Annotated in this window: 105 protein-coding genes and 1 pseudogene (2 of these 106 only partly in view); 62 read left to right on the top strand and 44 right to left on the bottom strand. The window is 66.4% G+C overall.

The features are described from left to right. Positions 1-54: the final stretch of a saccharopine dehydrogenase family protein gene (locus tag BFF94_RS15435; protein WP_128851492.1), read on the top strand. It extends 1,191 nt beyond the left edge of the window; only the last 54 of its 1,245 coding nucleotides appear in the window; its start codon lies beyond the left edge, outside the window; the stop codon is at positions 52-54. 162 nt (positions 55-216) lie between these two features. On the opposite strand, the gene BFF94_RS15430 is transcribed toward BFF94_RS15435, so the two are convergent. Next, positions 217-1,095 carry a LysR substrate-binding domain-containing protein gene (locus BFF94_RS15430; RefSeq protein ID WP_128851490.1) on the bottom strand — a complete coding sequence of 293 codons (879 nt, stop codon included), beginning with the start codon at positions 1,093-1,095 and terminating at the stop codon, positions 217-219. 132 nt (positions 1,096-1,227) lie between these two features. On the opposite strand from BFF94_RS15430, the gene BFF94_RS15425 reads away from it, so the two are divergent. Then, the gene (locus tag BFF94_RS15425; RefSeq protein ID WP_128851487.1) at positions 1,228-1,860 is read left to right on the top strand and encodes an FMN-dependent NADH-azoreductase; all 633 of its coding nucleotides are present in this window, start codon (positions 1,228-1,230) and stop codon (positions 1,858-1,860) included. Between the two features lie 75 nt (positions 1,861-1,935). On the opposite strand, the gene BFF94_RS15420 is transcribed toward BFF94_RS15425, so the two are convergent. Further along, positions 1,936-2,553, bottom strand: a complete 618-nt coding sequence (locus BFF94_RS15420) for a LysE family translocator (RefSeq protein ID WP_128851485.1) — start codon at positions 2,551-2,553, stop codon at positions 1,936-1,938. 67 nt (positions 2,554-2,620) lie between these two features. On the opposite strand from BFF94_RS15420, the gene BFF94_RS15415 reads away from it, so the two are divergent. Then, positions 2,621-3,544 (top strand): LysR family transcriptional regulator, encoded by a 924-nt coding sequence (locus BFF94_RS15415; protein ID WP_128851482.1) that lies wholly within the window; start codon positions 2,621-2,623, stop codon positions 3,542-3,544. Positions 3,545-3,707: 163 nt separating this feature from the next. Here BFF94_RS15415 and BFF94_RS15410 read toward each other — a convergent pair whose 3' ends face one another. Together BFF94_RS15410 and BFF94_RS15405 are read right to left on the bottom strand one after the other, a co-directional pair. Next, positions 3,708-4,157 (bottom strand): hypothetical protein, encoded by a 450-nt coding sequence (locus tag BFF94_RS15410; RefSeq protein WP_128851479.1) that lies wholly within the window; start codon positions 4,155-4,157, stop codon positions 3,708-3,710. 332 nt (positions 4,158-4,489) lie between these two features. Continuing rightward, positions 4,490-5,557, bottom strand: coding sequence for a hypothetical protein (locus BFF94_RS15405; RefSeq protein WP_201260499.1), 1,068 nt, complete (start codon positions 5,555-5,557; stop codon positions 4,490-4,492). A 301-nt stretch (positions 5,558-5,858) separates the two neighbouring features. On the opposite strand from BFF94_RS15405, the gene BFF94_RS15400 reads away from it, so the two are divergent. Beyond that, positions 5,859-6,191: a cupin domain-containing protein gene (locus BFF94_RS15400; protein ID WP_128851474.1), complete on the top strand. Its 333-nt coding sequence runs from the start codon at positions 5,859-5,861 to the stop codon at positions 6,189-6,191. A gap of 157 nt (positions 6,192-6,348) precedes the next feature. On the opposite strand, the gene BFF94_RS15395 is transcribed toward BFF94_RS15400, so the two are convergent. Continuing rightward, positions 6,349-6,648 (bottom strand): H-NS histone family protein, encoded by a 300-nt coding sequence (locus tag BFF94_RS15395; RefSeq protein WP_128851471.1) that lies wholly within the window; start codon positions 6,646-6,648, stop codon positions 6,349-6,351. A gap of 218 nt (positions 6,649-6,866) precedes the next feature. On the opposite strand from BFF94_RS15395, the gene BFF94_RS15390 reads away from it, so the two are divergent. From BFF94_RS15390 to BFF94_RS15380, 3 genes are all read left to right on the top strand, one after another. After that, on the top strand, positions 6,867-7,355 hold the full coding sequence (locus BFF94_RS15390) for a RidA family protein (protein WP_128851581.1): 489 nt from the start codon (positions 6,867-6,869) through the stop codon (positions 7,353-7,355). 104 nt (positions 7,356-7,459) lie between these two features. Continuing rightward, positions 7,460-8,512 (top strand): ankyrin repeat domain-containing protein, encoded by a 1,053-nt coding sequence (locus BFF94_RS15385; protein WP_219139516.1) that lies wholly within the window; start codon positions 7,460-7,462, stop codon positions 8,510-8,512. Between the two features lie 421 nt (positions 8,513-8,933). After that, complete coding sequence (locus BFF94_RS15380) at positions 8,934-9,185, top strand: hypothetical protein (RefSeq protein ID WP_128851578.1); 252 nt, start codon at positions 8,934-8,936, stop codon at positions 9,183-9,185. A 53-nt stretch (positions 9,186-9,238) separates the two neighbouring features. On the opposite strand, the gene BFF94_RS15375 is transcribed toward BFF94_RS15380, so the two are convergent. Further along, a complete protein-coding gene (locus tag BFF94_RS15375) occupies positions 9,239-10,423 on the bottom strand; it encodes a histidinol-phosphate transaminase (protein WP_246637321.1) in 1,185 nt (394 codons plus the stop codon). Positions 10,424-10,788: 365 nt separating this feature from the next. Here BFF94_RS15375 and BFF94_RS15370 point away from each other — a divergent pair, with 365 nt between their 5' ends. The 5 genes from BFF94_RS15370 (at position 10,789) to BFF94_RS15350 (ending at position 16,271) form a co-directional block, all read left to right on the top strand. After that, positions 10,789-11,880, top strand: a complete 1,092-nt coding sequence (locus BFF94_RS15370) for a helix-turn-helix transcriptional regulator (RefSeq protein WP_219139515.1) — start codon at positions 10,789-10,791, stop codon at positions 11,878-11,880. 448 nt (positions 11,881-12,328) lie between these two features. Beyond that, positions 12,329-13,315, top strand: a complete 987-nt coding sequence (locus tag BFF94_RS15365; RefSeq protein ID WP_128851462.1) for a TRAP transporter substrate-binding protein — start codon at positions 12,329-12,331, stop codon at positions 13,313-13,315. Beyond that, on the top strand, positions 13,312-13,884 hold the full coding sequence (locus tag BFF94_RS15360) for a TRAP transporter small permease (protein ID WP_128851460.1): 573 nt from the start codon (positions 13,312-13,314) through the stop codon (positions 13,882-13,884). Before BFF94_RS15365 ends, BFF94_RS15360 begins: the two co-directional genes overlap by 4 nt. 4 nt (positions 13,885-13,888) lie before the next feature. Then, positions 13,889-15,241 (top strand): TRAP transporter large permease, encoded by a 1,353-nt coding sequence (locus tag BFF94_RS15355; protein WP_128851457.1) that lies wholly within the window; start codon positions 13,889-13,891, stop codon positions 15,239-15,241. A 205-nt stretch (positions 15,242-15,446) separates the two neighbouring features. Continuing rightward, positions 15,447-16,271 (top strand): alpha/beta fold hydrolase, encoded by an 825-nt coding sequence (locus tag BFF94_RS15350; RefSeq protein WP_128851454.1) that lies wholly within the window; start codon positions 15,447-15,449, stop codon positions 16,269-16,271. Between the two features lie 28 nt (positions 16,272-16,299). On the opposite strand, the pseudogene BFF94_RS15345 reads toward BFF94_RS15350, so the two are convergent. Beyond that, positions 16,300-16,473, bottom strand: a pseudogene (locus tag BFF94_RS15345) (MFS transporter); the annotation flags it as partial. A gap of 309 nt (positions 16,474-16,782) precedes the next feature. Here BFF94_RS15345 and BFF94_RS15340 point away from each other — a divergent pair. The 5 genes from BFF94_RS15340 to BFF94_RS15320 all read left to right on the top strand — a co-directional run bounded on the left by BFF94_RS15340 (position 16,783) and on the right by BFF94_RS15320 (position 21,742). Continuing rightward, positions 16,783-17,745, top strand: a complete 963-nt coding sequence (locus BFF94_RS15340; RefSeq protein ID WP_128851452.1) for an ABC transporter substrate-binding protein — start codon at positions 16,783-16,785, stop codon at positions 17,743-17,745. A 61-nt stretch (positions 17,746-17,806) separates the two neighbouring features. Beyond that, positions 17,807-19,321: a sugar ABC transporter ATP-binding protein gene (locus tag BFF94_RS15335; protein WP_128851449.1), complete on the top strand. Its 1,515-nt coding sequence runs from the start codon at positions 17,807-17,809 to the stop codon at positions 19,319-19,321. Further along, a complete protein-coding gene (locus BFF94_RS15330; protein ID WP_219139514.1) occupies positions 19,318-20,358 on the top strand; it encodes an ABC transporter permease in 1,041 nt (346 codons plus the stop codon). Before BFF94_RS15335 ends, BFF94_RS15330 begins: the two co-directional genes overlap by 4 nt. Further along, positions 20,355-21,443, top strand: coding sequence for a galactofuranose ABC transporter, permease protein YjfF (gene yjfF / locus BFF94_RS15325; protein WP_219139513.1), 1,089 nt, complete (start codon positions 20,355-20,357; stop codon positions 21,441-21,443). Before BFF94_RS15330 ends, yjfF begins: the two co-directional genes overlap by 4 nt. Positions 21,444-21,472: 29 nt before the next feature. After that, positions 21,473-21,742, top strand: a complete 270-nt coding sequence (locus BFF94_RS15320) for a hypothetical protein (RefSeq protein WP_128842155.1) — start codon at positions 21,473-21,475, stop codon at positions 21,740-21,742. Between the two features lie 57 nt (positions 21,743-21,799). On the opposite strand, the gene BFF94_RS15315 is transcribed toward BFF94_RS15320, so the two are convergent. From BFF94_RS15315 to BFF94_RS15305, 3 genes are all read right to left on the bottom strand, one after another. Next, the gene (locus tag BFF94_RS15315; RefSeq protein ID WP_219139512.1) at positions 21,800-24,142 is read right to left on the bottom strand and encodes a sensor histidine kinase; all 2,343 of its coding nucleotides are present in this window, start codon (positions 24,140-24,142) and stop codon (positions 21,800-21,802) included. Further along, a complete protein-coding gene (locus BFF94_RS15310; RefSeq protein ID WP_128842149.1) occupies positions 24,135-24,968 on the bottom strand; it encodes a response regulator transcription factor in 834 nt (277 codons plus the stop codon). The genes BFF94_RS15315 and BFF94_RS15310 overlap by 8 nt, the downstream gene beginning before the upstream one ends. 1,001 nt (positions 24,969-25,969) lie before the next feature. Beyond that, positions 25,970-26,293 carry a hypothetical protein gene (locus tag BFF94_RS15305; protein WP_246637320.1) on the bottom strand — a complete coding sequence of 108 codons (324 nt, stop codon included), beginning with the start codon at positions 26,291-26,293 and terminating at the stop codon, positions 25,970-25,972. A gap of 156 nt (positions 26,294-26,449) precedes the next feature. Here BFF94_RS15305 and BFF94_RS38210 point away from each other — a divergent pair, with 156 nt between their 5' ends. Together BFF94_RS38210 and BFF94_RS15295 are read left to right on the top strand one after the other, a co-directional pair. Beyond that, positions 26,450-31,435 carry a YadA-like family protein gene (locus BFF94_RS38210; protein WP_219139511.1) on the top strand — a complete coding sequence of 1,662 codons (4,986 nt, stop codon included), beginning with the start codon at positions 26,450-26,452 and terminating at the stop codon, positions 31,433-31,435. A gap of 133 nt (positions 31,436-31,568) precedes the next feature. Further along, positions 31,569-32,231, top strand: a complete 663-nt coding sequence (locus BFF94_RS15295; RefSeq protein WP_128842150.1) for an OmpA family protein — start codon at positions 31,569-31,571, stop codon at positions 32,229-32,231. Positions 32,232-32,482: 251 nt separating this feature from the next. Here BFF94_RS15295 and BFF94_RS15290 read toward each other — a convergent pair whose 3' ends face one another. Further along, positions 32,483-32,671: a hypothetical protein gene (locus BFF94_RS15290; RefSeq protein ID WP_128842151.1), complete on the bottom strand. Its 189-nt coding sequence runs from the start codon at positions 32,669-32,671 to the stop codon at positions 32,483-32,485. A gap of 298 nt (positions 32,672-32,969) precedes the next feature. Here BFF94_RS15290 and BFF94_RS15285 point away from each other — a divergent pair, with 298 nt between their 5' ends. The 10 genes from BFF94_RS15285 to uvrA all read left to right on the top strand — a co-directional run bounded on the left by BFF94_RS15285 (position 32,970) and on the right by uvrA (position 47,038). Then, on the top strand, positions 32,970-33,185 hold the full coding sequence (locus BFF94_RS15285) for a DUF3820 family protein (protein WP_128842156.1): 216 nt from the start codon (positions 32,970-32,972) through the stop codon (positions 33,183-33,185). Positions 33,186-33,580: 395 nt separating this feature from the next. Further along, positions 33,581-34,090 carry a DUF1269 domain-containing protein gene (locus BFF94_RS15280; protein WP_219139510.1) on the top strand — a complete coding sequence of 170 codons (510 nt, stop codon included), beginning with the start codon at positions 33,581-33,583 and terminating at the stop codon, positions 34,088-34,090. A gap of 416 nt (positions 34,091-34,506) precedes the next feature. Further along, positions 34,507-35,022, top strand: coding sequence for a hypothetical protein (locus tag BFF94_RS15275; RefSeq protein WP_128842153.1), 516 nt, complete (start codon positions 34,507-34,509; stop codon positions 35,020-35,022). A gap of 341 nt (positions 35,023-35,363) precedes the next feature. Next, entirely contained in the window at positions 35,364-36,512 is a 1,149-nt protein-coding gene (locus tag BFF94_RS15270) for a c-type cytochrome (protein ID WP_128842154.1), read from the top strand. 299 nt (positions 36,513-36,811) lie between these two features. Further along, positions 36,812-38,572, top strand: coding sequence for a cytochrome c oxidase subunit I (gene ctaD, locus BFF94_RS15265; RefSeq protein ID WP_128851188.1), 1,761 nt, complete (start codon positions 36,812-36,814; stop codon positions 38,570-38,572). Continuing rightward, complete coding sequence (locus BFF94_RS15260; RefSeq protein WP_128851191.1) at positions 38,569-39,180, top strand: cytochrome c oxidase subunit 3; 612 nt, start codon at positions 38,569-38,571, stop codon at positions 39,178-39,180. Before ctaD ends, BFF94_RS15260 begins: the two co-directional genes overlap by 4 nt. Continuing rightward, complete coding sequence (locus BFF94_RS15255) at positions 39,177-39,932, top strand: heme-copper oxidase subunit III family protein (protein WP_128851193.1); 756 nt, start codon at positions 39,177-39,179, stop codon at positions 39,930-39,932. Before BFF94_RS15260 ends, BFF94_RS15255 begins: the two co-directional genes overlap by 4 nt. A gap of 8 nt (positions 39,933-39,940) precedes the next feature. After that, positions 39,941-40,285, top strand: a complete 345-nt coding sequence (locus tag BFF94_RS15250) for a cytochrome C oxidase subunit IV family protein (RefSeq protein ID WP_128851195.1) — start codon at positions 39,941-39,943, stop codon at positions 40,283-40,285. A 110-nt stretch (positions 40,286-40,395) separates the two neighbouring features. Continuing rightward, positions 40,396-40,716 (top strand): high-potential iron-sulfur protein, encoded by a 321-nt coding sequence (locus tag BFF94_RS15245; protein WP_128851198.1) that lies wholly within the window; start codon positions 40,396-40,398, stop codon positions 40,714-40,716. 424 nt (positions 40,717-41,140) lie between these two features. Next, positions 41,141-47,038 carry an excinuclease ABC subunit UvrA gene (gene uvrA / locus BFF94_RS15240; RefSeq protein ID WP_219139509.1) on the top strand — a complete coding sequence of 1,966 codons (5,898 nt, stop codon included), beginning with the start codon at positions 41,141-41,143 and terminating at the stop codon, positions 47,036-47,038. Between the two features lie 343 nt (positions 47,039-47,381). Here the strand turns inward: uvrA and BFF94_RS15235 are convergent, their stop codons facing one another. From BFF94_RS15235 to BFF94_RS15220, 4 genes are read right to left on the bottom strand one after another with little or no spacing between them, the layout of a single operon-like run. Continuing rightward, positions 47,382-48,227 carry an HpcH/HpaI aldolase/citrate lyase family protein gene (locus BFF94_RS15235; protein WP_128851201.1) on the bottom strand — a complete coding sequence of 282 codons (846 nt, stop codon included), beginning with the start codon at positions 48,225-48,227 and terminating at the stop codon, positions 47,382-47,384. A 9-nt stretch (positions 48,228-48,236) separates the two neighbouring features. Further along, positions 48,237-49,427, bottom strand: coding sequence for a CaiB/BaiF CoA transferase family protein (locus BFF94_RS15230; protein WP_128851204.1), 1,191 nt, complete (start codon positions 49,425-49,427; stop codon positions 48,237-48,239). Between the two features lie 10 nt (positions 49,428-49,437). After that, positions 49,438-50,301 carry an HTD2 family dehydratase gene (locus BFF94_RS15225; RefSeq protein ID WP_128851207.1) on the bottom strand — a complete coding sequence of 288 codons (864 nt, stop codon included), beginning with the start codon at positions 50,299-50,301 and terminating at the stop codon, positions 49,438-49,440. Positions 50,302-50,341: 40 nt separating this feature from the next. Then, complete coding sequence (locus BFF94_RS15220) at positions 50,342-51,514, bottom strand: acyl-CoA dehydrogenase family protein (protein WP_128851210.1); 1,173 nt, start codon at positions 51,512-51,514, stop codon at positions 50,342-50,344. 112 nt (positions 51,515-51,626) lie between these two features. On the opposite strand from BFF94_RS15220, the gene BFF94_RS15215 reads away from it, so the two are divergent. After that, entirely contained in the window at positions 51,627-52,556 is a 930-nt protein-coding gene (locus tag BFF94_RS15215) for a LysR family transcriptional regulator (protein ID WP_128851213.1), read from the top strand. Between the two features lie 65 nt (positions 52,557-52,621). Here the strand turns inward: BFF94_RS15215 and BFF94_RS15210 are convergent, their stop codons facing one another. The 3 genes from BFF94_RS15210 to BFF94_RS15200 form a co-directional block, all read right to left on the bottom strand. Next, positions 52,622-53,356, bottom strand: coding sequence for an ABC transporter substrate-binding protein (locus BFF94_RS15210; RefSeq protein ID WP_128851216.1), 735 nt, complete (start codon positions 53,354-53,356; stop codon positions 52,622-52,624). Between the two features lie 106 nt (positions 53,357-53,462). Beyond that, positions 53,463-53,774: an alpha/beta fold hydrolase gene (locus tag BFF94_RS15205; protein WP_128851218.1), complete on the bottom strand. Its 312-nt coding sequence runs from the start codon at positions 53,772-53,774 to the stop codon at positions 53,463-53,465. Positions 53,775-54,024: 250 nt separating this feature from the next. Then, on the bottom strand, positions 54,025-54,411 hold the full coding sequence (locus BFF94_RS15200; protein ID WP_128851224.1) for an MAPEG family protein: 387 nt from the start codon (positions 54,409-54,411) through the stop codon (positions 54,025-54,027). Positions 54,412-54,735: 324 nt separating this feature from the next. Here BFF94_RS15200 and BFF94_RS15195 point away from each other — a divergent pair, with 324 nt between their 5' ends. The 3 genes from BFF94_RS15195 (at position 54,736) to BFF94_RS15185 (ending at position 57,668) form a co-directional block, all read left to right on the top strand. Continuing rightward, on the top strand, positions 54,736-54,948 hold the full coding sequence (locus BFF94_RS15195; RefSeq protein WP_128851232.1) for a DUF1059 domain-containing protein: 213 nt from the start codon (positions 54,736-54,738) through the stop codon (positions 54,946-54,948). 428 nt (positions 54,949-55,376) lie between these two features. Further along, positions 55,377-56,177, top strand: coding sequence for a PhzF family phenazine biosynthesis protein (locus BFF94_RS15190; RefSeq protein WP_128851227.1), 801 nt, complete (start codon positions 55,377-55,379; stop codon positions 56,175-56,177). A 411-nt stretch (positions 56,178-56,588) separates the two neighbouring features. Further along, positions 56,589-57,668 carry a linear amide C-N hydrolase gene (locus BFF94_RS15185; RefSeq protein WP_128851229.1) on the top strand — a complete coding sequence of 360 codons (1,080 nt, stop codon included), beginning with the start codon at positions 56,589-56,591 and terminating at the stop codon, positions 57,666-57,668. A gap of 546 nt (positions 57,669-58,214) precedes the next feature. On the opposite strand, the gene pstS is transcribed toward BFF94_RS15185, so the two are convergent. The 3 genes from pstS to BFF94_RS15170 form a co-directional block, all read right to left on the bottom strand. Beyond that, positions 58,215-59,240: a phosphate ABC transporter substrate-binding protein PstS gene (gene pstS, locus BFF94_RS15180; RefSeq protein ID WP_219139508.1), complete on the bottom strand. Its 1,026-nt coding sequence runs from the start codon at positions 59,238-59,240 to the stop codon at positions 58,215-58,217. Between the two features lie 64 nt (positions 59,241-59,304). Beyond that, complete coding sequence (locus tag BFF94_RS15175; protein ID WP_128841707.1) at positions 59,305-59,571, bottom strand: hypothetical protein; 267 nt, start codon at positions 59,569-59,571, stop codon at positions 59,305-59,307. 253 nt (positions 59,572-59,824) lie between these two features. Next, complete coding sequence (locus BFF94_RS15170; RefSeq protein WP_128841708.1) at positions 59,825-60,652, bottom strand: SDR family NAD(P)-dependent oxidoreductase; 828 nt, start codon at positions 60,650-60,652, stop codon at positions 59,825-59,827. A 99-nt stretch (positions 60,653-60,751) separates the two neighbouring features. Here BFF94_RS15170 and BFF94_RS15165 point away from each other — a divergent pair, with 99 nt between their 5' ends. Beyond that, complete coding sequence (locus tag BFF94_RS15165; protein ID WP_128841709.1) at positions 60,752-61,129, top strand: heavy metal-responsive transcriptional regulator; 378 nt, start codon at positions 60,752-60,754, stop codon at positions 61,127-61,129. Between the two features lie 143 nt (positions 61,130-61,272). Here BFF94_RS15165 and BFF94_RS15160 read toward each other — a convergent pair whose 3' ends face one another. The 5 genes from BFF94_RS15160 to BFF94_RS15140 form a co-directional block, all read right to left on the bottom strand. Further along, a complete protein-coding gene (locus tag BFF94_RS15160) occupies positions 61,273-61,509 on the bottom strand; it encodes a hypothetical protein (RefSeq protein WP_246637319.1) in 237 nt (78 codons plus the stop codon). Between the two features lie 127 nt (positions 61,510-61,636). Beyond that, complete coding sequence (locus BFF94_RS15155; protein ID WP_164497715.1) at positions 61,637-61,792, bottom strand: hypothetical protein; 156 nt, start codon at positions 61,790-61,792, stop codon at positions 61,637-61,639. A gap of 195 nt (positions 61,793-61,987) precedes the next feature. Continuing rightward, positions 61,988-62,317: a winged helix-turn-helix transcriptional regulator gene (locus tag BFF94_RS15150; RefSeq protein WP_281426137.1), complete on the bottom strand. Its 330-nt coding sequence runs from the start codon at positions 62,315-62,317 to the stop codon at positions 61,988-61,990. Between the two features lie 439 nt (positions 62,318-62,756). After that, the gene (locus tag BFF94_RS15145; RefSeq protein WP_128841711.1) at positions 62,757-63,380 is read right to left on the bottom strand and encodes an ABC transporter ATP-binding protein; all 624 of its coding nucleotides are present in this window, start codon (positions 63,378-63,380) and stop codon (positions 62,757-62,759) included. Positions 63,381-63,391: 11 nt separating this feature from the next. Further along, positions 63,392-64,591, bottom strand: coding sequence for a DUF6136 family protein (locus tag BFF94_RS15140; protein ID WP_128841712.1), 1,200 nt, complete (start codon positions 64,589-64,591; stop codon positions 63,392-63,394). 134 nt (positions 64,592-64,725) lie between these two features. On the opposite strand from BFF94_RS15140, the gene BFF94_RS15135 reads away from it, so the two are divergent. The 4 genes from BFF94_RS15135 to BFF94_RS15120 all read left to right on the top strand — a co-directional run bounded on the left by BFF94_RS15135 (position 64,726) and on the right by BFF94_RS15120 (position 69,208). After that, entirely contained in the window at positions 64,726-65,253 is a 528-nt protein-coding gene (locus tag BFF94_RS15135; RefSeq protein WP_246637317.1) for a tetratricopeptide repeat protein, read from the top strand. Positions 65,254-65,353: 100 nt separating this feature from the next. After that, complete coding sequence (locus tag BFF94_RS15130) at positions 65,354-65,803, top strand: GNAT family N-acetyltransferase (RefSeq protein WP_128841714.1); 450 nt, start codon at positions 65,354-65,356, stop codon at positions 65,801-65,803. A 138-nt stretch (positions 65,804-65,941) separates the two neighbouring features. Then, positions 65,942-67,354, top strand: coding sequence for a response regulator c-di-GMP phosphodiesterase, NosR family (gene nosR, locus BFF94_RS15125; protein ID WP_128841715.1), 1,413 nt, complete (start codon positions 65,942-65,944; stop codon positions 67,352-67,354). Between the two features lie 84 nt (positions 67,355-67,438). After that, a complete protein-coding gene (locus BFF94_RS15120) occupies positions 67,439-69,208 on the top strand; it encodes a histidine kinase (protein WP_128841716.1) in 1,770 nt (589 codons plus the stop codon). A gap of 47 nt (positions 69,209-69,255) precedes the next feature. Here BFF94_RS15120 and BFF94_RS15115 read toward each other — a convergent pair whose 3' ends face one another. Beyond that, on the bottom strand, positions 69,256-70,371 hold the full coding sequence (locus BFF94_RS15115; RefSeq protein WP_128841721.1) for an extracellular catalytic domain type 1 short-chain-length polyhydroxyalkanoate depolymerase: 1,116 nt from the start codon (positions 70,369-70,371) through the stop codon (positions 69,256-69,258). A 332-nt stretch (positions 70,372-70,703) separates the two neighbouring features. Here BFF94_RS15115 and BFF94_RS15110 point away from each other — a divergent pair, with 332 nt between their 5' ends. Then, positions 70,704-70,868 (top strand): hypothetical protein, encoded by a 165-nt coding sequence (locus tag BFF94_RS15110; RefSeq protein WP_219139507.1) that lies wholly within the window; start codon positions 70,704-70,706, stop codon positions 70,866-70,868. Positions 70,869-70,884: 16 nt separating this feature from the next. Here BFF94_RS15110 and BFF94_RS38205 read toward each other — a convergent pair whose 3' ends face one another. From BFF94_RS38205 to BFF94_RS15100, 3 genes are all read right to left on the bottom strand, one after another. Continuing rightward, the gene (locus BFF94_RS38205) at positions 70,885-71,010 is read right to left on the bottom strand and encodes a hypothetical protein (protein WP_281426135.1); all 126 of its coding nucleotides are present in this window, start codon (positions 71,008-71,010) and stop codon (positions 70,885-70,887) included. A gap of 416 nt (positions 71,011-71,426) precedes the next feature. Then, a complete protein-coding gene (locus BFF94_RS15105; protein WP_128841718.1) occupies positions 71,427-72,635 on the bottom strand; it encodes an ATP-grasp domain-containing protein in 1,209 nt (402 codons plus the stop codon). Positions 72,636-72,673: 38 nt separating this feature from the next. Next, a complete protein-coding gene (locus BFF94_RS15100) occupies positions 72,674-73,618 on the bottom strand; it encodes a hypothetical protein (RefSeq protein ID WP_219139506.1) in 945 nt (314 codons plus the stop codon). 167 nt (positions 73,619-73,785) lie between these two features. Here BFF94_RS15100 and BFF94_RS15095 point away from each other — a divergent pair, with 167 nt between their 5' ends. Continuing rightward, complete coding sequence (locus tag BFF94_RS15095) at positions 73,786-74,661, top strand: LysR family transcriptional regulator (RefSeq protein ID WP_128841719.1); 876 nt, start codon at positions 73,786-73,788, stop codon at positions 74,659-74,661. A 116-nt stretch (positions 74,662-74,777) separates the two neighbouring features. On the opposite strand, the gene BFF94_RS15090 is transcribed toward BFF94_RS15095, so the two are convergent. Together BFF94_RS15090 and BFF94_RS15085 are read right to left on the bottom strand one after the other, a co-directional pair. Then, positions 74,778-76,046, bottom strand: coding sequence for an ATP-grasp domain-containing protein (locus BFF94_RS15090; RefSeq protein WP_219139505.1), 1,269 nt, complete (start codon positions 76,044-76,046; stop codon positions 74,778-74,780). 52 nt (positions 76,047-76,098) lie between these two features. Continuing rightward, on the bottom strand, positions 76,099-77,529 hold the full coding sequence (locus BFF94_RS15085) for an MFS transporter (protein ID WP_219139504.1): 1,431 nt from the start codon (positions 77,527-77,529) through the stop codon (positions 76,099-76,101). Between the two features lie 450 nt (positions 77,530-77,979). Here BFF94_RS15085 and BFF94_RS15080 point away from each other — a divergent pair, with 450 nt between their 5' ends. Both BFF94_RS15080 and BFF94_RS15075 read left to right on the top strand, forming a co-directional pair. Further along, the gene (locus BFF94_RS15080; RefSeq protein WP_128842457.1) at positions 77,980-79,098 is read left to right on the top strand and encodes a TauD/TfdA family dioxygenase; all 1,119 of its coding nucleotides are present in this window, start codon (positions 77,980-77,982) and stop codon (positions 79,096-79,098) included. Between the two features lie 104 nt (positions 79,099-79,202). Beyond that, entirely contained in the window at positions 79,203-80,141 is a 939-nt protein-coding gene (locus BFF94_RS15075) for an ABC transporter substrate-binding protein (protein WP_128842456.1), read from the top strand. A 19-nt stretch (positions 80,142-80,160) separates the two neighbouring features. On the opposite strand, the gene BFF94_RS37875 is transcribed toward BFF94_RS15075, so the two are convergent. The 5 genes from BFF94_RS37875 to BFF94_RS15050 are packed head-to-tail and all read right to left on the bottom strand — an operon-like array spanning position 80,161 to position 84,480. Beyond that, positions 80,161-80,346, bottom strand: coding sequence for a fucose-binding lectin II (locus tag BFF94_RS37875; protein ID WP_504740294.1), 186 nt, complete (start codon positions 80,344-80,346; stop codon positions 80,161-80,163). A 49-nt stretch (positions 80,347-80,395) separates the two neighbouring features. After that, positions 80,396-80,779 (bottom strand): GtrA family protein, encoded by a 384-nt coding sequence (locus tag BFF94_RS15065; protein WP_128842455.1) that lies wholly within the window; start codon positions 80,777-80,779, stop codon positions 80,396-80,398. Between the two features lie 15 nt (positions 80,780-80,794). After that, positions 80,795-81,838 (bottom strand): glycosyltransferase family 2 protein, encoded by a 1,044-nt coding sequence (locus tag BFF94_RS15060; RefSeq protein WP_128842454.1) that lies wholly within the window; start codon positions 81,836-81,838, stop codon positions 80,795-80,797. Between the two features lie 24 nt (positions 81,839-81,862). Further along, complete coding sequence (locus BFF94_RS15055; RefSeq protein WP_128842453.1) at positions 81,863-83,242, bottom strand: glycosyltransferase family 87 protein; 1,380 nt, start codon at positions 83,240-83,242, stop codon at positions 81,863-81,865. Continuing rightward, on the bottom strand, positions 83,239-84,480 hold the full coding sequence (locus tag BFF94_RS15050) for a glycosyltransferase family 87 protein (RefSeq protein WP_128842452.1): 1,242 nt from the start codon (positions 84,478-84,480) through the stop codon (positions 83,239-83,241). Before BFF94_RS15050 ends, BFF94_RS15055 begins: the two co-directional genes overlap by 4 nt. A gap of 1,051 nt (positions 84,481-85,531) precedes the next feature. On the opposite strand from BFF94_RS15050, the gene BFF94_RS15045 reads away from it, so the two are divergent. The 15 genes from BFF94_RS15045 (at position 85,532) to BFF94_RS14975 (ending at position 98,472) form a co-directional block, all read left to right on the top strand. Next, positions 85,532-85,723 (top strand): Flp family type IVb pilin, encoded by a 192-nt coding sequence (locus BFF94_RS15045; RefSeq protein ID WP_128842451.1) that lies wholly within the window; start codon positions 85,532-85,534, stop codon positions 85,721-85,723. A gap of 140 nt (positions 85,724-85,863) precedes the next feature. Next, positions 85,864-86,046 carry a Flp family type IVb pilin gene (locus BFF94_RS15040; RefSeq protein WP_128842450.1) on the top strand — a complete coding sequence of 61 codons (183 nt, stop codon included), beginning with the start codon at positions 85,864-85,866 and terminating at the stop codon, positions 86,044-86,046. 90 nt (positions 86,047-86,136) lie between these two features. After that, the gene (locus BFF94_RS15035; RefSeq protein ID WP_128842449.1) at positions 86,137-86,343 is read left to right on the top strand and encodes a Flp family type IVb pilin; all 207 of its coding nucleotides are present in this window, start codon (positions 86,137-86,139) and stop codon (positions 86,341-86,343) included. 28 nt (positions 86,344-86,371) lie between these two features. Then, on the top strand, positions 86,372-86,911 hold the full coding sequence (locus BFF94_RS15030; RefSeq protein WP_128842448.1) for an A24 family peptidase: 540 nt from the start codon (positions 86,372-86,374) through the stop codon (positions 86,909-86,911). Between the two features lie 43 nt (positions 86,912-86,954). Next, positions 86,955-88,355: a DUF8689 domain-containing protein gene (locus BFF94_RS15025; protein WP_128842447.1), complete on the top strand. Its 1,401-nt coding sequence runs from the start codon at positions 86,955-86,957 to the stop codon at positions 88,353-88,355. Between the two features lie 35 nt (positions 88,356-88,390). Beyond that, a complete protein-coding gene (cpaB, locus tag BFF94_RS15020; RefSeq protein WP_128842446.1) occupies positions 88,391-89,230 on the top strand; it encodes a Flp pilus assembly protein CpaB in 840 nt (279 codons plus the stop codon). Between the two features lie 95 nt (positions 89,231-89,325). Next, positions 89,326-91,239: a type II and III secretion system protein family protein gene (locus BFF94_RS15015; RefSeq protein ID WP_219139503.1), complete on the top strand. Its 1,914-nt coding sequence runs from the start codon at positions 89,326-89,328 to the stop codon at positions 91,237-91,239. Between the two features lie 20 nt (positions 91,240-91,259). Then, the gene (locus tag BFF94_RS15010; RefSeq protein WP_128841523.1) at positions 91,260-91,562 is read left to right on the top strand and encodes a hypothetical protein; all 303 of its coding nucleotides are present in this window, start codon (positions 91,260-91,262) and stop codon (positions 91,560-91,562) included. A gap of 25 nt (positions 91,563-91,587) precedes the next feature. Next, complete coding sequence (locus tag BFF94_RS15005; protein ID WP_128841524.1) at positions 91,588-92,859, top strand: pilus assembly protein TadG-related protein; 1,272 nt, start codon at positions 91,588-91,590, stop codon at positions 92,857-92,859. A 13-nt stretch (positions 92,860-92,872) separates the two neighbouring features. Further along, positions 92,873-93,406: a TadE/TadG family type IV pilus assembly protein gene (locus BFF94_RS15000; RefSeq protein WP_128841525.1), complete on the top strand. Its 534-nt coding sequence runs from the start codon at positions 92,873-92,875 to the stop codon at positions 93,404-93,406. Continuing rightward, a complete protein-coding gene (locus tag BFF94_RS14995) occupies positions 93,403-93,846 on the top strand; it encodes a TadE/TadG family type IV pilus assembly protein (protein WP_128841526.1) in 444 nt (147 codons plus the stop codon). The genes BFF94_RS15000 and BFF94_RS14995 overlap by 4 nt, the downstream gene beginning before the upstream one ends. A 22-nt stretch (positions 93,847-93,868) precedes the next feature. Beyond that, complete coding sequence (locus BFF94_RS14990; protein ID WP_128841527.1) at positions 93,869-95,077, top strand: CpaE/TadZ family protein; 1,209 nt, start codon at positions 93,869-93,871, stop codon at positions 95,075-95,077. Positions 95,078-95,096: 19 nt separating this feature from the next. Further along, on the top strand, positions 95,097-96,464 hold the full coding sequence (locus tag BFF94_RS14985; RefSeq protein ID WP_128841528.1) for a TadA family conjugal transfer-associated ATPase: 1,368 nt from the start codon (positions 95,097-95,099) through the stop codon (positions 96,462-96,464). A gap of 31 nt (positions 96,465-96,495) precedes the next feature. Next, positions 96,496-97,473 carry a type II secretion system F family protein gene (locus BFF94_RS14980; RefSeq protein ID WP_128841529.1) on the top strand — a complete coding sequence of 326 codons (978 nt, stop codon included), beginning with the start codon at positions 96,496-96,498 and terminating at the stop codon, positions 97,471-97,473. A 36-nt stretch (positions 97,474-97,509) separates the two neighbouring features. Beyond that, entirely contained in the window at positions 97,510-98,472 is a 963-nt protein-coding gene (locus BFF94_RS14975; protein ID WP_128841530.1) for a type II secretion system F family protein, read from the top strand. 355 nt (positions 98,473-98,827) lie between these two features. Here BFF94_RS14975 and BFF94_RS14970 read toward each other — a convergent pair whose 3' ends face one another. The 5 genes from BFF94_RS14970 to BFF94_RS14950 all read right to left on the bottom strand — a co-directional run bounded on the left by BFF94_RS14970 (position 98,828) and on the right by BFF94_RS14950 (position 103,733). Further along, positions 98,828-99,784, bottom strand: a complete 957-nt coding sequence (locus BFF94_RS14970) for a SphA family protein (protein ID WP_128841531.1) — start codon at positions 99,782-99,784, stop codon at positions 98,828-98,830. A gap of 36 nt (positions 99,785-99,820) precedes the next feature. Continuing rightward, on the bottom strand, positions 99,821-100,348 hold the full coding sequence (locus BFF94_RS14965) for a flavin reductase family protein (protein WP_128841532.1): 528 nt from the start codon (positions 100,346-100,348) through the stop codon (positions 99,821-99,823). 5 nt (positions 100,349-100,353) lie between these two features. Beyond that, positions 100,354-101,592: a styrene monooxygenase/indole monooxygenase family protein gene (locus BFF94_RS14960; RefSeq protein ID WP_128841533.1), complete on the bottom strand. Its 1,239-nt coding sequence runs from the start codon at positions 101,590-101,592 to the stop codon at positions 100,354-100,356. A gap of 64 nt (positions 101,593-101,656) precedes the next feature. Next, positions 101,657-102,445 carry an SDR family oxidoreductase gene (locus tag BFF94_RS14955; RefSeq protein ID WP_128841534.1) on the bottom strand — a complete coding sequence of 263 codons (789 nt, stop codon included), beginning with the start codon at positions 102,443-102,445 and terminating at the stop codon, positions 101,657-101,659. Positions 102,446-102,485: 40 nt separating this feature from the next. Next, complete coding sequence (locus tag BFF94_RS14950; protein ID WP_128841535.1) at positions 102,486-103,733, bottom strand: dienelactone hydrolase family protein; 1,248 nt, start codon at positions 103,731-103,733, stop codon at positions 102,486-102,488. A 352-nt stretch (positions 103,734-104,085) separates the two neighbouring features. Here BFF94_RS14950 and BFF94_RS14945 point away from each other — a divergent pair, with 352 nt between their 5' ends. Then, positions 104,086-105,111: an AraC family transcriptional regulator gene (locus BFF94_RS14945; RefSeq protein ID WP_128841536.1), complete on the top strand. Its 1,026-nt coding sequence runs from the start codon at positions 104,086-104,088 to the stop codon at positions 105,109-105,111. Between the two features lie 66 nt (positions 105,112-105,177). Here the strand turns inward: BFF94_RS14945 and BFF94_RS14940 are convergent, their stop codons facing one another. Together BFF94_RS14940 and BFF94_RS14935 are read right to left on the bottom strand one after the other, a co-directional pair. After that, entirely contained in the window at positions 105,178-106,266 is a 1,089-nt protein-coding gene (locus tag BFF94_RS14940; RefSeq protein WP_128841537.1) for an aldose epimerase family protein, read from the bottom strand. 27 nt (positions 106,267-106,293) lie between these two features. Beyond that, the gene (locus BFF94_RS14935; protein ID WP_128841538.1) at positions 106,294-107,487 is read right to left on the bottom strand and encodes a XylR family transcriptional regulator; all 1,194 of its coding nucleotides are present in this window, start codon (positions 107,485-107,487) and stop codon (positions 106,294-106,296) included. A gap of 267 nt (positions 107,488-107,754) precedes the next feature. Between BFF94_RS14935 and xylA the strand changes: the two genes are divergently transcribed. The 4 genes from xylA to xylG form a co-directional block, all read left to right on the top strand. Continuing rightward, positions 107,755-109,077 (top strand): xylose isomerase, encoded by a 1,323-nt coding sequence (gene xylA, locus BFF94_RS14930; RefSeq protein ID WP_128841539.1) that lies wholly within the window; start codon positions 107,755-107,757, stop codon positions 109,075-109,077. Positions 109,078-109,081: 4 nt separating this feature from the next. After that, a complete protein-coding gene (gene xylB, locus BFF94_RS14925; protein ID WP_219139502.1) occupies positions 109,082-110,560 on the top strand; it encodes a xylulokinase in 1,479 nt (492 codons plus the stop codon). 110 nt (positions 110,561-110,670) lie between these two features. Further along, a complete protein-coding gene (gene xylF / locus BFF94_RS14920) occupies positions 110,671-111,699 on the top strand; it encodes a D-xylose ABC transporter substrate-binding protein (protein ID WP_128849919.1) in 1,029 nt (342 codons plus the stop codon). Positions 111,700-111,770: 71 nt separating this feature from the next. Further along, on the top strand, positions 111,771-113,245 hold the 5' portion of the coding sequence (gene xylG, locus BFF94_RS14915; protein ID WP_128849917.1) for a D-xylose ABC transporter ATP-binding protein. It continues 85 nt past the right edge of the window; the window shows 1,475 of its 1,560 coding nt (coding positions 1-1,475); its start codon is at positions 111,771-111,773; the stop codon falls past the right edge of the window.

The following is a 113,245-nucleotide window of genomic DNA, read 5'->3' as shown; positions in this document are numbered from 1 at the left end:
CGCTTTGTCGAGCGCCTGGTTCGCCATGCGGGGTTGCGTTTCGAGGTGATTTGAGCGCGCGCCGTATCCGCCATTCGTCAGAAAGCCGAACAATATCGGATGGCGAATCAACGTGAGGAGGCGGCTTGCTGTCGCGGCGGGTCGAACGGCGCTTGAAGTCCGGTTGCCGACGTGCGCCGCCGGCTGCCGCATTGCATCGAGCGCGAAGGATGCCCGCTACAGCCTGTTGCGTTTGCCTGCCCCCGTGCGAACGGCCGTTTCATCGAAAATCGTCGCGGCGAATTCAACGGCGGCCGGCATTTGGGCGTCGTGCATCATCACGAATTCGATTTCAGGCAGTTCCGGCAAACCTTCGGACACGCCCAGTTCACGGAGCGTGTCGTCGATCGCGCTGCGCGGCACCGGGGCGATCGCGATACCGGCCCGCGCGAACGTCCGGATGCCCGTGACGCTCGGGCTTTCGCATGCGATCCGGTAGCGCATGCCGGCCAGCGCGAGCGCCTTGATGGCGGCGCCCCGGTACGGACACGGATCGGGGAAACACGCGAGCGGCACCTCGCCTTCGGGAAGCGGCTCGTGGCGCGCAAATGCCCAGACGAGCGGCTCTTGCCACAACGTCGTGCCCTGGCCCGGGTGCGAACACCGGCTGCCGACCACGAGATCGAATTCGCCGTTTGCGTGCCGCCGAAACAGACTGTCGCCGATGTCGACCGTCAGGTCCAGCCGCAAGCCGCGTCGCGCGGCGCTATAGCGGCGCATCACGTCGGGAAGCCAGCCGCCCGCAAAGTCCTCGGACGCACCGATACGCAGCTTGATGTCGACTGCGTCGCCCGTTCCCAGCCTCGTTCTCGCTTCCTCGCTCAGATTGAGCATCGCGCGCGCGTAGCCGAGCAGCGTCTGGCCATGCCCGGTGAGCGTGACGCTGCGCGTATTGCGCACGAGCAGCGCCCGGCCGACCTGTTGTTCGAGACGAACGATCTGCGCGCTCACCGCGGATTGGCTGAGATTCAGCCGATGGCCGGCGCCGGTAAAGCTTCGCACGTCGGCGACCGCAACAAACGTATGAAGCAGCGCCGTGTCGAGGGGATGGTCCATTGATCACCGATTCGGGTTAATTTAATCAATTAATATCGTTTCCAAATTATAAGCCGGCTCGATAGGCTGCGAATCTCGGTGGGCGAGCGCGCATCCCGCGCGTCGCCGTCACTTTCGGCAAGGACCGGCTCCATGACACGCGTGCTCTATATCGAAGGCTCACCCAACAAGGAATATTCGGCGTCCATCGAGGTGTGCAATGCATTTCTCGATGCGTACCGGCACGCCCATCCCGATCATGAAATACGGACGCTCGACATCTGGGATCTGGCGATGCCTGAATTCGACGAAGCCGCGCTGGCCGCGAAATATGCCGGGCTGAGCGGCACGGCGTTGACGCCGGCGCAGGCGGCTGCATGGCAGGGGATCGAACAGCTCGCGGCGCCGTTCCACGAGGCAGACAAGTTCCTGTTCGGCGTGCCGCTGTGGAATTTCAGCATTCCGTACAAGCTCAAGCACCTGATCGATGCGATCTCGCAGAAGGACGTGCTGTTCACGTTCGACGGGTCGGGTTTCGCCGGGAAGCTGGCCGGGAAAAAGGCGGCAGTCGTCTATGCGCGCGGGCTCGGCTACCAGTCGCCGGGTTCGTTTACGCCGGCCGGCGAGTTCGACCTTCAGCGTCCGTACATGGAAACCTGGCTCAGGTTCGTCGGCGTGAAAGATGTCACCGGCATCGTCGTCGAGCGCACGTTGTTCGGTCCCGACGGAAAGGTTGATCGCAATCGTGCGATCGACGAAGCCCGCACGATTGCGCGCGCGTTCTGACGCTGCCGCGCTTCGCATCCGGCGCGCCGCCGGATCGCGCGCCGGTTGCTTCGAGGCGCGGGCCGCGGACTCGGGTCAGCGCCCGCCGCGCGCGATGGCGAGCGCGACGCCGAAGCCCATGAGCAGGCATCCGAAGGTGCGATCGATCCAGTGCCGCAGCGACAGCAAGCGATCACGGACGGCCGTGGCGGAGAAACACACGGCCACCAGGCTGAACCAGCCGGCATGCGCCGCTGCGATGAAGGCGCCGTAGCCGATCTGCACGATCAACGGCGTGTCGGGCCGCACTGCCTGCATGAACAGGCTGACGATGAACACCGTGGTTTTGGGATTCAGCGCATTGGTCAGGAAGCCGGTGCGCAGCGCGGCGAGATCGGACAGCGGCGCTGCGTTTGCGGCGGGTTGCCCGTCGCCGGCCTTCGTCATGAGCATCTTCGCGCCCAGGTAGATCAGGTAGATCGCGCCGATCAGCTTGACGGCATTGAAGAGCCACAGGGATTGGCGGATCAGCAGGCCGACGCCCAGCAGCGTGTAGCTCACGTGGACTGTCACGCCCAGCCCGATACCCAGCGCGGTGAGCACGCCCGATCGGCGCGACAGCATCAGGCTGTTGCGCGTGACCATCGCGAAGTCCGGCCCCGGGCTGATGACGGCCAGCAGCGTAATGGTGACTACAACTATCAGTTCGGTCATTGTCTTTCCCTTGCGATTGATGTCTTGATGGGGCAATCTTAGGGAACATGTTTCATCAAGAAAAACGATGATTTCTGACCAGAATGGTGAGATTGACTCACAATCGATCCGCACAAACCTGCCGTCGCTGGTGGCGCTGCGCTGTTTCGAGGCGGCGGCGCGTCACGAGAATTTCAGCCGTGCCGCCGACGAGCTGTGCCTGACCCACGGCGCGGTCAGCCGCGCAGTGCGTGTGCTCGAGGATGACCTGGGCGTCGCGTTGTTCGAGCGGCGCAGCCGTCGTGTGTTCCTGACCGATGCGGGCCGCAAGCTGGCCCGGGCGGTCCATGACGGACTGGGCCTGATGCGTGATGCCGCGCAAGAATTGCGCACCGAGGCCGCCCGTGCGCGACGCTGGGTGCTGTCGTGCGAACCGACGCTTCTGATGCGCTGGCTGATTCCGCGCTGGCCGGATTTCCAGGCGCGATACGCGGGCGTCGATATCCACCTGGCCGCCGCGGGCGGCCCGTTCTCGTTCGACAGCGGCATCGACATGGCCATCCGCCGCAACGATTTTGCATGGCCGGCGGGTTATCACGCGGAGCAGCTGTTCGCCGAGCGGGTGGGGCCGGTTTGCCGGCCGGATAAAGTCGATGCGTGGTTTGCCGCGCGTCGCGACGGTCGCTCGCTGAAGCACGGCGCTCCGCTATTGCATACGCGGACACGGCCGGACGCGTGGAAGGAATGGGCGGTGGCGGCGAATCAGGCGGACGGGAGCGGGCGCGGGCAGGTGTTCGACCATTTCTACTTCAGTCTGCAGGCGGCTGTCGCGGGGTTGGGGGTTGCCATCGGCCCGTGGCATCTCGTGCGCGATGATATTGAAAGCGGTGTGCTGGTTGCGCCGATGGGGTTTGTCGAGGACGGCTCGCATTACTGTTTGCTGACGCCGGCGCTCGTGGCGGACGGAAGCGCGCAGGCGGATTTGCTTGCGTGGTTGAGGGCGGTGGTTTGATGGGGGGATGGAAATTCAGATGGGCGGCAAAGAGCGGCGGGTGCCCGGAGATCGGTGGTTGATGACGAACGCGGTCGGTTGCTGCTGATCCGGAGCGGTCAATCAACATTCTCGGAAGCTGACGTTCGACAGTATGCAGCGCCAAGCTAGATTGTTAGATGGGTCATTGGAGAATAACGACCTTCCCACCGTTGCGCTCAAATTCAGAGCGGGTCGTACGACTGACTTCGCGCGCTAACGAGTCGGGGTGAAGAATGTCTCGAAAAGACAGTTTTGGGGGCTGATATGCTTTCCGGAATTCTTGGAACGAGAGGCCTTTGGCGGTCGGGGTTACTTCTTCAACACGAGCCAGCCATGAACACTTGAGGTCGGATCGTTTAAGCGCGGCATTTACTCGGCGTTCAACTGCCAAGTAACCATCTGGGCCATTTGCTATTGCTCGGAACTCTTCTGCCGTTACCTGAGTAACAACGATTTCCGGTCGATCCGTGCTCGTTAAAGACACCCATCCGAGAGTCGCCATGTCGGTGTCAGCACAAAATTCAACGATGGGGAATTGCTTCGCGCTGGTGTTCGACTGTAACCATAAGATTGTGTCGTAGATAGTGGTCATGGCGGAGAATAGGCCAATTAAGAAGCGCAACCAGCTTTATGAAGGTCGATTGTCGACGAATTACACAACCATGCCGAGTGCCCGGAACTGACGGCGGATTCAACCGGCCGGTGCCCGCCCCGATGATCGGCGGCCGGCTCAACCCGGCATCGACAACTCTCCAAAGCGATCATAGGCCGGCGCTAGTGCAGGCCTTCGATGCAAAAGTTGTCTTAGCAGCATTCCCCGGACGCCTTATCCTGGTGACGTAAACAGTTCAGAGATTAAATAGATCTCGACACTAGAGGTAAAAGCCTGCATCCAGCCAGTGCGTGTTGCAAACACGCTGACCGTCAGTCGGATGCCGTTGGCGACTCATTGCCCTGCGTGGCACCGCATTGATGGCAGTGCGGGAAGAAGAAGAAATTCCGGCCACCGCATCCGCATATATTGAAGAGCCTCAATCCGCAATGCACGCAGAACGTGGAGTCGTCGCCGCCGAGATTCCATTGTTTGTCGCATGACGGGCAGCGCTTTTTTTCGAGTGAGCGAACGGCCTTTTCGTATCCGATCGTGCGCGCCCGTTCTCCCTGATCCTGCTGCAATTCGAGCCGCTTGCGTTCGGCATAGCGTTGAAAGGCCTTCAGCATGTAAAGGCCGGCGAATACCGTGAGCGCAATGCCGACCAGGACCCGGACATAGCCGCCGAAATTCGGCAAATACGGGACCAGTTCGATGAAAAACGCACTCAGTGAAAACAGGCCAAAACCATACACGAAAGGCCAGTAGCGCACCTTGCGATAGCGTATGAACAGCCAGATCGCAATCAGCAGTATCGGTAACGTGAGCGCAAGCCGCAGTCCGAACACCTGCAACTCGTAATGCCGGGTCGCCTCTTCGAAGCGCCGTTCGGCTGCTGCGTCCGCGTCGGCGATTTGCGTGTCCACTTGGGTCTGCTTCGATGCCAGTGCCCGTTGCTGGTCGCCGATCGCATCGATCTGATGCTGCCAGTTGATGACCACGGCCTGGAGCGTATCCAGCTTGCGAGTTCTCGCCAGAATGTCCGGGTCCCTCGCACCGTCTCCCGTCACCGAGCGGGTTGCCAGCCAGTTGCGGAAGCTTTCTTTCTCGGCCGCGTACTCCTTCGCGGCACGTCCGCGTGCCACCTCCATTGCCTCAGCCTTCTCGGCAAGCGTGTCGTGCTGCGCCTGCAGATCGCGCCGCGCTGCGTCCAGCCGCGCCTTCACTGGAGCATCCGCGAATTGCTCGACGACGGGCGCCCCGCCCCTCGGGGCGAAGGCCATGTCGCGAATCACGAGACTGCCGAGCATGTTCAGAAAGACGGCGAAGATGATCGCAATCACCCATGAGGCGAGTCGCAGGAGACGTGCCGGGCTGGTCAGGCCGTCGCTGGAAGTCATCATTGTTTTGCCTTTGTTGGAATGGTTATATAAGCGGACCGTCGCGAACAACGGCCTCCACTTCATTCGAGCGCCGCCGGCCACATGACTGGCGCCATACGTCAGGTCGGGCCAGCACCGGAAAGAAACGCGGCTGACTCGTCGAACCACCGAAGGAATTCATGGATGGCTTCGATCACTGCGGGTGCCGACACATGTAACGCCAGAACCCTGTCCACGCCGCGCGACAGCACAATGACTTTTATCGGCTGCGCCGGGGGAGAGAAAATGAACGCGTTGCCTTTACCAACGAGGTCGAGCCATGCAGCTTCAAACCGGTAACCTGTTCAACGTCGAAGGCCAACGTGGCGGCGACGAGCGTATCGACATCCTCGTCACGGGGCAGCGTTTGAACGTCGAGCGGATCGTGTCGATGGGACACGCGAGTCCCGACGGGTTCTGGTACGACGATTCGCGCGCCGAATGGGTCGTGTTGCTGTCGGGGGCGGCCGTGCTCGAATTCGACGAGGGTTCGACGCGGCACGATATGCGTCCCGGCGACTACGTGCTGATTGAACCGCATTGCCGCCATCGCGTCGCGTGGACGCACGAAAAAGAGCAAACCGTCTGGCTTGCTATCTATTACGAACGCTGAAGAAAGTATTGGCGCGCGACGGCCGATTAGTCGGCGGCGCCGCGCACCGAATAAGACAAAACTTCATCAACCCGGAGCGGTCTTTGAATACCGCCGGTATCAATGCCCACATCGCCGGACAGCGCGCTGTACCGCGCGCCGGTGCGCGTCGGGAATCTTATTCCTGGATCAGGAATCGATTGCGATTCTTCGCATCCTTGATCCATGCGGGCGCGCGACCGCGGCCGGACCAGGTCGCACCGGTCTTCGGATCGCGATACTTCGCCTGCACGGGGGCCGCCGCTTGCTTGGCCGGCCGACCTCGGCGTGTGCCGAAGATGTCTTTTTCGGTAATTCCGAATTCCGCGACTTTGGTGCGGATGTCGTCGACGATCGCCTGGAATTCAGCGGCACGCGCTGCTTCGGCTTTCTCGGCCAAAGCGTCCATTTGGGCCTTCAGTTCCTTGTAAGTCGCCATATATCGCTCTTCAGGTTGTGTACACATATGATAGCGGTTTCAACAGGAAATGATGGAGAAAATCTCGCGGACTACGAATTCGACCGTCGATATGGCCATGCAGCACTGCTTCGAACACCTGAAAAGTGTGTCGCCTGCATCGCTCTCGACAGTTCTTCTCCTTCAGGACAGGCTCAATTATTCTTTATCTTTTTTCAGAAGGATCGGGGAATTCACTGATGAACAGGGACGATAAGCTGAGACAGGTCGCGGCCGAATTCGAATTCGATCCGGACGAGGAAATCAGGATCGGCGGAAAGTACACGCCCGTCCTGGTCGACGGGAGCACGGCCTACCTTTCCGGCCAGATTCCGCGAGTAGGGGACGTCGTGCGCTTCGTCGGCGTCGTGGGCGAATCCGTTTCGCTGGACGACGGTCGCCGTGCGGCCGGCATATCGGCGCTGCGTGCGCTGTCGCTGATTCGCAAGCACTGCGGCACGCTCGACGCGATCGCGACGGTTCCGCGCATCACCGTGTATGTGCGGAGCGCGCCCGGCTTCACGATGCAAAGCGAAGTGGCCGACGGCGCCTCCGACGTCCTGTATGCGGTGCTCGGCGACGCCGGCGTTCATACGCGTTCGTCGGTCGGCGTGCTGCAATTGCCCAAGGGCGCTTCGGTGGAAGCCGACTTCATTTTCGGGCTGAACCGCGGCTATGCCGGTAGCTGATGCAGTTGATGCGTCGGCGCGCGGAATCTCGCGGGTGTGAAGCTTCGCGAAACATTCAGGAAGCCGACGCATGATGCGTATTCCCGCGATGCCGGAGACTTGCAATGCCGAAAGCAAAAAAGAAACTGCTGCCGAAGGACTTCGAGACCTTGCTCGACGAAGGGGATCTCGCGAAGCTGCAGGCGGTGTTCGATACCTGCGACGTGAATGCGCGCGGCGGAATCAGCAAGCGGACCGCACTGTCGTTCGATCGTTGTCCCGATGAGCTTGCGCGCTGGCTCGTCGCGCAGGGCGCGGACGTTGGCGCGGCCGACGCGTACGGCAATACCGCGCTGCACGTTCGCGCCCGCAGCCGGCGCAGCCGCTTCGACGTGCTGTTCGAACTGGGCGCGGACGTGCACGACGACGGTGCGTCGATCGGCACCGCGCTGCACGCGGCGGCCGACTCGCGCCATGCGCTGTCCGCCCGCCTGCTGCTCGAGCACGGCGCGCGCGTCGACGCACTGGACCGCGACGGGCAGACGCCGCTCGAGCGCGCGCTGCGCACCTGCGGCAATGCGGATCTGGAGCACATGGTGGCGCTCGCCGACGTATTGCTCGACGCCGGCGCGGCGAAAACGCCGCGCATGCAAACCAGCGTCACCGAGATCGGCGAGCGTTTCGAGTTCATGCGCGAGCGCTTCAATCCGGAAGCCGTCGACGCGGCGAGCGCCGCGCTGGACCGGCTCTACGCACTGTTCGACGTGCCGCCGGTGCCGCGCCGTCAACTGCACGACGGCCGGTCGCCGATCGTCGTCGGCGCCGGCACTTGGCAGGCGCAGCATCAGGCATTGTGGACGCAACTGGTGCCGGGGACGGGGCATGCGGCGACGGTGCAGGGCGAAGTCATCCGGATCTCGGGCCGCATTGCGCATGAGCTCGATCACAACGGCGGCTGCAACTGGGATTCGGGCTTCCGGAAGATGGCCGATGCGTTCGCGGCATTCATGCGCATCGGCACGTCGCTGCCGGCGGCCGATTTGTCGGACCTGGAAGCCGTCGTGCAAGACGTGAAGCGCCAATCCGGCGACGCGGCGCAACTGTGCCGGTTCGCGGTCGAATGGGTGCGTCTGAACCCCGATCCGCTCGAACTCGGGCCGCCGTCTTATCGGCGCTAGCCACGCACCGTCGTGCACGCAGCAAATCCTCGCGTCGGATCTGCGCGGCAGCAGCGCACCGGCTGCATAACATTCAAATTGCGCCGGCGGCCATCCACGTGCCTGCCGGCCATGCCAGCCCCTCCGTCATTTCCGGAAACCGCCGCTTCGTCAATATCGGCCGGCATCCCCACTTTTGGGGATGCCTTCGCCGGACGGTACGCCTACGATTGACGGCAGGGCGCCGGGAACCGGTTGCAATCATTACAAGCTGACAGGTCTGCCATTCCGTGTCGAATTCTGCCAATGTCCACGCAGTTTACTGACACAGCTTCTGCATACGATGACGATCGACGGGTACGGTGCGTTGTTTGCATCGCGGCACGATCGCGTGTTGATGACGGAAGGCCTGGTGTCGTATTTCGGGGGAATTTCAATCAATATGCTGGCACGAGACTATGTGGAACGAGAGCTCTCTCACATACAGAGAATGGTGGCTCTCCTGGGCAGCGAGACGATCGCTGACGATGTGTCGATGTCGGGCGCGGGGCGCGTCAGGCACCCGAGTTACTGGCGAGGGCGGATCGAGGAACTGCTGTCGACGCCCGATGTGCCGCGTCACGTCAGGAAGCTCAGCGAAGCGGTGCTCGCGAAGATCGACGAGATGGAATCGCGGTTTGCGACAATGAAGTAAGCGCATCGTCGGATACCGCGCCGACACGCGTTCCATCGCGTCGTGCCCGTTGCTTACCCGGGCGCCATCACGTCAAGCAGGGCCGCGCGAAACGCGGCCATCTCCGCCGCGGTGCCGATGGATACGCGAAGGTATGCCGGCGGCCCGGATTCGCGAATCAGGACCCCGTGGCGCAGGAGCCCGCTCCATATCCGGTGGCGATCCGCAAACTCGCCGAACATCACGAAGTTGGCGTCCGAATCGGCCACTGCGAGCCCCAGGCTGCGCAGCCAGCAAACGGTTGCGTCGCGCTCGGTCTTGATCGCTTCAACCTGCGACAGCATCTCGTCACGCGCGACCAGTGCCGCGCACGCAGCCGCCTGGGTGAAAGCGGACAGGTGATACGGCAGTCGAACCAGCTTCAGCGCCGCCACGATCGCCGGCGCACACGCGCAATACCCGACGCGGCCGCCCGCGAACTTGAACGCCTTGCTCAATGTGCGGGTGACGATCAGCCGCGGATGGTCGGGCAGCAGCGTTACCGCGCTGCGGACCCCGTGGCGCCGGAACTCCGCATAGGCTTCGTCGACGACGACCACGCCCGGCGCGATGTCGAGTATCGCGCGGATGTCGTCGACAGGCAGTGCGGTCCCGGTCGGATTGTTCGGCGAAGTGAGCAGGATCACGCTCGGCCGATGCGCGCGGATGCTGTCGAGCGCCTGATCCAGATCCAGCGCGAAATCGTCGGTGCGCGGCAACGTATGCAGGCGCGTGAAGGTCGTCCGGCAGTATTCGTCATACATCGGATACGCGGGCGTAAAGGCCAGCGCCGAACGCCCCGGGCCGCCGAAGGCCTGGAGAATCTGCTGGATCACTTCGTTCGAGCCGTTGGCTGCCCAGACGCTCGACGCGTCGACCGATACGCCGGTGTCGTGCGTCAGGTAGGCGGCCAGATGGGCTCGCAGTTCGGCAAAGTCGCGGTCGGGATAGCGGTTCGCCGCGCGCGCCGCGTCGGCCACCGCGGCCGCGATGCGCTCGACGAGCGTGGGCGACGGCGGATAGGGATTCTCGTTGACGTTCAGGCAAATCGGCACGTCGAGCTGCGGCGCCCCGTACGCGTGCTGCGACCTGAGATCTTCCCTGAGCGGCAAATCCGACAAGGAGACTTCTTTCCAGGGTGGTTGCATTGAAAGCACTCCGTACGTTATCGATGGATCCGATGGATCGGCGCAGCAGGTTTTTAATGCGGCAGAAAACAAAAAAGGCGCCGGAGGCGCCTTGGTTGTCGTCTTGATCGGGAAAGGTCCCGATGCAATGACTAGATGCGAAACGAACCACGGCGCAACAGAGGGCGTCCGTGGTGATGGTGCAGCGAGGTCGTGATGTTTCGGATCTTCATGCGCCGCATCATGGCATACCCTGACCCGGATGAAAAGCCGGCCACGTCACCCTGGGCGCCGACGTCGATTGCGCTTCCGTGTCGAGAATGGCCATTACGTCTGACGAGAAACGGTAACAAACGTGGTTTTTCAATCAAACGCGCACCGGTAATTTGAACGATGCCGCCGATTGAGTAAGATTCGCAAAAGACGTTCGACAAAAACGCACGGCGCGGGGTAGCCAGATGCAACTGAACGGATTGATCCCATCGGCATGGGTCGATGACGTCTACGCCGCGGCACTGGGCGACCAACGATGGGAAACGGTGCTGCACGGGCTGCGATCGTCGGTCGGCGTGCGCATGGTCACGCTGCTGTCATTCGACGAGGTGGCGAGGGTGCCGGCGATCGAGCAGGCGGCGGGCGACGACGCGTCATGGGTCGCCGCGTGCTACCGCACCTACAACACCGAGTTCTACCGGTACGATCCCGTCGTGCCGATTGCCGGCAACTGGCCGGCAGGCCGCTGGTTCGAGGACGTCAAGCACCTGTCCGCGCAACAGCGCACGCACGGCTTGTTCTATCAGGAATTCCTGCGTCCTTACGGGCTCGGCAGCATCTCGGGCCTGTATATCCATCGTGACGAGGGCGCCGGCGCATTCCTCAGCGTACAGGGCGGCCCCGAATCGCAAGGTCTTTCCGACGATCAGCGCCGCACGATCGAAATCATGGGCGCGCACATCAGCCGCGCACTGCGGATCCAGGCACGCATCGGCGAACTCGAAGCGCGCGTGGCCGCCGCGGAATCGGCGCTCGATGCGATTCCGGTGCCGGTGTTCCTGCTCGGCGCGCAACGCGAACTGCGCTATACGAATCGCGCGGCCGATCGGCTGATCGCGGCGGAACCGGCGCTGCGGGTCGTGAACGGGCGTTTCGCGCCGGAAGGCTACGTCGACGATGCGCAATGGCGGCACGCGTTCACGCGCGGCGGGTTGCTGCTGCGGCGTACGACGGGCGAACCGCTGCCGCTGGCGCTGATGCTGGTTCCGGAGCAGTCGCGCCTCGCGCGCGAGCGGTCCGGCGTCGCGGCGCTGATGACGGCCGCCGACCTGCGTTCGCCGTCGGCCCGCGCGCAGCGGCTGCGCGTGTTCTACGGGCTGTCGTTGGCCGAAGCCGATCTGGCCGTGCTGCTGTGCTGCGACGGGCGGTCGCCGCAGGAATGCGCGGCGCTGCGCGGCGTGTCGATCGGCACGGTCCGCACGCAGATCAAATCGATCTATGCGAAGACGGAAGTGGCGCGCGCGGCGCAACTGACGTCGCTGGTCATGCAGACCTGACGGCGCGGCAAGCGCCGGCGCGCGCACGAATTTTCCGTCGTCCCTTCCCGGTTCCGCCGCAGCCTGCACGCGCCTGAGGTGTCGCGCCCATAAACCACACTTTGTAGTCAGTCATCCTATAACGATGGCAAGCAAAACGAAAGTCGGCTTTCCTGCGCCAGGGGGAAGCAGCCACGCGGCGGCGCGGTCTGAATACGGATCTGCATCTGGAAAACGTTTCTCTGAGATTCACCTAAACAGAGAACGCGATTCCCTGAATTGTGCCGAAAACCCGCAGTGGCAGCGATTGTAGGGGTATGCACCAAGTGAGTTAAACGATTAACCGACGTACATTCGCTCAACACGTCATACGACGTATGACTCTGCGGTTCAGGGGAGTGCATCGCCGACGAACGCGCATGCCGACGGATCGCCGCATAACAACGATCGACCATCAAGGAGACTCACCATGAAACACCGATTCACCGGCTCCCGTACCGCGCTCGCCGTCGCGCTGCTGGCTGGCTTCGCGATGTCCGCGCAGGCGCGGGTATTCCGCTCGGCGGACGTGCATGGCGACAACTTCCCGACCAACATGGCCGTGAAGTTCATGGGCGACGAGCTGTCGAAGCAGACGGGCGGCAAGGATTCGATCAAGGTGTTCGGCAACAGCGCGCTCGGCTCCGAGAAGGACACGGTCGACCAGGTCCGGATCGGCGCGATCGACATGGCGCGCGTGAACGGCGCGTCGTTCAACGAGATCGTGCCGGAATCGCTGATCCCGTCGCTCCCGTTCCTGTTCCGCGACGTCGACCATTTCCGCAAGGCGATGTACGGCCCGGCCGGCCAGAAGATCCTCGACGCGTTCACCGCGAAGGGGATGATCGCGCTGACGTTCTACGAGAGCGGCGCGCGCTCGATCTACGCGAAGCGCCCGGTGCGCTCGCCGGCCGACATGAAGGGGCTGAAGGTGCGCGTGCAACCGTCCGACCTGATGGTCGACGAGATCAGGGCGATGGGCGGCACGCCGACGCCGATGCCGTTCGCCGAGGTGTACACGGGCCTGAAGACGGGCCTCGTCGACGCGGCGGAAAACAACCTGCCGTCGTACGAGGAAACCAAGCACTTCGAAGTGGCGCCCGATTACTCGGAGACGCAGCACGCGATGACGCCGGAAGTGCTGGTGTTCTCGAAGAAGATCTGGGACACGCTGTCGCCGCAGGAGCAGGCGGCGATCAGGAAGGCGGCGGCCGATTCGGTGCCGTACTACCAGAAGCTGTGGACCGCGCGCGAGGCGTCCGCGCAGCAGACGGTGACGAAGGGCGGCGCGAAGATCCTGCCGGCCGCGCAGATCGACCGCGCGGCGTTCGTGAAGGCGATGCAGCCACTGTGGGCGAAGTACGAGAAGACGCCGCAGATGAAGCAGATCGTCGACGAGATCGAGGCGACCAAGTGACACGTCGCACTTCCCTGAACAGCGCGGCGGCCGCGGGTTCGCCGGCGGCCGACCCGGACGGCGCGGCGCCGGCGCGGCCGCACGCCGCGCCGTTCCTGCACTGCGTGAACGACGTGCTGTTCCGCGTGCTGGCCGTGATCGCGTCGGCCTGTCTCGCGACGCTCACGGTGCTGGTGTTCTATGCGGTCGTGATGCGCTACGTGTTCGAGAACGCGCCGGATTTCGTCGAGCCGATCGCGCTCTTGCTCGTGATCGTGATCGCGATGTTCGGCGCGGCGATGAAGGTACGCGACGGCGGCCATATCGGCCTCGATTCGCTCGTGCGCCGGCTGCCGCCGAACGCGCGCACCGTGGTGATCGCGATCCAGCACCTGAGCCTGATCGTGTTCGCGATCATGATCATGGCGGGCTGCGGCAGCATGGCCGCGGAAACGATAGGCGACCGCATCCCGATCATCGGGCTGCCCGAAGGCGTGCGCTACCTGATCACGATGCCCGCGGCGATCGCGATCGTCCTCTTCTCGCTCGAGCACCTGCTCGCGCTTCGTCGTCCCTCGTCGAAACAATAACGCCATGGAACTCGCGATCCTGTCCGTCAGTTTTCTGATTTTCCTCGTGCTCGGCGTGCCCGTGTCGTTCGCGCTCGGGATAGCCTGCGTGCTGACCTATATGGTCGAAGGCCTGCCGATCGCAACCGCGATGCAGGCCATGATTTCGGGGATGAACGCGTTCTCGTTCCTCGCGGTGCCGTTCTTCATCTTCTCCGGCGAGTTGATGCTGCACGGCGGCATCGCGGACCGGATCCTGCGCTTCGCGCAGGCGAGCGTCGGCCATTTCCGCGGCGGCCTCGGGATGGCGAACGTCGTCGCGTGCACGCTGTTCGGCGGCGTGTCGGGCTCGCCGACCGCCGATACGTCGGCGATGGGCGGCGTGGTGATCCCGCTGATGAAGCGCGAAGGCTACAGCGCCGCGTACGCGGTCAACGTGACGACGCATGCGTCGCTCGCCGGCGCGCTGATGCCGACGTCGACCAACATGATCATCTACGCGTTCGCCGCGCAGGGGATCACAGGGATGCTGCACGGCCAGCCGGTGAGCGGCGTGTCGATCGGCGACCTGCTGTTCTCGGGGCTGCTGCCGGTGTTGTGGGTGATGGGCTTCGTGCTCGCCGCCGCGTACTGGCAGGCCGTGCGTCACGGCTATCCGCGCCGCGCGGACGGCTCGTCCGCGCTGCCCGCGTTTCCCGGCTGGTATGCGGTGCTGCGCAGCTTCGTCGGCGCGGTGCCGGGGCTGATGGTGATCGCGATCATCCTCGTATGCGTCGCGAAGGGGATTGCGACCGCGACGGAAGCGGCCGCGATCGCCGTCGTGTACTCGCTCGTGCTGACCGCGATCGTCTACCGGACGCTGACGCTCGAGAAGCTGCGCCGCGCGCTGTCGCATGCGGCGCGCACGACGGGCGTCGTGCTGCTGCTGATCGCGGTGTCCAACATGCTGCGCTTCCAGATGTCGTACCTGGAGATTCCGGATGCGATCGAAGGGCTGCTGAAGCAGTCGACCGCCGCGCCGTGGCTGATGCTGCTGTACATCAACATCATCCAGGTGTTCCTCGGCACGTTCGTCGACATGGCGGCGCACATCCTGATCACGACGCCGCTGTTCCTGCCGATCGCGATGGCGTGCGGCGTCGGGCCGGTGCAGTTCGGGATCATGCTGCTGCTGAACTGCTCGCTCGGTCTCGTGCACCCGCCGATCGGGTCGGTGCAGTTCGTCGGATGCGCGATCGGCAACGTGTCGATCGGCGAGACCACGAAGATGGCGTGGCCGTACTATCTCGCGATCTTCAGTGCGATCAACGTCGTCACGTACCTGCCGTTCTTCTCGACCTGGCTGCCGAGCCTGATCAGCGGGCACGCGGTGTTCTGATCGTCGCGACGCACTTCGCGCTGCGCGGGATCGTGTCGCGGCCGCTCGCGAACGGATGCGCTGCGTCGCAAACCGGGCGGCGATTTGTCGTCTGCATCGTCGCCGACCTGTGCGATGATGCGCGGCGTCGCGTTTTTTGCAACGCGCCACTGACGCAGCGCCTGCTTGCGGGCGGCTGCCGATCGTCGTCATACCCGGAGACCCGATGCCCACTCGAATCGTTCAAGGCAGTACCCTGCATTACCAGGACCACGGCGCCGGGTTTCCGGTGCTGCTCGGGCACAGCTATCTGTGGGACGCGGCGATGTGGGCGCCGCAGATCGACGCGCTGTCGAGCCGGTATCGCGTGATCGTGCCGGACCTGTGGGGGCATGGCGCATCGGGCGCATTGCCGGAAGGCACGCACACGCTCGACGATCTCGCCGCACAGGCGAGTGCGCTGCTCGACGCGCTGGAGATCGAGCAGTGCGCGGTCGTCGGGCTCAGCGTCGGCGGCATGTGGGGCGCGCGGCTCGCGTTGCGCGAACCGCAGCGCGTGCGCTCGCTCGTGCTGATGGATGCGTCGCTCGAGGCCGAGCCCGCTGCGACGCGCCTGCGCTACTTCGGGCTGCTCGATGCGATCGCCGCCGCGGGCTGCATCGCGCCGCCGCTGCTCGATGCGATCGTGCCGCTGTTCTTCCGGCCGGATGTCAATCTGGCGGACCCGGTGCCGATGGCGTTTCGCGATGCGCTGGCGAACCTGCCCGCCGACCGGCTGCGGCAATCGATCGTCCCGCTCGGCCGCTTGATCTTCGGTCGGCCGGACACGCTCGCGGCGCTCGCGGAACTCGACGCCGAACACACGCTGCTGATGTGCGGCGCGGGCGACATGGCGCGCCCGCCATCGGAAACGGTGAAGATGGCGAGCGTGATCGGCTGCCGCCACGCGCTGGTGCCGGACGCCGGCCATATCTCGAACCTGGAGAACGCTGCGTTCGTCACGCGTGCGCTGCTCGACTGGTTCGACGAACAACAGCTCGCCACGCGCTGACACACCGGCGCGCGATGCCGGCGGCGGGCGCCGTGCCGCGGTACTCGCCGCCGGTGGAGAAACCCTGCACGAGGCGCGCGACGAGCAGCCGCATAGGCGCCATGATGCCGATCGATGCGTAGCTCGGGATCAGGCCGCTCGCGAACGTGCCGGCGGCCATCATGATCATCGTCGCGGCGCGCACGCGCTGCAACCCTGCTTTTTTCTCCTGTCCGTTCGTGCCATCGGCCACCACCACGGGGTGCGAGCAGCCTTTCCGGTGCGGGGGCAAGAACCGTGCGCCGCGCCCGCCGGGCCTCTCCGCGTGTTTAGGTGTTTATACGTATGCCGATTCCGATATCGCCCCAATCCAATATTTCATTGGAAGGTTATCGGACTTGTTCCTAGACTGATGCGGGGCCTGCAGACCGGGCCGGCTGGACACGCCGGCCCGCGCAGCCCCGACCCGCGCCAGCGCCATGCAGAAACAGAACAGCGCAGCGACATACAACGACATCATCGGAGACGGACCATGACATTCATCAGGAAGCTGGCGGCCGGTGCGATCGTCGCTGCGGCGACGGTACTGGCGCCGGGCGCGCACGCACAGCAAAAGCCGATCACGCTCGGGTTCTCGCAGGTGGGCGCCGAAAGCGCGTGGCGCACCGCGAACACCGTGTCGGTGAAGGGCGCGGCGAAGGACGCCGGCATCAACCTGAAGTTCTCGGACGCGCAGCAGAAGCAGGAGAACCAGATCCGCGCGATCCGCTCGTTCATCGCGCAGAAGGTCGACGTGATCGCGTTCTCGCCGGTCGTCGAATCGGGCTGGGAGCCGGTGCTGACCGAGGCGAAGGCCGCGCACATCCCGGTGATCCTGACCGACCGCGCGGTCGACGTGAAGGACCCGTCGCTGTACGTGACGATGATCGGTTCGGACTTCCTCGAGGAAGGGCGGCGCGCGGGCCACTGGATGGAAGAGCATTACAAGAACGACGCGGGCCCGATCAACATCGTCGAGCTGCAGGGCACGGTCGGTTCGGCGCCGGCCAACGATCGCCGCGCGGGCCTGCTCGAAGTGATCAAGAGCAATCCGAAATTCAAGGTGATCGCGTCGCAGAGCGGCGACTTCACGCTCGCCGGCGGCAAGCAGGTGATGGAAGCGTTCGCGAAGACCTACGGCAAGCAGATCAACGTCGTCTACGCGCACAACGACGACATGGCGCTCGGCGCGATCCAGGCGATGGAAGAGGCCGGGATCAAGCCGGGCAAGGACGTGAGCGTCGTGTCGTTCGATGCGACGAAGGGCGGCTTCCAGGCGATGGTCGCCGGCAAGATCAACGTCGACGTCGAATGCAGCCCGCTGCTCGGCCCGCAGCTGATGAGCGCGGTGAAGGACGTCGTCGCCGGCAAGCCGCTGCCCAAGCGCATCGTCACGAACGAGACGGTGTTCCCGATGAACGTCGCGGCGCAGGTGATGCCGACCCGCAAGTACTGACCTGTGCGCACGAGCGGCGGCGTCGCGCCGCCGTCCGCGCAACCGTTTCGAGGGAAGCTTCATGACGAATCCGCCGGTGGTCGAGATGATCGGCATCGACAAGTCGTTTCCGGGCGTCAGCGCGCTGCAGCGCGTGAGCTTCCGGCTGTTTCCGGGCGAGATCCACGCGCTGATGGGCCAGAACGGCGCGGGCAAGTCGACGCTGATCAACGTGCTCACCGGCGTGCATGCGCACGACGCGGGCGAGATTCGTGTCGGCGGCCGGCCCGTGCACTTCGCCGCGCCGCGTGAAGCCGAGGCGGCCGGGATCCAGACGCTCTACCAGGAAGTGAACCTGTGCGCGAACCTGTCGGTCGCCGAGAACATCTTCGCGGGCCGGCAGCCGATGCGGCGCGGCGCGATCGACTGGAACACGATCCATGCGCGCTCGCGCGCGGCGCTGGCCGAACTCGACCTGTCGCTCGACGTCACGCGCTCGCTCGACGCGTATCCGATCGCGGTGCAGCAGATGGTCGCGATCGCGCGGGCCGTTTCGGTCGACGCGCGCGTGCTGATTCTCGACGAGCCGACGTCGAGCCTCGACGACGGCGAGGTCGCACGGCTGTTCGACGTGCTGCGCCGGCTGAAGGCGTCGGGCATCGCGATCCTGTTCGTCACGCACTTTCTCGAGCAGACCTATGCGGTGTCCGACCGGATCACCGTGATGCGCAACGGCGAGCGCGAAGGCGAATACCTGGCGCGCGACCTGCCGGTCGATGTGCTGGTCGCGAAGATGACCGGCCGCGAACGGATGTCCGACACGCTGCAGGCGGGCGCGGCGGCCGTCGAGCCCGCCGCTGGCGACGCCGCGCCGTTCCTGTCGATGCAGCAGGTCGGCCGGCGCGGGATGATGGGCGCGCTCGATCTCGACGTGCGGCCCGGCGAAATCGTCGGGCTCGCCGGGCTGCTCGGCTCGGGGCGCACCGAAACCGCGCGGCTCGCGTTCGCCGCGGAGCGCTCGGATACCGGCGCGATCGAGATCGACGGCGCGCGCAAGCGATTGGCGTCGCCGCACGATGCGGTCCGGCACGGGATCGCCTACTGCCCCGAAGACCGCAAGAAGGAAGGCATCGTCGCCGCGCTGTCGATCCGCGAGAACATCATCCTCGCGCTGCAGGCGCGGCGCGGCTGGTGGCGGCTGATCGGGCGCGCGCGCCAGCGCGAGATCGCCGACACGTACATCGCGCGGCTCGGCATCAAGGCGCGCGACGCGGAGCAGCCGATCGGCCTGCTGTCGGGCGGCAACCAGCAGAAGGTGCTGCTCGCGCGCTGGCTCGCGACGGACCCGAAGCTGCTGATTCTCGACGAGCCGACGCGCGGCATCGACGTCGCCGCGAAGTTCGACATCATGGAGCGCGTGCTCGCGCTGTGCGCGACCGGGCTTGCGATCCTGTTCATCTCGTCGGAGATCGGCGAGGTCGTGCGCGTGAGTCACCGGATCGCGGTGCTGCGCGACCGGCGCAAGGTGGCCGAACTGACCGGCGCCGATGCGTCGGAGGAGCAGGTTTACCGGCTGATCGCGGGAGGCCAGTCATGATGCGGCTGCGCGCACTGTTTCGTCATTCGCTCGCGTGGCCGGTGCTGACGCTCGCGCTGCTGTTCGCGCTCGACGTCGCGCATCGTCCCGGCTTCCTGTCGATCGCGCTGCTCGACGGCCACCTGTTCGGCGCGCCGATCGACATCCTGAACCGCGCGGCGCCGCTCGTGATCGTGTCGCTCGGGATGACGCTCGTGATCGCGACGCGCGGGATCGACATCTCGGTCGGCGCGATCGTCGCGATCGCAGGCGCTGCCGCGGCGATCGTGCTCGATGCGGACCCGTCGCGGGTCGGCACGGCGCTCGCCGCCGCGCTCGGCGTCGGGCTGCTGGCGGGCGCGTGGAACGGCCTGCTGGTCGCGTTCGTCGGGATGCAGCCGATCATCGCGACGCTGATCCTGATGGTGGCCGGCCGCGGCGTCGCGCAACTGCTGACGGGCGGCCAGATCATCCCAATCGGCGCGCCGGGCTACCTCGCGCTCGGCGGCGGCTATCTCGCGACGGTGCCGTGCTCGGTGTGGATCGCGCTCGCGACGATCGCCGCGACCGCGCTGCTGGTGAACCGCACGGCACTCGGGCTGTTCATCCGCGCGATCGGCGTGAATCCGGTCGCGACCCGGCTCGTCGGGCTGCGCTCGGGCGCGGTCGTGTTCGGCGTGTATCTGTGTTCCGGCGTGATGTCGGCGCTCGCGGGCGTCCTCGCGAGCTCGAACGTGCGCAGCGCCGACGGCAACAACGCGGGGCTGCTGCTCGAACTCGACGCGATCCTCGCGGTGACGCTCGGCGGCACGTCGCTGCTCGGCGGCCGCTTCAGCCTGGCCGGCTCGGTGCTCGGCGCGCTGATCATCCAGACGCTCACCTACACGACCTATTCGATCGGCGTGCCGCCGGAGGCGACGCTCGTCGTCAAGGCGGTCGTCGTGATCGTCGTGACGCTGATCCAGTCGGACGCGGCGCGTGCGCTGGTCGTCCGGCACGCGTCGCGGCTGTGGCCTTCCGCGCGTTCGCGCGCCACTTCCGGAGCGACGCCTCGATGAACCGTTTCCTTGGCCGGCTCGCCGACCCGCGCACGCTGCCGATCGTCGTGACGATCGTGTTGTTCGCCGCGCTGTTCGGCTTCGGATCCGTGATGTACACGGGCTTCTTCTCGATGCAGGTGCTCACCGGGCTCTTCGTCGACAACGCATTCCTGCTGATCGTCGCGATCGGGATGACGTTCGTGATCGTGTCGGGCGGCATCGACCTGTCGGTCGGCTCGGTCGTTGCGCTGACAACGATCTTCTGCGCGGTCGGCGCCGAGCGGCTGCACTGGCCCGTGTGGGTGATCGTGCCGCTGGTGCTCGCGTTCGGCGCGCTGTACGGCGCGGCGATGGGCGCGCTGATCCATTATTTCCGGCTGCAGCCGTTCATCGTCACGCTGGCCGGGATGTTTCTCGCGCGCGGCGCGTGCTTCCTGATCACGACGCAATCGATCACGATCAACGAGCCGACGTTTCATGCGATCGCGGGCATCAGCGTGCCGCTCGGCGGCGGCACGCTGAGCGCGGGCGCGCTGATCGCGCTCGCGACGCTGGCCGTCGCGATCTACGTCGCGCATTTCACGCGCTTCGGCCGCAACGCCTATGCGATCGGCGGCAACGAGCGTTCGGCGCTGCTGATGGGGCTGCCGGTCGCGCGCACGAAGATCGGCGTCTACGCGCTGAGCGGGCTGTGTTCGGCGCTCGGCGGCGTGGTGTTCACGCTGTACGTGCTGTCGGGCTACGGGCTGCAGGCGCAAGGGATGGAACTCGACGCGATCGCCGCGACCGTGATCGGCGGCACGCTGCTCACGGGCGGCGTCGGCTACGTGGTCGGCTCGGTGTTCGGCGTCGGCATCCTCGGCACGATCCAGGTGCTGATCACGTTCGATGGCACGTTGAGTTCGTGGTGGACGCGGATCGTGATCGGCGCGCTGCTGTGCGTGTTCTGCGTGCTGCAGCGGATCATCGAACGGCACGCGACACGGCGGCGCACGGGCGGCACCGGGCTCGGCGCGCGGCCGCCGAAGCGCGACGCCGCGCGCGTGCGGCCGGCGCCGCCCGAAGAGGACGCGGCGCTGGTATCGACGATGCGGCGGCTATAGAGCGCCGGCCGTTTCACGAGGGCAACAGCATGAAGCGCAATGACGTAACGGCGGGCGGTGTCGACTTGTTTGCCGTCGAGGCGGGACGCCGGCCGATGCTCGACCTGAGCGACACGCGCGACTGCCGGATCGTGGCCGACGCGCTGCGCGTGCTGCTGCGCGAACGTTCGGAGGCGCTGGCATTCGCGCTGCGCGTGGCCGACGAGCACGGCCGCCCGCGTCCGGATCCCGGCGATTTCGGGCTGACCGACATCATTCGTCTTGCCCGGGCCGTCGAGCGGGGCGATCGGCAGCGATAGCGAATCGCGGTCGAACGACGCACGGGGCAGCGTGCCGGTCGCGCGGTGGCTGCGTGATCAGGCCGGCCTGGCCGCGTCCGTCTCCGCGTCGAATGACGCAGCCGCGCTGCGCGCGCGTTTGAGCGAGCCGGCCAGTTTCCCGATCGCGTGCAGGTCCAGCGTATCGAGGTGCTCGCGCACATGCTGCACGAAGGCCGCGTAATCCGGCTCGTCCGCATACTGGGCGAGCCATTCCTCGAGATCGGTGAGCCGGCCTTCGCCGGCAAGCAGGATCAACGCGTCGAGCGCCTCGTCGGGCGGGCCGTGCGGCACGGGCGCGGCGATTTCCGCCGCCGCGGCGTCGCCCGGATGAAACCGCCGGACGAGTTCCGACGCCGGCACGAGCGCGTGCCCGACGGCCGGCGCGACGATCGCGAACGAGAACGACGTGCCGACGCCCGGCTGGCTGGCGACGGCCAGCTCGCCGCCCATCGCGCCGACGATGCGCTGCGCGATGAACAGGCCGAGCCCGGTTCCGCCGTTCACGGCCTGCACCTGCTGGTACGCGCGGAAGATGTCGCGGGTCCCGCTGATGTCGATCCCGATGCCCGTATCGGCGACCTCGAACAGCAGGCGCCACGTATCGCCTTCGCGTGACGCATGGACCGACAGCGTGACCGTGCCGTCGCGCGTGAATTTCGATGCGTTGGACAACAGGTTGAGCAGCACCTGCTGCAGCCGCATGCCGTCGATCGACACCGTGCGCGGCAGCGGCGTGGCCGGCCGGTAGACGAACCGGTTGTCCTGCTGCGCGCACAGCGCGAGCGCGTAGTGGCCGATGTCGTCGAGCAGGCCGGGCAGGTCGGTCGAGTCCGGCGTAACACCGAGCGGCTGCAGCTCGCTCTTCGTGAACGCGAGCAGTTCGTCGATCAGCGCGAGCTGGTAGCGGATGCTGCGGTCGATCGACCGGATCAACCGCGCCTGGCCGTGCGTCGCGCCTTGCAGCAGCAGCTTCGCGTAGCCGTTGATGGTGGACAGCGGCGCGCGCAGGTCGTGGCTGACATAGCCGAGCGTCTCGATCTTCTGCTGCATGTGGGTCGTCACCTGTTGCAGCGCGTCGTTGAGCGCGACCGTGCGTCTCGCGACTTCGTCGCGCAGGCGATCCTGCTCGGTGAGTTGCCAGTGTTCGAGCCGCTTTCTTGCCTCGGTGCGCTGGCGGCCGACGTGGTGGATCCACGCGGCCAGCACCAGCAGGTGCGTCGCGAGCCCGATGATTGCGATGACGGGGTTGGGCGTGATGTCGGATTTCAGCCAGGACAGCATCGGCGGCAGCGCGTCCAGGCCGTCGAGCGTGCGCAGCAGGATGTTGAAGCTGGCGAACGTGACCGCGATCAGCATCACGCGGCCGGTCGGCGTGCGGCGGATCGCGAGCGTCAGCGCGAGGCCGATGTTCACAACCGACAGCACGGCGTTCAGGCGCAGGCAGAACCACGTGAAGGTCAGCAGATCGCCGAACGCGGCACCGGCCATTCCCGCGCACTCGAGGGCGAGGATCGTCACGTAGACGGCGCGCAGTGGCAACCGCGCCTTCTCGCGATGCGCGACCATCAGGATGAACACGATGAAGAGCGCAACCGCCAGGTACGCGAAGATCACCCCGCTGCGCGCGGCCCATTCGTGCGCGCCGGGCCACAGGTACAACGCGGTATAGCCGCGCGCCGCCGCTTCGAACAGCGCCGTGCTCAAGCCTATCGCGGCCAGCACGTGGAATACGCTGCTGCGCGAGAAGAACCCGATCAGCAGCGCGCACCACACGAGCGCAAGCAGCCCGCCGAAGAAACCGAAATCCCACATTGCGGCGCGCAATTCCTGCGCATCCCATGCTGCGCGGGTGAACGCGGTCGGCGCGAGATGCATTTCCTTGCGCGACGTGACGCGGATCAGCACGGGCACCTGCTCGCCCGCGCGCAGCGTCACGTCGAGTGCCGGGTAGCGGGCAGGCCGGTGGTCCGCGTCGCCGCGGTCGGCGGGGAAGCGGCTGCCGAGCGTCCACTGGCCGTCATGGCCGACATAGAAGTCGGCATGGTCGATGCGCGCGTCGCGAATCACCAGCACCAGCGTGCGCGCTTCGCTGTCGCGGTTGACCAGCGTCGCGCGCACCCACCATGCCGACCGGGAAAACGACACGTTGAGCGAAGTGGCGGCGGCCGGCGCAGGGCCGTGACGCGAGTCCGCAAGCCGGGCGGCGACCGCGTCGGCGGACATTGTCGTGCCGGCGTCTTCGAATACCGATATGACTTCGAGTTGCGCGGGGTTGGGCGTCGCCGCGGCCCGGGCCGCGGTGCAGGTGACGGCCAGCGCCGTCAGAAGCAGCAGCACCGCGCGCCATCCGGCTGCCCACGCCGCGTAGCGCCTACGCATCGTGGTGGTGCTTCGCGGGTGCGGCGGGCGCGTTGACCGCATGGCGCTGGCGTCGCCAGTCGGACGGCGTGATGCCGAAGCGTTCGCGGAACGCCGTCGCGAAATTGCCGGGCGTGGAAAAGCCGATTTCCTCGGCGATGTCGCCGATCCCCATCGACGTATCCGCGAGGAAGTGCATCGCGGCGCGCAGGCGCGTGTCGCGCAGATATTCGAACACGGTCTGGCCGAGATGGTCGCGGAACACCCGCGACAGGCGCTTTTCGTGCGTGCCGACCTGTCGGGCGAGATCCTCGAGCGCTGGCGGATGGCGCAGGTCGCGCAGCAGCACCTCGCTCGCCGCGCGCACGAGGGCCGCGTCAGGGTTGTCGGGCAGTTCGGGCAGATGCGCGAACGGCCGGCTGCGCCGCGCCCGTTTCAGGTGATTGCGGATCCGGGCAAGCACTTCCGCCGGCTCGAACGGCTTGACGATGTAGTCGATCGCGCCGGTTTCGAGCCCCGCGATGCGATCCTCGAGATCGCCCGCGGCGGTCAGGATGATGACCGGGATGGATTGCGTCGAAGGCGTCGATGCCAGCAGCCGGCACGCGGCGAAGCCGTCCATGCGCGGCATGCGGACGTCCATCAGGATCAGGTCGGGCGCGATCGCCTGCGCACGATGATAGGCCTGCAGCCCGTCGAACGCGACACTGATCCGGCACCGCGCGGCGCGCAGGATCTCGGTCAGGAGCCGCAGGTCGTTCGGGCGATCGTCGACGACAAGAATATGTGCGTCACCGAGATCCGGCGTGGTGCGAGGCGGGGCCGGGCTGGGCGAGCGGAATGGCATGGTTGCGAATGCGTGGGAAGGGGTGGCCTGTCAGATTGAAAGCATCGTGATCTGCGCGATTGTTGCGAAAAATTATATGCCGGCTGAAGCGCGGTTGTGAGGATTCCGTGCGACCCGTGGGGGCATGTCCGGCGGGGCGCTGCGCGTGTCGCGGCAGCGGCGCCCGGCTGGAAGGAAAGAACTGGAAAAATATGCCGGATTTAATGTCTTGATATCGGTCTTTATTTCCGTTTCAATGATATTGAAATGTAATTGGCCCGAATGATGAATTCGTTCGCGATGTATCGAAAATCGCTGGTCGTACAGCGTGAATTGAATGTGTCAATCCATTGGCTGACTGAATAAGATTTTGTCGATGGTCGGTCGAAATTTCTTTCTCGTGGAAGCCGGATTTCATGCCGGCTCGTATGAATGTAAATACCGTCCGCTCCGGAAAAAGTTTTTTCCGCTCGGGAAAAGGTTTGTTTGGACGAATGCCCGCACACTAGGCCCGACGAGGCTGGAATCGGTTCTTTCGAGGCGGTCCGATTCCGGTGCATGGATTGTCGTTGTCGCATCCCGATGCAAGCGATATTCAATGTGCCATTGAACGATGGCACTCTCAAGATATGGGCATGCGGCAGCGGTTGAATAATTGGCGCGAGGGTAATGCAAACTTCATAATTCGTCGAATACGTTGATATATAAGATGAACCATGGAATTGTGAAGTTTGTCAGGGTGTGACGCATCGAACGAGAAAAATCGAAATCGTCCAGGAAATTCGATCGATTAATTCGATGCAGGGGTCGTTCGGCAAGCCGTCGGTGTTTTTCCGGAAATCCGGAAAATTCGTCGGGCGGCCGGACGGAAAGGGTGAGTGACGTCGCGTTGGCCGCCGGCAGTTCGATCCATCCGGAGGCGGTCGCGCGCGGTGCTCTATCGAATCAGGCGGGCACGAAAAATATGAACACGACTAGCATGGCAGGTCAGGGCACCGGTTCGAGCGAACCGCGGCCGGCTGTCAGCGCCGGCGATCCTGCGGCGCATGCTTCAGACCCGGGGACCACGCAGCGCCATCCTCCTCCCGAATGACACCTGACGGGCCGCCCGCGATGCGGGCAGGCATCCGTCCATCCGGCGTCTGAACGACGCCTTCCCATGAGATTCGAAGTCGCCCGCTGTCCGGCGCGACGGTGCACGCACGCGCGGATTCGCGGTGCGTCTCGCGTCGTGTCGCCGCCGGGCCGGCGACGTCGACTTCCATGATCCGATAACCGCGATTCTTCGTCGCGCATCGTGCCGGACGGGTACGTGCGGCGATCGATCGTGCGATCGCGATTTGCATCGCGAGTGTCGTGCAACGCTGTTGATTGGTTTGGTTAGTGGTGCGAATCGAGTATGGGAGCGTCGCGGGGTGGGGAAAGTGGAGCGGATGCGCTCTTCGCCTGCGGCCGCGTTCGCTGTTGCGTCATCCAGCACATGAGAACCGAGGGAATACAAGATGAACAAGTCGTTCAAGTCGATCTGGAACGAAGCATTGGGAGCCTGGGTTGCGGCTTCGGAACTTGATCGGGCACGCGGCAAGCGCGTTGCGTCGTCGAGGAGCGCATCGGAGCAAGCCGCGCACGGAGGCGCGGCGACGCACGCGGGCGTGCCGCTGGCGCTTTCGCTACGACGGCTGGCCGTGCTGATGGCGACCGCTTATCTCGGGTTGCTTCATGTGGGCGCGCATGCGCAGTACGCGCAAGATGGCGGCGCCGCAAACGGCGGCGTCACGTCGATCTCGATCGGCGTCGGGTCGAGCGCCGCGCAGCAGAATTCCACTGCGTTGGGCAACCTGTCGACAGCGCAGGGCCTGTCGGCCACGGCACTCGGCCCGGGTGCGCATGCGATGGCCGACGCTTCGACGGCCGTCGGCATCAACTCGCAGGCGACCGGCGTCAATAGCTCGGCGCTGGGTGTGCAGGCAATCGGCTCGGGCGCCTACTCGGTTGCCGTCGGCAACCTGTCGAGTGCGACGCAAAGCGGGTCGGTGGCGATGGGCAGCGGCGCGGCGGCGACCGGTGTGTCGGCGATCGGGCTCGGCAACAACGCACTCGCTTCCGGTCAGTACGCGGCTGCGCTCGGCCTGGGGGCGAGCGCAGTTGGGGCCCAAAGCGTCGCAGTCGGCTATGCGTCGACTGCGACCAACACGGGCAACGTCGCGATCGGCAACCAGTCGACGAGTTCGGGCGCGTCTGGTGTCGCGGTGGGCAGCGGCGCGCTGGCTTCCGGCAATTCGGGCCTGGCAATGGGGGTGAACAGCGGCGCGAAGGGTACGTCGTCGATCGCGATCGGCTGGGGCGGCGTCGCGGGCGTACCCGGCTCGGGCACGCAGTCGCTCGGCACCAGTTCGATCGCGCTGGGCTCGAACACCACGGCCGGCGCCAATCAGGCGATGGCATTCGGCCTGAGTGCCAACGCGTCGGGCGTCAGTTCGATGGCGATGGGCGTGCAGTCGACCTCGACGCAGCAGTTCGCTGTCGCGCTCGGCGACCTCGCGCTCGCGACGGGCATATCGGCGACCGCACTGGGGTCCGGTGCGACGGCGTCTGCCACGAATGCGACCGCAATCGGCATCAACAGCGTCGCGGCGGCGGGTTCCACCATCGCCATCGGCGATACCAACTCGGTCGCCGCGGCCGCAGGCGCGGGCTCGATCGCCGGCGGCAACAACTCGAAGGTGCTGGCCGGTACCGGCGCCGTCGCGCTCGGCGAAGGCCAGACGGTGAGCGGCAACGGCGCGGTGGCGATCGGCGATCCGAGCACCGCGATCGGCACCGGCGCGGTCACGGCCGGGTCGAACAACACGGCGAACGGCAACGGTGCGGTGGCGATCGGCAATTCGAACAACGCGCAGGGCACCGGTTCGCTCGCGCTCGGCAACACGTCGACCGCCGCGGCGGCGGGCGCGGTGGCGTTCGGCGCATCGGCCGTCGCAAACAATGCGGGCGATGTCGCGCTCGGCTCGGGTTCGGTGACGGACGTGCCGCATCCTACGGCGACCGGGACGGTCGGCGGTACGACCTTCAACTATGCCGGTACCAATCCCACCAGCGTCGTGAGCGTCGGCGCGCCGAATGCCGAGCGCCAGATCACCAACGTCGCGGCTGGGCGCGTGAATTCGGCGAGCACGGACGCGATCAACGGGTCGCAGCTCGCTGCGACGAACACGGCGGTCGATTCGCTGTCGACGTCGACGGCGTCGAGCATCACGTCGTTGTCCACCGGGGTGTCGTCGTTGTCGACGGGGTTGAGTTCGACCAACAGCTCGGTGACGTCGCTGTCCACGTCGACGTCGACTGGTATCAGTTCGCTGTCGACGGGGCTGAGTTCGACCAACAGTTCGGTGACTTCGCTGTCCACATCGACTTCGACGGGAATCAGCTCGTTGTCCACCGGCCTGAGCTCGACCAACAGCACGGTGACTTCGCTGTCGACGTCCACGTCGACGGGTTTGTCGTCGGCCAACAGTGCGATTACGTCGCTGTCCACGTCGACGTCGACCGGCATCACCTCGTTGTCCACCGGCCTGAGCTCGACCAACAGCTCGGTCACGTCGCTGTCGACTTCCACGTCGACGGGATTGTCGTCGGCCAACAGTGCGATTACGTCGTTGTCCACGTCGACGTCGACCGGCATCACCTCGCTGTCCACCGGCCTGAGTTCGACTAATAGCACGGTGACGTCGCTGTCGACTTCCACGTCGACGGGATTGTCGTCGGCCAACAGTGCGATTACGTCGCTGTCCACGTCGACGTCGACAGGCATCACTTCGTTGTCCACCGGCCTGAGTTCGACCAACAGCTCGGTCACTTCGCTGTCGACTTCGACGTCGACGGGTCTGTCGTCGGCGAACAGCGCGATTACGTCACTGTCCACCTCGACGTCGACCGGCATCAACTCGCTGTCCACCGGCCTGAGCTCGACCAATAGCACGGTGACTTCGCTGTCGACGTCCACGTCGACGGGATTGTCGTCGGCGAACAGCGCGATTACGTCGCTGTCCACATCGACGTCGACGGGTCTGTCGTCCGCCAACAGCGCGATTACGTCACTGTCCACATCGACGTCGACCGGCATCACCTCGCTGTCGACCGGCCTGAGCTCGACCAACAGCTCGGTCACGTCGCTGTCGACTTCCACGTCGACGGGTCTGTCGTCGGCGAACAGCGCGATTACGTCGCTGTCCACGTCGACGTCGACAGGCATCACCTCTTTGTCCACCGGCCTGAGCTCGACCAACAGCGCGGTCACGTCGCTGTCCACATCCACGTCGACGGCCGTCGGTTCGTTGTCCACCGGCTTGAGTTCGACGAACAGCACGGTCACGTCGCTGTCCACATCGACATCGACCGGCATCAGCTCGTTGTCCACCGGCCTGTCGAGCACGAACAGTTCGATCACGTCGCTGTCGACCTCGACGTCCACCGGCGTCGCTTCGCTGTCGACCGGCCTGAGCACGACGAACAGCAACGTGACGTCGCTGTCGACCGCCACGTCGACGAGCATCGGTTCGCTGTCCACCGGCCTCAGTTCGACGACGAGTTCGATCGCGTCGCTGTCGACGTCGACGTCGACGACCGTCGGCTCGCTGTCCACCGGCCTGTCGAGCACCAACAGCAACCTGACGTCGCTGTCCACCGCGACGTCGACCGGCATCGGTTCGCTGTCGACCAGCCTCAGCTCGATCGCATCGAACAACACCAACCTCGGCAACAGCACGGCAGGCGCGATCGGCGGCGGGGCCACCTACGATCCGACGACCGGCACGATTTCGGCGCCGTCGTACGTGACGTACAACAGCGACGGCTCGACGACGATCAACAACAACGTCGGCTCGGCGATCGAGAACATCAACACGCACGGCATCAAGTATTTCCATGCGAACTCGACCGCGCCGGACAGCCAGGCGCTCGGCGTCGACAGCGTCGCGATCGGCCCGAACGCGATCTCGAGGGTGGACGGCAGCATCGCGCTCGGTTCGGGGTCGGTATCCGACCGCGCGACGACGCCGGCATCGGGCATCATCCGCAACGGCAGCGCGTCGATTCCGTTCAACACGACCGACCAGACGCTGCTCGGCGCGGTGTCGATAGGCGACGCGGCCAGCAAGACGTATCGCCAGATCACCAACGTCGCGGACGGCACCGGGCAGCAGGATGCGGTGACGGTACGGCAGCTGGCCGGCGCGTTGCAGTCGTTCGCGGTCACGAGCCAGAAGTATTTCCATGCGAACTCGACGGCGGTGGATTCGCTCGCGGTCGGCGCGGATTCGGTGGCGGTGGGCCCGACGACGGTCGTCAACGGCGATAACGGCGTGGGCATCGGCAACGGTGCGATCGTCGACCAGACCGCCCCCGGCGGCGTGGCGATCGGCCAGGCGGCGAGCGCCGCGCAGGCCGACGCGATCGCGCTCGGCAGCGGTGCGTCGGCCATCGGCGCGCAGTCGGTCGCGCAGGGCGCCAACGCTTCCGCGGTCAGCGTAGGCAGTGTCGCGCTCGGTTCCGGCGCGCATAGCAATGCGACCGATGCACTCGCGCTGGGGGCCGGTGCGTCGGCGACGTTCGCGAACAGCGTGGCGCTCGGCGCGGGTTCCCTGACGACGGTCGGCGCGCTGACCAACTACATCGCCTACGGCCTGACGAGCCCGCAATCGTCGGCCGGCGAGGTCAACATCGGCAACCGGCAGATCACCGGCCTCGCAGCCGGCAAGAACGGCACGGACGCGGTGAACGTGTCGCAGCTCGACTCTGTCGCGAATCAACTGACTACGCTGATCGACAAGCGCACGTCGAATCTCGGCGGCTCGTACACGTCGAACCCGGGCGGCACGAACGTACCGCCGGTGCCGACCGGGTCGAACTCGTCGGCGGGCGGCTCGGGTTCGGTGGCATCGGGCTCGAACAGCACGGCGGTCGGCAACGGTTCGACGGCGTCCGGCAGCGGCTCGACCGCGATCGGCGTCGGGTCGACCGCGTCGGGCAGCAACTCGGCCGCAGTCGGCTCGGGCAGCAACGACGGCGGCCGGGCGAACGTCGTCGCGGTCGGCACGGCGGAATCGGCGCGGCAGGTCGTCAACGTCGCGGCGGGCACGCAGGGCACGGATGCGGTGAACGTGAACCAGCTGAATGCGGTATCGAACCAGTTCACGCAGTCGCTGAACACGGTCAACAACCAGCTCACGCAGATGCAGAAGCAGATCGATCAGACCGATTCGATGGCGCGTGAGGGGATCGCCGCAACTGCCGCGATGGCATCGATTCCGCACATGGACCGCGATTCGAATTTCGCGATGGGTGTCGGTATGGCGACGTTCCAGGGTCAGAAGGCCATGGCCGTCGGCGTGCAGGCGCGCGTCACGGAGAACCTGAAAGCGACGCTGAACGGCGGCTTCGCCGGCAGCCAGCGCGTCGTCGGCGCGGGCGTGTTGTATCAGTGGAAGTGACAGAGCGTGCAGCGGTCCGTTCCGGCACGCACGGCCGGAGCGGACCGCGCCGAACGCAACAGCACGCGCACGCGCATGCGGCTGTGCCATCGCGCCGCACGCGCCGCACCCATCGCATTTTCGGAGTAATCAAGTGAAAAACGTACATCTTGCACTGCTGGCGTCCGTCGTTTCCCTCGCTGCCTGTTCGAGCGCATCGGGGCCGACGTACAACGCCTACGAACTGCAGCCCCGCGACGGTATCCGGACCTTCCGCGTCGACTGCCACGGCATCCTGTCGAGCGCGAAGACCTGCATGAAGGTCGCGACGCGCATGTGCGGCAACGAGGCCGTGCGCCTGGTCGATTCCACGACGCCGTACCGCGACGGCGCCGATCCGCACTCGATCGCGTTTCAGTGCGGTGCGGCACCCGCGCCGGTCGCCTCGGCTGTTGCGCCGGCGCCCGCCCCGGTCGAGAAGGTGAGCCTGACCGGCGATGCGTACTTCGCGACCGATTCGGCCGTGCTGACGCCCGCAGCCGGCGCCGCGCTCGACAAGTTGCTGAACCGGCAAGGCGACATGCATTTCTCGCGCGTGGAAGTGGACGGCTATACCGACGCGACCGGCTCGGATGCGCACAACCAGGCGCTGTCGCAGCGCCGGGCCGCTGCTGTCGCGGCGTATTTGCGCGAACACGGGCTGAAGGCGGATTCGTTTGACGCGACGGGGCATGGCGAAGCCAACCCGGCAGCCTCGAACGATACCGCCGAAGGGCGGGCACGTAATCGCCGAGTGGAAATTTCGCTGCAGAAGTAGCGATCGGGCTGCCGCAGGCGTGGCCGTCGGGACCCACCTGACGGCTCGCTTGCGGTAGCGGTTCCGTACAGGGGGCGCCTTGGAGGAAGGCAACGCGTCACGAGGTGCGTGTGCGGTGCCGCCGTTGGGGGCGCATGAACGACGATGCTTCCGCCGGTGCCACGCCGGGGGGCCGGTTGTTTCGCGAGACGGCCGAAGACGTCCTCAGCCGCTTGTTCGACAACAGGCCATCACCCGCACCGAGCAGCGGATCAGTGCCTGATCACGCAGACGGCCACGATTTCGTATCCGGGGTCGGCGTGCACGTTCGCCACTTTTTCCGCTTCCTCATACGAACCAAAGGACGCGGCATCTTCAACCGCCGGTGCCATACCGATGTCGCCATCTTCTGCAGTGCAGAGGAACTGCTCACCGGTCTTCACGACGTAGACGGACATCATGATTCCCTCCATGGTTTGCAGGGGGAAATTCCAGTCTAGCAGGCCGGAAAGGGGGCGGGCGGTTCGCCGAGCCATTTTCGTGAGATCCCCGCCGGAGGCACGTCCGCCTCGATTTTCCGTGCGTCAATCCGACGGGTTCATCCGTATTCGCCAGGGCTCGATCCGACGGCCAGCAGGCTGCCGCCCGCCGGACGCGAAAGACTGACGCCAACGCGGATCGGTCTCTTGTTTCGGCATTCCGTGAAGGGCCAGTTTCGGCGGCGCGCGTGCGGAGCGGAAAGCCGTGCACAATACCCGCATGCAAACCCCAGACCTTGAATGCCTTGTCACCGTCACCATGCCCTTCGGAAAATACCAGGGCCGGCTCATTGCCGACCTGCCCGGGCCTTACCTCAACTGGATGGCCCGTGAAGGGTTCCCGCGCGGCGAACTCGGCCGGCAGCTCGCGCTGATGCATGAAATCGACCATAACGGCCTGAGGGACTTGCTGGAGCCGCTGCGCAAACGCGGATAGCGCCGACAGATGCCATCGACGCAGCGCGCCGCTCGGGCCCTGCATCGATTCGGCGGTTGTCGCCGGTTGTGATCGACGACAACCGTTCCCCTTCAATCTCACGTGCCACGCGTGTCGAACGACCGCACCGGGGCCGTGATCGGACGCTCGAAAAAATCAGGGAGCATTGCGGCGTGTGCCGTTTGGTCTGCAGATTCAGGCTCGACGTTGCGCATGGCGCCGGCCCTGTACCCGGCGTCGCCCGATCGTGTCGTGCACGCGCTGCGGCAGGCAACGAACGAGTCTGGGCATTCGGCCCCTATGCTCGTAAGCGCGCACTGGCGCGTGGCCGATGCTGACATAAAATGAAACGTGCTCCGTTGAGCATGATCTGATGGCAAAGAAGGGGTGCCAATATGAGACGCCTTTATTTCCTCGTACCTGATACGCAGATGGCGAAGGCGATCGTCGATGACTTGCTGCGCGCGCGCATCATCTGGCGCCATATCCACGTCCTCGCCGATCACAGTGTCACGCTTGATCAGTTACCCGAAGCATCTTTGCTGCAAAGCAGCGATGTCGTGCACGCGCTCGAGCGCGGCGTCGCATTCGGCGGTGCGACGGGCGCGCTGATCGGCCTCGTCGCGCTGGTTTTCCCGCCTGCGGAGCTCGTGATCGCGGGCGGCGCCGTCGTCGCCTTGACGGTGGCGGGAGCGGGCTTCGGCGCGTGGACGGCCGCGATGATCGGCATCGCCGAGCCGAACGCGCGACTCGAGCGATTTCGTGACGCGATACGCGAAGGCCAGATCCTGATCATGGCCGACGTCCCGGCATTACGAGAGCAGGAAATCGAGGAGATGGTCGCCCAGCATTTTCCGAAGGCGGATCTGGAGGGCGCCGAGCCTACGACACCGATCTTCCCCTGACACTCGAAAGCCGGCATACGCAATACCCGAGTTCATCGACGCGTATCGCCGGGCGCGCGATCGCATTGCCGCGACCGCGGGCGACCTGCTGTTGCGTCTCGATGCGGCCGCCCCTGGCGTGGCTGCATGGTTCGCACAGGCACCGGCGACGCGGGCCGTGTTCGTCACCGCGCAGTGGCCTTTTCCCCGCCCCGTGAGCGAAGAGGAAATCGCCGCCGTGTATCAACTGCTTGCCTGCCGACACGCTGATGCCGAGGCGAGCAGAACGCCGTGGTGCCATGCAATTTGCGGGTTTTTGCGCCGTGCGCTGGCACCGCGCTATCGGCTATTCTGAATTGCACAAGCGGCGTACTTTTGACGCGAGTGGCGTCTTCTGAACCCGAGTGCTGAAGTTGAACCGTCAGCGAGGAGATCGTATGGAACTGCACATTCAATCACACCATTGGGAACGACGCACGCCCGACTGGATCTCCGCTGCCGTGGCCGGTCTTGCGGGCGGTGCGCTGGTGATCGCGCTGGAATTCTTCTGGTCGACCCTGGTGATCGGTGAAAGCCCGTGGCAACCGACTCACAAGATCGCGGCGATGGTGATGGGTCGCAGTGCGCTCGGTCAGATGTCGCAATTCAGCCTCGAAATCGTGGCGATGGCGCTGCTGCTGCACTACGTGCTCGGCGCGATCATGGGGATGATGCTCGCCGCGATCATGGCGCCGTTCCGCTTCGATTCGAGTGTGGGCATGGAGGCGGTCATCGGGCTGGCGTTCGGGATCGTCGCGTATGGGTGGAACTTCTACGTCATGACGGCCGTGTTCCCGTGGTTCGTCTCGGAGCGGGGTTCCGGGCCCTTGCTGGCCAACCTGTTGTTCGGTGTGGTCACCGCCGTCACCTACGGCATGCTGGAGCGGTGGCGCAGGCAGAACGCGGCGGACTGACGGGTCGCTTTTCCCCCGCTGCGCCGGCCCTGAACACCCGGCGCCATCGGGAAACGGCCGCCTCGGCAACCCATGCCGGAGGCGGCCGTCTTGCATGGCATCGCCGCAGGTGACGCCGCCGTTTGCGCGGTCCGTACAGGGGGCGCGCTTCCCCCAGGCGCTGCCTTGCACGATGCGGGGGAGAGGACTACCTTTTCTTTAAAGCCGTCGTGTACAACGCTTGGCGAAGCGGTCCTGGCGGACGTGCCGGCGCAGACAATACGAAGTACGGCAACCCGGCACGACGACGCCAGGCACGTTGTGTCGGCGGCTCCAGCGAGTGGCACGCAGCGAGGCAGCCTATGGCGCTTGCGATTGCTCTGTTCCTGATCATCGTATTGGCGGTGGGGTTTCACTTTGCCAGTCCGTGGTGGATCACGCCGATCGCGTCGAACTGGGTGCGCATGGACGACATGCTGACGATCACGCTCGTGATCACCGGCGTATTCTTCATCGCGATCAACCTGTTCATCGTGGTCGCACTGGTGCGCTACCGCCACCGCAGCGGTCATCGCGCTGCCTACGAGCCTCACAACAAGCGGCTGGAATGGTGGCTGATCGGCCTGACCGCTGTCGGCGTGGCCGCGTTGCTGGCGCCGGGCCTGTTCGTCTACGCGGACTACATACGGCCGCCGAGCAACGTGCTGCGGATGGAAGTGCTCGGCCAGCAATGGCAATGGCGCTTCCGCTTTGCCGGCCCCGGCGGCAAGCTGGGCACGACGGACGTGCGCTACATCAGCAACGACAACCCGTTCGGCCTGAACCCCGGCGACCCCAACGGCCGTGACAACTACCTGATCGACACGCCCGAGGTGCACTTGCCGCTCAACCGGCCGGTCCAGGTCCTGACACGGTCGCGCGACGTGCTGCACGACTTCTACGTCCCGCCGTTCCGGGCGCGCATGAACATGGTGCCCGGCATGGTGACCACCTTCTGGTTCACGCCGACCAAGGCAGGGCGTTACGACATCCTGTGCGCGCAGCTCTGCGGTATCGGACACTCCAACATGCGCGGCGTGGTGGTGGTGGAAGACGAAGCGTCGTTCTCGCGCTGGCTGGCGCAGCAGAGCACGTTCGCGCTGCGGCAGCAGGCCAAGGTACAGGCCGCATCCGCCGCCGCGGGCGGCAGCGCCCAGGCGCTGGCCGACCAGGGCAAGGCGCTCGCCGCGGCCAAGGGCTGCGTCGCCTGCCATACCGTGGACGGCACGCCGCGTGTGGGCCCCACCTGGAAGGGGCTGTACGGCAAGACCGAAACGATGGCCGACGGCAGCACCGCGAAAGTGGACGACGCCTATCTGCGCGCGTTCATCCGCGACCCGACGGCCCGTGTCGTGAAAGGCTTCTCCCCGATCATGCCGCACTTCGACCTGAGCGAGCAGGAGCTGACCGCGCTGGTGGCCTATATCAAGGCGCAAGGCGGGCCGGCCGCCAGCAGCGCGGCACAACCTTAGGGTCTGTTTCCATATGGAACACACATGCGAATGCCCGAAATCGCTCGTAGGGCAAGAAGTGAGAAGCGCCGTTTGGCCGAGCCAAACAAGCGACGAGCGACGCCGCCATACGGGCGATTTCGGGCATTCCCGTGACATGAATTTTTTAATTTGGGGTTGCCACGAGAACGGCCGCTCGCCGCGTTGCGCTCCTTGCGAATACGTCCAGTATTCGCGGCGTCGCGCGCCTCGCGAGCGGCCGTTCTCGTGGCAACGCATGTGCGTTCCATATGGAAACAGACCCTAACGGAGCAGACGCGATGCCCTACGCGCACACCGACCACGTCCCGCAAAGCTTCTGGACCCGCTATGTCTGGAGCCAGGACCACAAGGTCATCGCCGTGCAGTACGCGCTGACGGCCATCGCCATCGGCCTGGTCGGTCTCGTGTTGTCGGACCTGATGCGGTTGCAGCTCGGCTTTCCGGGCAAGTTCAGCTTCATCGACGCGAACCACTACTACCAGTTCGTCACCATGCACGGGATGATCATGGTGATCTACCTGCTGACGGCGCTGTTCCTGGGCGGCTTCGGCAACTACCTGATCCCGCTGATGCTGGGCGCGCGCGACATGGTGTTCCCGTTTCTCAACATGCTGAGCTACTGGGTCTACCTGCTGGCCGTGCTGGTGCTGACGGCAAGCTTCTTCGTGCCGGGCGGGCCGACCGGCGCGGGCTGGACGCTGTATCCACCGCAGGCCATCCTGCCGGGCACGCCGGGCGTCGAATGGGGCATCGTGCTGATGCTGGTGTCGCTGGCGATCTTCATCGTCGCCGCGACGATGGGCGGCCTGAACTACGTCACCACGACGCTGCAGGCGCGCGCGCGCGGCATGACGCTGATGCGCATGCCGCTCACGGTGTGGGGCATCTTCATCGCGACCATCATGGCGCTGCTGGCGTTTCCGGCGCTGTTCGTGTCGGCGGTGATGATGCTGCTCGACAGGACGCTCGGCACCAGTTTCTTCATACCGGCCGTGGTGTCGATGGGGCAGACGCTCAAGCATGCCGGCGGCAGCCCGCTGCTGTTCCAGCACCTGTTCTGGTTCTTCGGGCATCCGGAGGTCTACATCGTCGCGCTGCCGGCCTTCGGCATCGCGTCGGACCTCATCAGCACGCACGCGCGCAAGAGCATCTTCGGCTACAGGATGATGGTGTGGGCCATCGTCATCATCGGCGCGCTGAGCTTCGTGGTCTGGGCGCACCACATGTTCGTCGCCGGCATGAACCCGTACTTCGGCTTCTTCTTTGCCACCACCACGCTCATCATCGCCGTTCCGACCGCCCTCAAGGTCTACAACTGGGTGCTGACGCTGTGGCGCGGCGATATCCACCTGACCGTGCCGATGCTGTTCGCCATCGGCTTCATCAGCACCTTCGTCCTGGGCGGGCTGACCGGGCTCTACCTCGGCAACGTGAGCGTGGACATTCCGCTGTCGAACACGTATTTCGTGGTGGCGCACTTCCATATGGTGATGGCCGTGTCGCCGATCCTGGTGGTGTTCGGCGGTCTCTACCACTGGTATCCGAAGGTGACGGGCCGCATGCTGAACGACACGCTCGGGCGCCTGCACTTCTGGGTCACCTTCGTCGGCACCTATGCGATCTACTTCCCGATGCACTATCTCGGCATCCTGGGCATGCCGCGACGGTATTACGCGTATGAGGGCTTCAGCTTCATTCCGCATTCGGCGCAGACGCTCAATACCTTCATCACCGTCGTTGCGCTGATCGTCGCGGTCGCGCAGTTGCTGTTCCTTTTCAACCTGGCGTGGAGCCTCGCGCACGGCAAGCGCGCCGACGGCAACCCGTGGCGGGCCACTACGCTGGAATGGCAGACGCCGCAAACGCCGCCCGTGCACGGCAACTGGGGCGCCGCGCTGCCCGTCGTCTACCGCTGGGCATACGAATACAGCCCGCCGGGGCGAGAGGATGATTTCGTCCCGCAAAACGAGCCGCCTGCGACGGCGCCCGAGCCCGAGCCGGCCCGGCCGGCGCTTCACCCCGGCGAGGTACGCGAATGACCACGCTGCCGCGCCCCTTCGTTCCCGACGAGCGACCTGTCTTGCCGAATGCGGGCCGCACCGGCCTGATCGTCTTCATGGCGGTGGCCACGACCTTGTTTTCGCTGCTGCTGCTCGCCTATGGAATGCGCATGCGTGAGCCCGACTGGCAGCCGATCCCGCATCCGGCGCTGCTGTGGTGGAACACCGGGGCGCTGGCGCTGGCAAGCCTCGCCATGCAGCGCGCCCGGCGGATGACCTTGCACCGCGCGGCGTGGCTGGTGTGCGGCGGTGTGCTGGCGGCCCTGTTCGTGATCGGGCAACTGACCGCCTGGCGCTTGCTGTCGGCGGCCGGGCAGACCGTCACCGTCAATCCATCCAACAGTTTTCTCTACCTGCTCACCGGCCTGCATGGGATGCATGTGCTGGGCGGGCTGGCGGCCTGGGCCGTGACGATCGTGCATCTCCGGCGCGCGGACCCGTTCCGTGCCCAGCGTGCCATCGCGCTGTGCGCCCTCTACTGGCATTTCCTGCTGGCTGTCTGGCTCGTGTTGCTGGCGGCGATGTGGTGGCTCACCCCCGGGTTCGTCGCCGCCGTCTGCGGGCCGCTGTATGGAGCCGCGCCATGACCTCGCCCACGCTCCCCACCGAATCCTCTGCCGAATCCTCTGCCGAATCCGCTACCGAATCGGCTGCCGTCGCGCCCGCCGACGCCGGGCCTGACGCCGGGCCTGACGGCTGGCGCGGCATCGCCACGGACTGGGCGGCCGACCGCGAAGCCTTCAAGGTGCCGTGGGGCAAGGCGATGATGTGGATCTTCCTGCTGTCGGACACCTTCGTCTTCAGCAGCTTCCTGATCGGCTACATGACGGTGCGCATCTCGACCACGGCGCCGTGGCCCGACACGTCGAAGGTATTCGGGCTCACGGTGGGCGGCGTGGATGTGCCGTTGCTGCTGATCGCGATCATGACGTTCATCCTGATCAGCAGCAGCGGCACCATGGCGATGGCCGTCAACTTCGGCTACCGGCGCAACGCGAGGCGCGCCGCCGCGCTGTTGCTGGCGACCGCGCTGCTGGGCGCGGCCTTCGTGTCGATGCAGGCCCTCGAATGGACCAAGCTGATCATGCATGAAGGTATCCGCCCGTGGGGCAACCCGCTGGGCGCGGCGCAGTTCGGTGCGTGCTTCTTCACGATCACCGGGTTCCACGGCTTTCACGTGAGCTGCGGCGTGATCTACCTGCTGCTGATCGCACGCAAGGTGCTGCAGCCGGGGTTTACCGCGCACGGCAACTTCCAGATCGTCGAAATTGCCGGCTTGTACTGGCACTTCGTCGACCTGGTGTGGGTATTCATCTTCGCGCTGTTCTATTTGTGGTGAGAGGGGCCATGGACCATACCGATCCCGCCGATCGACCCGACGCCGCCGCACACGGCCAGCAGCATCCGATCGGCCTCTACCTGAAGATCTGGGGCCTGCTGTTCGTGCTGAGCACGTTGTCGTACCTGGTGGACTATTTCCACGTGCAGGGCCTGCTGCGCTGGGTGCTGATCGTCGTGCTCATGATCGCCAAGGCCGGGCTGATCGTATCGATTTTCATGCACATGCTGTGGGAGCGGCTGGCGCTGGTGTACGCGATCCTGATACCGCCGCTGTGCCTGCTGGTGCTCATGGTGCTGATGGCTGCCGAAGCGCATCACACGTTCGGGATGCGGGAACTGTTCTTCCACTGATCGCTTCGCCGGCCGTTCCCCGGCACGCCGTTTCGGGACGGAAGGCGTCACGTCATCACCGAACGAGACTTCCCGGACATCCGTTCACGCAAACTTGAAGGGAGGACCCCATGAAATTTTCACGCCGACGTTTTATTGCAACCACCACCGTTCTGGCATCCGCGCTGGCTTTGGGACGCCGCGCGGCGGCGGCAGATGCCGGTGCCGGCGCCGTGCAGGAATCCGATGCAAACGCGCAGGTCCTCGGCTACAAGACGGATGCAAGCCGGGTCGACCATGCGAAGTTCCCGAAATTCCAGGCAGGCCAGGCCTGTGCGAACTGCCAGTTCTTCCAGGGCAAGACCGGCGCCGCGATGGCGCCGTGCACCATTTTCAGCGGCAAGCAGGTCCATGCAAAAGGCTGGTGCAACGCCTATGTGAAAAAGGCGTAGCAGGGACGGCGTGGCGGCCGTGCTGCCGGCGCCGCGCGGATGCGAGCAGACGTTGATCACGGCCAGATTGTTCCAGTGATCGGCGCGCGAGCGAGGCTCGTTGCCGCAATAGCCGGGTAGCGGCATCGAAAACGGGGGGCAGTGTCAGGGGCGGAGACCATCCGGCCCGCTGCCACAACCTCGTTCAGCACGCTGTGCGTGCGATTGACGACGAACACGGGCATGCGCCCGGCGTTCCCCCGGCCGCCTGCCCATGACGGCCCCAGGGTCGTCATGGAAAACTGTATGAATATACAGTATAGTAGCCGTCGAAATCGAGCCGCACAGGTGCAACCCTCGCGGCACGTGCGCCGCGCCTGCGGGCATCCGCCGCAGCGTTCCGGCACCGTGAATTCCGGCTAACTCATTCAGACGGGCAGGCAAATTGTCATCCAGCAATCTGATCCGCATTCGCGGAGCACGTCAGCACAATCTCAAGAATATCGATCTCGACCTGCGCACCGGCGAAATGACGGTCGTCACCGGCCCGTCGGGTTCCGGCAAGTCGAGTCTCGTGTTCGACACGTTGTACGCGGAAGGCCAGCGGCGCTACGTCGAGACGTTCAGCGCGTACGCGCGGCAGTTCCTCGACCGGATGGATCGTCCGCAGGTCGAGCGGGTCGACGGCGTGCCGCCCGCGATTGCGATCGACCAGACCAACCCGGTGCGCAGTTCGCGCTCGACCGTCGGCACGATGACCGAGCTGAACGATCACCTGAAGCTGCTGTACGCGCGCGCGGCCGAGCTGTTCGACCGCAAGACCGCGCGGCAGGTGCGGCACGACACGCCGGAGACGATCTACGCGGATCTCGTCGCGCGCACGCGGGCGGACGATCCGCGCGTCGTCGTCACGTTCCCGGTCGAGTTGCCGGAAACGGCATCCGACGACGAAGTCACGCAATGGCTGTCGGCGAGCGGCTACACGCGCGTGCAGGCGCAGCGCGAAGTCGCGTCGCCCACCGGGCCGCGCAAGGTGCTCGACGTGGTGGCCGACCGTTTCCGCGTGCAGCAGGCCGACAAGGTGCGCGTCGTCGAGGCGATCGAGGCGTCGCTGAAGCGCGGCGGCGGGCGCGTGAACGTGTACGTGCTGGCACCGGAGGCGGAAAACGCAGCGGCCGCGGAGCCGCAGGTGTGGCGCTTCTCCACCGGGCTCCACGATCCCGACAGCGACCTGCGCTATGCGGAGCCGCAGGCGGCCATGTTCTCGTTCAACTCGGCGTACGGCGCGTGCGAAACCTGCCGCGGCTTCGGCCGCGTGATCGGCGTCGATCTCGGCCTCGTGATTCCCGATGCGCGCAAGACGCTGCGCGGCGGCGCGATCAAGCCGATGCAGACGCCCGCATGGAAGGAGTGCCAGGACGACCTGATGCGTTACGCGGCGAAGGCCGGCATCCCGCGCGATACGCCGTGGGCCGAATTGTCGGACGCCGAACGCGACTGGGTCGTCAACGGTTCGCCGGACTGGAACGGCAAGTGGCAGAGCCAGTGGTACGGCGTGAAGCGCTTCTTCGGCTACCTCGAATCGAAAGCGTACAAGATGCATATCCGCGTGCTGCTGTCGAAATACCGCAGCTACACGCCGTGCGACGTGTGCGGCGGCGCGCGCCTGAAGACCGAATCGCTGCAGTGGCGGCTCGGCTCGAAGGCGAATGCCGACGGCGTGCTCGCGCCGGCCAGCCGCTTCATGCCGCGCGGCGTCGACTGGAGCCGCGCGCAGCTCGAGGCGCTGCCGGGCCTGACCGTGCACGACCTGATGCTGCTGCCGATCGAGCGCATCCGCCGTTTCTTCGACGAAGTCAGCCTGCCGAGCGCGCTGCTCGACGATGCATTGAAGCTGCTGCTCGCCGAAGTGCGCACGCGCCTGAAATACCTGTGCGACGTGGGGCTCGGCTACCTGACGCTCGACCGGCAGAGCCGCACGCTGTCGGGCGGCGAGGTGCAGCGGATCAACCTGACGACGGCGCTCGGCACGTCGCTCACCAAAACCCTGTTCGTGCTCGACGAGCCGAGCATCGGGCTGCATCCGCGCGATCTCACGCGGATCGTCGAGGCGATGCAGCGGCTGCGCGACGCGGGCAATACGCTCGTCGTCGTCGAGCACGATCCGTCGGTGATGCTCGCGGCCGACCGGCTGATCGACATGGGGCCCGGCCCGGGCGAGCGCGGCGGCACGATCGTTTACGACGGCACGCCGGGCGATATCCGTTCGGCGCACACGCTGACGGGCGAGTATCTCGGCGGCCGCAAGCAGGTCGCGCACGCGTCGAACTGGGCGCGCCGTGTGGTCGACGCGCACACGCCGCGCATCGTGCTCGAAGGGGCGAGCGAACACAACCTGCGCGACGTGACGGTCGAGATTCCGCTGCAACGGCTGGTTTGCGTGACCGGCGTGTCCGGTTCCGGCAAGTCGACGCTGCTGCAGGACGTGCTCTATCCGGCGATGGCGCGGCACCACGGCAAGGCGACCGAGTCGCCGGGCGCGTACCGCGGCCTCACGGGCGCCGACCAGGTCGGCGACGTCGTGTTCGTCGATCAATCGCCGATCGGCAAGACCACGCGCTCGAACCCGGCGAGCTACGTCGGCGCGTTCGACGAGATCCGCAAGCTGTTCGCGAAGGCGCCGCTCGCGCTGCAACGCGGCTACAGCGCCGGCACGTTCAGCTTCAACTCGGGCGACGGCCGCTGCCCGACCTGTGGCGGCTCGGGCTTCGAGCACATCGAGATGCAGTTCCTGAGCGACGTCTACCTGCGCTGCCCGGACTGCGACGGCAGCCGCTACCGCGCCGAGATTCTCGAAGTGCGCATCGAGCGCGACGGCCGCGCGCTGAACATCGCCGACGTGCTCGACCTGACCGTCAGCGAAGCGGCCGCGTTCTTCGCGACCGACGCCGAGGTGCTGCGCGTGCTGCAGCCGATCGTCGACGTCGGCCTCGAATACGTGAAGCTCGGCCAGCCGGTGCCGACGCTGTCGGGCGGCGAAGCGCAGCGCCTGAAGCTGGCCGGCTTCCTCGCCGAATCCGCGGCGGCCGTCAACGGCCGCCGGGTCGTCACGGAAGAGGCGCGCGTCGCGCGGGCGAAGCTGTTCATGTTCGACGAGCCGACCACCGGGCTGCACTTCGACGACATCGCGAAGCTGATGCAGGCGTTCGGCAAGCTGCTTGCGGCCGGCCATTCGCTGATCGTGATCGAACACAACCTCGACGTGATCCGCGCGGCCGACTGGCTGATCGATCTCGGCCCGGAAGGCGGCGACGGCGGCGGCCTCGTGCTGTGCGCGGGCACGCCCGACGACGTGAAGGCCTGCGCCGAATCGCATACGGGCGTAGCGCTGCTGCAGTACGACCGCGCGATGGATGCCGAAGCGGCGCGCGCCGACGAAGGCGTGCCGCTGCAGTCCGTGCTGAATGCCGCGCGCGAGCGGCGTGCGATCGAAGGCGAGGACGTCGTGCGGATCGTCAACGCGCGCGAGCACAACCTGAAGGCGCTCGACGTCGACATCCCGCACGGCAAGTTCAACGTGATCACCGGCGTGTCGGGTTCCGGCAAGTCGACGCTCGCGTTCGACATCCTGTTCCACGAAGGCCAGCGCCGTTACCTCGAATCGCTGAACGCGTATGCGCGTTCGATCGTGCAGCCGGCCGGGCGCCCCGAAGTCGACGCGGTGTACGGCATTCCGCCCACCGTCGCGATCGAGCAGCGGCTGTCGCGCGGCGGCCGCAAGAGCACGGTCGCGACCACGTCCGAAGTCTGGCACTTCCTGCGGCTGCTGTATGTGAAGCTCGGCCTGCAGCATTGCATTCACGACGGCACGCCGGTCACGTCGCAGTCCGTCGAATCGATCGCCGCGCAGTTGCTGCGCGATCATCGCGGCGAGCACGTCGGGCTGCTCGCGCCGCTCGTCGTCAACCGCAAGGGCGTGTATACGGATCTCGCGAAGTGGGCGAAGGCGCGCGGCAGCACGCATCTGCGCGTCGACGGCGAGTTCGTGACGGTCGACCCGTGGCCGAAGCTCGACCGCTTCCGCGAGCACACGATCGAGCTGCCGGTGGCCGATATCGTCGTGTCGCCGGACAACGAGGCCGAATTGCGGCGCGTGCTCGACGAGACGCTCGAGCTCGGCAAGGGCGTGATGCATCTGCTCGCGCCGCTCGACGGGCTGCACGATGCGATGCAGAACGATCATTCGACCGCGCGCGTCGGCGCGGTCAAGGTGCTGTCGGTCAAGCGCGCGTGCCCGGTGTGCGGCACGAGCTACCCGGAGCTGGACCCGCGGATGTTCTCGTACAACAGCAAGCACGGCTGGTGCACGACCTGCGTCGGCACCGGCGTCACGCTCACGCGCGAACAGCGCGCGGCGTACGACGATACGGTGCTCGCCGAGGACGGCCGCGGCCGCGAGCAGACGCTGCCGTCGGACGAGCAGGAACCGGAAGGCGTCGGCAACGAGCCGTGCCCGGATTGCGGCGGCACGCGGCTGAACCCGTCCGCGCGCGCGGTCACGTTCGACGCGCATCCGATCGTCGAGGTCGCGCAGTGGACGGTGTCGGACACGCGCCGCTGGATCGACGGGCTGGCACTCACCGGGCGCGACGCGCAGATCGCGCGCGACATCGTCAGCGAGATCGGCAGCCGCCTCGCGTTTCTCGAGGAGGTCGGGCTCGGCTACCTGAGCCTCGATCGCGCGGCGCCGAGCCTGTCGGGCGGCGAAGCGCAGCGCATCCGGCTCGCCGCGCAGCTCGGCAGCAACCTGCAGGGCGTCTGCTACGTGCTCGACGAACCGACGATCGGCCTGCATCCGCGCGACAACCAGATCCTGCTGGACGCGCTGCGCAAGCTGGGCGACAAGGGCAATACGCTCGTCGTCGTCGAGCATGACGAGGACACGATCCGCCGCGCCGATCACATCATCGACATCGGTCCGGGCGCCGGCAAGCGCGGCGGCACGCTGGTCGCGCAGGGCGCGGTCGCCGATCTCGCCGCGCAGTCCGGCTCGGTGACGGGGCGGCTGCTCGCGCAGCCGATGACGCATCCGCTGCAGCCGCGCCGCAGCGTCAGCCTGCCGGGCAAGAAGGACGGCCAGGCGGTGCCGGAGGCCTGGCTGACCGTGCATGGCGCACGGCTGCACAACCTGCGCGACGTCACGGTCGGCATTCCGCTCGCGCGGCTCGTCGCGGTGACGGGCGTGAGCGGCTCGGGCAAGTCGACGCTCGCGCGCGACGTGCTGATGACGAACCTGCTCGACGCGGTCGGCCGCTCGGTGCTGTCGTCGCCGGCCACGCGGCGCGCGCGCAAGGTCGCGCAGCAGGACGCGCCGGCGGCCAACCGCCGCTCGAGCGTGCTCGCGCGCAGCGCGCCGCGGCCGTCGCTGAACGTCACGCATGCGTGGCAGGGCTGCGAGTCGCTGAGCGGCTGGGAGCAGATCGATCGCGTGCTCGAAGTCGACCAGACGCCGATCGGCAAGACGCCGCGCTCGTGCCCGGCCACCTATATCGGCCTGTGGGACACGATCCGCAAGCTGTTTGCCGATACGCTGGAGGCGCGCGCGCGCGGCTATACGGCGTCGCGTTTCTCGTTCAATACCGGCGACGGGCGGTGCCCCGCGTGCGAAGGGCAAGGCGTGCGCACGATCGGCATGAGCTTCCTGCCCGATGTGAAGGTGCCGTGCGACGTATGTCACGGGCAGCGCTTCAACCCGGAGACGCTCGCCGTCACGTGGCGCGGCCGGAATATCGGCGACGTGCTGACGATGGAGATCGACGAGGCCGTGGAGTTCTTTGCGCCGATCTCGAACATCGCGCATCCGCTGCAACTGATGAAGGACGTCGGCCTCGGTTACCTGACGCTCGGCCAGCCGTCGCCGACGTTGTCCGGCGGCGAGGCGCAGCGCATCAAGCTCGTCACCGAGCTGACGAAGGTGCGCGACGACATCACGCGGCGCGGCCAGAAGGCGCCGCATACGCTGTACGTGCTCGACGAACCGACGGTCGGCCTGCACATGGCGGACGTAGCGAAGCTGATTCGCGTGCTGCACCGGCTCGTCGATGCGGGGCACAGCGTCGTCGTGATCGAGCATGACCTCGACGTGATCGCGGAAGCCGACTGGATCATCGATCTCGGGCCGGAAGGCGGCGTGGGCGGCGGCACGATCGTCGCGGCCGCACCGCCGGAAGCGCTCGTGCAGGTGAGGGCGAGCCATACCGGGCAGGCGCTCAAGCCGGTGCTTGCGCGAACGGGGGCGGATGAGGGGGAAGCCGAGCGTCGGGGAGAAGCGCGAGTCGGTTGAGCCGGCGCGAGCAGGCCGCGAAGTTCATGGCTCCGACCATCGACGTGCCGGACGCAGAACCCGCGCGGCAACCGCTGGCCGCGCTGCGCGAGCGGAAACGGCGATGAAGGCGGCCGGGCCGACCCGCCTGCGGGCTGTCGAACGCTGATTGGGAAACCTGTCCGGGGGCGCGCGAGCGTCTTTCGGCTCGAAACGATGGGCGGCGTCCGGATGTCGGACGCTGCCCATTTTTCTTCCCATGCGCGGCTACCTGTCGGAATGGCCGGCCCGCCGCCGCGTTCGGCGTGAGCCGCACGCTGTCGCGACGCCGGTCATCGATGTCGCGGGTCGTGCCGCGCAACGATCATTTTCGTGAGCCGGCGACGATCGTTTCGGCCGCGCGAATGACCGGGAGATCGACCATGCGGCCGTCCAGGCTGAAGGCCGCGCCGTTGTGGTTCGCGGCTTCGTCGATCACGCGGCGCGCCCACGCCTGCTCGTCTTCCGAATAACCCATCGCGTCGTTCACGCCGGCGACCTGGGCCGGGTGGATGCACAGCTTGCCGCCGAAACCGAACGCGCGTGCGCGCCGGGCATCGGCCGCCAGACGCCCGGCGTCGTCGGTGCGCGTGGTCACGCCGTCGATCGGTGCGGGCAGCCGGGCGCGCCGCGATGCGACCACGAGCGCATTGCGCGCAAAGGCCAGCTCCGGTTCGTCCGGCGTCGCGCGCATCCCCAGGTCGAGCTGGAAATCGAGGTGACCGAACGCGACGCGCACGACCTGCGGGTCGCGCGCCAGCGCGTCGGCCGCATCGAGCCCGGCCAGCGATTCGACCAGCGCCACGAGTTGCGCATGCCCGCCGAGCTGTTGCGCGACGCGGCGCAGCGCGCCCGCGTCTTCGGACTTGGGCAGCATCACGGTCACGCGTTGCCTGGTCCAGTCGCGCAGCAGCGCGATGTCCGGGTCGTGCCACGGCGTGTCGACGGCGTTCACGCGCACGACGGTGCGCGATCGCTGCTCGGGCGTCAGCAGCGGAAGGTGCTGCGCGAGTTGCGCGCGCGCGCTGTCCTTGCTGTCGGGGCCGACCGCATCCTCGAGATCGACGACGATGCAGTCGGCCGCCGAATCCAGTGCCTTGGCAAAGCGCTCGGGCCGGGTGGCCGGCACGAACAGGAGGCTGCGCGCGTGATGGACGGGGGAGAGCGGCATGGACATGGTTCAGATCGCGCCGGCGGCGCGCAATTGTTCGATGTCGGCGTCGGTGCGCCCGAGTTCGCGCAGGATGGCCGCGCTGTGTTCGCCCAGCGCGGGCACCGGATCCATGCGCACGTCGAAGCTGTCGACGGTGGCGGGCGGCAGCAATGCCTGCAGTTCGCCGGCCGGCGAGTCGATGGTGCGAAAGCGCCGGCGTGCATGCAATTGAGGATGCGTCCAGAGATCGCCCACCTGATTGACGGCGGCGTTGGCGATCTGCGCTTCGTCCAGGCGCGCAATCACGTCCTGCGCGGTGAGGGGGGCAAACGCCTGTTCGATCACGGCCTTCAGTTCGGCACGATGCTCCGAGCGGCGCACGTTGGCGTCGAAGCGCGGGTCGGTCGCGAGTTCCGGGTCGAGCAGCACGACGTCGCAGAACGCTTTCCATTCGCGCTCGTTTTGCAGGCCGAGCATCACCACCCGGCCGTCGCCCGCCGTGAACGGGCCGTACGGGTAGATGGTCGCGTGCGCCGCGCCGTTGCGGCCCGGCTGCTGCTGGCCGTCGTATGCGTAGTACATCGGGAAGCCCATCCACTCGGCCAGCGCTTCGAGCATCGAGATTTCCACGTGCGAGCCGGTGCCCGTGACGCCGCGCTGCAGGAGCGCGCTGAGGATGCCCGTGTACGCATACATGCCCGCCGCGATGTCGGCAATCGAATTGCCGGCCTTGCTGGGCTCGTCGGCCGTGCCCGTGATCGACAGGAACGCCGCCTCGCTCTGGATCAGCAGATCGTAGGCTTTCTTGTCGCGGTACGGGCCGTCGGCGCCGTAGCCCGAGATGTCGCAGACGATGAGCCGCGGATGCTTCGCATGCAGCGCGTCGAACGACAGGCCCATGCGTGCGGCCGCGCCGGGCGCGAGGTTCTGCACCAGCACGTCGGCCCGGGCCACGAGCTCGCCCAGTACGTCCTGCGCGGCGGGTTGCTTCAGGTCCAGCGTGAGGCTTTCCTTCGAGCGGTTGGTCCACACGAAGTGCGACGCGAGACCGCGCGTCCGGTGATCGTAGGCGCGCGCGAAATCGCCGACGCCGGGGCGTTCCACCTTGATGACGCGCGCGCCGAGGTCGGCGAGCTGGCGCGTGCAGAACGGCGCGGCGATCGCGTGTTCGAGCGCGACGACGGTCATCCCGCTCAGGGGGCCTTGTTGAGCTTGCATGATTGGGTCGCTATTCCAGTTCAGCGCCGGCCTGCATGGCCAGCTGTCCTTGCGGGCCGCGTGCCCACAGGCGCGCGGCATGACCTTCGAGCGTGCCGTTCACCGTGAACGGCGCGGTGTCGAACAACGGGCTGACGGCCTTGAACTCGAAGCGGCGCACGATCTTGCCGGGGTGCGTACGGCGCAGTTCTTCCATCAGCAGCATCGCGATCAGCGGGCCATGCACCACCAGGCCCGGATAGCCTTCTTCCTGCATCGCGTAGGGCCGGTCGTAGTGGATCCGGTGGCCGTTGAAGGTGAGCGCGGAAAAGCGCATCAGCAGCACCGGATCGGGGGTGACGACGCGCGAATACTGCTCGTCGGCAGGCGCCGGCGCCGGTGCCGGCTGGGGCGCCGGTGCGCCGGCAGCGGCGGGAGGCGGCGCGTCGCGATACACGATGTCCTGTTCTTCGCGGATGGCCACGCCTTCGGCGTCGCCGATTTCGTGCAGCACGGTAACGAAAACCAGCCGGCCGCTGCGGCCTGACTTGCCCTGCACGCTGCGGATCGTGGAGCGGCGCTGCACGGGCGCATCGACGGCCAGCGGGCGCAGGAACCGCAGCCGTCCGCCGGCCCACATGCGGCGCGGCAGCGTGACCGGCGGCAGGAAGCCGCCGCGTTGCGGGTGACCGTCGACGCCGAGGTTCGATTGACGCTCGCCGGGCAGGAAGTACAGCCAGTGCCACAGCGGCGGCAGCGTCGCGGGCAGCGCGGATGCGTCCGCGTGGTCCAGCGTCGCCTGCAGCAGGCGGATGGGCGCCCGGGTAACGTGGTCCGCAATGTGCTCGCTGCGGCCGACCCACGCGTCGAAGGATTCGGGATGCTCGAGACTCATGTCGTTTCGCGCTCGATCATGGAGAGGAATCCTTCCGGAATCAGTAGGAACGGGGGAGTTGCAGCACGTGCTCGGCCACATGTCCGAGGATCATGTTGGTGGAGATGGGCGCGACCTGGTACAGGCGCGTTTCGCGGAATTTGCGCTCCACGTCGTATTCGCATGCAAAGCCGAAGCCGCCGTGTGTCTGCAGGCACGCATTGGCCGCTTCCCAGCTTGCCTTGGCGGCCAGGTACTTGGCCATGTTGGCCTCGACGCCCGCGTTCTGGCGCGCATCGATTTTCTCGCAGGCGCGCCAGCGCATCAGGTTCGCGGCCTCCAGCTCGATGAACGATTCGGCCAGCGGAAACTGGATGCCCTGGTTCTGCCCGATCGGGCGGCCGAACACCTTGCGCTCGCTCGCGTAGTCGCGCGCTTTTTCGAGGAACCAGTAGCCGTCGCCGATGCACTCGGCCGCGATCAGCGTGCGCTCGGCGTTCAGGCCGTCGAAGATGACCTTCAGCCCCTTGCCCTCGGTTCCGAGCAGTGCGTCTTCCGGCAGCTCCAGGTTGTCGAAGAACAGTTCGTTGGTCTCGTGGTTGACCATGTTGGGGATCGGGCGAACCGTGAGGCCGTTGCCGATCGCCTGGTCCAGCTCGACGATGAAGCACGACAGCCCGTCGCTCTTCTTCTGCACCTGGTCCAGCGGCGTGGTGCGCGCGAGCAGGATCAGCAGGTCGCTGTGCTGGACCCGCGAGATCCAGACCTTCTGGCCGTTGACGATCCAGCGGCCGTCCTGCTTCACGGCCGTGGTCCTGAGCCTGGTGGTGTCGCTGCCCGTGGTGGGCTCGGTCACGCCCATCGACTGCACGCGCAGTTCGCCCGACGCGATGCGGGGCAGGTAGCGCTGTTTCTGCGCTTCGGTGCCGCTGAACACGATGGTGTTCATCACGTACATCTGGCCGTGGCATGCGCCCGAATTGCCGCCGGAGCGGTTGATCTCTTCCATGATGACCGACGCCTCGGCCATCGACAGACCCGGGCCGCCGTATTCCTGCGGAATCAATGCGGCCAGCCAGCCGGCCTGGGTGAGGGCCGTGACGAAGGCCTCGGGGTAGCCGCGGGTCTCGTCGATCCTGCGGTGGTATTCGGCCGGAAACTGGTGGCACAGGCTGCGTACCGCGTCGCGGATTTCCTGGTACTGGTCGGGGGCGGAAAAAACGGAGGCGCTCATGAATCCTGTCTCGTCAGCGGCATGGGTTGAGTCCATAATAAGTTTTGATGGATCTCTTAAAAAATAGAATTTTTTGATCGATGGATCAGTTTTTGGCATCGAGGTACCCGTGATGGATCTCAAGCAACTGCGCGCCTTCGTGACCGTGGCCGAAACCGGCAACGTCACCCGCGCGTCCGGCCTGTTGAATCTCGTGCAGCCGGCCGTGTCGCGCCAGTTGCGCCTGCTCGAGGAGGACATGGGCACGGAACTGTTCGACCGCAGCCGTCATGGCATGCAGCTCACGCCGTCGGGCAAGACCATGCTCGAATACGCGCGCCGCATCCTCAACGAGGTGGCGCGGGCCAAGGCCGAGATCCAGCCGACCGACGGGCCGGTGGCGGGCATCGTGAGCATCGGGCTGCTGGCCAGCACGTCGGATCTGCTGGCCACGCGGCTGGCGGGCGAGGTGGCCCGGCGCTACCCGCACATCCGCCTGCGGCTCACGATCGGCTACGCGGGGCACCTGCAGGACTGGCTCGAAGCGGGGGATGTCGATGCCGCGCTGCTGTACGGGCAGAAGGAGACGCCCGCGCTGCATGTCAAGGCGCTGATCGAGGAGAGTTTGTGGGCCGTCGCGGCGCCATCCGCCGGGCTGTCGCGCAAGCGGCCGCTGCCGCTTGCGCGGGTCGCGCGCGAGCCGTTCATCCTGCCGTCCGCGCCGCAGGGCCTGCGCGCCGCGATCGAGCATGCGGCGGCCGAGGCGGGCGTGACGTTGCAGGTCTTCGCCGAAACCAATGCGCTGAGCGTTCAGAAGGAACTGGTCGCACAAGGCCACGGCTGGACGATATTGCCCGCCGTCGGCGTGACGCAGGAGGTCGAGCGCGGTACGCTGAGCGCGGCGCCGCTCGCATCCCCGGGGGTGAAGCGCACGATCGTGCTCGCGGCGCCCAGCAGCCGGCAGGCCACGGCGCCGGTTCGCTGCGTGGTCGGCGTGCTGCTCGACTGCGTGAAGGCCACGTTCGACCAGGGCGACTGGCCCGATGCGCGCTGGCTCGGCTAGCTAGCGCAGCCGTGGCATACCCTGGTCTTGAACCGCCTTCGACCCCGCGGCCGTGCCGTTTTCGATCAGGCCGGCGGCGCGACGGATGCGCCGGAGATGCCGTGCCGCCGCAGCGAATCCGCGACGAAGCCCGACGCCTTCATTTCCTCGACGAATTCGCTCAGCACCGCCGCGGCCGCTTCGCCGCGGCTCTTCGGCACGCCCATCGCCTGCCGGATCACCATGAAGCGCTCGTCGAGCAGGCGCAGGCCGGCCGTGTTCGCCGCGTCGGCTTCGAGCTGCTGCTTCACGCCGGCCGCCACTTCCAGTTGCTGTTCGACGAACGTCGGCACGACGGCCGGCGACGTCGGCGCGCGCACGATCTGCGCGGCCTTCAGTTCGCGCGTGAGGAACAGGTCGTATGCGCTGCCTTGGCCGACGGCCACGCGGTTGCCAGGCTGGTCGACGTCCGCGTTCGTGCGGATCGGCGAAGCGTCGCGCACGAGATAGAAGCCTTCGATCAGCACGTAGGGCGCGGTGAATGCGACCGTTTCGCCGCGCAGCGGATCGACCGCGAAGAAGCCGAAATCGGCGCGCTCGTCGGTCAGCGCCTGCACCGATTTGCCGGCGGCGTCGAACACGACGAGTTCGAGCTCGGCCGACAGGCGCTCGGCGAACGCGCGCGCGAGGTCGATCGACACACCGAACGGTTCGCCGGTCGCCGGGTCGCGGTTCGCGAGGATCGGGTTGCCGAGATTGATCGATGCGCGCAGCTTGCCGGTCGGCGTGAACGCGGCGAGGACGGAAGGGGCGAGGGGCATGGGAGGCTCGTTGCGGTCAGGGTTCGGGAGGGGCGCCGGTGCGCGACGGTGCGACGGCATCGAGCTTATCATCCGGCCGGAATCTTGCCGCTACGACGCCCGCCGGTCAGCCTTGGCCGAGGTCTCCCGCCGCAGGCGCAAGCGCCCAGTCGAGTGCGAAGTCGGCGACTTCCTCCCAGCCTGTCTCGCCGCAGGTGTAGTGGCTGCGGCCGGCGAACAGCCTGTATGCCGAAATGGCCCGCGAGCGCTTCGCGTTCTTCTCGAAATTCTCGCGCTGTACGGCCGGCGGCAGGATGTGGTCGTTGCCGCCGGCGATAAAGAGCAGCGGCGCGCGATCGTCGTTCGCGAAGTTGTAGCGCGTCGCGGCATTCGGGGTGACGTTCGCGAACCCCCCTTGAAACAGGATGCGCCCGGACACCGGCACAGCGTAGCGGTCGTAGACCGGCTTCGATTCCGCGAGGCTCAGGTTGTTCGTGAACGCGTAGTGAAATTCCTGGTGTGCTCCTCATCGTCCAGGCGTTTAATTAGCAGGTGACGCCCGTAGACTTGCGTGACGATCTGCTCATGGCCGAGCAGGCTGCGCAGTTGACGCTGGAGTTCGGCCGCGTAATGTTGGGTGGGTAAAGCTGGCATCGCGTAGCACACGCGATTTCGTCGTCAGTCGCATCTCAAAGCAGCAGCGACGCACATAGCGCCATACCGATCAGGTAGGTGCCGAGTGCGCCGACGAACCGCAAAGGGTTGAATTTTGCCATCGTTGGCCATGCGATCAGTCCGACGACGAGCAAACAGCGGCACACGGTTGCCGCGACGATCAGCGACACTGTCGCCGTCGAAGGCGATCGCGCGCCAAGATAGAGAAACAGCAACGCGAGGAACGGCGCGTATTCGGCCGTGTTGGCATGAGCCCGGACGAGCTTGTGTAGCCGGTTCGCGGGGTCCGGCTCGCAGCCTGAGCCGGTGCCTTCGCGGAAACGTATCACCGAGATGGACAATCCGAGGCCGAACAGTAGTAGCCCTAGAACTACCACGCATGCGAGAGCAATGTTGTCCATTTGAACGAGCCTCCTTGGCAGGGCATCAACGAACGCCGGTTTGGTAGGGTAAAGCTGGCATGACGGTCTGTCGATTTCCTCCGGTCGCAGCGAATCGGCGAGCGGTTGTTGTCTGTTGAAAGTTGTCGAAGCTGTCGTGCGGGCGACGCACGCGGAACGCCGTAAATTTCGATGCGTTACCGCGAATTCATTGCGCGCGACCTATACTTTCAAAACCATTTCGTCCGCGATAAGGAGGCGCGATCGTGCCCTATGTACCTCGCGCGGCATCCCGCGCGCTCATCCACGCAAGACCCATCACTACTGTCGTATGAAGAGGACATCATGACGCGCAAATACATCGATTGCCGGGAATTCCCGAGCGAAATGAATTGTTCTGTTGCGCTATCCGCGGATTCCGAAAACGAGTTGCTTGAGGCGGCCGTGCAGCATGCGGTCACGGTTCACAACCATGCCGATTCGCCGGAGCTGCGCTCACAGCTGAAAACGCTATTTCATGACGGCACACCACCCGTTGAAGCGCCGCGTCACGCGTAACGCTTGCGCGACAAATTGAAGAGCAGCGACCGCCTCACGATGGCCATCTGCCGACAACGTATTTGCGTTGGCCGTAGCTGCACATCTTGCCGAAAGCTTCTTCTGCATGTGGTCCGGTGGGGCGGCTACGGAAGTTCGGCTATCGTGTGAATACCTCGCTGCCGGGCCGAACTCGTACTTCCGCGTTCGGCCACAATCGGCCATTTGCTAGCGTTTCGCACCGACGTTTGAACGTCGGCACCGCCCGGACAACGGACCTTCGTGCTCAGACGGCGCTCGCTGCGCCGTCGCCCCGGGGTGAAAGATCACTTTTTACCCCGAGCATCGCAAACTGTACATGTTCGCCAGCGTAGCGGGTTGATATCGTATTCAACGAATACCACTGCAAACCGCTGGCTAACTTCCTCTGTTGAACAGGCGCACATTTCATGAAACTGTCGATCTATCAGATTGACGCATTTACGGATCAGGTATTTAAGGGCAACTACGCTGCCGTAGTGCCCCTCGAACGCTGGTTGCCCGACAGTTTGATGCAGGCAATCGCCGCTGAGAACAATCTGTCCGAAACAGCATTCTTCGTGAAAAATGCCGACGGCGCATTCGCCATCCGCTGGTTTTCGCCGCTGACCGAAATCGCATTTTGTGGACATGCCACACTGGCAAGTGCATATGCGATATTTAAGCGATGTGATGATTTGGAAGTGATCGAGTTTGTTGCGAAATCGGTTGGTCGGCTTACCGTTCGCCATAAGCATGACGGCCTAATCGAAATGAGCTTCCCGCAGCGCCGACCTGAAAGATTGAACGAAATACCCGCAAACTTGCTACAGGGGCTTTCGATACAGCCTCAAGAAGTGCTGATAAACCAGCAAGCCTATGTTGCCATTTACGGAACAGAACAAGAGGTACGATCTGTCGTGCCCGCACTCAATCTACTGTCGGCACTTGGTCCGCTCGATGTCGTCGTGACAGCACGCGGCGATAACCATGATTTTGTTTCCCGCTACTTTTGGCCTGCCAATGGCGGCGATGAAGACCCAGTGACCGGGTCGATTCACGCGGCGCTTGCGCCATTATGGTCCGAGCGTTTGGGCAGGTCAGAACTCGTGGCCATGCAGGTGTCACGTCGAAGCGGGTTACTTCACTGCCGCGTACAAGACGACCGGGTGTATATCTCTGGTCAGGCTGTTCAATATCTCGAAGGGACTATCGAAATCCCGGAAGCGTAGAGGTGACCGCCCTCGGAAGCGGCCGTTGAAGTCACGCCAGGTCGAAGGGCGGAAGTGGGGCGCTTTGGTGCGCTGGCTGTCGGCCCGGGTTCGGCCATGAAGCGACATTCACTGCGCTATCCAGAATGGCCGTTAGTCGGCTCTGAGGAGCCGATCGCACTCCGCTGAAAGAGTAACGAAATTGCACCGCAGGGAGAGAAGGTACAACCCAGCGTGCGCTCCGATCTCACACTTGACTGCAACGTCCCAGTTGACAACTGCATTACAGAAATCCAATACTTCCTTTTCCTCAGACGTTGTCGACGCGATATTGCCGGGTAATCAATGCGCAGCAGGCGGACGCGAGTCGCCTTCGCAGCGAGCGTCGGCGTTGAGCAATCTGTAATCACCAACACAGCGAGAGGAATTGCCATGCGCCGCCCTATTTGCGTCGTTCTGACCTGTCTCGCCGCAGCAGCGACGCTCCTCGTCGATCCGGCCGGATCGCTAGCCTGCACACGCGTCGTCTATCTCGGCAACAACGACGACGTTATCACCGCCCGATCGATGGACTGGAGACTCGACGTCGCCACCAATCTTTACATCCTGCCGCGTGGCATCGCCCGCACCGGTGAATCCGGTCCGAACTCTCTTAAATGGACCGCCAAATACGGTAGCGTCGTGGCGACTGGTTATGACGTCTCCACCACCGATGGCATGAACGAAAAGGGGCTAGCCGCTGAACTGCTCTGGCTCGCCGAGTCGCAATATCCCCCCTTCGACAAAAACTCGAAACCGGGACTCACCATCGCCGCATGGGCGCAGTACGTGCTGGACAATTTTGCGACCGTCGCGGAAGCCGTAGCTGCGCTTGAGAAAGAGCCGTTCACAATCGTGACTGACAACGTCCCCGGAGAACAGCGCCTCACCACACTGCACCTCGCCATGTCAGACGCGACTGGCGACAGCGCCATCGTCGAGTACATCGGCGGAAAGCAGATCATCCATCATGGTCGGCAGTATCAGGTCATGACCAACTCACCGACCTTCGACGAGCAGCTTGCACTGAACGAATATTGGAAGCAGATAGGCGGCACCGTCTGGCTGCCTGGCACCAATCGCTCTGCTGACCGGTTCGCGCGCGCCTCGTTCTACGTCAACGCTATCCCCAAGAGCGAAGACCCCGCCATTGCACTTGCCAGCGTTTTCAGCGTGATCCGTAACGTGTCGGTGCCGTTCGGGATCACCACCCCGGGCGAGCCGAATATATCGTCCACACGCTGGCGCACTGTTGCCGATCACAAGCGCATGCTTTACTTCTTCGAATCGGCCGTCACGCCGAGTACTTTCTGGGTCGATCTCAACAAGGTCGACTTCTCCGCCGGCGCACCTGTCAAACGTCTCGACCTCGGCAAGGATCAGCGCAATTCATTCGGCGGCGAAGTCTCGAAGGACTTTCAACGCGCACCCGCGTTTCCCTTCCTCGGCCCCGACGCGAGCAAGTCCCGCTGAGGCGGGGCGTCACGGCTTCATCGTGGACGCATTCTGTAAGTGCCATGACTCGTTCCGGCCGGATGCCTGTCGCCAGCACGTTACATCTCGCAGAGGTATCGCCAGCGCTGAGTCGGCAACTTGGCCCTGTGGCACCCTTTGGGTTCCGTTGGCGGGTAGCCTCTGGAAACGGACATTGAGAGTGGAGGCAACCAACGGCTGCTCAGGGTCGGCAACGGTCTATCGGAAACGGGGTGGCGTAGGTCTTGGCGTAGGTTTGTGCGCTGAGCCCTGTCAGGGAAGGCGCAGGTACTGCTGCATCATTGGGGTGACGTTGGCAGGTGCTGCGGTGGGTTGGGTGCTCACGTGACCGGGAAAAAGTTGCTTTGGCTGCCAGCGTTTGCCAGCGGCCTTGGCGTGCAACCGGGCAGTTCGCGTCCCGGTCATTTGCCAGCGGTCACGACCGCTGGCTGATGGCCATAACGGACATTCGTGCGGGTTATCGAAGGGACGTTTCTACTTCGCCGCCGGGCGTATGCGGTCGATATCGCGTCCTACCCGGCGCGCTCAGTCCACGATCTCTTTACCGGAGGCATCCTTGATTTTCGCCTTCCATTGCTTGCGAATTTCGGACACAACCGGATCTGGAAGCGAGATGTAGTCGAGATCCGTAGCGGCCTGGTTGCCGTTGCGGAATGCCCAGTCGAAGAACTTCAGCGTTTCCTTGGCTTGTTCCGGTTTCTCCTGCTTCGCGTGCAGCAGCACGAACGTCGCGCCGACGACCGGCCATGCTTCCTTGCCCGGCTGGTTCGTCAGGATCTGGTAGAACGACTTCGACCAGTTCGCGCCGGCAGCAGCGGCCTTGAACGTTTCCGTCTTCGGCTCGACCACCGTGCCCGTCGAGTTCTTCAGGGCCGTGTAGATCATGTTGTTCTTCTTCGCGTACGCCCACTCGACGTAGCCGACTGCGCCCGGCAGACGCTGCACGAAGGCCGCGACGCCGTCGTTGCCCTTGCCGCCCGTGCCCGTCGGCCAGTTGACCGCCGTGCCTTCGCCGATCTTCGACTTCCACTCGTCGTTGACCTTCGACAGGTAGTTCGTCCAGATGAAGCTCGTGCCCGAGCCGTCAGCGCGGCGGACGACGGCGATGTCCGTGTCCGGCAGCTTGACCTTCGGGTTCAGCGCGGCGATCGCCGGATCGTTCCACTTCTTGATCTTGCCGAGGTAGATGTCGCCGAGCACCGGGCCCGACAGCGTCAGCTCGCCCGGCTTCACGCCCGGCACGTTGACGACCGGCACCACGCCGCCGACCACCGTCGGGAACTGGAACAGGCCGTCCTTCGCGAGTTCGTCATCCTTCAGCGGAGCGTCCGAACCGGCAAAATCGACCGTCTTCGCGTTGATCTGCTTCAGGCCGCCCGACGAACCGATGCCCTGATAGTTGACCTTGCCGCCGCCCGCCTTCTTATACGCATCTGCCCATTTCGTGTAAATCGGTGCTGCAAAAGTGCTGCCTGCGCCGGTGACATCGGCGGCTTGAGCCGCGATGGCAGCAAGAGCCAGGGTGCAGGGAACCAAGATCCGGATGTTCATGTAACACCTCCTGTCTGCTGTCTACTGTCTACTGTCGGCATGTTGGCCGCACGCTAGCTCCGCTCTAGAAGTCTGACTTGTCGAGTTGGATGTGCCGGCCGTCTTTCGGCAAGGCATGTCGGTTGACCGCGACAGTGATCTTCTCGCGATTGCTTTCAAATGCAGTGAGCAATTGCGTGGGTGCCGCAGTCTCTGCACCGAGCTTTTCTCGAATGACGTCCGCCGGGAGCTTGATTGCAACGTACCCCCAGCCAGCGCCATAGGCAGAGAACGACAGGCTTAGATCGTCGCCGACGATCGGGTAGGTCAGACAAGTGGCGGAGTCCGTCATGGTGCGCGGTAGGTGGTCTCGCATCGAAGGGTGATAGGAGTATTGCATCTGGCTTTGAAAACTCAAGCTGAATGCAACTGCTCGATGCGCCAGGTTCAGTTATCGCCACCTGCCGCTATGGAGGCCAACGCTCGATCGCCGTCGCGTTGGGCCGTGTCTTCAGCGGAAAAGAGGTGCTCACTGAATGCGATCAGTTTGAAGCCGTATCCACCGAAGACGATCTGCGGATATCAACCGTGACCGTGGCCTCACCCTACGCGTTGGCATCTCCTGTCACCGGGTCCCGAACGTCTCTCGGCCGAAGAATTTTCTCAACGAGGCGTGCCGACGTCTCGCGACTCAGCAGCCTTTGCAAATTGGCAAGCAGCCGGTTCTGCGTCCCGACAATCCGATGGCTCCGGTTGCGATCCAGCGCCCACAATGCATCCTGCACCACACTCTCGACAGGCATCGGCGTGCCGACAGCCGCCTCCTTCGCGCCAACGACATCGAAAAAGGCGGTTTGCGTCGCGCCGGGACATAGCGCGACGACCCGGATGCCGCGTTGCCGGTTCTCAGCCCAAACGGCTTCTGAAAATGACAAAAGAAAGGCCTTGGTTGCGCCGTAGACGGCCATATAGGGATCGGGTTGGAATGCGGCTGTCGACGCGACGTTGATGACCGCACCATCGGATCGCGCCTGCATCCCCGGCAGCAGCAGATGAGTCAGCTCGATGGCGGCCATGCAGTTCACCAGCACTTCATCGCGTTGGCGCGTCCATGGAATCGTTTCGAAGCGCCCGTAAGCCGCAAAGCCCGCATTGTTGACGAGGATATCGACAACCGTGCCGCTAGCTTTCAGGTGATGACCGATCGTGTGGATGGCGTCAGTTGCGCGCAAGTCGACCGTCAGGAAATCGGCGTCACACACATAGTCGCGTCGCAGTTCTGCAGTCAGATCGCGCAGCTTGTCGTGAGAGCGGGCGACCAGCAGAAGTTTCGCACCACGTCCGGCCAACGCATAGGCGAACGCGCGCCCGATACCCGACGATGCACCCGTGACAAGTGCTGTTTTTCCGACAAAATCGAAACGATTTCTCATAGCCCGCTGATGGAGTGGAAGGTGAGTCGGACTGTAAACCATTGACTAAAGGCAACGGTCAAGCCTTAATGACGGCCCACGACATTGAATGGAGGCGGCATGCGCATCGGCGAACTATGCAGGCGAGCGGGCGTTTCGCACGACACCGTGCGCTACTACGAGCGGATCGGGCTGCTGGACAAGGCAACACAACCTCACGCGACCAATACGTACAAGCGCTATTCCGAACGCTCGTTACAGCGGATACGGCTGATCGTCCACGCGAAGGCGTTGGGCTTCACCCTCGCGGAAATCGGCGATGTCATTCATGTATGGGATAGTCCGACGTTCGGTGTCGCGCAAAAGGTCGCGTGCCTGCAAGCGAAGCTCACGGAACTCGACGAAAAGAGCCACGCGCTGACCACGCTGCGTGCAGGGCTGCTGAATGCGCTGGACAAAGTCGGTAGCGATTGTGTCGAAGGACAAATCGCGTGGTGAGGCGCTGTTGGTGAAAGCGACAAGCCGCCTCAAGCAAGCGCGTCAATGGCCGCTTTTGCGACTGCCGCGCCACCGGTCGACAGGCGCGCTGCCGATCGGCGGTGCGTGATGACCCAGCAGCCCAGGCAGGTTCAATCGATTCCTTACGCCTTTTCGTGGTCCGGGGTCTGCTCTTCGAACAATTTGCGCGCGAGTGCTCGAGCGGCGTAACGCGCTTCTATGTCCGTTGCGAAATCCCTGTCGGTATCGTGTTTCTGGTAGGCGCCTGGCCCTTCCCCGATGCGGTGCAGGTGGACGATTCCGCGATAGCGCCCGGACATCGTCTTCATCACTCGAAGGCGTGCCACATGCGTGAGCGTTTTACACACTTCGTCGTCCACGGTGCTTTCCTTGCCAAGACCCGAGGTGAGACTTTCCGCAGCCGACCGCGCACGCTTGCTCATCCCTGCGAGATTCGCCTGCAGCAAATTTCGGCAAGGCAGTGCTTTCTCCGACTACGCGCAGATCTCAATGTTTGCGATGCATCCACCCCATGTGATGGGAATCCAACCACTGAGTCATTCCCTCGCCCGGATGTTCGCTCCGGTAACGGCGGGCCAGCGAGATTGCAACAACTGCAACCACAATAATGCCCACTATCCAACCGATCATTGACTGAGTCATGGCAGCCTCCTTGAGGAACGCACCATGACTGCATTTTAGTCGCCTGAGGGGAAGGGCTCTCAATTCCTGCACGCCATAGGCCTTGGGGGACGGAATCCTTGCAACATGCAGCGATTGTTGGTGGGGTCGAAGGCTGCTTTCGCGCTTCTCCAGGCGGACTTCGATTCGACCTTGTTGGTGGCGAAAGCCGGACGTCTAGCGCACGACATCACCGGGTGCGCCGTCAAAGCGGACGCGCGCGGCATGGATGTCGGCATAGCGACGGTCGGCCCAATCGATGAGGGCCGCCATCGGGTCCAGCAGGGATTGGCCCAGCGGGGAAAGGGCATATTCAACGCTCGGCGGCTTGGTCGGAAAGACCTGGCGGGTGATCAGTCCGTCGCGCTCCAAATCGCGGAGGGTCTGGGTGAGCATTCGCTTGGAGATGTCGCGGATTGCGCGGTGAAGCTCGCTGAAGCGCTGGGGTCGCGTCGCGAGGGTCATGATCATAAGAATGCTCCATTTGTCGCCGATGCAGTCGAGCACGTCGCGCACCGGGCAGTGCACGGGCCCTGCCGACTGGGCGTCGTCCGACCGGTATCGGCTGAAACGCTCGATCGCGCTTGCTGCGGAGTTCTGGACTGGCTACAAAGCGGACCGATTCCTACTGCCTTCTCGAAGATGCACAGGGAGTTTTTCGGTAACTCAGATGAGACTGGTGTCCGCCAGTAACGGCCGCCCCTCCAAAGGGCGAGCGTAGCTGTCCCGGCGCGGCCTTGTCAGATAACGCGCAGGTACTGCCGCATCATTGGTGCGACGTTTGCCGGTACGACAGTGGGTTGCGAGCTCACGTGACCGGTACGAAAGCGTTGGTTGCCGGCGATGCCGCACGTGCCACGATTGGTCTTGGCGCTTCTCTTCCGCATTTCCGCATGTAACGCAGCCACGCCGGATCTTTCCATTCGACCGGAGGTGACGATGCCACTCATCCCGGCGTTCCAAGATCCGCAAAACTGGTCATCTTTGCCCCACAGGCCCGCGCCAGCACCAAATCGTGACTCGAAAAAAAGACGGCGCGATCCACGGCCAACGTCTTGAACAGATCGACAAGAACGGCACGCGCGGCGGCATCGAGCCCGTTGCCCGGTTCGTCGGCGATCACGACGGCAGGCGCGCCGAGCGTCGTCGCCGTCAGGAACAGTTTCTTGCGCGTGCCGAGGGACATCTGCTCGAAACGCTTCTCCAGATGCGGTGCGAGCCCGAATCGATCCGCCAGTTCGAGCGTGCGGGTGTCGACGCGGGTCTTTTTGGCAGACGCGACGAGGTCGAGAAACTCACGACCGGTCTGGAATGGATACGTCATGCAATCGTCGGGCACGTACGCCAGCGAGGATTTCGCGTCGAGCGGCGCGGTACGCAGCGAATGGCCGTCGAGCCATACCTCGCCTTCGTCGGCGTCGATCGTGCCGGCAAGAATGCCGAGCAGGGTGGATTTGCCACTGCCGTTTTCGTCGCACAGCGCCACGCATCCGGCGCCGGATGCGTAATTGAGCCCTTTGAAGATGACGCGCTTGTCGTAGCGTTTGCCGAGATTTTCGAATCGGAGCATGGATCGGTTAATCAAACAAAAATGTGCCAGGTGAACGTGACCCAGACCACGGCCAACAGTATGCCAAGCAACACGGATTGTCGGGACGCGTAGCGTTGCGGCAGATACAGCAATGCGAGGAGTGGCGCCCCCGCGCTCACGAGTGCCGCCGCCGTCCACCATGACAGAACGCCGTGGATCACCAGCAACAGCGGCGCGATGGATGCGAACGGCAGCGCCAGCGCGACAACGGTCAGCCAGTCGGCTCGGCGCTTCGCAGAGGCCGCAATCGGCAGCGATTGCATGAAGTGGGACGCACGAAGGTGAGTCGCTCGCAAATCGCAATAGGTCGTCGCCGCGATCAATGCAATGGCGGCCTGCGTCATCAGCGTCAGGGGAACCGCACGTGTATCGAACCCCCAGATTCCGAGCAGGAAGCATGTAGCGGCCCCGACCGAGCCCATCATCAGGCAGCGTCCAAGCGTGCCTGCGGCACGATCCCGCACGATGCCGATTTGCAGCCTGGCCACTGGCGAAAGTCCATCCCGCACACCGGCGCGTACGGAACGCGCGACGCGACGCGAGAACGCGCCCGTCGTTCCCGACCGCGTGGCCGATGCCGGTGCGGCATGCGCAATCGCGAAAGCCGCGAGCAACAATGGCACGGCCAGCAACACGGGACGTAACGCCCCCTCGGCGTGAAAGCCGCCGACGAGGAACACATTGGCAACAAGCAACGCAATCGCGTTGCGCGTATTGCGCGACAGCGCAGTCAATTGCCATCCCAGCGTAATCAGGAATAGATCGAGAACGAACAGATAGTTGACCGCCTTCTGCGGCAGAAAGGCCAGCGCGACCGCGGCGGCAAGCACGGGCAGCAGCAGCGGCGTACTCGCGATGATCACGACGATGGCGTCGACGGCGCGACGGCGGCCGTCGGGGACAGGCAAAGACGCGAGGAAGGTCACGAACGGGCCACCGGTGATCGCGGTACGCTGCGCCAATACCCACAGCATGCCCACGGCTTCGAGCAGATGCACCCAGGCGAACCGCCATTCGACACCATGCGATGGCGCCAGTGCTTCGAGCACCGGAGCACCCAGAATCCGCGTCTGCGAAAACACCGGCATCGCCGGCAGCAAGAGCAGGACCGACAGGAACAGCGCCTGCCAATGCCTGCGCAGCAGGCTGGACGTCGTGAGCGCGTACCACCTCAATCGGCAAGACAACATCGTTTCCGGCTCCCTTTGACCGCGCAAACAGACCAGGCATCCTGCCACGTCGGTCGTCGCGCCACAACCTCCGAGGCGCACGACCCATCGCGCTCGGGTATGCTGCCTCGATACCGGCGCGGCGAACGAATCGAATGCGACAGCGATGCATCGGGCGCCCCCGCAATCGCATCGCACCCACTCGCCGCACCGGGCCGCTTTCAACTCCGGAACAGGGACTCGACATGGCAGAACTGGACAACGTGCTCTACGAGCGGATCGGCGCGCTGAGCGAGGCGGGCGATGCATTGGCGGAAGACGAGGACTACGAAGGCGCGCTGGCGAAATACCGGGAGGCATTCGACCTGCTTCCCGAACCCAAGACCCGTTGGGAGGCCGGAACCTGGTTGATGGCCGCCATCGGCGACGCGAATTTCCATCAAGCGGACTACGCGGCCGGACGCGACAATTTCGGTCACGCGATGCATTTCCCGAACGCGATCGGCAACCCGTTTCTGCACCTGAGGCTCGGCCAGTGCCAGTTCGAGCTCGGCAATCTCGACCGCGCGGCAGACGAGCTGATGCGCGCCTACATGGGCGGCGGGCCGGAGCTGTTCGAGGACGAGGACGACCAGTACCTGCGATTCCTGGCAACGCGGGCGGAAGGGATCAAGACGCCGTGACGAACGCTGTCCGTTCCGCCCTTCGGCCGGCGTCGCGGGGCGGATTCGACGCCCGCGCCGCGATGCCGGGCTTTTTTTGCCGCATGAGCGCGACCTGCCAATGAACCTGACCTTCCCCCTCGCTGCCCGGTCCGACGCCGAAACGCTGGTCGCCATCCGCATCGCCGCGATGCGCGACAGCCTCGAGCGCATCGGCCGTTTCGATCCGCAGCGTGCGCGCGAGCGGTTTCTCGCGTCGTTCGACCCGGCGCTATGCCGTTTCATCGAAGCCGATGGCGCGCGCGCGGGCTTTTACGTGGTTCGGCCACACGAAGATCACTGGCTGCTTGACCACCTTTACATCGTGCCCGAGCATCAGGGAAAGGGCATCGGCGCGGCCGTGATGCGCGAGATTTTTTCCGGGGCCGACGAGCAATGCGTGCCCGTTCGCGTCGGCGCGCTGCGCGGCAGCGATTCGAACCGCTTCTACGAACAGCACGGCTTCGTACGGACCGACGAAGCGGAGTGGGATATCTACTACGTGCGCAAACCGGGTTCGGCCACGGCGTAGATCGCGCGCCGCCGCGTGCCGTGGCATTGCATTCGATCGGCAGATCCAGACGAACGCATCGGTGTTTTCACGGATATGGAATGCGCGCCGCAAGCCGATGTCGCAGAGAGGGTGTGAATAATAGATCCGAGGCCAATTATGACGACATCTGCAACAAACGGAGCGAATGCGGTATCGCCTGAAACGACCGAGGCGGTGGCGGCATCCGGCGATGTGGATCGCGTACCGTCGATCCTGCTGGTGGACGACGAGCCGAGCGTGCTGTCGGCGCTCAGGCGCGTGTTCCGGCCGGCGGGCTACGACATCCGGACCGCCGACAGCGGCGAGGCTGCACTCGAGGTGCTGGCGTCGACCGAAGTCGACCTGATCGTGTCCGACATGCGGATGCCGGGCATGAGCGGCGCGGAATTTCTCGCCCGTGCTCGGGCACTGTACCCGGACACGATGCGCATCCTGCTGACCGGCTATGCGGAGATCGCGTCGGTCGTACAGGCCGTCAACGACGGCGGCGTGTATCGCTATCTGAACAAGCCGTGGGACGATCAGGACCTGCTGCTGACCATCGAGCAGGCGCTGGAGCAGCGGCGTTTGCGGCGCGAAGCGGCCCGGCTGGCCGCGCTGACGGAAGCGCAGAACGACGCGCTGCGCCGCTTCAACACGGAACTCGAAACGCAGGTTCGCGCGCGCACCGAGGAACTCGGCCAGACCGTGATGTTCCTCGAGGCGGCGCAACGCGACCTGAAAAGCAGCTTCACGGCGATGGTGCAGGTGTGCGCGAGCATGATCGAGTTGCGTTGCGGGGCCGCCGGCGGGCACGCGATGCGGGTCGGCGAGATTGCGCGCCGGCTCGCGCTGGCGTCGGAGATGAGCGAGCTGCACGCGCAGGACGTCTATTTCGCGGGGCTGCTGCACGGCATCGGCAAGTTGTCGCTGCCGGACGAATTGCTGCGCAAGCCGCTCGCGCGGATGACGACGGAAGAACACGGCCTGTTCCAGCAGCATCCGCTGCGCGCGCAGATGGTGCTGATGCCGGTCGCGCAATTGCACAAGGTCGCGTCGATCGTGCTGCACCAGTACGAACGATTCAACGGACGCGGCACGCCGGACGGGCTTGCCGGCGATTCGATCCCGCTCGGCTCGCGGATCGTGGCGATCGCGCGCGATTTCGAAGGGCTGCGCCACGGCGACATCGGCGTGCCGCATTCGGTCGAGCAGGCGCTCGAAGCGATGCGCTCGCAGTCAGGCGTGCGCTACGACCCGCGGATCGTCGACCGCCTGACCGAACTGATGCAGGACCCGGCGAGTCTCGGCATCGCGGCGTCCGTCGCGGAGGTCCGGTCCGCACAGCTGCGCGAAGGGATGCAGCTCGCCGACGATCTGCGCACGCATCGCGGCGTGCTGCTGATGACCAAGGGCAGCGTGATGTCGGCGCACCAGATCGAGCTCGTGCGCCGCTTCGAGACGCGGGAGGGGACGCCGTTCGACATCCTCGTGCTGGCCGGCCAGGCCGCGGCGACGCAGGCGCCCAACGCGGGCGCGCCGCCGGCCTGACATCGAAACAACGGCCTGACGGCCGCGGTGCGCGATCGGTCGCGTACCGCGGCAACGCACTCACATTGATTCGGGCGCTCGATCATGCACGGCACCTACAATCTCTCGCTCGTCCTGCTGTCGCTCGCGATCGCGACGCTGGCCTCCTATACGACCCTCGACCTGGCCGGGTTCATTTCGCTGCTCGACAATCCAAAGCTCAAGCGGGCATGGCTGGGCGGCGGCGCGGCCGCGATGGGAACCGGGATCTGGTCGATGCATTTCGTCGGCATGCTCGCGTTTTCGCTGCCGGTCCCGCTCGGCTATGCCCTGCCGGATACCGGCGCGTCGCTCGCGATTGCCGTGCTCGTGTCGTATTTCGCGCTGAACGTCGTCACGCGTGCGCGGCTGGGCTGGCGGCGACTGTGCGTGGGCGGCGCGCTGATGGGCGGCGGCATCGCCGGCATGCATTACGCGGGGATGGCCGCGATGCACATGCAGCCCGGCATTCGCTACGATGCCGCGCTGTTCGCGGCATCGATCGGCATTGCGGTGATCGCATCGACTGCCGCGCTATGGATTGCGCAGGCGCTGCGCGCGCAGCAGGCGCGCCATGCGACCGCACAGCGCGTCGGCGCGGCCGTCATCATGGGCATCGCCATTACCGGCATGCACTACACGGCGATGGCGGCCGCGCATTTCGCGCCGGACGCACGGTGCGGGGCCGCGAACGGGGTCGACGCGCCGTGGCTCGCGACGACGGTCGCGCTGTTTACGGTCGGGACGCTGGTCGTCACGCTGATGTTGAGCCGTTTCGATGCGCGCACAACCTTTCTGCGCGGAATGGCCGACACGCTGGAGCGGCGCGTGCGGGCGCGAACCGCGGAACTCGAACGTGCGTTGCACCGCTACGAACAGACGACGGCGATGCTGCAGCGCACGCGCGAGAACATGGCGACCGAGATCGATGAACGCAAGGCCGCGCAGGCACGGCTCGAACAGGAGAAGGAGGAGCAGCGGCGGCTGTTGCAGGCGCTCGAGGAAACGCACGAGCAGTTGCTGCAGTCGGAAAAGCTCGCGTCGATCGGTCAGCTCGCGGCGGGTGTCGCGCACGAGATCAACAATCCGATCGGGTTCGTCAGCGCGAACCTCAATACCCTGAAGACGTGGGTGCGCAGTCTGCTCGACGTGGTCGCGGCGCATGAAGCCGCGCTGCCGCAGCTCGAACCCGCCGCCCGCGACGCGCTGACGGCCGTGGGCCGCGCGGCGGACCTGGACTACGTGCGCGGCGAGATCGCGACGCTGATCGACGAATCGATCGAGGGGGCGCAGCGCGTGCGGCGCATCGTGCAGGACCTGCGCGATTTCTCGCGTCCGGCCAGCGGCGAGTGGAGCGTGGTCGATCTGCGCGCGGGCCTCGAGAGCACGCTCAACGTCGTCCACAACGAACTCAAGTACAAGGCCGAAATCGTGCGCGATTACGGCGACGTGCCGCAGGTCGAATGCCTGCCGTCGCAGTTGAACCAGGTATTCATGAACCTGCTGGTGAACGCGGCGCAGGCGATTCCCGAGCGCGGCGTGATCACGATCCGCACGTCGAGCGACGGCGAACAGGTGTCGGTCGCGATCAGCGACACCGGAGCGGGCATGACGCCCGACGTCGTCCGGCGGATCTTCGATCCGTTCTTCACCACGAAGCCGGTCGGGCAGGGAACGGGGCTCGGATTGTCGGTGTCGCATGGCATCGTCGAGCGCCATCGCGGCGCAATCGACGTGACGAGCACGCCCGGGCGCGGCACGACTTTCTGCGTGCGTTTGCCGATCCGGCGGGCCGGCAGCAACGCGAACGTGGCGGCGCTGGCACAACGGGCATGATGACGTGACGGCGGCCGCCCGCAACAGGCCGTCGCAGGTTTCGCGCGTCATCGCGGCCGCTTGCGGCGCTGACGGCGAAAGAAATGCCAGAACATCGCGCTGGCGTCCGGTCCGGTGGCGGAATGGAACGGCTCGCGCGGATCGCCGCCGCTCCATGCGTGCGGCAGCCGGCGAACGATGCAGACCCTGACGACGAGTCGTCCGCCCTTCAGATAGTCGGTGTAGTCCGCATCGTCGCGGGCGTAGGTGCGTTGTTCGCCGACGCGTATTGCACCCTGTTCGTCGATGAGCCGATTGAGCCGCGCGAACTCGATGCCGAGTTGCGTCGCATTGTGTTCGGCCACCACCGTATCGAGTTCGCCATGCACGACGAGTGCAGGCATGCCGGGATAAGCCGGGATATCGACGCATTCGTCGATCACGCGGACCGGGTCGTCGCGGAGGCCGCGACGCATCAGGCTCATCGCCGCCATCGTCGACAGCGGCGGCGCGATGGCCGGCCCGGAGTGCAGGCCGACGGCCGCGAAGCGGTCGGGATACCGTATCGCCAGCCCGGTGGCCAGCCCGGCGCCGGCGGAAATGCCGGCCAGATAAATACGGTCGGGATCGAACCCGTACTGCCGCGCGATCGCGTCGACCAGCGACGCGACCGCCGGCGCTTCGGACTGTGTCGCGTCGCCATGCCAGTTCCAGCAGCGATGCGCATGAGCGGTCTTGGCCTGCTCGGGAAACAGCACGGCAAACCCCGATCGTTCCGCGAGACGGCAAATACGCGTGCCCGCGGCAAACGATTCGGCGGTCTGCTTGCAGCCGTGCAGCATGACGAGGACGGGCATGCCCGTGGTCGTCGCCGGCGCGGCCGGAAGATACAGCGCGTACGCAAGATGGTTCACGAAGCGGCCGGCGCCCGGGCGGGCGGAATGAAACGAGCGAAGCCAGGTGCCGGGGGCGTTGTCCGACGATGCGCGGGCGGCATGCGCGGTGCTCGCGCGTTTGGCGGTCCGTGTGTGGGTGGCCGGTTTGACGGCCGGTTTGATCGCCGGTTTGGTGGTCCGCTTGGTGGCTGGGCCCGGCCTGGCGGCCCGCTTCTTCGGGCGCGCGCCGGTCGCGACAGAAAACAGCTCAAGATGCCGCAACCAGATGCTGGATTTTTTCCTGGGCATATGCAGTCTCGTGCCGGCGGTCGTGGCAGGAAGCGGCAGCCGAATCCGCCGTCGGGTGAAAGTCGAATGAGCGCAGAGCAAGGTTCGTGCTGCCGGAAACATGCGCATCGGGGCCGGTCGGGCATGGCCGGCGAGCGAGCGCTCGGCTGACCGGATGCAGTGGAAAGCGGCATCCTGCGGCACGGTCGCGATTGGCATCGGCCATCGGCAATGCTAGCAGGGCGGTGTGACGCGCTTGCGAATCGAAGACCGCTTCGACCCTGTCGCGCCGGTGCCTATCGCCGATCCAGCAGTGTATCGCGCAACACGCTGAACGCCGCGCCCGGCAGCTCATGCAGGAGCTCGACCACGCTGCTGACCGGATAGAACGCCTCGACCGAATCGTCGAGGATCCCGACACCGATCAGTTCGACGCGTTGCTCGCGCAGCGCATCGAAGCGCGCGCGCAGGTCGGTGCGCAGGATCGCCGGGTTGCCCCGTCGCCGGTGACCGGATAGCCGTCCGACAGCGCCATCAGGATCCGCCGGCGCGCCCGCTTCGACAGCAACCGTTGTGCAGCTTCGCGTCGAGGTTGTCCGCATCGACGGTCGTATCGACCGACGTGCTGCCGTCGGGCCGGTGATGCTGGATGCGGTACATGTGCGCGCGTTCGGAGCGGCTGACGATCCATTGTCCGGCGGACGGGTCCGCCGGTTCCAGATAGACGCCAAGTACCGACGGGGCTGGGGGTGGAGTGTCAGCGGGTGCGTTTATGGTGGCGGGCAGGAGTGGGCGGAGCGATCGCCGGCGAAGACGGGCGGGCGGCCGGCGCGGCCTGAAAGGCGCCAAGGGATTCGTGGCCGCCCGGGGCGCGCTGCTACCGACGCATCGTGGGTACTGTATCTCATCGCGCCGGCGTGCGGTCCGGCCGAGGGCGGGAGGTGGACGCGTGAACCTGTCGATGCCGCGCTGCGGCGACGCGTCGGCCGACGCGTCCTCTGCCGGCAGGCTGGGTCGTCGTCGCGACGGAGGGCGCGTCGCGCCCCGCCGGTCCGATCGAGAAACCGGCTGACGCGTTACCTGGCCAGCGTCGGCTGCGCGACGTCGCTGCTACCGATCGACGAACCCGGCTGCTGCGCCGCATCGTGCACGGCCGGCAGCGCGACCCGCACATAAAGAAACGCGCGCCGCTCGCGATCGGGCAGCACCTGCGGCCCGTAGCTGATGGCGACCGCGCCGTCCCTGATCTCGCCGGCCTGCGCGAACCGCCACGCGCGGGGATCGCTGTCGAGCAGGAATTCGGCGCGTGCATACGCGTGCGGCTCGAACAGCTCGGGAATCGCCACCGGGCGTCCGTCGAGCTTGTCGAGCAACGCTTCGACCACGTTGAAGCCATAGCCGTCGCGCACGATGTCGCAGATGAAGCTGCCCGCGATGCGCGGATTCAGTTCGATCACGTGCGGTACGCCGTCGTGCACGATGCAGTCAAGATGCACGGGCCCCCAAGTGAGCCCGGCGGCCGCGGCCGCGCGCGTGCCGACGTCGATCAGCGCGCGCAGCGTGCCGGCATCGAGGTCGAGTTCGGACGTATAGCCGCGTTCGAGAAAGCCGGCGCCGTGCCGCTTCAGCTTGCGCAGCGCGCCGACATAGCGGCCGTCGAAATACTCGACGCAGTATTCGCTGCCGCTCAGGAATTCCTCGATGACGACGCGCTCCGTTGCGAGCGACGGCGCATCGGGTTGCGCGGCGGCGAGCGCGTCGAGCTGCGCGCGGACTTCGGCGATGTCCTCGCAGCGGCGCACGCCGTCGCTCGCCGATCCTTCCGACGGCTTGACGACGACCGGAAAGCGCAGCGGGGCGGCCGCGGCCACGAGCGCCGCCGGCGCGGCCAGCGTGCCCGTGACGAACTGCGCGGCCGGGATGCCGTGCGCGGCGAGCAGCGTCTTCTGGTTCGACTTCGACACCGCGTGCGCGACGTGGCGCGCATCGGGGCCGGGCAGGCCGAGCGCGTCGGCGACCCACGCGGCGGTGCGCGCATAGGTGTCGTGCGCGGTCGTCACGCGCAGCGTGTCGATTTCGTCCGGAAAACGCGCGCGCAGCCAGCCGGCGAGCTGGCCGGCGTCGGGCGCGAGGTTGACCGTCTCGACGTCGTCGGGAAACACGCCGTCGAGACGATGGCCGGGCGCGGTGATGACGGTCACGGCCACCTGGCGCGCGAGTGCGGCGCGCACCAGCGCGAGGCTGCTGCCGGTAGCGCGGGCGCCGATCACGATGAGTCGCTTCATGCTGGATCCTTGATCGAGGACGGGAGAGCGGTGCGCGGCTAGCGCGCGCGCCGGCGCAGGCGTTGCGCTTCGAGGCGCGGCAGCAGATGCTGGACGACGCGCGGCAGCGTATAGATCGGCAACTGCGCGCACGTGAACACGAGCGCCATGGTCGGCGTCGCGGCGAGCCCGAGCGCGGCCCACATCAGGCCGACGTTGCGATTGGCGACGATCAGCGCGACGTTGAGCCGCGTGCGGACGTCGCCGGGCGTGAGCCCGTACGCGATGACCTGGAAGCCGGCGTTGACCGCGAACGCGAGCGCGATCGCGGTCAATGCGCGGTGCGGCGCATCGATGATCGATTGCTGCATGCCGGCCATCGTGCCGAGCGCGAACACCAGCAGCGCCGCGACGACGATCGCGTCGATCAGCGTTGCATGGCGGTCGAGCCGCGAACCGGCAAACCGCCGCACGAGCAGCGCGACGCCCTCGGCGCTGCCGATCAGCAGCGCGAGCCGCAACGCCAGACTCGCGGGCGAGATCGACACGGCAGCATCGTGGCTGAACCAGGCCGTCAAGAGCGGCGCGGTGAGCGGCACGAACGCCATCGACGCCAGGGTCGCGACGAGCGCGACGCTGGCGTCGAGCGACAGCATCCGTGCGATCGTCGACGTGCCGCTCGACGGCGGCGCGCAGTACGCGATCACCAGCGCGACGACCCAGTCGTACGGCAGGCCGGCGAGCCGCGCGGCGATGCCGAGCGCGACCGGGCACGCGATCATCGTCAGGGCGGGCAGCAGCAGCGACACGGCCGGCCGCCGCGCGACCGCGCGCACGGCGCTGGGCTCGACGCGCAGCAGCGTGCCGAGCACGAACAGGAACACGGTGACGGGCATCAGCGGCCGCGCGAGGGCCGCGAGCGGCGGCACCAGCAGCCCGAGGCCGACGCCGCACGCGAGTACGGTCGGGCCGCGCCGCACCAGCGCGGCGATCAGTGCGCGCATGGGCGGGCCTCGGGCCGGCGGCGAACGGGGGTGAAGCCGGGGCAGACAGCGGATGGCATGCGGATTCCTCGGAAAGGGGCCGGCCGGCACGGAATATCCGTCAGGCTAATCCCGATTATTGGCGAAGTAAAATGATATAAACTGAATCGGTAACAAGAGAAAGTGATATGAACATACCTCTGCTCGAAACCTTCCGGGCCGTCGTGCAGGAAGGCAGCGCGCTGCGCGCGGCCGAACGGCTCGGCTGCACGCAGTCGAACGTCACGGCGCGGCTCCGCCAGCTCGAAGAGTCGCTCGACGCGCCGCTGTTCGACCGGCACGGCAAGCGGCTGGTGCTGAACGCCGCCGGGCGCCGGCTGATCCCGTATTGCGACCGCATCCTGCGTCTCGTCGACGAAGCGACGCAGGTGGTGCGCGAGACGCCGGTCGCGCGCAGCTTCCGGCTCGGTTCGATGGAAAGTACGGCGGCCACGCGGCTGCCGGCGCTCGCCGCCGCGTTGAAGGAGCGCGACCCGGCGCTCGGTCTCGCGGTGCAGATCGGCAGCGAGCCCGATTTGTCCGACGCGCTGCTGCGCGGCCGGATCGATGCCGCGCTCACCGCGCGCGCGGTCGTCCGGCCCGGGCTGCGCTACGAGCCCGCGTTCGCCGAGGACATGGTGCTGGTGAGCGCGGCCACGGTCACGCGCCGGCAGGTGCTGGCCGACAACGCGGTGCGGTTGCTGGCGTTTCACGACGGCTGCCCGTATCGCGCGTTCGCGGAGCATTGGCTGAAGGCGCGCGGCGTCGCGATCGAGTCGGTGGCGTCGTTCGGCACGTTCGGCGCGATCCTCGGCTGCGTGGCGGCCGGCATGGGCGTCGCGATCCTGCCGAAGCGGATCACGGCCGAGCACGTGGCGCGCAAGGAACTGCGCGCGCATGCGTTCGACGACCTCGACAGCGTGACGACCTATCTCGTCACACCCGACGAAGCGCCCGCGCTGCCCGAACTCGAAATGTTGCGCGCGGTGCTGGGCCGACAGGCGGGCGCGCTGCTCGCGCGCTAGCGACGCAGTGCGTTGCCCGTCAGGCCAGGGCCCGTTCCCGCAAATAACGGGCTTGCGCTGGTTCCCAGAAGGGCCCAGCGCAAGGAATGCGACGAAGCGATTAGCGGGAACAGGCCCTAGGCCGGCGCGACCGCGCGTTCGTCAGCGAAGAAATCGGCTTCGATTTCGCGAATCCGCCGGCAATCCTCGAGCAGCCGCTCGAACGTCGGGCTGTACAGGCCGACCGTACCGAGCGCCGTCTGCAGGTCGGTGGTCACGCGCAGCGTGTCGCCCACCCTGGCCCATTGCTTGAGCCCGACGAACGATGGCAGCGACTGGATCGCCTGCCACGTGAAGTCCTGCCGGAGCACGCCGTTGCGCGACGACAGCAGCAGCACGTGCCCGCAGTAGCCGCGAAAATCCGCCGGCGCGGCGGCGTCGCCGAACAGCCGCTCCGGATGCAGCACGGCTTCGACGGCGGCCGACACGTGATTCTCGCCGCTGACCGCGCTCGTCAGCCGCGGATCGAGGCTGCCGTGCAGCCGCGCGTTCAGCTCGACGATCGTCGGGCCGTCGGCCGTATCGAACAGTTCGAGATGGGTCGGCCCGAAGCGCACGTCGAGCGCATCGAGCACGGCGGCCGCGTAGTCGAGCAGCGGCGTGTAGCGCGGGTCGGCATGATTCAGCACCAGCATCTTGTCGAGGCGCGGCGCGTGCGTGCGGTCGCGGTGCACTTCCCACAGGCTGACCACCCGATGACGACCCTCGAACGACACCGAATCGACGATGTATTCCTGCCCCTCGGAATAGCTCTGGATCACGATGTCGTCGTTCGGTTGGTTGTACAGCGAACGGGTGGCCAGCACGTCGCGCGCGGCGTCCTCGACCTGCGCGAGCGTCCGGCAGATCTTCACGCCGGCCACGCCCGCGCTGCGCGCCGGCTTCACCACGAGCGGCAGCGTGCCGCGCGCGCGCGCCCATTCGAGCGCCGCGTCGACCGACGTGCTGTGGAAGTGCGCCGGCGCACGCAGGCCGGCCTGGCGGATGCGCTCGTTCATCGCGAACTTGTCGCGCCGCGCGGCCGACGTCGCGAGCGGATTGCGATACGGCACGTCGAGCCGCTCGGCCAGCGTGTCGGCCAGCTCCAGCGCCGCATCGAGGCCGTGCAGCACCGCGCCGATCCGCAGGTCGGCGAGTTGTGCGAGCGTCGCGTCGATGTCGCCGCGATGCTGGACCTGGCGGATGTAGTCGGACGGGACGAACTGGTTCCGGTAGATTTCCGGCAGGTCGGGGTTGCTGATCACGTGTGCGCAACGGATGCCGTATGCACGAAACGCGGGCGCCAGGTAGGCGGCTGTCGACGCGCCGTCGACGATCAGGACGGTATCGATGAAGCGATGCTGCATGGATTCCTCGCTCGGCTGGGGGATCGGTTGAAGGGGCGCGGGCGGCATGGGCTCAGGCCCGCGTGCCGGTATCGGGCGCATCGCCGGGCCAGCGCGCGGCCAGCACGATGCAGACGGCGACGAGCACGGCCGCGACGGCGAACCCGCGCGCCGCGCCGGCCACGATCGCCGCGCCCTGGCCCGCGACCAGCGCGCCGAGTGCCGCGACGCCGATGGCGGCGCCTACCTGGCGCGCGGTATTGAGGATTGCCGACGCGGTGGCCGAGCGGCCGGCCTCGACACTGCCGAGCAGCGTCGACGTCAGCGCCGGAATCGCGATGCCGCCGCCGATTGCCATCGCCGCGAGCCCCGGCGCCAGCAGCGCATACGGCGTGTGCGCGCCGAGCGTTCGCCATAGCCACACGTAGCCCGCGAGCGACACGGCGAGGCCGGCGATGACGGTCGCGCGGAACCCGTACCGGACGGCGAGCCGCGCACTCGCGAGGTTGGCGAGCATGATGATCGTCAGCGGCGCGAGCGCGAGCCCCGATTCGGTCGCCGTGAAGCCGCGCGCGCTCTGGAAATAGAGGCTGAGCGAGAAGATCAGCCCGTAGAACGCGGCATTCGTGACCGCGCCGATCGCGAGCAAGCCCGGCACGCGCGCGATCCGGAAGAACGCGAGCTGCAGCATCGGTGCGGCCACGCGCCGCTCGATCGCGACGAACAGCGCGCCGAGCACGACCGACGCGGCCAGCGCGCCGGCCGCATACGGGTCGCCCGGCCCCTGCGCGCCGGCCCGGATGATCCCGCCGGTCAGCAGCCCGAGCACGAGCACCGCGACGATCTGGCCGGCCGGATCGAACAGCCGCGTGCGCGCGGCGGCCGAATCCCGCACGTGGCGCAGCGTGAGCCACAGCCCGGCTGCGCAGATCGGCAGGTTGATGAAGAAGATCGCGCGCCAGCCGAGCGAATCGATCAGCAGCCCGCCGAGCGTCGGCCCGGCCGCGCTGATCGCTCCGCCCGTCGCGCTCCACCACGCGACGGCTTTCACGCGCGCGGCGGCGTCGTTCGCGCAAGCGTGCGTGATGAGTGCGAGCGACGTGGGCAGGATCATCGCGGCGCCGACGCCCTGCGCGACCCGCGCGGCGATCAGTGCGGCCAGCGACGGCGTGAGCGCGCAGCCGAGCGACGCCAGCAGGAACAGCGCGAGGCCGTATGCGAACAGCCGGCGGCTGCCGAAGCGGTCGGCCAGCGTGCCGGACGTCAGCAGCAGCGCGGCGAACGACAGCGTGTACGCATCGACGATCCATTGCAGCCCGTGGACGCTCGATCCGAATGAGCGGCCGAGGCTCGGAATCGCGACGTTGACGACGGTCACGTCGAGCTGGACGATCGCGAAGCCGAGGCTCGCGGCCGCGACGGTCGGGAAGATGGCGCGTAGCGACGTGCGGTGCGGCGGCGTGGCGGCGAGCGCGCTGTCGAGTGCCGGAGCACGATCGCTCATCGCGGTTCCCCGGCTGCGTAGTTCGGGCGGCGGCACGCCGGCAACGGCGCGTCGCATCCCGGGTATTCGAAGGAGCAGCGCGGCAGGCGGAATCGGTTCATCTGGCGGGTTCCCGTATGGCGGATGGAGGGAGCCGGCTGCCGGTCAAGGGCAAAGGCCAGCCGCATCGTCGAATCCGACAGAAAACTAGCATCGACCCGCTAGCGAATACAAATAATAAGCAGCGCTTTTTTAACAAGCATTCGTGTTAAAGACCGGCGCGATCGGCGGCGTCTGACGCCCGCCACGTTGCTGAACTTATATCGATAATTTTTGTTTGCAATCGACTTAATATCATTTCGTAATGCAATGAGGGTCTCCTAGTCTTGTCGAGCGCTTCGCACCGAGGACGGCAAAGCGCGGCGGCGATGCATGCCGCTCTTCGACCCAGAATCTTTATACGAGAGACCTATGACCTATCTCGCAGATGAACGCATCGTCTTGACGGCAGTGGAATCCGGTCACATCCGGCGGACGCTCGGCGCGCTGGCCTACGACCCGGCCGGCGGCGCCGGCTACATCAGTGCGGTGCGCAAGCTCGCCTACAACGCGTTTCCCGACCGGATCGTCGACGCATTCGATCGCGCGAAGGCGCCGACCGCGGATGCGCACGGCTCGATCGAGATCGACAACCTGCCGATCGACGACGACGTGAAGGGCAGCCCGAGGTTCGAGGAAACCGGCCGCTCGTTCAAGGCCGGCGTGCTGAGCGAGAACGTGCTGGTCGCGTTGAGCACGCTGGCCGGCGAGCCGTATTCGATCGCGCACGAAGGCCGCGAGCTCGTGAACAACCTCACGCCGCACAAGACGACCGCACGCGAATACACGGGCCTCGGCTCCGAAGTCGAGCTCGATTTCCATATCGAGAACGCCGCGCAGGCGCACATGCCCGAAGGCGACACGTCGCCGTTCGCATTGCTGCTGCTCGGCGTGCGCAGCGAAGCCGGCGGCGGCCCGTACACACGGCTCGCCGATGCGCGCCGCGCGCTGCAGCTGCTGTCTCCGGACGATATCGCCCAGCTCTACGGCGAGCACTACATCATTCGTGTGCCGTACCGGTGGCGCGGCGCCGCGCCGACGCCGCGCGACAACACCGACCTGAGCGCCGTGCTGTCGGGGCCGCTCGACGCGCCGCGCGTGACGGTCGCGTTCTATCCGGACATGGTGCTGGCGGTCAACACGCGTGCGCAGGAAGCGCTGGCCAACCTGTATCGCGCGGTGCGCGAGGTGTCGTTCGGCGTCCAGGTGTCGCCGGGCAAGCTGGTGCTGATCAACAACCACTTCACGCTGCATTCGCGCGACCGCTTCGATCCGCAATACGACGAGAACGACCGTGCATTCCGCTGGGTGCAGCGCGTGTTCGTCGCGCGCAGCCTGTGGAATTTCCGTGCGTTCACGCCGCTGCAGGCGCGCGTCTTCGATCCGAAAGCGCTGTATGCGGGCGAATCGCAAGCGAAGCGCCCGTCGCCGGTCGCGCAGCCGGTGCCTCAGCGCGCGGCCGCGGCCGAACTCGAGGCGACGCCCGCTTGAAAGGGCCGGAAACGCAGGGCGGGGCGGGGACATCCGCCGAAAATCGTTCAACCCCCGCTCGAGTTCGCCTCATGCCTCATCGAACAAGAAGGAATACTTAGCATATGAGAAGAACAGCTTTTCCCGTTGCGCGCATGGTTTGCGTGCTGGCCGCCGTGCTGATCGGCGGCAGCGTCGCCGCGCAGGCCGCGCCGTTCGACCTGAGCCCCGAGCAGCCCGGCCGGCAGCGCGGCACCGCGAACCCGGCGGTCGAGCACGCGTTGCCGGGCGGCTTCAGGTTTGCCGAAGCGAACACGCTGACGATCGGCATCGCGCCGAACCTGCCGCCGCTCAGCACCTATGCGACCGATGCGCGAACGGTGGTCGGCTTCGATCCCGATCTCGCGCAGCTGATCGCGGACAGCGTCGGCCGCAAGCTGAAGATCGTGCCGCTCGCGTGGGCCGACTGGCCGCTCGCGCTGCAGTCCGGCAAGGTCGACGCGGTGATCTCGAACGTGACGGTCACCGAGCAGCGCAAGGAGAAGTTCGACTTCTCGACCTACCGGCGGGATCAGCTCGGCTTCTACGTGAAGACCGGCAGCCGGATTGCCGCGATCCGCGAGCCGAAGGACGTCGCCGGGCTGCGCGTCGTGACCGACTCGGGCACGAACCAGGAGAAGATCCTGCTCGAATGGAACCGGCAGAACGTCGCGCGCGGCCTCGCGCCGGTCGAGATCCAGTATTACGCGGATGCGGCGGAGCGCTGGGTCGCGCTGCAGTCGGGCCGCGTCGACACGATCTTCAGCGTGAATTCGATGCTCGCGTACCAGGCGTCGCTGCGCGGCGATGCGAAGCTGATCGGCGCCGTGAGCGGCGGCTGGCCGCGCACCGCGGACATCGCGATCACGACGCGCAAGGGCAGCGGCCTCGCCGATCCGCTGACGGTCGCGATCAATGCGCTGATCGCGAACGGCGGCTACCGGAAGGCGCTCGGCCGCTGGAGTCTCGACGCCGAGGCGATCGACAAGTCGCAGACCAATCCGCCGGGGCTGCCGCGCACGTGAGTGCCGCACGCGGCGACGCTCACGTGATCGGCCACTGCAGGATGACGATCCCGTCGTTGTAGTCGCTGTCGGCGTCGTCCTCGGACCCGAGCCAGCCGAGCCAGACCGTGTCGCCGGCGGATAGCGGCGCGAGCCGCGCATCGGTCGCGGACTTCCTGCCGTTGGCCGACGCGTCGATCCGGATCTTGCCGCCCTGCGAGTTCAGCGTGAACAGCCTGATTATTTGCAGGGAGGGAGAAAAGGGGAGGCGCCGCTTACCGGTAGGTCCAGAGCCGATGCAGCACGAACGTGGTCGGCGGAATCAGCAGCGCGATCGCGACGATGCTCATTCCGCGCGACATGTCGAGCGCAACGGCAGCGCGCGCGAGCAGCAGCGTTTCGACGAAGCCGGCCAGCGTGACCGCGAGAAAGCGCACCGCGTTGCGCGTGCGCACCGCCGACGAAAAGCTCCACAGCGTATTCGCGAGATACGAGAACGCCGTGGCGCACAGGAACGCGATTGCGTTCGCGGCCACCAGCGTCGCATCGAACTGCGCGAACAGCGCCGCTGCGACCAGCACGTGGATCGCGGTTGAGCAGAGCCCCGACACGCCGAATCGCACGAGCTTCGTGCGTTCGGCATAAAGCAGGCCGATCATGGCCGTCCGCCCACGTCAGCGTGTGCCGAGCCGTGCGCGGGGCGGCTGCGCGCGCCGGCGTGCGATCTGGCGGCGCGCGTCGCGCGAAACCGGGAATTCGATCACCTTGGCGTGCGTCTGGTAGCGGCGGCGGATCAGGTAGACGGGCCGTTGCTTCGATTCGTCGTAGATCCGCCCGACGTATTCGCCGACGACGCCGATCCCGATCAGCTCGATGCCGCCGATGAACAGCGTGACCGAGATCAGCGACGCGTAACCGAGCACGGGATTGCCGAACAGCAGCGTGCGCAAGATGATGAACGCGCCGTACAGGAACGCGAGCGCGGCGATGCCGACGCCGATGTAGGTCCAGCTGCGCAGCGGCACGGTGCTGAAGCTGGTGATCCCTTCCAGCGCGAAATTCCACAGCTTCCAGCCGGAGAACTTCGAGTGCCCGGCGCTGCGCGCATCGCGCTGGTATTCGATGATCACGGTCTGGTAGCCGACCCACGCGAACAGCCCCTTCATGAAGCGGTGCCGCTCGGGCAGGCTGCGCAGCGCGTTCACGACCTTGCGGTCCATCAACCGGAAATCGCCGACGTTCTCGGGCAGCTTCACGTCCGACAGGATGTTGTGCACGCGGTAGTAGATCGCGGCGGCCGTGCGCTTCGCGTACGAATCGCACGCGCGGTTGCTGCGCTTCGCGGCCACGACTTCCGCACCGTCGCGCCAGTGTTCGATCATCACCGGAATCAGGCTCGGCGGATCCTGCAGGTCGGCGTCGAGCGGGATCACCGCGTCGCCGGAGGCTTCGTCGAGGCCGGCCGTCAGCGCGGCTTCCTTGCCGAAGTTGCGGGTGAGATCGATGACGCGCACGCGCCGTTCGCCGGCGCTGATCCGGATCAGGCGTTCGAGCGTGTCGTCGCGGCTGCCGTCGTTCACGCAGACGATCTCGAAGCGGATCGAATCGATGGCCGTCAGCAACGGAATCACGACGTCGAAGAAGCGCTCGACGGCCTCGCCCTCGTTATAGAACGGCACGACCAGCGAGACGAGCGGCGTATAGAGTGGTTCCCGCATGATGATTCCCCTTGTGATGTCGCTTCACCGGCCGGCGCGAATGATCGGGCGGCCGGTGCGGCGCAATCCGTACGCCGGGCGGTGGTGCGTTCTGACCGGATGCGCGAACCCGGTGTCGGTCGATTGGTCGCGCGCGTCCGGCATCGACGGCACGTCGTGTCTTTCCTGCGCGATCCGGCCGACGAGCAGCCCGAGCGACGCCAGCGTGACGAGCGGCATGAACTGGAACGACAGATGCGGCACGACCGCGAGGCCCGCGATCGGCATCAGCCACAGCAGCATCAGCCATTCGCGATCGAAGCGCCGCCAGCCGCGGGTCCATGCATAGCGTGCGTACCACGCGATCACGAGGCCGTACCACGTCAGGTCGTAGTCGTACAGATAAGGGCTGACGAGCAGGCATGCGCAGGCGAGGGTCGCGGCGCGCAGCGCGTAGGAACACGCGCCGCGCCATGCATAGGCGACGGCGATCGCGGCGGTCGCGGCCGACAGCAGTTGCAGGCCGCTCGCCACGATTGCGGGCCAGCCGGCCATCGTCGCGAGCGCGAACACGGTCGGCATCCGCGCGAGCTTGGCATGACCGGCGCCGACGATCTGGTAGACATCGTGCATCTCGTGTGCGAACGCGATCCACGAGTCGATGCCGAACGCGAGCGTGGCGAGCGCGACGCAGCCGGCAATCGTCGCGGCCCACGCGGCCATCGCGCGCCACTGGCCGGCACAGAGCAGCGCGAGCGGGAACAGTATGGCAATCTGGGGCTTCATCATAAGCATGCCGAAGCAGATTCCGGCCCAGACGGGGCGTCGATTCAGCAGCAGCAGGCCGAGACCGGCGAGCGTCGCGGTAAACAGGCTGGTTTGCCCGACGACGAGGGTAACGAATGCGGCGGGGAAGGCCAGGGCGCACAGCCACGCGGTGCCGCGCCGCACGGTCGAATGGATGACGACCGCGAACAGCACGTACGTGACCCCGAGCCAGAGCACGACCACCAGCGTGTACGGAAGCCAGCCGAGCGGCAAAACCAGCAACAGCATGCTGGGCGGATAGAGCCACAGCAGCGCGCCGTCGTTGATATTCATCGTCGGAACGGCGAGTTGCTGGATCGCAAACAACGCGTGGAAATGCCAGACGTCGGCGGCACGCCCGTGCGCGGCGAGCCATGCCGCGCTCCAGATCGCCGAGAAATCCTGCGACAGCGGGACCGGCGCGACAGCATGCGGCAAGTACATCCGGGCAATGTAGATGCCGATGAACAGCAGTTCGGTCAGCAACACCCCGCCGGCATAGACGCGCACACGCTGGCGATTGAACCAGTGCGGGAACCGGCGCGGGCCGGCGATCGGGAGTTCCGGATGCGCGTCCATGACAGGGTGCGCGTGGCGAATGGAAAGGGGCGTTTTCATCGCGATTCCCCGGGCGCGCGCCGCGCCGCGCGGCGAACGACGACGAACAGCACGGCAAGCAGCACGATCGGACCGATCTGCGGCAGCTTCATCAACCGGTTCAGCATCTCGAAGATCGGCAGCAGCCAGGCGAGCACGAGGATGCCCTGGTCGCCGGGCAGCCAGCCTTCATCGAGACCATAGGCGATCAGGCAGAAGATCGCGATGCCGAGCCATGTCAGTTCGTAGTGCCACAGATACGGCGTGGTCAGCAGGGTGGCGACCGACAGTGCCGCGCCGCGCAAGCGCATGTCCGGCGTGCGGCGCCAGACGTCGATGGCCGCTACGATCGCGAGCAGCGCGATCGCGGCCTGCGAGGCCAGCGCGACCGGCACCGACACGCCTGCGAGCCGCAGCGCGGCGAACGGCGTCGGCGAAGCCAGCCAGTACGACGGGAGCATGAAATGCTGGGCACGCACCGTCGACACGGCCTCGCCCAGCCCATGCAGCGCGCCGGTACCGGTCAGCGCGATCCCGGCCGCGGCGAACAGCGTCGCGCTGATTGCCGCTGCCCCGAACGCGCGCCACGCACGCGCCGCGATCAGCACGAACGGGAACACCACGGCCAGTTGCGGCTTGATCGCGAGCAGCCCGATCAACACGCCGGCCGCGACCGGGCGCTTGCCGAGCAGATGCAGCGCAAGCGCGGCGAGGCCGGCGGTCAGGATGCTGTTCTGGCCGAACAGTGCGGACATGCACACCGCCGAATACGCGACGACGACGAGCGCCGCGGCGCGCGGCACGGGAAGATGCGCGCGCAATCCCGACAACCGCGAGACAGCGAACGCGTAGCATAAAAGACTGCCCGCGGAAAAGAGGAAGTAAGCGGGCAGGAAAGGCACAAGGGCAACCGGCGCGATGAACAGCAGCATCGTCGGCGGATAGAGCCAGGGAAGCGGCCGGTTTTGCAGATACGCACCGAAGTGCGCGGACTCGGCCTGCAGGAATGACGAAGGGTCGTAGGCCGATGCGGCATGGCCTTGCAACACGAGATGCGATGCGGTCCAGAAGACCGAGAAGTCGAGGCCCGGGCGAGCGGTGGCGCTTGACGTGAAGCCGTCGGTCACGACACCCCACACGGCCAGCAACGCTGCGAAGAGCATCAGCATGATGACGCTGTACGGAATGATCCGGTCGGCTGTCAGCCATTGAGCACGGCGTATTGCGTGCTCGCGCATTCCCCGATTGGCTGTGTACATGATGCCCCGTCTGTGTATGGAGGCTGCGTGGTCTGTCGCAGCCGTTTTCATGTTGTCGTGCCTGCGGATCGATTCGCGCTGAAATCGCGTTGTCCGGTGAATTCATTGTTGAAGAAAAAATCGCGTGATGCAAACCGCGCACGGACGGCCGATATTTAAACTGTTCAGAGATGAGCGTGAAAACCGCGTTTTCAGGTATGAGAAAACGACCCGGCCGTGTTTCATGTTGCTGGCGTGAAACATTCCGCGATTGGTACCGGGTTTGCATGCCTCCGATCTCGCGGCGCGCGGGCGGCCGGCCGCGTTCGGGAAAGTCCCGAGAAAATTTTTTGAGTCCTTTGTGCAGCGCGGCGGCGGGCTCTCGCTCGGACCGCGCCGCCCGAACCGCATCGTTCAAAGTTGAAACATTTCGGCTGCCGCGCCCTCGGCCCGGGTGCGCGTGGGTCGCCGAAACCCTTGATACGCCTCGATTCCGCTCGAGATGGTCCGCTCTTTGCGTAAGCGTTGGCACGGCAGTCGACGACGGGATGACCGGCCGGTTCCAACGAACAAGCAGACGGAACCGGCATCGGAATCACCAGCGGAAAGAAAGGCCGGAGCGCGTCGGGGAACATGCAGCTCCAGGTCGGCGAACCGCGGGAAACACCGTCGAACGACCCATTAGACCCGGGTGTATTCAGGGCAATAAGAAATCGGCAGCGTATTGGGGAATAAAAATGAAAGACCAGAGCACAGCGCGGATCGCAAGCCGCGTTAAAGACACGTTGCAGCTTTGCCGGGAGTTCATCTCCCGTTCAACTGGATTCCGTGCGTCGAACGGCAGTCGTGCCGTTCCGGTCGATCGGCATGCCGGGTTCATCCGGCTGGCCGCACCGTACACGCCTCTCTCGCGCTCCGTCTCACCGATACCCGTTCACGCGGACAGGTGTGCGCATCCCTGTTCCCGCAGCTGAGCGTCGAGCTTCGATTTTTCGAGTAGTGCCGGTGGTGCCCATCCCCGACGTCGTGGCAGACGAAGGGTATTTAATAGCAGTCCGAAAGGAGAGTGCTTATGCCAAGAATCATCGAAAAGATTGCCTGGTTCGTTCAGGATCGGGGCGGCGTGACGGCCATCGAATACGGCCTGATCGCCGCGCTGATCGCGACCGGCCTCATCGTCGCGTTGACGACGATCGGTACGGATCTGGCGACCGTGTTTAGCAAGATCGCCGCAGATCTGGACTCGGCGGTAACAGCACTTTGATGGACGGTACGACGAACGGCGCATCCGAATCGTTTGTCGGCACCACACGGCATCAACGAAATTCCTCGACGTATCGATGCACGGTCATCCGACCAGCCGGCACGCGAGGGCTTTGAAAGTCACCACGAAAGGAGATCACCATGTCCAAGCTCATTCAACAAGCCGCCCGTTTCGTTCGCGATGAAGACGGCGTGACCGCCATCGAATACGGCCTGATCGCAGCACTGATCGCAGTGGGCATCATCGTAGCGGTAACGGCAGTCGGCACGGAACTCAAGACCGTGTTCACCACGATCGCTGCCGATCTGACCGCGGCCGTGTGAGGCCATCGGAAAACAGGGCGTGCGGACGGCTCGGCCGGTGCAGTGTTCGAGCCGCCCCGCGCACCTGATCACCCGGAACCGGAGACCATCATGCAAGCCAGGGTACGTGTCGCATGCCGCCGGATCGGCGACGAGCAGGGCGTGGCGTCGATCGAATATGCGTTGCTCGGGGCGATGTTCGCCGTCGCTGTGCTGGGCAGCGTCGTCACGCTGCAAGGCTCGCTTGCCGATGTGTACGAGGGGATCGCAACAGCCGTGACGGCTGCCGTGACCACCGCGCTGGCAATGGTTTCCTGATCCATCGAATCGACCTGCGAGGTTCGCCATGTTGCCTGTTGCGCCGCCTTACCCGGTTCCGTTGTGCGTGACGCTGCTCGCGGTCGCCGCGGCCAGCACGGACATCGCGACCCGCCGCATCCCGAACCGCCTCGTCGCGCTCGGACTCGCCGGTGCGCTGATCGCCCAGTGCCTGCTGCACGGCGTCCAGGCCGGCGCGCTCGGATGGCTCGCAGGCGCCGCGACCGGCTTCGGCCTGCTGCTGCCGCTCTACCTGCTGCGCGGAATGGCGGCCGGCGACGTGAAGCTGATGCTCGCGATCGGCGCGTGGGTCGGCGCGGAAATGACGTTTTACATCGTGCTGGCCACTTTCGTGGCCGGCGGGATCGGCGCCATCGGGTTCGCGCTGTTGCGCGGCCGCATGCGCCAGATGTGGGCGAACGTCCACGCGCTGATCGCGCGGCGTTCGCAAGGGGCGCGCGCCGCGGCCGCCGACGGCCCCGAGGAAATCGCATCGGTCGGCACGCTGCCGTACGGCGTGGCGATCGCGGCCGGCACGCTGGGCATGCTGTTCGCGTCGTGCGCGTAGTGAGACGAACCCGCGACGAACCCGCAACGAGGACGGAACGACCATGAACACGAACCACACCGAACCGAGACGCGACGCACAGGTGACCCACCTGCCCGATCCGTTGCCGTCGCGGGAGGCCCGTACGAAGACGGGCATGCAGTTGCCGGCGGCGCCGCGCTCGCTCGACGAAACCGGACTGAGCAAGACGTTCGTCGCCGGGCTCGTGCTGAAGTCGACGCTGATGCTCGGCCGCCCGTCGTACGGCGACCTGGTCGAGCGGCACTGCCTGCCGCTCGCGGTGCTCGACGACGTCTTCGCGTTCCTGGTGCGCGAGCATCTCGTCGAGCTGACCCATCGCGGCGCGACGGATCTCGACGTGACGTTCCGCCTGACCGACGCGGGCCGCGTGCTCGCGTTCGAGGAGCGGGTGCGCAGCGGCTACAGCGGGCCCGCGCCGGTGACGCTCGATGCATATCTCGAATGCGTGGCTGCCCATTCGGTCCGCAAGCTGCACATCGGCCAGAGCGACGTGTGGGCCGCGTTCGAGGGGATCGTGATCGACACGTCGATCCTCGACGCGGCGGCCGCGGCGCTGAACGCCGGCCGTCCGCTGCTGATCTACGGCCCGGCCGGCAGCGGCAAGACCTTCCTCGCCGAGCGGCTCGGCACGCTGATGCACGGTTACGTGCCGGTGCCGCACGCAATCTGCGTGGCCGGCGAAGTGATCCAGATCCACGATCCGCTCGTGCATGTCGACGCGGCATCGCAACCGGGCGGCCAGTCGGTCGATCGCCGCTGGCGCCTGTGCCGGCGGCCGGTCGTGATGTCCGGCGGCGAACTGACACTTGCCGAGCTCGACCTGCGCCGCGACGAAGTCGCGGGCTTCTACCAGGCGCCGCCGCACATGAAGGCGAACATGGGCATGTACGTCGTCGACGATCTCGGCCGCCAGCGCGTCGAGCCGCGCGACCTGCTCAATCGGTGGCTGCGCCCGCTCGATCGCGGCGTCGATTTCATGACGCTCGAATCCGGCAACCGCTTCGTGCTGCCGTTCGACGTCTGGCCGGTGTTCTCGAGCAACCTGGCGCCGGAACAGTTCTGCGACGACGCGTTCCTGCGCCGCCTCGGCTCGAAGCTTCACATCGGTCCGATGTCGATCGACGACTACCGCGCGGTGTTCGACGCGGCCTGCGCGTCGCTGGGCCTCGTATCGGCAAGCGACGCTTTCGACTTCCTGCTGCACCGGCTGCATTTGCCGACCGGCAAGGCGTTTCTCGCGTGTTTTCCGATCGACCTGCTGCGCCTTGTCGCCGCCGGCGCGCGGTATCGCGGCGATCCGCCCGAGGTGACGCACGACGCGCTGTACGACGCATGGGCCAGCTATTTCGGCGCTGCGCCTGAACGGGACAGCAGCCATCCGCCGCCCGTCGAGCGCGGTGGCCGTACGTTCATCACCGGTTGAGCCGTTTCTTTCACGATTCGTCGAGGAGCATTGCCATGAAAAACAGTCGAGCGGTCATGATGCTGGTCGTCGCGATGGTCGCGGGTCTTGCCGCGGTCGTGTTCGCGTCCCACTGGCTGATGCAGACATCCACGAGCTCGGTCACGCCGGTTGCGGTGGCGGCCACCGACCTGAACCTGGGCGAACCGCTCGGGCCGAACCAGATCCGCATGATCAGCTGGCCGTCGGGCAGCGTGCCGACCGGCGCGTTCACCGATACCAAGGCGCTCGAAGGGCGCGTCGTGCGCGCCAGCCTGTCGCGGGACGAGCCGGTGACCGAGTCGAAGCTCGCGCCGGTCGGCACGAAGGGCGGGCTGTCCGCGGTGATCGCCGACGGCAGCCGCGCGATCACGGTGCGCGTGAACGACGTGGTCGGCGTCGCGGGCTTCGCGCTGCCGGGCAACTACGTCGACGTGATCGTCAACACGCAGGAGCAGCAGGGCAAGACCGACGGGCAGAGCATCTCCAAGATCGTGCTCGAGCACATCCTCGTGCTCGCCGTCGCGCAGCAGGTCAGCCGCGACGACACGGCGCCGAAGGTCGTCAACGCGGTCACGCTGGAAGTCACGCCCGACCAGGCCGAGCGGCTCGACCTCGCGCGCAGCGTCGGCACGCTGTCGCTCGTGCTGCGCAACCAGGTCGACCAGAAGACGCTGACCACCGGCGGCGCGACCAAGCTGACGCTGCTCGGCAAGGAACCGGCACCCGAAGCGCCGCCGGCGCCCGCCCACGTGCGGACGGTGCGCGTGCGCGTTGCGTCGCATGCGGCGCCGGAAGCGCGGCGCGACTGCGTCGGCGTGCTGACCGGTGTGAAGGGCAGCGTCGAATGTTTCTGAAGCAAGCCAGATAAACAGATCGGCCGCCAGCAGGGCACGGCGGCCTTGGAAGTCGACAACCGGCACGGCGCCGGTCTCTCGGGGGATCAAACAAAATGAAGATCAAACCGCAATGCACAGGTACCGGCCCACTGCGGACGCGCGTCGCACGGGGCACGATGATGGCCGCGATCCTCTGTTCGGGATGGCTGACCGTCTATGGCGCACTGGCCCAGGAAGGCATCGAAGCGGGTGTGCTGACGAAGGGCGGCGCCAGCGCGCCGGCAGCGGTCGGCAAGGGGCCCGTGCAGATGACGATCAGCATGGCGCCGGCACCGGCCGCCGCGGCCGCTGCGTCGGCGGGGCCGTTGCACGGGCCGAACTGCGTCGGCGCGGTGCGCGAGTCGACCAGCGTCAGCGTGCCGCTCGGCAAGTCGCTGCTGGTGCCGATGCCGGAGCCGGTCCGTAATCGGACGATCGGTAATCCGGCCGTTGCGCAGGCAACGATGGTGTCGCCGCAGACGCTGTATATCCTCGGGCTGTCGGTCGGCACGACCAACATGATCGTGCAGGGCAGGAGCGGCACCTGCCGCGTGATCGACGTGGCGGTCGGCGCGGACGCCGGCGGGCTGCAGGCGTCGCTGCTGCAACTGATGCCGAACGAGCGCGACGTCCGCGTGACGACCGCGGCCGGCACGATCGTGCTGTCGGGCACCGTGTCGAGCTCGCAGGCCGCGCAGCAGGCCGTGCAGATCGCGCACGCCTACGGCGACAGCGCCGGCGACCCGGCCGCGGGCGGCAAGCAGGGCGGCGGGGTGCTGAACATGCTGAACGTCACGTCGCCGCAGCAGGTGATGCTCGAGGTGAAGGTGGCCGAGGTGTCGAAGACGCTGATGAACCAGATGGGCAGCGCGTTCAACATCCAGGGCGGGTTCGGTTCGTGGAGCGGTGCGCTGGTCAGCAACCTGCTGGCGGGCGTGGCGAGCGGGGCGATGTTCAACAAGGCGAACAACAAGCCGTTCAGCATCGCGGCCGACGCGCAGAACACCGACAACCTCGTGAAGATCCTCGCGGAGCCGAATCTCGTGACGATCAGCGGCCAGGAAGCGACGTTCCTCGCGGGCGGCAAGATCTTCATCCCGATCCCGCAAAGCAGCGGCAACGGCACGTCGTCGATCACGCTGCAGGAAGAGGAGTTCGGCGTCGCGCTGAAGTTCACGCCGACGGTGCTGTCGAACGGCCGGATCAGCCTGAAGGTCGCGCCGGAAGTGTCCGAGCTGTCGCAAACGGGCGTCACGCTGAGCTCGACCAACATCGGCGGCGTGTCGATCCTGCCGCTGATCACGACGCGGCGCGCGTCGACGACGGTCCAGATGGGCGACGGCGAATCGTTCGCGATCGGCGGGCTGATCAAGGACAACGCAACCGGTGCGCTGAAGGCGATCCCGGGCGTCGGCGAAGTGCCGGTGCTCGGCGCGCTGTTCCGCAGCACGTCGTTCCAGCAGGACCGCACCGAGCTGATCTTCGTGATCACGCCGCACCTCGTGAGGCCGCTGCAGACCGCGGACGTGCCGCTGCCGACCGACAGCTTCTCGAAGCCGCACGAAATCGACGTGTATGCGACGGGCAACATGGAAGGCCGCGGCGGCGTCCGCAAGCCGGGTGCACGGCCCGCGAACGACGCAGCGCCGGCATCGCAGGCACCGGCCCAGGCACCGGCACCGCAATCGGAAGTCCCGGCCGGTCCGGCCGCGGCACTGCCCGCGCCGCGCGCGCCGGAAGGTACGGACGCGCAGCCGCCGGTGCCGGCCGAGCCGCAGAAGGCACCCGCACCGGTGGCGGCCGCCGTGCCGCAGCCCGACGCGGCAAACGCGGCCCGCATCGCGCATATCGAAGCCGCCGCCGCGCGCCTCGCGGCGGCCGGCCCCGACACGCCGGCCCGGCCGGCGGCCCGACCGAAGCAACGGGCGCCGGCCGCGCAAGCGCAGGTCGCGCGCGTGAGCGCGGTATCCGAATCCACCGATCGTTGAAGCCATCCAAGGGGACGCTCATGAAATCCGCCTACCTCGTATTCGTGCGCCGCACGGCGCTCGCCGCACCGCTCGCGTTCGCGCTTGCCGGCTGCATGTCGTCGACCCCGGTGTGGGACAGCCGCTTCGGCGACTCGGTCCGCTCGGTGATGCAGGCCCAGATCATCGATCCGCATGCCGCCGAACACGCGGCATCGGCATCGGCGACAGGTGTCGACGGCGCCGCCGCGGCGGCCGCGCTCGACAACTACGACAAGTCGTTCAAGCAGGTCCAGCCGCCCGCCAATGCGTTCGTGATCGGCATCGGCAAGGCCACCCAGTAACGACGGCATGCCCAGGGAGAACGCCATGACCAGCGCAGCTCGTTATCCGAAAGTCACGCGTCGCGGCCTGCATCGCCAGCGCGGCGCCGTCGCGATCATCGTCGGTCTCGCACTGGCGGTGATGATCGGGTTCGTCGGCCTCGCGCTGGATCTCGGCAAGCTGTACGTCACGCGCAGCGAACTGCAGAACAGCGCCGATGCGTGCGCGCTGTCGGCTGCGCGCGACCTGACCTCGGCCATCAGCCTGTCCGTGGCCGAGGCCGACGGCATCGCCGCCGGCCACCTGAATTTCGTGTTTTTCCAGAACAAGTCGGTGCAGATGTCGACCAATGCGAACGTCACGTTCAGCGATTCGCTGACCAACCCGTTCCTGACGAAGAACTCGGTCACGACGCCGGCGAACATCAAGTACGTGCAGTGCACCGCGACGCTGAGCAACATCGCGCACTGGTTCATCGAGGTGCTGAACGTGCTGCCGGGCACCAAGCTCGCGAACGCGGCGTCAGTGTCGGCCAGCGCGATCGCGACGGTCGGCGGCGGCCAGACGACCTGCGCGATTCCCGTGTTCGTGTGCCGCACGACGGGCTCGCCGTCCTATAAGGTCGGCGACTGGATCTCGTCGCCGTCCGGTTCGTCGTCGACCTACGGGCCCGGCAACTTCGGCTGGGCGGCACTCGACGGCTCGACGAACGAACCGACCCTCGCCGGCGAGCTGTCGGGCAACACCTGCAACATCAAGAGCCCGCCGGATCTAGCCACCACGGGCCTGAAGTCGGCGTCGCTGCGTGCATGGAATACCCGCTTCGGCATCTATACGAACGGCTCGAACGGCTCGAGCGGCCAGCCCGACTTCACCGGCTATGCGTATGTCGGCCCGAACTACGGGCCGCCCGGAACGGCCGGCATCAAGGGGGACGCGTACACGCAGTTCGTGGCCGACCGCGCAGCCTTCAAGTCCTACCAGGGCGACGGCGCGCCGCCGACGGGCAGCGGGATCAACACCAACGGCACCGCGACGGCGAGCAACTACCAGACCTACGGCAGCGACCGGCGCGTCGCGCTCGCGCCGGAAGGCGACTGTTCGACGCTGAACGGCAGCAGCGGCAAGGTGCACGTCACGCAATGGGATTGCGTGCTGATGCTCGATCCGTTGCCGTTCAGCGCGGGCAGCGGCCCGGTCGTGGCGCACCTCGAATACCTCGGCTCGTCGGTGTCCGCCAACAGTCCGTGCGCGACGCACGGTTTGCCCGGCAGCGGCAGCGCGTCCGGGACCCAGGTCCCGATGCTGGTCCAATAGCGGAGAGACGATCATGAAAAAACTCCCGTTTCGCCGTTCGCGCACCCGTGGCGTGGTTGCCGTCGAGTTCGCGCTCGTGCTGATCCCGATGATCACGCTCGCGACCGGCGTGGCCGAGTTCGGCCGCGCGATCTACCAGTTCGAGACGCTGACCAAGGCGACCCGCGACGCAGCACGCTACCTGTCGGTCTGGCTGCCGACCGACAGCGCGTATCCGGTGTCGCAGGCGCAGTGCCTCGTCGTCTACGGCAGCACGACGTGCGGTACGTCCGGCACCGAGCTGGTGCCGGGGCTCACGACGTCGATGGTGACGATCTGCGACGCGCAGCACACGACCGGCTGCGGCGATACGTCCGACCCGTCGCAGTTCGCGAACCTGCCGACCTACGACGCGAACAACAACGCGGCGAGCGGTACGGCAACGGGCGCGATCAACGTCGTCGAGGTGAAGATCAAGGGCTACCAGTACCAGCCGATCCCGGCGTTCCCGGGGCTGTCGTCGATCACCTTCAGCAACATCGTCACCGTGATGAGGCAAGTGTCATGAGCGCGCGCCATTTCCCGCCGTCACGCCGGCGCGCCCAGCGCGGCGCGGCGATCGTCGAGTTCGCGCTGATCGCGTCGATCCTGATCATGCTGCTGATCGGCATCTGCGAATTCGGCCGCGTGCTGTTCTACTGGAATACCGCGAGCGAGGCCGTACGCCTTGGCGCGCGCACGGCGGTGGTCTGCGACGTGAATGCCGCCGGCGTCGCGAAGCGCGTGACGGCGCTGCTGCCGCTGCTGTCGACCGCGAACGTGTCGGTGAACTACTCGCCGGCCAGCTGCGACGTGAACACATGCACGTTCGTGACCGTGAGCGTCACGAACGTCACGGTCAAGACGATGATCCCGTTCATGAACGTCACGGTGAAGATGCCGCCGTTCACGACCACGCTGCCGCGCGAAAGCCTGAACTCCGCGTCCGGCGGCACCGCCTGCAATTAATCGAACAGACGAGGCACTCGACATGATCAACATCCTCGTAGCTTCCGACGATACCGCGCGGCTCACGCAGATCGCGCGCCACGTGGCCGACTGCGGACGCTATCGCGCGACGCGCGCCACCGGACACCCGTCGCAGATCGAGCATCGCAGCGACGGGCTCGACGCGTTCGACATCCTGCTGGTCGACGGCACGTCGCTCGATGCGTCCGAGCTGTCGGCGATCGAGCGCATCTGCCGCGCTCACGCGGGGCTGACCTGCATCCTCGTGACGGCGGACGCGTCGCCGCACGTGCTGCTGGACGCGATGCGGGCCGGCGCGCGCGACGTGCTGCAGTGGCCGATCGATCCGAAAGCGCTCGGCAGCGCGCTCGAACGTGCCGCTGCGCAAAGCACGCGGCGCGACACCGACGATACGCGGATCGTGTCGTTCATGTCGTGCAAGGGCGGGGCCGGCACGAGTTTCGCGGCCAGCAACGTAGCGTACGAGATCGCCGAAGGCTCCAAGCGTCGCGTGCTGCTGATCGACCTGAACCAGCAGTTCGCCGACGCGGCGTTTCTCGTCAGCGACGAAACCCCGCCGTCGACGCTGCCGCAACTGTGCGCGCAGATCGAGCGGCTCGACAGCGCGTTTCTCGACGCGAGCGTCGCGCACGTGACGGAGAACTTCCACGTGCTCGCGGGCGCCGGCGACCCGGTCAAGGCCGCCGAGATGCGCGAGGACGCGCTCGAATGGATCCTGGGCGTCGCTGCGCCGCGCTACGACTTCGTGATCTTCGACCTCGGCGTCGGCATCAACCCGCTGTCGATGGTCGCGCTGGATCGCAGCGACCAGATCCAGCTCGTGCTGCAGCCCGCGATGCCGCATGTGCGCGCCGGCCGCCGGCTGCTGGAGATCCTCGTGTCGCTCGGCTACTCGACCGACCAGATGCGGCTCATCGTGAACCGCGCGACGCGCGCGAGCGACCGGACCCGCGCCGCGCTCGAGGAAGTGCTCGGCCTGCATGCCGCGTGCACGATTCCCGACGACGCCGACACCGTGCTCGAAGCGATCAACCAGGGCCACCCGGTGTCGCGGCTCGCACGCGGCACGGCGGTCGTGCGTGCGTTGCAGGGTTGCGCGAAACAGCTCGTCGACGGGGAAGTGCGCGCGGGACGCAGCGCGGCGCGCAGCGAACCGCTGATGTCCAGGCTCTTCGGCCGCAAGGCCACGCCGAAGCTCAAGTCCATGTAACTCTTTCGGGGAACCGATCATGTCATTGCGCGAACAGATGTCGTTGCACCGGACGCCGTCGCTGACGGCGAGCAGCGAACCCGCGGGCCCGGCGCATTCGTCGGTACGCGACGCGTACCAAAAGCTGCGCCGCGAAATTCACCTGGCCGTGCTCGAGCGCGTCGAGCTGGAGCGCCTGTCGCGGCTACCGCTGGATCAGGTCCGGCAGGAAATCTCCGCGCTGATCTCGCGCATCCTCGACGACGAGCGGATGCCCGCGAACGACATCGAGCGCCGGCAGCTCGCGATCGACGTGTACGACGAGATGTTCGGCTTCGGCCCGCTCGAAACGCTGCTGCGCGACCCCGGCATCTCCGACATCCTCGTGAACACGTACCGGCAGGTCTACGTCGAGCGCTGCGGCCAGCTCGAACTGACCGACGTGACGTTCTACGACGACGCGCACCTGATGAAGGTGATCGAGAAGATCGTGTCGCGCGTCGGGCGCCGCATCGACGAATCGAGCCCGATGGTCGATGCGCGGCTGCCGGATGGCTCGCGCGTGAACGCGATCATCCCGCCGTCGGCGATCGACGGGCCGCTGATGTCGATCCGGCGCTTCTCGGTCAACCCGCTGAAGATGGACGACCTCGTGCGCTTCCACAGCCTCACGCCGCCGATGGCCGAACTGCTCGACGCGCTGTCGCGCGCGAAGGTGAACGTGCTGGTGTCGGGCGGCACGGGCAGCGGCAAGACGACGCTGCTCAACATCCTGTCCGGCTACATTCCGCGCAACGAGCGGATCGTGACGATCGAGGACGCCGCCGAGCTGCAGCTCCAGCAGCCGCACGTGCTGCGGCTCGAAACGCGCCCGCCGAACATCGAGGGCAAGGGCGAGATCACGCAGCGCACGCTGGTGCGCAACGCGCTGCGGATGCGCCCGGACCGGATCATCCTCGGCGAAGTGCGCGGCGCCGAGGCGCTCGACATGCTCAACGCGATGAACACCGGCCACGAAGGCTCGCTCGCGACGATCCACGCGAACACGCCGCGCGATGCGCTGACGCGACTCGAGAACATGATCAGCGTCTCCGGCCTGTCGCTGCCGCCGAAGACGATGCGCCAGCAGATCGCGTCGGCGATCTCGGTGGTCGTGCAGGCGGCGCGGCTGACCGACGGCAAGCGCAAGATCGTCAGCATCCAGGAGCTGACCGGGATGGAAGGCGACATCATCAACATGCAGGAGATCTTCGCGTTCAGGCGCACGGGGGTGGACCGCGACGGCTCGGTACGCGGCCACTTCTGCGCGACCGGCGTGCGGCCGAAGTTCGTCGAGCGGCTGCAGGCGTTCGGCATCGACCTGCCGGATTCGCTGTACGACCCGTCGCAGCGCTACGAGACGAACTGACGGCTTGTCGCCGCCAGCCCGGGGAGGCTTCATGAACACGATCTTTTATGCCTTTGTGATTCTCACCTTCGTCGCGGTCGTGCTCGCGATCGAAGGTGCCTTTCAATGGTGGAACGCGCGGCACGGCAGCGCCGCGCGGCGGATCGAATCGCGCATCCGGTCGATGTCGGCCGGCGGCAACGTGCAGCAGGAGCGGCTGTCGATCCTCAAGAAGCGAATGCTCGACGAGTCGAAACCGTTCGACCGGCTGCTGCTGCGCATGCCGCGCGTGCAGACGCTCGACCTGATGATCCAGCAATCGGGCCTCGACTGGACGCTCTCGAAGCTGGTCGTGTTCAGTGCGGTGTGCGTGGCACTCGCGTGGCTCGCGCTGAGCTTCGCCACGCTGCCGCAACTGGCCGCGCTGCCGATCGCGCTGTTTGCCGCATGCGTGCCGACGATGTACGTGATGCGCTGCCGCAGGCGCCGCATGCGCAAGCTGGAGCGGCAGTTGCCGGACATCTGCGACATGATCGCGCGCGCGCTGCGCTCCGGTCATTCGTTCACGAGCACGATCGGGATGGTCGGCGACGAGTTTCCGGATCCGATGGGCGGCGAATTCCGGGTTACGTTCGACGAGGTCAACTACGGCGTGTCGCTGCACGACGCGCTGATGAACCTCGCGGCGCGCGTGCCGGTGCAGGACCTGCGCTACTTCGTGATCGCGGTGCTGATCCAGCGCGAGACGGGCGGCAACCTCGCCGAGCTGCTCGACAGCATCTCCGCGCTGATCCGCGAGCGCTTCAAGCTGTTCGACAAGGTGCGCGTGCTGTCGGCGGAAGGGCGGCTGTCGGCGTGGATTCTCGGGCTGCTGCCGTTCGGTACCGCGGGGGCGATCGCGCTGCTCAACCGCGAGTTCCTGTCCGTGCTCTGGCTGGATCCGGCAGGGATCAAGATGATCGGCGCGATGCTGCTGTCGATGCTCTTCGGCCTGCTCTGGATCCGCCGTATTGTCCGGATTCGCGTCTGACGCGCGAGTCGAATAACGAACCGTTGCGAGGTTGTCATGCAAAACCTGAGCGTGGTCCAGGCCGTGATGCTGGGCGGCTTGTTCATCTTCGTGGCCGGCGGGGCGCTCGTCGCGATGCTGCTGTTCGCGCCGAGCAGCATCCAGCGCCGGATCCAGCAGGCCGGCGGGGCCGGCGTGGGCCCTGGCCCCGGCGACGACATGGCGTCGCGCTGGGTCGCGAAGCTGGTGGAGCTGTCCACCCCGATCTCGAAGCTGTCGGTGCCGAAGGAGGGCTGGGAGAATTCGCCGCTGCGCATCCGGCTCATGAATGCCGGCTGGCGCAACCAGAGCGCGGCCGCGCTGTATTTCACCGCGAAGACGGCGCTCGCGCTCGCGTTGCCGTGCGCTGCGCTGCTGGTGCTGATCACGACCCGGATCGGGAACGAGCGCGAACTCCTGTCGGTCATCCTCGTCGTGCTCGCCGGGATCGGCTACTACATCCCGAACATCGTGCTGTCGCAGCGGATCAAGGTGCGCCAGCAGAAGATCTTCGAGGATTTCCCGGACGCGCTCGACCTGCTGACGGTGTGCGTCGAAGCGGGGCTGGGGCTCGACGCGGCGCTGATGAAAGTGAGCGAGGAGCTGCGGTTTAGCAGCGAGGTGGTCGCGGGCGAACTCGACCTGCTGCTGCTCGAGATGCGCTCCGGCTTCACAAAGGAGACCGCGCTGCGCAATCTCGCGCTGCGCACCGGCACGGAAGACATCGAGTCGTTCTGCGCGATGCTGATCCAGGCCGACCGCTTCGGGACGAGCATCAGCGAATCGCTGCGCGTGCTGTCGGACATGCTGCGCACGCGACGCCGGATGCGCGCGGAGGAACGGGCGGCGAAGATTGCGCTGAAGCTGCTGTTCCCGCTGATCTTCTGCATCTTTCCCGCGCTGATGCTGGTGCTGCTCGGGCCGGCGGTGATCCACGTCTATCGCGTGTTGTTGCCGACGTTCGTCGGGTTTGCGCCGTGAGCGGCGAGCCGGCGTCACGCCGGGATCGTCGCTAAGGATCTTGCGTGCCGGCCCCGGTCCAACCGCCGGCCGGCACGGCAACAGGCTTCATGGAGGCTCCCTCCCCAGGCGGCGCCGCGAGACAGGTTGACCATAGCGGCGTCAATGCATCCTGGACCCATGGTCAGCCATGGAAGCAGCGGTAGTCCACCGCCTGATCGGCTGCCCCCTACTGCTAACCTCGAATGCAGGCACCGGCAGCGCGTCGGTGCGGTTAAAAACAACGAAAAAAGGCCGAACGCCAGCCGTTGAATTCATCCCGTTCTGGAATACGTGGAATGGTTCGGCGTGTTGTCGATTCAGCCGGTCGCGAGCTTCACTGGAAGTGATGCACATAGCGCAGCACCATCCGCGTCCCCTGCGGCCGGTTGCGCGCATAGGTCTCGAAGTACGCGTTGAACAGCAGGTGATCGTGCGGCGAGAAACTGACCATCGCGCCCGGCCCGATCGCGAACACGGCCTCCCGCGTGCCCGGCACGTCCTGCCCGTTTTCCTTCATGTCGGTGGTCTGGCGCAGCCAGTAGCCGTTGAGCCCCAGCCGCAGGCCGGGGCGCACTTCGTACTCGGTCGCGAAGTTCGCATGGATCGCCTGGCCGGCCTGCGTCGACGTCACGTCGGGGCCGAGCGACGTGGCCGGCTGATGGTTGGTCGCGTTCCACAGATAGTGCAGCCGCCATGACACGGTCCATTTCGGCGTGAGCCACAGCGTGGCCGCCCAGTACGGATCGAACGACCAGAAATGACTGCCCGGGTTGATCGCGCGCGCCGGATCGTACGCGCCGGTCGGTGCGATGAACTGGAATTCCACGCGCTGCGCGAAGCGCGGGCCCTGCGCGCCCATCACCGGGTCGAACTGGATGAACGGGCCGATCAGCAGGTCGCCGAAGCCGGCGCGCGCATTCAGCGCGACGTTGCCGATGCCGTCGTCCGTCCGCGCGGACGCGATCCACGGCAGGATCACGTCGAGGCCCGGATGCATGCCGGCGAACGTCAGCGGCGACTGGTAGACGAGCTGGCTCAATCCCGCGAACAGGTCGATGTCCTGCTTCGGCAGGCCGACCTTGTTGCCCGCATTGTCGTTGACGCGGCCGGCCGTGTAGTACTGCAGGTACTGCGTGCCGTACCAGCCGGCGCCGGCCGGTGGCATCCCGTCGAGGAAACTGGTCATGCCGAGGTTGACCGACGGCAGGTCGGTCGCGCGGGCCGGCGCGTGACCGGCGATGCCGGCGATCGCGAGGCCTGCGGCGACGAGCAGGCGAGAGCCGAATTTCATATTCACCACCTCCTGGATATTTATTTGTATAACTAATCAAATGGTGCGTAAAAGATCGGGATGATCGGCGATCGCGCGATACTGGCCGGCATGGAATACGAGCGGCGCTTTACCGAACGCGTCGAACTGCTCGATCCGGCCGATGAAGAGCAGGTGGTCGCCGCCTTCGTAATGGCCGATGTTGCGGCACACGAAGCGCGCGCTCGCGCCGTCGAGGCACGGCACGCCGCCGGTAGCCGAATCCACGTGCGGCACGCCGTCGAACTTGTCGGCGCTGGGCGTCGCGAAGCGGCGCGACAGGTCGATCTGGTCGTGCGCGAGGATGTTGATCGCGAAGTGGGTCGCCACGACGAAATCGGGGCGGCTCGGCGCGACCTTGCGAAGGCTCCACAGCACGAGCGGCGGGTCCAGCGACAGCGACAAGAACGAATTGGCCGTGAGGCCCACCTTGCGCCCGTCGGCCGCGCACGTGGTGATCACGGTGACGCCGGTCGGGAACTGCCCGAACGCGGCGCGCAACTGCGTCGGCTCGAGGGCCGGACGGTCGGTAACGGTCGTTTCCATGCCGGTCACTCCGCACGCGCACTGTGTTCGCGGATCAGCGCCGCGCAGGCCGATGGCTCGAACCACCACGGCGAGAACCGGCGCGGATCGTCGAAGCCGTCGACGATCGCTTTGGCGAGCGACGGCAACCGGCCGGCCGCGCCGAGCAGTTCGAGGATATGCGGCGGCGGCGGCGTCAGCAGCGAGTTGGTCCAGCGCACGACATGCTGCGCGTAGGCCCAGTAGCCTTCGAAGGTCTGCTGCATCCAGTCTTCGCCGAACGGCGCGGCCTCGCGCGCGACGATCGCGTCGAAATACGCATTCGCGCATTTCGCGGCGTTGTTCGATCCCTGGCCGGTGATCGGATCGTTGACCACCACCGCATCGGCCATCCCGAAGATCGTGCGGCCCGACGGCAGCCGGAAGAACGGCTTGCGCACCGTCGGCGCGAAGCGCCCGGCCAGCGTGCCGTTCGGATCGGTGAGCTCGACGTCGCGGCAGCGTTCGAATTCCCACGGCACATACTGCTGCAGGAACGACAGGCTCCGGTCGAGATGCTGCTCGGGCGTCTTCACGTCGGCCCAGCAGTCGAGCGGGCCGCCCGGAATGCCTTCGAACACCATGATTTCGCACGGGCCCGTCGTGGTCAGCGCGGGGAACACGAAGTACTCGCCGATGCCGGGCAGCAGGTTGAAGCGCACGCGCGAATACGGCTGGCTCGGCGTCATTCCTTTCACGTAGGTGAGGGCGAGCGCGCGTTGCGGGCGGTCGAACGCGCTGCGCACGTCGTCGCGGCCCAGCAGGTTGACGATCTCGCCCTTGCCGGCCGCGAGCAGCACGAGGTCGTGGCTGCGCGCCAGTTCCTCGAGTTCGGGCACGCCGATGTCGCCGATCCGCACGTCCGCGCCGCGGCGCCGCACGCCGTCGAGCCAGTCAGCCATCTTCACGCGCTGGTCGACGGACTGCGCGTAGCGGGTCAGCCGCGACGACCAGTCGATCGCCTTGCGGCCGTTGCCGTCCGGGTGCGGCACCGCGATGCCGATCCCTTCGACGGACGGGCACGCTTCCTCCCACGTGTTCAGGCCGAGGTCGCGCTCGATCTGCAACGAAGTGTGGAACATGCACTGGCTCGACATGACCTTGCCCGAGCGGATCTGCTCCGCGTCGCGGTTGGTCGCGAGCGTGACGTGGTAGCCCTGGTCGAGCAGGGCGAAGGCGAGTTGCAGGCCGGACTGGCCGGCGCCGACGATAGCGATGCGTCTCATGGGAATGTCCTTGGTTGGCCGGATGCCGGCCGGAATGGTTGCGGGGAGCGGTGGCGGCGCGCGGTCATTCCGCCAGACGCGCAATGGCCGGCACTGCCTGTTCGGGGCCCATCGCCGAATAACCGCCGTCCACCGCGTAGTCGGCGCCCGTCACGAAGCTCGCCGCGTCGCTGCACAGGAACGTGACGACCTGCGCGACCTCCGACGGATCGCCGACCCGCCCGAGCAGGTGAAACGGCGCGGCGACGCGATCGGTCTTCGCGCGGTCGCCGCGCGTCATCTCGTCCATCACGCGCGACCATGTCCACCCCGGCGACACCGAGTTCACGCGAATGCGGTCGGGTGCGAGATCCATCGCCATGCTGCGCGTGAGCTGGCGGATCGCCGCCTTGGACGTCGGGTACAGCCAGCGGCCGGTTTGCGCGCACTGGGCCGAGATCGAACTGAAGTTCACGATCGCGCCGCCGCCGCGCCGCACCAGGTGCGGATGAACGGCCTTCGCCAGCATCGCCGCCGACACGACGTTCACATCCATCGCGGCGAGCCAGTCGTTGCGGGTCGCGTGGATGCCGTTGTCGACATAGCTGCACGCGAGGTTGACGAGCACGTCGATCGCGCCGAACCGTTCGGCGATGGCCGACACCGCGCGCTCGATCGAGCGGTCGTCGGTGATGTCGATCGCGACGAACATGCCGCGTTCGCCGAGCGAATCGGCCACGCGCGCGCCGTTTTCCGCATCGAGATCGAGGATCGCGACGCACGCGCCGGCGCGGCTCAGGTCCTGTGCGACCGCGGCGCCGATCAGCGTGGCGCCGCCGGTGACGATCGCGACTTTGCCAGCAAGGGCATTCATGGGGTGTCTCCGGGAAAGGTGGGGTAAGGGCAGCGCACGGTCAACGCGGGTTCGTCGGCGGCTCGCCGTCGTGCCAGCGGCGCATCAGCCCGTTCGACGGCACGGTCTCGTCGAGCAGCTTGCGGGCCGTTTCAACGCCCGCGACCGGCAGCCCGGCCGGGTCGAGCAGGCCGATCTGCACGAGCACGCTCGCCTGGTCCCAGTAGATGTGTTCGTGATAGAGCTTGTTGCCGCGAAACTTCACGATCGCGACGAGCGGGATCTCGACGCGCTTGCCGGTCGGCGCGACGCCGGGCAGCATCCAGTCGATCTCGGTGGTGTGCGTGAAGCGGAACAGCAGCTCGTCGACGATCTGGCTCGCGCCGATCGTGCGCGAGACCGGCGTGATCGTGGTATCGGGCGGATTCGCATGCACGAAGTGATGCGTGTAGAAACGCTTGAGCTCGTCGTGGCCGACCCCACCCGTCAGCGTCGGGATATGGTTGACGTACGGCTCGGCGACCATCGTGGCCATCGTCGCGTCGACGTTGCGCGTGTCGAATTCGTGCCGCAGATGCGCTTCCCACAGCGTGGAGAGGTCGTAGTGCGGGCCGAGTGCGCCGCGGAATGCGGCGATCGCGCGCTGGTGGGCCATCACCGCGGCGGCCTTGTCGAAATGATCGCCGCCGATGCGCGCGAACGCGTGATCGACGCCCGGATACACAACCACTTCGACGCCGTCGCGCCCCGACAGCGCGGCGGCGATGCGCTGCTGTGCATCGGGCGGGCAGAAGCGGTCCTGCCCGGCCATCTGCAGCACGAGCCGCCCGCGCAGGTGCGCCGCCTCGTCCAGCGCGTGCTCGATGCCCACGCCGTAGTAGCTGACCGCCGCGGCCACGCCCGGCAGCCGGCACGCGGCGAGATACGCGAGCTTGCCGCCGAGGCAGTAGCCGAGCACGCCGGCTTCGCCCGTGCATTCAGGCCGCTGCTTGAGCCAGCCCAGCGCGGCGCCGATGTCGTCGACGCCCTTGTCCTCGTCGTATTCGCGATAAAGGGCCATCGCGCGCTCGCTCTCGGCCGCTGTGTAGCCCAGCTCGATCCCCGGAGACTGGCGCCAGAACAGGTCGGGCACGAGCACCGTGTAGCCTTCCTCCGCGTAGTAGTCGGCCGCTTCCCGCATCGTCGCGTTCGCGCCGAAGATCTCGTGACACAGCACGATGCCCGGCCCGGTGCCGCCGGCCGGCGTGCTCAGGTACGCGCGAAACGCGCCGCCGTCCGGCGACGGAATCTCGATGTGATGTCCTTTCATCTGCCCCTCCATGCTGTTTGTGTCCGTGACGAGCCCAGTATTGGCGGACGAAACGTGCGTTTCTATCCGCTTTCTTCGGCCGGTATCCGCGAATTCCGGAAACCTGACGATCCGGCCGCCGCACGTGGGCAGGCGCGCGGCTGACTGCGGGTATGTGCGGATGCGGAAGTCCCGCACAGTTTTCTACGATGCGCGAATGGTCCGCTTCTTGCGTCGTTTGCGCGGGGCTTGCGTGTTCCGATGGCCGGACTGTCCGGATACTCCGGGCGCTGTCCGGATCGTGCGACGGATTCCCCGATACCGGGAACGCCTGCACGGCGCGAGTGCGATCGAGCATGACGGGAGAACTTCGATGGCGCAATTTTCCGAAACCGGCTGGCTGGCCGACGCCGCCTGTTTCAATCACGACAACCTGATGCTGCAGTCGAACGATGTCGATGAGGTGCGCGCGCGGGTGGCGGATGTGTTCAAGCCGCACCGGCTCACGCTGACCGGCGATTCGCGCGCGCTGCACAGCTCGATGCACCATGCGCGCTGGGGCAACCTGTCGCTGAACCTGCTCGACTACGGCGGCGAGGTGTCCATCGAACCCGGGCCGCTCGAACACTTCTATCTGTTGCAGATCCCGCTGCGCGGCGACGCCCGGATCGAGTGCGGCTCGGCGCGCTTCGTGTCGTCGCCGGGCACCGCGTCGCTGCTGTCGCCGACGCTGTCGCTCAGCATGCGGTGGGGTGAGGCGTGCCCGCAAGTCGTCCTGCGCATCGAGCGCGAAGTGATGGAGCGCCACGCACAGCGGCATTTCGGCGATGACCGGCGCGTGCCGGTGGAGTTCGAGCCGGAGTTCAGCTTGTTGTCGCCGCAGGGCGCGTGTCTCGCGCAAATGCTGCCGATGCTTGCCGACGCGATCGCGACGGACGGGCATCCGCTGCGTCATCCGCTCGCGTTCGAGCAGCTCGAATCGACACTGTTCAACCTGCTGCTGTACGGCCATCCGAACAGCGCACGCAATGGCACACGCCCCGTGCCGGCGCCGCTCGCGCCGTTCTACGTGCGGCGCGTCGAGGAATACATCCGCGCGCATCTCGACGAGCCGCTGACGATCGAACGGCTCGCCGAACTCGCCGGCGTCAGCCCGAGCACGCTGTTCACCGGCTTCCGGAATCGCCACGGGATCACGCCGATGGGCTTCGTGCGGCAGTTGCGGCTGCAACATGTGCGCGAGGAACTGCTGGCCGACGAAACGCCGGGGCTCGCATCGGTGACGGACGTCGCGCTGAAATGGGGGTTCGCGCACCTCGGCCGGTTCGCGATCGAGTACAAGCGGGCGTTCGGGGAATCGCCGTCGGCGACGCTCAGGATGCGGCGCGTGCGGGGGTGACGCGCAAAGCGCCGCGGCCGGCGTTCGGCGCCCCTCCGGCCGAGCGTCAGTCCGGCGCAGTAACCGCTACGCGCGAACGCCGACCCGATATCGGGTCGTCTGCCGATAGGTCTCACCCGGATGAAGGATGGTTTCGTCGCGCAACCCGTCCATGTTGACCTGGTTCGGAAAGAACCCGGCTTCGACGCACAGCGCAGCATGTTTCACGCACGACACGCCGCCGCTTGCGCGCACACCCTCCAGATAGTTGCCCGTATAGAGCTGCAGCCCGCGCTGATCCGTCGACACGGCGAGCTCCCGGCCGCTTTCCGGATCGTAGATCGACGCGACGGGCCGCACGCCGCGTTCACGGTCGCGCAGCACATAGCAATGATCGAACCCGCGCCCGCGTGCAAGCTGCGCATGCGGCCAGTCGAGGCGGGCGCCGATCGGCGCGCTTTGCCGGAAATCGAACGCGCTGCCCGTCACGTCGGCCGTGCCGGTCGGGATCAGCGCGTCGTCCACTTCGACGAACGCGTCGGCGTCGATCTGCAGCAGATGGCCGCGCACATCGCTGCCCGCGCGTCCGCTCAGGTTGAAGTAGCTGTGATTCGTCAGGTTCAGCGGCGTCGGCGCATCGGTTCGTCCCGCATAGTCGATCGTCAGCGTGCCGTCGTCGTCGAGCGTGTAGCGCACCTGTACGCTCACGTTGCCGGGGAACCCGGCATCGCCTTCCGGCGAATCAAGCCGCAGCGTTAACCCGCCGCGGTCGTCGATCATGTCCCAGCGCGCGCGGTGAAAGCCGCTCGCGCCGCCGTGCAGCAGGTTGCCGTTCTCGTTGCGGTCGAGCGTGTAGCCGATGCCGTCGAGCGTGAAGCGCGCATCCGCGATCCGGTTCGCCCAGCGGCCGACCGTCGCGCCGAGGTACGCGCCCGATTGGACATACTCTGCCGGCGTGTCGTGGGCCAGCACGATATCGGCGAAGCGCCCGGTGCGGTCGGGGGCGAGCCACGAGACGACGGTCGCGCCGAGATCGCTGACGACGACGCGCATGCCGTGCGCGTTGCGCAGCGTGTAGCGCCGCACCGGATCGCCGCCGGGCAGCGTGCCCCACGGTTCGGAAGCGACGCGGGCGACGCCGGATGCCGGGCGGGAAGAGTCGGTATCGATATGCATGAGTGGATTCGCTCGTGGGCGGTGAATTCAGTGGGCGGGCGCGGTGCGTTCCTGGTATTCGCGCGGGGTGCAGCCGAGTTCGCGGCGGAACACCGCATGCATGTATTGCAACGACGTGAAGCCGCAGCGGATCGCGACTTCCGCGCTCGACGCATGGCGGCCCACCAGCAGCGCCTGTGCGGCCTCGAGCTTGTGGCGCAGGATTTCCTGGTGCACGGTGCGCTGCAGTTCGCGCCGAAAGTGTTCTTCGAGCAGCGAGCGCGACACGCCGACATAGTCGGCGACCTGTTCGGTCTTGATCCCCTGGCACGCGTACTGCCGAATGAAATGCCGTGCGCGCATCACGTGCGGGCTCGCGAGCGGCTGGTGGCGGGTCGATTCGAGTACGTTGATGCCGACCGGCGGCACCAGCACGCGCTGCCCGGGAAAGCGCGCGCCGCGCAGCATCCGGTGCAGCAGGTGCGCGGCGGTGCGGCCCATTTCCTCGGTGCCCTGGATCACCGACGACAACGGAATGCGCGTCAGCGTACGCGTGAGCGGATCGTTGTCGATGCCGATGATCGCGACCTGTTCCGGCACCGCGATGCCGGCGAGCAGGCACGCCTGCAGCAGGTGCCGCGCACGCGCGTCGGTGACCGCGATCACGCCGACGGGTTTCGGCAGCGCATGCAGCCAGCCGATCAGTTGCTCGATCGCATGATTCCAGCCCGAGGCGCTCGTCGACAGCCCGCGGTAGATCGGCGCATCGAGCCCGTCCGCGCGCGCGAGCCGGTCGAACGCGAGCTCGCGCTGCTGCGCCCAGCGGTTCTCCTGCGCGACCGGCAGGCTGTACATCGCGAAATGCGCGAGCCCCGCACCGATCAGGTGCGTGTAGGCGAGCGACACGAGCTTCGGGTTGTCGGTCGCGATATAGGGGACGTCGTCCGGATACTGCGCCGGATCCTCGTACGACGAGCCGACCGCGACGATCGGCAGCGGCGAGCCGGCGAGCGCGCGGGCGACGGCGGGATCGTCGAAGTCCGCGATGATGCCGTCGCCGTCGAAGCGCTCGATGCCGGCGAGCCGGCAGCGGAAGTCGTCTTCGAGGAACAGGTCCCACACGACGCGCGTCGTGTGCAGGTACTGGCCGATGCCGCTGATGATCTCGCGGTCGTAGACCTTGTTCGCATTGAACAGCAGCGCGATGCGGTGCGGTGTCTGGGAGGAAGGGGCGCGGGTCATCTCGGTCTCGGGGCGGGCGCCGCCGGGGCGCCGTGCCGTTGTCTCCGGAAGCGCGCTCGGGGCGGCGGCGCGCGTGGTCTGGTGTCCGGCGATTGTAGGACGGAACGCGCACCGCGCGAGCGCGGCTGGCAAGAAACATTACGCGTGCTGCGCAATTTCGCAATTGCCGGCGGGCAGGCGCGCGGGCACGATCCAGCCAACCGAATTCGGCCGCGTGCGTCGTCGCGACGCGCGTTGCGCTGCAACAAGACCCCGTACGGAGACACCATGTCGTATTTCGAACACATTCCCGCGATTCGCTACGAAGGTCCGCAGTCGGACAACCCGCTGGCTTACCACCATTACGACCCCGCGAAGCGCGTGCTCGGCAAGACGCTCGCCGAGCATCTGCGGATCGCGGTCTGCTACTGGCATACGTTCGTGTGGCCGGGGAACGACATCTTCGGGCAGGGTGCGTTCCGGCGGCCGTGGCAGCAGCCGGGCGACGCGCTCGAGCGGGCGCGGCTGAAGGCCGATGCGGCGTTCGAATTCTTCACGAAGCTCGGCACGCCTTTCTATACGTTCCATGACACCGACGTTGCGCCGGAGGGCGACAGCCTGCGCGAGTACACGGCCAATTTCGCGCGAATGGTCGACTATCTCGGCGAGCGCCAGCAGGCGAGCGGCGTGCGGCTGCTGTGGGGCACCGCGAACCTGTTCTCGCACCCGCGCTTCGCGGCCGGCGCCGCGACGAACCCGAACCCCGACGTGTTCGCGTGGGCCGCGACCCAGGTGTGCCATGCGCTCGACGCGACGCACCGGCTAGGCGGCGAGAACTACGTGCTGTGGGGCGGCCGCGAAGGCTACGAGACGCTGCTCAATACCGACCTGAAGCGCGAGCGCGAGCAGTTCGCGCGCTTCCTGTCGATGGTCGTCGAGCACAAGCACCGGATCGGCTTCACCGGCGCGCTGCTGATCGAGCCGAAGCCGCAGGAGCCGACCAAGCACCAGTACGACCACGACGTCGCGACCGTGCACGGCTTCCTCGTACAGTACGGACTGCAGAACGAGATCCGCGTGAACATCGAGGCGAACCACGCGACGCTCGCCGGTCATTCGTTCCATCACGAGATCGCGAATGCGTTCGCGCTCGGCGTGTTCGGCAGCGTCGACGCGAACCGCGGCGACCCGCAGAACGGCTGGGACACCGACCAGTTTCCGAACAGCGTCGAGGAACTGACGCTCGCGTTCTACGAGATCCTGCGCCACGGCGGCTTCACGACCGGCGGGATGAACTTCGACGCGAAGGTGCGCCGCCAGAGCATCGATCCGGAAGACCTGTTCTACGGCCACGTCGGTGCGATCGACGTGCTCGCGCTCGCGCTCGAGCGCGCGGCGGTGCTGATCGAGAACGACCGGCTCGACGCGCTGCGCCGGCAGCGCTATGCGCAGTGGGACGACGCGTTCGGCCGCAAGATCCTGTCGGGCGGCTATACACTGGAGTCGCTCGCGGCCGAAGCGCTCGCGCGCGGCGTGGACCCGCAGCATGCGAGCGGCGCGCAGGAGCGGTTCGAGAACATCGTGAACCAGGCGATCTACGGGCTGCGCTGACGCCATGTATATCGGACTCGATCTCGGCACGTCGGGCGTGAAGGCGGTGCTGCTCGACCGCGGCGGTGCGGTGCGCGCGAGCGCGAGCCGCCCGCTGACGGTGAGCCGGCCGCGGCCGCGCTGGTCCGAACAGGCGCCGCGCGACTGGTGGGGCGCCGCATGCGGCGCGCTCGCCGCCGTCGTCGGCGACGCACGCGCGGCCGGCATCGATCCGCGCGACATCGACGCGCTCGGGCTGACCGGGCAGATGCACGGCGCGACGCTGCTCGACGCGCACGGCGACGTGCTGCGCCCCGCGATCCTGTGGAACGACGGCCGCGCGGATGCGGAGTGCGCGGAACTCGAGCGGCTCGCGCCCGCGCTGCGCGCCGTGGCCGGCAACATTGCGATGCCCGGCTTCACCGCGCCGAAGCTGCTGTGGGTGCGCCGTCACGAGCCCGACGTGTTCGCGCGCATCGCGTCCGTACTGCTGCCGAAGGACTATCTGCGCTACCGGCTGACCGGTGCGTTCGCAACCGATCCGTCGGATGCCGCCGGCACGCTGTGGCTCGACGTCGCGAAGCGCGACTACGACGACGCGCTGCTTGCCGCGTGCGGGCTGTCGCGCACGCAGATGCCGACCGTGTTCGAGGGCAACGGCGTGACCGGCACGCTGCTGCCGGCCGTCGCGCGCGCGCTCGGGCTGCGCGAGATTCCGGTGGTGGCCGGCGGCGGCGACAACGCGGCCGGCGCGGTGGGCGTCGGCATCGTGCGGCCCGGCGATGCGCTGCTGTCGCTCGGCACGTCGGGCGTCTATTTCGCGGTGTCGGACGGGTTTCGCGCGAACCCGGAATCGGCGGTGCACAGCTTCTGTCACGCGCTGCCGGATACGTGGCACCTGATGTCGGTGATGCTGAACGCGGCCGGCTGCCTCGACTTCAGCGCGCAGCTGGCCGGTTACGACGGCGTCGCGGCGCTGCTCGACGATGCCGAGACGAACGCGCGCGCCAGCCGCCCGTGGTTCCTGCCGTACCTGAGCGGCGAGCGTACGCCGCACAACGACGTGAATGCGAAGGGCGTGTTCTACGGGCTCACGCCCGACACGCAGCGCGCGGATCTCGCGAATGCGACGCTCGAAGGCGTCGGTTTCGCGCTGCTTGACGGCATCGACGCGCTGCATGCGGCCGGGCTCGCGCCCGACAGCATCACGGTGATCGGCGGCGGCTCGCGCAGCGCGTACTGGACGCAGATGCTCGCCGACCTGAGCGGCCGCGCGCTGACGCTGCGCGCGGGCGGCGAAGTGGGGCCGGCGCTGGGCGCCGCGCGCCTTGCGCATCTCGCGCTCGAACCGGATGCGCCGCTCGACGACGTGTGCCCGCAGCCGCCGATCGTCGCGGTGCGCGAGCCCGACCTCGCGCGGCATGCGTGGTATCGCGATGTGCGGCGTCCGACGTTTCGCGCGCTTTACCGCGCGCTCGAACCGGTGTTTGCAACGGGCGCATGACGTGCGGATTGCCGGCGCGATGCCGCGCGTTGCAGTGACTCGATGCGGGCGGCGCATTCCGGCGGCCGCCCGGCGTTCGTGAGGTGGTTCCATAACAAGGAGTTGGAGACATGAAATCCGTGACGCGTCGTACCGTATTGAGTTCGCTTGCCGGCGCCGCTGCGCTGGCGATCCTCGCGCTGGGCGCACCGCTCGCGCATGCGAGCAAGGACAAGCCCGAGATCGGCTTCTGCATCGACGACCTGCGGGTCGAGCGCTGGTCGCGCGATCGCGATTATTTCGTCGCGGCGGCGACGAAGCTCGGCGCGAAGGTGTCGGTGCAGTCGGCCGACGCGAGCGAGGAGCGGCAGATTTCCCAGATCGAAAACCTGATCTCGCGCGGCGTCGACGTGATCGTGATCGTGCCGTTCAATTCGAAGACGCTCGGCAACGTCGTCGCCGAGGCGAAGAAGGCCGGCATCAAGGTCGTGTCGTACGACCGTCTGATCCTCGACGCCGATGTCGACGCGTACATCTCGTTCGACAACGAGAAGGTCGGCGAACTGCAGGCGCAGGGCGTGTTCGACGCGAAGCCGAAGGGCAACTACTTCCTGCTCGGCGGCGCGCCGACCGACAACAACGCGAAGATGCTGCGCGAGGGCCAGCTGAAGGTGCTGAAGCCGGCGATCGACCGCGGCGACATCAAGGTTGTCGGCCAGCAATGGGTGCCCGAGTGGAGCGCGTCGACCGCGCTGCGGATCGTCGAGGACGCGCTCACCGCGAACAGCAACCGGATCGACGCGATCGTCGCGTCGAACGACGGCACCGCGGGCGGCGCGATCCAGGCGCTCGCCGCGCAGCATCTGGCCGGCAAGGTGCCGGTGTCCGGGCAGGATGCGGATCTCGCGGCGGTCAAGCGCGTGATCGCCGGCACGCAGACGATGACCGTCTACAAGCCGCTGAAGCTGATCGCGAGCGAAGCCGCGAAGCTCGCCGTCGATCTCGCGAAGGGCACGAAGCCCGCGGTCAACGCGCAATACGACAACGGCAGGAAGAAGGTCGACACGGTGCTGCTGCAGCCGACGCTGCTGACCAAGCGCAACGTCGACGTGGTCGTGAAGGACGGCTTCTACACCCAGGCCCAGCTGGCGAGCCAGTAACGGCACGACGGATGCGATGCACGCGGCCGGCCATGCGGGCGGCCGCGTGCTCACTGCGAGGCGATGAACGTATGACCGAACCCTTGCTGACGATGCGCGGCATCGTCAAGGCATTCGATGGCGTGAAGGCGCTCGACGGAATCGACCTGACCGTGCGACCGGGCGAGTGCGTCGGCCTGTGCGGCGAGAACGGCGCCGGCAAGTCGACGCTGATGAAGGTGCTGTCGGGCGTCTACCCGCACGGCACGTGGGACGGCGAGATCCGCTGGGAAGGCGCGCCGCTCGTCGCGTCCGGCGTGCGCGACACCGAGCGCGCGGGCATCGTGATCATTCACCAGGAGCTGATGCTCGTGCCCGAGCTGTCGGTGGCCGAGAACATCTTCCTCGGCAACGAGATCACGCTGCCCGGCGGCCGCATGCACTACGCGGAGATGGTCCGGCGCTCGGAGGCGCTGCTGCGCGAGCTGCGGATCGACACGATCAACGTCGCGCAGCCGGTGATGAACTACGGCGGCGGCCACCAGCAACTGATCGAGATCGCGAAGGCGCTGAACAAGCGCGCGAAGCTGCTGATCCTCGACGAGCCGTCGTCGTCGCTGAGTGCCGCCGAGACGCGCATCCTGCTCGACATCGTGCGCGACCTCAAGCGCCGCGGCGTCGCGTGCGTGTATATCTCGCACAAGCTCGACGAGATCGACGCGGTATGCGACACCGTGGCCGTGATCCGCGACGGCCGCCATGTCGCGACGGAGCCGATGCGCGCGCTGACCACCGACCGGATCATCGCGATGATGGTCGGGCGCGAGATCCGCAATCTGTATCCGCGCGAGCCGCACGAGATCGGCGACGTCGTGCTGGAGGCGCGCAACGTGACCTGTCACGACGTGACGAACCCGCGCCGCAAGCGCGTCGACGACGTGTCGTTCAGCGTGCGGCGCGGCGAGATTCTCGGCGTCGCGGGGCTCGTCGGCGCGGGCCGCACCGAGCTGATGCAGGCGATTTTCGGCGCCTATCCGGGCGCATGCACGGCGACCGTGCTGATGAACGGCCGCCCGCTCGCGATCCGCTCGCCGGCCGACGCGATTCGCGCCGGCATCGCGATGGTGCCGGAGGATCGCAAGCGCCACGGGATCGTGCCGCAGCTTGGCGTCGGCCACAACATCACGCTGTCGGTGCTGCGCCGTTTCGCGGTGCGCGGGCGGATCGACGCGGCCGCCGAACTCGATGCGATCCGCACCGAGATGCAGCGGTTGTCGGTGCGTGCCGCGCATCCGTTCCTGCCGATCGCGAGCCTGTCCGGCGGCAACCAGCAGAAGGCGGTGCTCGCCAGGATGCTGCTGGCCGACCCGCAGGTGCTGATCCTCGACGAGCCGACGCGCGGCGTCGACGTGGGCGCGAAGGCGGAGATCTACCGGCTGGTCTTTGCGCTCGCGAAGCGCGGCGTCGCGCTGATCGTCGTGTCGTCGGAGTTGCCCGAAGTGCTCGGGCTGGCCGATCGCGTGCTCGTGATCGGCGAAGGCGAGCTGCGCGGCGATTTCGCGAACGA

Origin of the sequence: Burkholderia catarinensis, assembly GCF_001883705.2 — a bacterium.
Classification (GTDB): Bacteria; Pseudomonadota; Gammaproteobacteria; order Burkholderiales; family Burkholderiaceae; genus Burkholderia; species Burkholderia catarinensis.
This window is presented reverse-complemented; position numbering and strand designations above follow the sequence as displayed.

Coding starts and splice junctions, on each gene's coding strand:
- pstS (WP_219139508.1), bottom strand. CDS start 59,240: ATGAACATCCGGATCTTGGTTCCCTGCACCCTGGCTCTTGCTGCCATC.
- BFF94_RS15185 (WP_128851229.1), top strand. CDS start 56,589: ATGCGCCGCCCTATTTGCGTCGTTCTGACCTGTCTCGCCGCAGCAGCG.
- nosR (WP_128841715.1), top strand. CDS start 65,942: ATGACGACATCTGCAACAAACGGAGCGAATGCGGTATCGCCTGAAACG.
- BFF94_RS15215 (WP_128851213.1), top strand. CDS start 51,627: ATGGATCTCAAGCAACTGCGCGCCTTCGTGACCGTGGCCGAAACCGGC.
- BFF94_RS15190 (WP_128851227.1), top strand. CDS start 55,377: ATGAAACTGTCGATCTATCAGATTGACGCATTTACGGATCAGGTATTT.
- BFF94_RS15045 (WP_128842451.1), top strand. CDS start 85,532: ATGCCAAGAATCATCGAAAAGATTGCCTGGTTCGTTCAGGATCGGGGC.
- BFF94_RS15315 (WP_219139512.1), bottom strand. CDS start 24,142: ATGCGTAGGCGCTACGCGGCGTGGGCAGCCGGATGGCGCGCGGTGCTG.
- BFF94_RS15390 (WP_128851581.1), top strand. CDS start 6,867: ATGAACAGGGACGATAAGCTGAGACAGGTCGCGGCCGAATTCGAATTC.
- BFF94_RS15330 (WP_219139514.1), top strand. CDS start 19,318: ATGATGCGGCTGCGCGCACTGTTTCGTCATTCGCTCGCGTGGCCGGTG.
- BFF94_RS14950 (WP_128841535.1), bottom strand. CDS start 103,733: ATGAAAGGACATCACATCGAGATTCCGTCGCCGGACGGCGGCGCGTTT.
- cpaB (WP_128842446.1), top strand. CDS start 88,391: ATGAAAAACAGTCGAGCGGTCATGATGCTGGTCGTCGCGATGGTCGCG.
- BFF94_RS15350 (WP_128851454.1), top strand. CDS start 15,447: ATGCCCACTCGAATCGTTCAAGGCAGTACCCTGCATTACCAGGACCAC.
- BFF94_RS14955 (WP_128841534.1), bottom strand. CDS start 102,445: ATGAATGCCCTTGCTGGCAAAGTCGCGATCGTCACCGGCGGCGCCACG.
- BFF94_RS15405 (WP_201260499.1), bottom strand. CDS start 5,557: ATGACTTCCAGCGACGGCCTGACCAGCCCGGCACGTCTCCTGCGACTC.
- BFF94_RS15225 (WP_128851207.1), bottom strand. CDS start 50,301: ATGAGTCTCGAGCATCCCGAATCCTTCGACGCGTGGGTCGGCCGCAGC.
- BFF94_RS15165 (WP_128841709.1), top strand. CDS start 60,752: ATGCGCATCGGCGAACTATGCAGGCGAGCGGGCGTTTCGCACGACACC.
- BFF94_RS15090 (WP_219139505.1), bottom strand. CDS start 76,046: ATGCAGCATCGCTTCATCGATACCGTCCTGATCGTCGACGGCGCGTCG.
- xylA (WP_128841539.1), top strand. CDS start 107,755: ATGTCGTATTTCGAACACATTCCCGCGATTCGCTACGAAGGTCCGCAG.
- BFF94_RS15340 (WP_128851452.1), top strand. CDS start 16,783: ATGACATTCATCAGGAAGCTGGCGGCCGGTGCGATCGTCGCTGCGGCG.
- BFF94_RS15370 (WP_219139515.1), top strand. CDS start 10,789: ATGCAACTGAACGGATTGATCCCATCGGCATGGGTCGATGACGTCTAC.
- BFF94_RS38205 (WP_281426135.1), bottom strand. CDS start 71,010: ATGTACCGCATCCAGCATCACCGGCCCGACGGCAGCACGTCGGTCGAT.
- BFF94_RS15095 (WP_128841719.1), top strand. CDS start 73,786: ATGAACATACCTCTGCTCGAAACCTTCCGGGCCGTCGTGCAGGAAGGC.
- BFF94_RS14940 (WP_128841537.1), bottom strand. CDS start 106,266: ATGCATATCGATACCGACTCTTCCCGCCCGGCATCCGGCGTCGCCCGC.
- BFF94_RS14965 (WP_128841532.1), bottom strand. CDS start 100,348: ATGGAAACGACCGTTACCGACCGTCCGGCCCTCGAGCCGACGCAGTTG.
- BFF94_RS15380 (WP_128851578.1), top strand. CDS start 8,934: ATGCTGGCACGAGACTATGTGGAACGAGAGCTCTCTCACATACAGAGA.
- BFF94_RS15400 (WP_128851474.1), top strand. CDS start 5,859: ATGCAGCTTCAAACCGGTAACCTGTTCAACGTCGAAGGCCAACGTGGC.
- BFF94_RS15420 (WP_128851485.1), bottom strand. CDS start 2,553: ATGACCGAACTGATAGTTGTAGTCACCATTACGCTGCTGGCCGTCATC.
- BFF94_RS15335 (WP_128851449.1), top strand. CDS start 17,807: ATGACGAATCCGCCGGTGGTCGAGATGATCGGCATCGACAAGTCGTTT.
- BFF94_RS14990 (WP_128841527.1), top strand. CDS start 93,869: ATGATCAACATCCTCGTAGCTTCCGACGATACCGCGCGGCTCACGCAG.
- BFF94_RS15145 (WP_128841711.1), bottom strand. CDS start 63,380: ATGCTCCGATTCGAAAATCTCGGCAAACGCTACGACAAGCGCGTCATC.
- BFF94_RS15000 (WP_128841525.1), top strand. CDS start 92,873: ATGAAAAAACTCCCGTTTCGCCGTTCGCGCACCCGTGGCGTGGTTGCC.
- BFF94_RS15310 (WP_128842149.1), bottom strand. CDS start 24,968: ATGCCATTCCGCTCGCCCAGCCCGGCCCCGCCTCGCACCACGCCGGAT.
- BFF94_RS14945 (WP_128841536.1), top strand. CDS start 104,086: ATGGCGCAATTTTCCGAAACCGGCTGGCTGGCCGACGCCGCCTGTTTC.
- BFF94_RS15135 (WP_246637317.1), top strand. CDS start 64,726: ATGCGACAGCGATGCATCGGGCGCCCCCGCAATCGCATCGCACCCACT.
- yjfF (WP_219139513.1), top strand. CDS start 20,355: ATGAACCGTTTCCTTGGCCGGCTCGCCGACCCGCGCACGCTGCCGATC.
- BFF94_RS15195 (WP_128851232.1), top strand. CDS start 54,736: ATGACGCGCAAATACATCGATTGCCGGGAATTCCCGAGCGAAATGAAT.
- BFF94_RS15015 (WP_219139503.1), top strand. CDS start 89,326: ATGAAGATCAAACCGCAATGCACAGGTACCGGCCCACTGCGGACGCGC.
- BFF94_RS15055 (WP_128842453.1), bottom strand. CDS start 83,242: ATGAAAACGCCCCTTTCCATTCGCCACGCGCACCCTGTCATGGACGCG.
- BFF94_RS15120 (WP_128841716.1), top strand. CDS start 67,439: ATGCACGGCACCTACAATCTCTCGCTCGTCCTGCTGTCGCTCGCGATC.
- BFF94_RS15075 (WP_128842456.1), top strand. CDS start 79,203: ATGAGAAGAACAGCTTTTCCCGTTGCGCGCATGGTTTGCGTGCTGGCC.
- BFF94_RS14970 (WP_128841531.1), bottom strand. CDS start 99,784: ATGAAATTCGGCTCTCGCCTGCTCGTCGCCGCAGGCCTCGCGATCGCC.
- BFF94_RS15270 (WP_128842154.1), top strand. CDS start 35,364: ATGGCGCTTGCGATTGCTCTGTTCCTGATCATCGTATTGGCGGTGGGG.
- BFF94_RS15010 (WP_128841523.1), top strand. CDS start 91,260: ATGAAATCCGCCTACCTCGTATTCGTGCGCCGCACGGCGCTCGCCGCA.
- BFF94_RS15395 (WP_128851471.1), bottom strand. CDS start 6,648: ATGGCGACTTACAAGGAACTGAAGGCCCAAATGGACGCTTTGGCCGAG.
- BFF94_RS15050 (WP_128842452.1), bottom strand. CDS start 84,480: ATGTACACAGCCAATCGGGGAATGCGCGAGCACGCAATACGCCGTGCT.
- BFF94_RS15100 (WP_219139506.1), bottom strand. CDS start 73,618: ATGCGCGCACTGATCGCCGCGCTGGTGCGGCGCGGCCCGACCGTACTC.
- BFF94_RS15430 (WP_128851490.1), bottom strand. CDS start 1,095: ATGGACCATCCCCTCGACACGGCGCTGCTTCATACGTTTGTTGCGGTC.
- BFF94_RS15230 (WP_128851204.1), bottom strand. CDS start 49,427: ATGCAAGCTCAACAAGGCCCCCTGAGCGGGATGACCGTCGTCGCGCTC.
- BFF94_RS14935 (WP_128841538.1), bottom strand. CDS start 107,487: ATGACCCGCGCCCCTTCCTCCCAGACACCGCACCGCATCGCGCTGCTG.
- BFF94_RS15290 (WP_128842151.1), bottom strand. CDS start 32,671: ATGATGTCCGTCTACGTCGTGAAGACCGGTGAGCAGTTCCTCTGCACT.
- BFF94_RS14975 (WP_128841530.1), top strand. CDS start 97,510: ATGCAAAACCTGAGCGTGGTCCAGGCCGTGATGCTGGGCGGCTTGTTC.
- BFF94_RS15210 (WP_128851216.1), bottom strand. CDS start 53,356: ATGCCCCTCGCCCCTTCCGTCCTCGCCGCGTTCACGCCGACCGGCAAG.
- ctaD (WP_128851188.1), top strand. CDS start 36,812: ATGCCCTACGCGCACACCGACCACGTCCCGCAAAGCTTCTGGACCCGC.
- BFF94_RS15035 (WP_128842449.1), top strand. CDS start 86,137: ATGCAAGCCAGGGTACGTGTCGCATGCCGCCGGATCGGCGACGAGCAG.
- BFF94_RS15105 (WP_128841718.1), bottom strand. CDS start 72,635: ATGAAGCGACTCATCGTGATCGGCGCCCGCGCTACCGGCAGCAGCCTC.
- BFF94_RS15410 (WP_128851479.1), bottom strand. CDS start 4,157: ATGACCACTATCTACGACACAATCTTATGGTTACAGTCGAACACCAGC.
- BFF94_RS15365 (WP_128851462.1), top strand. CDS start 12,329: ATGAAACACCGATTCACCGGCTCCCGTACCGCGCTCGCCGTCGCGCTG.
- BFF94_RS15275 (WP_128842153.1), top strand. CDS start 34,507: ATGGAACTGCACATTCAATCACACCATTGGGAACGACGCACGCCCGAC.
- BFF94_RS14960 (WP_128841533.1), bottom strand. CDS start 101,592: ATGAGACGCATCGCTATCGTCGGCGCCGGCCAGTCCGGCCTGCAACTC.
- BFF94_RS15025 (WP_128842447.1), top strand. CDS start 86,955: ATGAACACGAACCACACCGAACCGAGACGCGACGCACAGGTGACCCAC.
- BFF94_RS15200 (WP_128851224.1), bottom strand. CDS start 54,411: ATGGACAACATTGCTCTCGCATGCGTGGTAGTTCTAGGGCTACTACTG.
- BFF94_RS15320 (WP_128842155.1), top strand. CDS start 21,473: ATGAAGCGCAATGACGTAACGGCGGGCGGTGTCGACTTGTTTGCCGTC.
- BFF94_RS15005 (WP_128841524.1), top strand. CDS start 91,588: ATGACCAGCGCAGCTCGTTATCCGAAAGTCACGCGTCGCGGCCTGCAT.
- BFF94_RS15280 (WP_219139510.1), top strand. CDS start 33,581: ATGAGACGCCTTTATTTCCTCGTACCTGATACGCAGATGGCGAAGGCG.
- xylB (WP_219139502.1), top strand. CDS start 109,082: ATGTATATCGGACTCGATCTCGGCACGTCGGGCGTGAAGGCGGTGCTG.
- BFF94_RS15030 (WP_128842448.1), top strand. CDS start 86,372: ATGTTGCCTGTTGCGCCGCCTTACCCGGTTCCGTTGTGCGTGACGCTG.
- BFF94_RS15170 (WP_128841708.1), bottom strand. CDS start 60,652: ATGAGAAATCGTTTCGATTTTGTCGGAAAAACAGCACTTGTCACGGGT.
- BFF94_RS15255 (WP_128851193.1), top strand. CDS start 39,177: ATGACCTCGCCCACGCTCCCCACCGAATCCTCTGCCGAATCCTCTGCC.
- BFF94_RS14985 (WP_128841528.1), top strand. CDS start 95,097: ATGTCATTGCGCGAACAGATGTCGTTGCACCGGACGCCGTCGCTGACG.
- BFF94_RS15110 (WP_219139507.1), top strand. CDS start 70,704: ATGCAGGAGCTCGACCACGCTGCTGACCGGATAGAACGCCTCGACCGA.
- BFF94_RS15130 (WP_128841714.1), top strand. CDS start 65,354: ATGAACCTGACCTTCCCCCTCGCTGCCCGGTCCGACGCCGAAACGCTG.
- BFF94_RS15305 (WP_246637320.1), bottom strand. CDS start 26,293: ATGCAAATCGCGATCGCACGATCGATCGCCGCACGTACCCGTCCGGCA.
- BFF94_RS15220 (WP_128851210.1), bottom strand. CDS start 51,514: ATGAGCGCCTCCGTTTTTTCCGCCCCCGACCAGTACCAGGAAATCCGC.
- BFF94_RS15155 (WP_164497715.1), bottom strand. CDS start 61,792: ATGACTCAGTCAATGATCGGTTGGATAGTGGGCATTATTGTGGTTGCA.
- BFF94_RS15260 (WP_128851191.1), top strand. CDS start 38,569: ATGACCACGCTGCCGCGCCCCTTCGTTCCCGACGAGCGACCTGTCTTG.
- BFF94_RS15285 (WP_128842156.1), top strand. CDS start 32,970: ATGCAAACCCCAGACCTTGAATGCCTTGTCACCGTCACCATGCCCTTC.
- BFF94_RS15235 (WP_128851201.1), bottom strand. CDS start 48,227: ATGCCGCTCTCCCCCGTCCATCACGCGCGCAGCCTCCTGTTCGTGCCG.
- BFF94_RS15065 (WP_128842455.1), bottom strand. CDS start 80,779: ATGATCGGCCTGCTTTATGCCGAACGCACGAAGCTCGTGCGATTCGGC.
- xylF (WP_128849919.1), top strand. CDS start 110,671: ATGAAATCCGTGACGCGTCGTACCGTATTGAGTTCGCTTGCCGGCGCC.
- BFF94_RS15385 (WP_219139516.1), top strand. CDS start 7,460: ATGCCGAAAGCAAAAAAGAAACTGCTGCCGAAGGACTTCGAGACCTTG.
- BFF94_RS38210 (WP_219139511.1), top strand. CDS start 26,450: ATGAACAAGTCGTTCAAGTCGATCTGGAACGAAGCATTGGGAGCCTGG.
- BFF94_RS15085 (WP_219139504.1), bottom strand. CDS start 77,529: ATGAGCGATCGTGCTCCGGCACTCGACAGCGCGCTCGCCGCCACGCCG.
- BFF94_RS15355 (WP_128851457.1), top strand. CDS start 13,889: ATGGAACTCGCGATCCTGTCCGTCAGTTTTCTGATTTTCCTCGTGCTC.
- BFF94_RS15140 (WP_128841712.1), bottom strand. CDS start 64,591: ATGTTGTCTTGCCGATTGAGGTGGTACGCGCTCACGACGTCCAGCCTG.
- BFF94_RS14980 (WP_128841529.1), top strand. CDS start 96,496: ATGAACACGATCTTTTATGCCTTTGTGATTCTCACCTTCGTCGCGGTC.
- BFF94_RS15425 (WP_128851487.1), top strand. CDS start 1,228: ATGACACGCGTGCTCTATATCGAAGGCTCACCCAACAAGGAATATTCG.
- BFF94_RS15115 (WP_128841721.1), bottom strand. CDS start 70,371: ATGCCCAGGAAAAAATCCAGCATCTGGTTGCGGCATCTTGAGCTGTTT.
- BFF94_RS15080 (WP_128842457.1), top strand. CDS start 77,980: ATGACCTATCTCGCAGATGAACGCATCGTCTTGACGGCAGTGGAATCC.
- BFF94_RS15245 (WP_128851198.1), top strand. CDS start 40,396: ATGAAATTTTCACGCCGACGTTTTATTGCAACCACCACCGTTCTGGCA.
- BFF94_RS15250 (WP_128851195.1), top strand. CDS start 39,941: ATGGACCATACCGATCCCGCCGATCGACCCGACGCCGCCGCACACGGC.
- BFF94_RS15175 (WP_128841707.1), bottom strand. CDS start 59,571: ATGACGGACTCCGCCACTTGTCTGACCTACCCGATCGTCGGCGACGAT.
- BFF94_RS14995 (WP_128841526.1), top strand. CDS start 93,403: ATGAGCGCGCGCCATTTCCCGCCGTCACGCCGGCGCGCCCAGCGCGGC.
- BFF94_RS15060 (WP_128842454.1), bottom strand. CDS start 81,838: ATGCGGGAACCACTCTATACGCCGCTCGTCTCGCTGGTCGTGCCGTTC.
- BFF94_RS15415 (WP_128851482.1), top strand. CDS start 2,621: ATGATTTCTGACCAGAATGGTGAGATTGACTCACAATCGATCCGCACA.
- BFF94_RS15040 (WP_128842450.1), top strand. CDS start 85,864: ATGTCCAAGCTCATTCAACAAGCCGCCCGTTTCGTTCGCGATGAAGAC.